The organism is Mucilaginibacter agri, from assembly GCF_009928685.1.
GTDB classification, from domain to species: Bacteria; Bacteroidota; Bacteroidia; order Sphingobacteriales; family Sphingobacteriaceae; genus Mucilaginibacter; species Mucilaginibacter agri.
Genome location: NZ_WWEO01000039.1, coordinates 173,015 through 288,357, shown reverse-complemented (window position 1 = coordinate 288,357; position 115,343 = coordinate 173,015). Strand labels below are relative to the sequence as shown.

General features: G+C 43.1%; 104 protein-coding genes and 1 tRNA gene (2 of these 105 running past the window's edge). 48 read left to right on the top strand and 57 right to left on the bottom strand.

Annotated elements, in window-relative coordinates; genetic code table 11:
* The 11 genes from GSY63_RS05690 to GSY63_RS05635 all read right to left on the bottom strand — a co-directional run.
* Positions 1–151: the beginning of a ribose-phosphate diphosphokinase gene (locus GSY63_RS05690; protein WP_166584854.1), read on the bottom strand. 755 nt of this gene lie to the left of the window's left edge; only the first 151 of its 906 coding nucleotides appear in the window; the start codon lies at positions 149–151; its stop codon lies beyond the left edge, outside the window.
* Between the two features lie 4 nt (positions 152–155).
* Entirely contained in the window at positions 156–1,568 is a 1,413-nt protein-coding gene (locus GSY63_RS05685) for a nicotinate phosphoribosyltransferase (protein ID WP_166584853.1), read from the bottom strand.
* Positions 1,569–1,779: 211 nt separating this feature from the next.
* Positions 1,780–2,232, bottom strand: a complete 453-nt coding sequence (locus GSY63_RS05675) for a luciferase domain-containing protein (protein ID WP_243749159.1) — start codon at positions 2,230–2,232, stop codon at positions 1,780–1,782.
* Between the two features lie 2 nt (positions 2,233–2,234).
* On the bottom strand, positions 2,235–3,143 hold the full coding sequence (locus GSY63_RS05670) for an SRPBCC family protein (protein ID WP_166584852.1): 909 nt from the start codon (positions 3,141–3,143) through the stop codon (positions 2,235–2,237).
* Positions 3,144–3,193: 50 nt separating this feature from the next.
* Positions 3,194–4,120: a TIGR01777 family oxidoreductase gene (locus tag GSY63_RS05665; protein WP_166584851.1), complete on the bottom strand. Its 927-nt coding sequence runs from the start codon at positions 4,118–4,120 to the stop codon at positions 3,194–3,196.
* 11 nt (positions 4,121–4,131) lie between these two features.
* Positions 4,132–4,947: a thiol-disulfide oxidoreductase DCC family protein gene (locus GSY63_RS05660; protein WP_166584850.1), complete on the bottom strand. Its 816-nt coding sequence runs from the start codon at positions 4,945–4,947 to the stop codon at positions 4,132–4,134.
* A gap of 58 nt (positions 4,948–5,005) precedes the next feature.
* A complete protein-coding gene (locus GSY63_RS05655) occupies positions 5,006–5,512 on the bottom strand; it encodes a GbsR/MarR family transcriptional regulator (protein WP_166584849.1) in 507 nt (168 codons plus the stop codon).
* 95 nt (positions 5,513–5,607) lie between these two features.
* Positions 5,608–5,973, bottom strand: a complete 366-nt coding sequence (locus GSY63_RS05650; RefSeq protein ID WP_166584848.1) for a VOC family protein — start codon at positions 5,971–5,973, stop codon at positions 5,608–5,610.
* 31 nt (positions 5,974–6,004) lie between these two features.
* Positions 6,005–6,223: a GDCCVxC domain-containing (seleno)protein gene (locus tag GSY63_RS25050; RefSeq protein ID WP_166584847.1), complete on the bottom strand. Its 219-nt coding sequence runs from the start codon at positions 6,221–6,223 to the stop codon at positions 6,005–6,007.
* A 12-nt stretch (positions 6,224–6,235) separates the two neighbouring features.
* Entirely contained in the window at positions 6,236–6,469 is a 234-nt protein-coding gene (locus tag GSY63_RS05640; RefSeq protein WP_166584846.1) for a DUF1456 family protein, read from the bottom strand.
* Between the two features lie 15 nt (positions 6,470–6,484).
* Entirely contained in the window at positions 6,485–7,786 is a 1,302-nt protein-coding gene (locus GSY63_RS05635) for a DEAD/DEAH box helicase (protein WP_166584845.1), read from the bottom strand.
* A 134-nt stretch (positions 7,787–7,920) separates the two neighbouring features.
* On the opposite strand from GSY63_RS05635, the gene GSY63_RS05630 reads away from it, so the two are divergent.
* Positions 7,921–8,193, top strand: a complete 273-nt coding sequence (locus GSY63_RS05630; RefSeq protein WP_208094467.1) for a hypothetical protein — start codon at positions 7,921–7,923, stop codon at positions 8,191–8,193.
* Between the two features lie 21 nt (positions 8,194–8,214).
* On the opposite strand, the gene GSY63_RS05625 is transcribed toward GSY63_RS05630, so the two are convergent.
* Entirely contained in the window at positions 8,215–8,685 is a 471-nt protein-coding gene (locus tag GSY63_RS05625; protein ID WP_166584844.1) for a DUF6265 family protein, read from the bottom strand.
* A gap of 133 nt (positions 8,686–8,818) precedes the next feature.
* On the opposite strand from GSY63_RS05625, the gene GSY63_RS05620 reads away from it, so the two are divergent.
* The 4 genes from GSY63_RS05620 (at position 8,819) to GSY63_RS05605 (ending at position 11,674) form a co-directional block, all read left to right on the top strand.
* Positions 8,819–9,622 carry an SDR family NAD(P)-dependent oxidoreductase gene (locus GSY63_RS05620; RefSeq protein WP_166584843.1) on the top strand — a complete coding sequence of 268 codons (804 nt, stop codon included), beginning with the start codon at positions 8,819–8,821 and terminating at the stop codon, positions 9,620–9,622.
* Positions 9,623–9,696: 74 nt separating this feature from the next.
* Positions 9,697–10,527, top strand: a complete 831-nt coding sequence (locus GSY63_RS05615) for an RNA polymerase sigma factor (protein WP_166584842.1) — start codon at positions 9,697–9,699, stop codon at positions 10,525–10,527.
* 65 nt (positions 10,528–10,592) lie between these two features.
* Positions 10,593–11,060, top strand: a complete 468-nt coding sequence (locus GSY63_RS05610; protein WP_166584841.1) for a GNAT family N-acetyltransferase — start codon at positions 10,593–10,595, stop codon at positions 11,058–11,060.
* 185 nt (positions 11,061–11,245) lie between these two features.
* A complete protein-coding gene (locus GSY63_RS05605) occupies positions 11,246–11,674 on the top strand; it encodes an EthD family reductase (protein WP_166584840.1) in 429 nt (142 codons plus the stop codon).
* A 101-nt stretch (positions 11,675–11,775) separates the two neighbouring features.
* Here GSY63_RS05605 and GSY63_RS05600 read toward each other — a convergent pair whose 3' ends face one another.
* Positions 11,776–12,819 (bottom strand): NHL repeat-containing protein, encoded by a 1,044-nt coding sequence (locus tag GSY63_RS05600; RefSeq protein WP_166584839.1) that lies wholly within the window; start codon positions 12,817–12,819, stop codon positions 11,776–11,778.
* Positions 12,820–13,076: 257 nt separating this feature from the next.
* Here GSY63_RS05600 and GSY63_RS05595 point away from each other — a divergent pair, with 257 nt between their 5' ends.
* Entirely contained in the window at positions 13,077–15,488 is a 2,412-nt protein-coding gene (locus tag GSY63_RS05595; protein ID WP_166584838.1) for an ABC transporter permease, read from the top strand.
* 170 nt (positions 15,489–15,658) lie between these two features.
* On the opposite strand, the gene GSY63_RS05590 is transcribed toward GSY63_RS05595, so the two are convergent.
* The 9 genes from GSY63_RS05590 to GSY63_RS05550 all read right to left on the bottom strand — a co-directional run bounded on the left by GSY63_RS05590 (position 15,659) and on the right by GSY63_RS05550 (position 22,339).
* Positions 15,659–15,982 carry a hypothetical protein gene (locus GSY63_RS05590; protein WP_166584837.1) on the bottom strand — a complete coding sequence of 108 codons (324 nt, stop codon included), beginning with the start codon at positions 15,980–15,982 and terminating at the stop codon, positions 15,659–15,661.
* Between the two features lie 340 nt (positions 15,983–16,322).
* Positions 16,323–16,787, bottom strand: coding sequence for a hypothetical protein (locus tag GSY63_RS05585; RefSeq protein WP_166584836.1), 465 nt, complete (start codon positions 16,785–16,787; stop codon positions 16,323–16,325).
* 240 nt (positions 16,788–17,027) lie between these two features.
* A complete protein-coding gene (locus GSY63_RS05580) occupies positions 17,028–17,420 on the bottom strand; it encodes a hypothetical protein (protein WP_166584835.1) in 393 nt (130 codons plus the stop codon).
* A 95-nt stretch (positions 17,421–17,515) separates the two neighbouring features.
* Positions 17,516–17,606 (bottom strand) — tRNA-Ser (locus GSY63_RS05575).
* Positions 17,607–17,717: 111 nt separating this feature from the next.
* The gene (locus GSY63_RS05570; RefSeq protein ID WP_166584834.1) at positions 17,718–18,041 is read right to left on the bottom strand and encodes a hypothetical protein; all 324 of its coding nucleotides are present in this window, start codon (positions 18,039–18,041) and stop codon (positions 17,718–17,720) included.
* Between the two features lie 159 nt (positions 18,042–18,200).
* Complete coding sequence (locus GSY63_RS05565) at positions 18,201–19,199, bottom strand: transglutaminase family protein (RefSeq protein WP_166584833.1); 999 nt, start codon at positions 19,197–19,199, stop codon at positions 18,201–18,203.
* 27 nt (positions 19,200–19,226) lie between these two features.
* Positions 19,227–20,162: an alpha-E domain-containing protein gene (locus GSY63_RS05560; RefSeq protein ID WP_166584832.1), complete on the bottom strand. Its 936-nt coding sequence runs from the start codon at positions 20,160–20,162 to the stop codon at positions 19,227–19,229.
* A 135-nt stretch (positions 20,163–20,297) separates the two neighbouring features.
* Positions 20,298–21,746, bottom strand: coding sequence for a circularly permuted type 2 ATP-grasp protein (locus GSY63_RS05555; protein WP_166584831.1), 1,449 nt, complete (start codon positions 21,744–21,746; stop codon positions 20,298–20,300).
* 236 nt (positions 21,747–21,982) lie between these two features.
* Positions 21,983–22,339 (bottom strand): TfoX/Sxy family protein, encoded by a 357-nt coding sequence (locus GSY63_RS05550; protein ID WP_166584830.1) that lies wholly within the window; start codon positions 22,337–22,339, stop codon positions 21,983–21,985.
* Between the two features lie 181 nt (positions 22,340–22,520).
* On the opposite strand from GSY63_RS05550, the gene GSY63_RS05545 reads away from it, so the two are divergent.
* The 8 genes from GSY63_RS05545 (at position 22,521) to GSY63_RS05510 (ending at position 29,016) form a co-directional block, all read left to right on the top strand.
* Complete coding sequence (locus GSY63_RS05545) at positions 22,521–23,339, top strand: SDR family NAD(P)-dependent oxidoreductase (RefSeq protein WP_166584829.1); 819 nt, start codon at positions 22,521–22,523, stop codon at positions 23,337–23,339.
* Positions 23,340–23,432: 93 nt separating this feature from the next.
* Positions 23,433–24,323: a helix-turn-helix domain-containing protein gene (locus tag GSY63_RS05540; RefSeq protein WP_166584828.1), complete on the top strand. Its 891-nt coding sequence runs from the start codon at positions 23,433–23,435 to the stop codon at positions 24,321–24,323.
* Positions 24,324–24,476: 153 nt separating this feature from the next.
* Positions 24,477–25,331 carry an ABC transporter ATP-binding protein gene (locus GSY63_RS05535; RefSeq protein ID WP_166584827.1) on the top strand — a complete coding sequence of 285 codons (855 nt, stop codon included), beginning with the start codon at positions 24,477–24,479 and terminating at the stop codon, positions 25,329–25,331.
* On the top strand, positions 25,328–26,122 hold the full coding sequence (locus tag GSY63_RS05530; protein ID WP_166584826.1) for a hypothetical protein: 795 nt from the start codon (positions 25,328–25,330) through the stop codon (positions 26,120–26,122). The genes GSY63_RS05535 and GSY63_RS05530 overlap by 4 nt, the downstream gene beginning before the upstream one ends.
* 1 nt (position 26,123) lies before the next feature.
* The gene (locus GSY63_RS05525; protein WP_166584825.1) at positions 26,124–26,507 is read left to right on the top strand and encodes a GntR family transcriptional regulator; all 384 of its coding nucleotides are present in this window, start codon (positions 26,124–26,126) and stop codon (positions 26,505–26,507) included.
* Positions 26,504–27,247 (top strand): hypothetical protein, encoded by a 744-nt coding sequence (locus GSY63_RS05520; RefSeq protein ID WP_166584824.1) that lies wholly within the window; start codon positions 26,504–26,506, stop codon positions 27,245–27,247. Before GSY63_RS05525 ends, GSY63_RS05520 begins: the two co-directional genes overlap by 4 nt.
* A 102-nt stretch (positions 27,248–27,349) precedes the next feature.
* On the top strand, positions 27,350–28,294 hold the full coding sequence (locus tag GSY63_RS05515) for a proline iminopeptidase-family hydrolase (RefSeq protein ID WP_166584823.1): 945 nt from the start codon (positions 27,350–27,352) through the stop codon (positions 28,292–28,294).
* A gap of 107 nt (positions 28,295–28,401) precedes the next feature.
* Positions 28,402–29,016, top strand: coding sequence for a hypothetical protein (locus GSY63_RS05510; protein ID WP_166584822.1), 615 nt, complete (start codon positions 28,402–28,404; stop codon positions 29,014–29,016).
* Positions 29,017–29,336: 320 nt separating this feature from the next.
* Here GSY63_RS05510 and GSY63_RS05505 read toward each other — a convergent pair whose 3' ends face one another.
* The 5 genes from GSY63_RS05505 to GSY63_RS05485 are packed head-to-tail and all read right to left on the bottom strand — an operon-like array spanning position 29,337 to position 34,273.
* On the bottom strand, positions 29,337–30,356 hold the full coding sequence (locus tag GSY63_RS05505) for an asparaginase (RefSeq protein WP_166584821.1): 1,020 nt from the start codon (positions 30,354–30,356) through the stop codon (positions 29,337–29,339).
* A gap of 50 nt (positions 30,357–30,406) precedes the next feature.
* On the bottom strand, positions 30,407–31,174 hold the full coding sequence (locus GSY63_RS05500; protein ID WP_166584820.1) for a TatD family hydrolase: 768 nt from the start codon (positions 31,172–31,174) through the stop codon (positions 30,407–30,409).
* Positions 31,175–31,228: 54 nt separating this feature from the next.
* The gene (locus GSY63_RS05495; protein WP_166584819.1) at positions 31,229–32,233 is read right to left on the bottom strand and encodes an FKBP-type peptidyl-prolyl cis-trans isomerase; all 1,005 of its coding nucleotides are present in this window, start codon (positions 32,231–32,233) and stop codon (positions 31,229–31,231) included.
* A 54-nt stretch (positions 32,234–32,287) separates the two neighbouring features.
* Positions 32,288–33,256, bottom strand: coding sequence for an FKBP-type peptidyl-prolyl cis-trans isomerase (locus GSY63_RS05490; protein WP_166584818.1), 969 nt, complete (start codon positions 33,254–33,256; stop codon positions 32,288–32,290).
* A gap of 6 nt (positions 33,257–33,262) precedes the next feature.
* On the bottom strand, positions 33,263–34,273 hold the full coding sequence (locus GSY63_RS05485; protein WP_166584817.1) for a DHH family phosphoesterase: 1,011 nt from the start codon (positions 34,271–34,273) through the stop codon (positions 33,263–33,265).
* A gap of 119 nt (positions 34,274–34,392) precedes the next feature.
* On the opposite strand from GSY63_RS05485, the gene GSY63_RS05480 reads away from it, so the two are divergent.
* Both GSY63_RS05480 and GSY63_RS05475 read left to right on the top strand, forming a co-directional pair.
* Entirely contained in the window at positions 34,393–34,812 is a 420-nt protein-coding gene (locus tag GSY63_RS05480) for a nucleoside-diphosphate kinase (protein ID WP_166584816.1), read from the top strand.
* A 186-nt stretch (positions 34,813–34,998) separates the two neighbouring features.
* Positions 34,999–35,196 carry a hypothetical protein gene (locus GSY63_RS05475; RefSeq protein WP_166584815.1) on the top strand — a complete coding sequence of 66 codons (198 nt, stop codon included), beginning with the start codon at positions 34,999–35,001 and terminating at the stop codon, positions 35,194–35,196.
* Here GSY63_RS05475 and GSY63_RS05470 read toward each other — a convergent pair.
* Together GSY63_RS05470 and recF are read right to left on the bottom strand one after the other, a co-directional pair.
* Positions 35,183–35,473, bottom strand: a complete 291-nt coding sequence (locus GSY63_RS05470; RefSeq protein WP_166584814.1) for a DUF721 domain-containing protein — start codon at positions 35,471–35,473, stop codon at positions 35,183–35,185. The two genes, GSY63_RS05475 and GSY63_RS05470, sit on opposite strands and share 14 nt — an antisense overlap.
* A complete protein-coding gene (gene recF / locus GSY63_RS05465) occupies positions 35,460–36,566 on the bottom strand; it encodes a DNA replication/repair protein RecF (protein ID WP_166584813.1) in 1,107 nt (368 codons plus the stop codon). The genes GSY63_RS05470 and recF overlap by 14 nt, the downstream gene beginning before the upstream one ends.
* 293 nt (positions 36,567–36,859) lie before the next feature.
* On the opposite strand from recF, the gene GSY63_RS05460 reads away from it, so the two are divergent.
* The 6 genes from GSY63_RS05460 (at position 36,860) to GSY63_RS05435 (ending at position 41,096) form a co-directional block, all read left to right on the top strand.
* Positions 36,860–37,537 (top strand): tetratricopeptide repeat protein, encoded by a 678-nt coding sequence (locus tag GSY63_RS05460; RefSeq protein ID WP_166584812.1) that lies wholly within the window; start codon positions 36,860–36,862, stop codon positions 37,535–37,537.
* Entirely contained in the window at positions 37,537–38,034 is a 498-nt protein-coding gene (gene ribH, locus GSY63_RS05455; RefSeq protein WP_166584811.1) for a 6,7-dimethyl-8-ribityllumazine synthase, read from the top strand. The genes GSY63_RS05460 and ribH overlap by 1 nt, the downstream gene beginning before the upstream one ends.
* 308 nt (positions 38,035–38,342) lie before the next feature.
* Positions 38,343–38,672, top strand: coding sequence for a bacillithiol system redox-active protein YtxJ (gene ytxJ / locus GSY63_RS05450; RefSeq protein WP_166584810.1), 330 nt, complete (start codon positions 38,343–38,345; stop codon positions 38,670–38,672).
* A 131-nt stretch (positions 38,673–38,803) separates the two neighbouring features.
* Positions 38,804–39,682 (top strand): lipoyl synthase, encoded by an 879-nt coding sequence (gene lipA / locus GSY63_RS05445; RefSeq protein ID WP_166584809.1) that lies wholly within the window; start codon positions 38,804–38,806, stop codon positions 39,680–39,682.
* 24 nt (positions 39,683–39,706) lie between these two features.
* A complete protein-coding gene (locus GSY63_RS05440; protein ID WP_166584808.1) occupies positions 39,707–40,258 on the top strand; it encodes an RNA polymerase sigma factor in 552 nt (183 codons plus the stop codon).
* Between the two features lie 22 nt (positions 40,259–40,280).
* Positions 40,281–41,096 carry an anti-sigma factor gene (locus tag GSY63_RS05435; protein ID WP_166584807.1) on the top strand — a complete coding sequence of 272 codons (816 nt, stop codon included), beginning with the start codon at positions 40,281–40,283 and terminating at the stop codon, positions 41,094–41,096.
* 332 nt (positions 41,097–41,428) lie between these two features.
* Here GSY63_RS05435 and GSY63_RS05430 read toward each other — a convergent pair whose 3' ends face one another.
* The 3 genes from GSY63_RS05430 to GSY63_RS05420 all read right to left on the bottom strand — a co-directional run bounded on the left by GSY63_RS05430 (position 41,429) and on the right by GSY63_RS05420 (position 47,060).
* Positions 41,429–42,955, bottom strand: coding sequence for an NAD(P)H-hydrate dehydratase (locus GSY63_RS05430; RefSeq protein WP_166584806.1), 1,527 nt, complete (start codon positions 42,953–42,955; stop codon positions 41,429–41,431).
* A gap of 439 nt (positions 42,956–43,394) precedes the next feature.
* Positions 43,395–46,238: an excinuclease ABC subunit UvrA gene (gene uvrA, locus GSY63_RS05425; protein WP_166584805.1), complete on the bottom strand. Its 2,844-nt coding sequence runs from the start codon at positions 46,236–46,238 to the stop codon at positions 43,395–43,397.
* Between the two features lie 153 nt (positions 46,239–46,391).
* Positions 46,392–47,060: a lytic transglycosylase domain-containing protein gene (locus GSY63_RS05420; protein ID WP_243749158.1), complete on the bottom strand. Its 669-nt coding sequence runs from the start codon at positions 47,058–47,060 to the stop codon at positions 46,392–46,394.
* A gap of 327 nt (positions 47,061–47,387) precedes the next feature.
* On the opposite strand from GSY63_RS05420, the gene GSY63_RS05415 reads away from it, so the two are divergent.
* Together GSY63_RS05415 and GSY63_RS05410 are read left to right on the top strand one after the other, a co-directional pair.
* A complete protein-coding gene (locus GSY63_RS05415; RefSeq protein WP_166584803.1) occupies positions 47,388–48,842 on the top strand; it encodes a pseudouridine synthase in 1,455 nt (484 codons plus the stop codon).
* Between the two features lie 227 nt (positions 48,843–49,069).
* Entirely contained in the window at positions 49,070–50,203 is a 1,134-nt protein-coding gene (locus GSY63_RS05410) for a lactonase family protein (RefSeq protein WP_166584802.1), read from the top strand.
* Positions 50,204–50,273: 70 nt separating this feature from the next.
* Here the strand turns inward: GSY63_RS05410 and GSY63_RS05405 are convergent, their stop codons facing one another.
* Together GSY63_RS05405 and bshA are read right to left on the bottom strand one after the other, a co-directional pair.
* The gene (locus GSY63_RS05405) at positions 50,274–50,762 is read right to left on the bottom strand and encodes a hypothetical protein (RefSeq protein ID WP_243749157.1); all 489 of its coding nucleotides are present in this window, start codon (positions 50,760–50,762) and stop codon (positions 50,274–50,276) included.
* A gap of 78 nt (positions 50,763–50,840) precedes the next feature.
* Positions 50,841–51,986: an N-acetyl-alpha-D-glucosaminyl L-malate synthase BshA gene (bshA, locus tag GSY63_RS05400; RefSeq protein WP_166584801.1), complete on the bottom strand. Its 1,146-nt coding sequence runs from the start codon at positions 51,984–51,986 to the stop codon at positions 50,841–50,843.
* Between the two features lie 216 nt (positions 51,987–52,202).
* Between bshA and GSY63_RS05395 the strand changes: the two genes are divergently transcribed.
* The gene (locus GSY63_RS05395; RefSeq protein ID WP_166584800.1) at positions 52,203–52,727 is read left to right on the top strand and encodes a GNAT family N-acetyltransferase; all 525 of its coding nucleotides are present in this window, start codon (positions 52,203–52,205) and stop codon (positions 52,725–52,727) included.
* A 180-nt stretch (positions 52,728–52,907) separates the two neighbouring features.
* Here GSY63_RS05395 and GSY63_RS05390 read toward each other — a convergent pair whose 3' ends face one another.
* From GSY63_RS05390 to GSY63_RS05370, 5 genes are all read right to left on the bottom strand, one after another.
* Positions 52,908–53,285, bottom strand: coding sequence for a VOC family protein (locus GSY63_RS05390; RefSeq protein ID WP_166584799.1), 378 nt, complete (start codon positions 53,283–53,285; stop codon positions 52,908–52,910).
* Positions 53,286–53,345: 60 nt separating this feature from the next.
* Complete coding sequence (locus GSY63_RS05385) at positions 53,346–54,155, bottom strand: helix-turn-helix domain-containing protein (RefSeq protein WP_166584798.1); 810 nt, start codon at positions 54,153–54,155, stop codon at positions 53,346–53,348.
* Positions 54,156–54,332: 177 nt separating this feature from the next.
* Positions 54,333–54,800, bottom strand: a complete 468-nt coding sequence (locus tag GSY63_RS05380; RefSeq protein ID WP_166584797.1) for a hypothetical protein — start codon at positions 54,798–54,800, stop codon at positions 54,333–54,335.
* A 264-nt stretch (positions 54,801–55,064) separates the two neighbouring features.
* The gene (locus tag GSY63_RS05375; protein WP_166584796.1) at positions 55,065–56,885 is read right to left on the bottom strand and encodes a serine hydrolase domain-containing protein; all 1,821 of its coding nucleotides are present in this window, start codon (positions 56,883–56,885) and stop codon (positions 55,065–55,067) included.
* The gene (locus tag GSY63_RS05370; RefSeq protein ID WP_166584795.1) at positions 56,872–58,521 is read right to left on the bottom strand and encodes an amidohydrolase; all 1,650 of its coding nucleotides are present in this window, start codon (positions 58,519–58,521) and stop codon (positions 56,872–56,874) included. Before GSY63_RS05370 ends, GSY63_RS05375 begins: the two co-directional genes overlap by 14 nt.
* Before the next feature lie 115 nt (positions 58,522–58,636).
* Here GSY63_RS05370 and mutL point away from each other — a divergent pair, with 115 nt between their 5' ends.
* From mutL to GSY63_RS05340, 6 genes are all read left to right on the top strand, one after another.
* A complete protein-coding gene (gene mutL / locus GSY63_RS05365; RefSeq protein WP_166584794.1) occupies positions 58,637–60,505 on the top strand; it encodes a DNA mismatch repair endonuclease MutL in 1,869 nt (622 codons plus the stop codon).
* A 24-nt stretch (positions 60,506–60,529) separates the two neighbouring features.
* Positions 60,530–61,246 carry a rhomboid family intramembrane serine protease gene (locus GSY63_RS05360; protein WP_166584793.1) on the top strand — a complete coding sequence of 239 codons (717 nt, stop codon included), beginning with the start codon at positions 60,530–60,532 and terminating at the stop codon, positions 61,244–61,246.
* A 45-nt stretch (positions 61,247–61,291) separates the two neighbouring features.
* Positions 61,292–62,185, top strand: coding sequence for a rhomboid family intramembrane serine protease (locus GSY63_RS05355; protein ID WP_166584792.1), 894 nt, complete (start codon positions 61,292–61,294; stop codon positions 62,183–62,185).
* On the top strand, positions 62,186–63,298 hold the full coding sequence (locus tag GSY63_RS05350; protein WP_166584791.1) for an endonuclease/exonuclease/phosphatase family protein: 1,113 nt from the start codon (positions 62,186–62,188) through the stop codon (positions 63,296–63,298).
* 134 nt (positions 63,299–63,432) lie between these two features.
* Positions 63,433–64,893 (top strand): cysteine--tRNA ligase, encoded by a 1,461-nt coding sequence (gene cysS, locus GSY63_RS05345; protein WP_166584790.1) that lies wholly within the window; start codon positions 63,433–63,435, stop codon positions 64,891–64,893.
* A 354-nt stretch (positions 64,894–65,247) separates the two neighbouring features.
* A complete protein-coding gene (locus GSY63_RS05340) occupies positions 65,248–66,117 on the top strand; it encodes a Cif family virulence factor (RefSeq protein WP_166584789.1) in 870 nt (289 codons plus the stop codon).
* Between the two features lie 201 nt (positions 66,118–66,318).
* Here the strand turns inward: GSY63_RS05340 and GSY63_RS05335 are convergent, their stop codons facing one another.
* Both GSY63_RS05335 and GSY63_RS05330 read right to left on the bottom strand, forming a co-directional pair.
* Positions 66,319–67,287 carry an AAA family ATPase gene (locus GSY63_RS05335; RefSeq protein ID WP_166584788.1) on the bottom strand — a complete coding sequence of 323 codons (969 nt, stop codon included), beginning with the start codon at positions 67,285–67,287 and terminating at the stop codon, positions 66,319–66,321.
* Between the two features lies 1 nt (position 67,288).
* Positions 67,289–68,665, bottom strand: coding sequence for a peptidylprolyl isomerase (locus GSY63_RS05330; protein ID WP_166584787.1), 1,377 nt, complete (start codon positions 68,663–68,665; stop codon positions 67,289–67,291).
* 175 nt (positions 68,666–68,840) lie between these two features.
* On the opposite strand from GSY63_RS05330, the gene GSY63_RS05325 reads away from it, so the two are divergent.
* Both GSY63_RS05325 and GSY63_RS05320 read left to right on the top strand, forming a co-directional pair.
* A complete protein-coding gene (locus GSY63_RS05325) occupies positions 68,841–69,410 on the top strand; it encodes a hypothetical protein (RefSeq protein ID WP_166584786.1) in 570 nt (189 codons plus the stop codon).
* A 1-nt stretch (position 69,411) separates the two neighbouring features.
* A complete protein-coding gene (locus tag GSY63_RS05320) occupies positions 69,412–69,993 on the top strand; it encodes a non-canonical purine NTP diphosphatase (protein ID WP_166584785.1) in 582 nt (193 codons plus the stop codon).
* A gap of 78 nt (positions 69,994–70,071) precedes the next feature.
* On the opposite strand, the gene GSY63_RS05315 is transcribed toward GSY63_RS05320, so the two are convergent.
* Positions 70,072–72,660 carry an OstA-like protein gene (locus GSY63_RS05315; RefSeq protein ID WP_166584784.1) on the bottom strand — a complete coding sequence of 863 codons (2,589 nt, stop codon included), beginning with the start codon at positions 72,658–72,660 and terminating at the stop codon, positions 70,072–70,074.
* A 51-nt stretch (positions 72,661–72,711) separates the two neighbouring features.
* Between GSY63_RS05315 and tilS the strand changes: the two genes are divergently transcribed.
* Positions 72,712–74,046, top strand: a complete 1,335-nt coding sequence (gene tilS / locus GSY63_RS05310) for a tRNA lysidine(34) synthetase TilS (RefSeq protein WP_166584783.1) — start codon at positions 72,712–72,714, stop codon at positions 74,044–74,046.
* Positions 74,046–74,528, top strand: a complete 483-nt coding sequence (locus GSY63_RS05305) for a hypothetical protein (protein WP_166584782.1) — start codon at positions 74,046–74,048, stop codon at positions 74,526–74,528. The genes tilS and GSY63_RS05305 overlap by 1 nt, the downstream gene beginning before the upstream one ends.
* 151 nt (positions 74,529–74,679) lie before the next feature.
* Here the strand turns inward: GSY63_RS05305 and GSY63_RS05300 are convergent, their stop codons facing one another.
* Complete coding sequence (locus GSY63_RS05300; protein WP_166584781.1) at positions 74,680–75,333, bottom strand: phosphatase PAP2 family protein; 654 nt, start codon at positions 75,331–75,333, stop codon at positions 74,680–74,682.
* A 224-nt stretch (positions 75,334–75,557) separates the two neighbouring features.
* On the bottom strand, positions 75,558–76,520 hold the full coding sequence (locus tag GSY63_RS05295) for an isopenicillin N synthase family dioxygenase (RefSeq protein WP_166584780.1): 963 nt from the start codon (positions 76,518–76,520) through the stop codon (positions 75,558–75,560).
* A gap of 181 nt (positions 76,521–76,701) precedes the next feature.
* On the opposite strand from GSY63_RS05295, the gene GSY63_RS05290 reads away from it, so the two are divergent.
* From GSY63_RS05290 to GSY63_RS05275, 4 genes are all read left to right on the top strand, one after another.
* The gene (locus GSY63_RS05290; RefSeq protein ID WP_208094466.1) at positions 76,702–78,402 is read left to right on the top strand and encodes a DUF6600 domain-containing protein; all 1,701 of its coding nucleotides are present in this window, start codon (positions 76,702–76,704) and stop codon (positions 78,400–78,402) included.
* Positions 78,403–78,479: 77 nt separating this feature from the next.
* Positions 78,480–78,950: a thioredoxin family protein gene (locus GSY63_RS05285; protein ID WP_243749156.1), complete on the top strand. Its 471-nt coding sequence runs from the start codon at positions 78,480–78,482 to the stop codon at positions 78,948–78,950.
* 70 nt (positions 78,951–79,020) lie between these two features.
* On the top strand, positions 79,021–79,332 hold the full coding sequence (locus GSY63_RS05280) for a hypothetical protein (protein WP_166584778.1): 312 nt from the start codon (positions 79,021–79,023) through the stop codon (positions 79,330–79,332).
* A 33-nt stretch (positions 79,333–79,365) separates the two neighbouring features.
* Positions 79,366–79,818 (top strand): GreA/GreB family elongation factor, encoded by a 453-nt coding sequence (locus GSY63_RS05275; RefSeq protein ID WP_166584777.1) that lies wholly within the window; start codon positions 79,366–79,368, stop codon positions 79,816–79,818.
* A 208-nt stretch (positions 79,819–80,026) separates the two neighbouring features.
* Here the strand turns inward: GSY63_RS05275 and GSY63_RS05270 are convergent, their stop codons facing one another.
* The 7 genes from GSY63_RS05270 to GSY63_RS05240 all read right to left on the bottom strand — a co-directional run bounded on the left by GSY63_RS05270 (position 80,027) and on the right by GSY63_RS05240 (position 92,237).
* On the bottom strand, positions 80,027–80,527 hold the full coding sequence (locus GSY63_RS05270; RefSeq protein WP_166584776.1) for a DinB family protein: 501 nt from the start codon (positions 80,525–80,527) through the stop codon (positions 80,027–80,029).
* A gap of 77 nt (positions 80,528–80,604) precedes the next feature.
* Entirely contained in the window at positions 80,605–81,546 is a 942-nt protein-coding gene (locus GSY63_RS05265; protein WP_166584775.1) for a helix-turn-helix transcriptional regulator, read from the bottom strand.
* 213 nt (positions 81,547–81,759) lie between these two features.
* Entirely contained in the window at positions 81,760–82,374 is a 615-nt protein-coding gene (locus tag GSY63_RS05260) for a DUF416 family protein (RefSeq protein WP_166584774.1), read from the bottom strand.
* Between the two features lie 129 nt (positions 82,375–82,503).
* Positions 82,504–85,086 (bottom strand): BamA/TamA family outer membrane protein, encoded by a 2,583-nt coding sequence (locus GSY63_RS05255; RefSeq protein WP_166584773.1) that lies wholly within the window; start codon positions 85,084–85,086, stop codon positions 82,504–82,506.
* Positions 85,087–85,327: 241 nt separating this feature from the next.
* Positions 85,328–87,673 carry a GAF domain-containing protein gene (locus GSY63_RS05250; RefSeq protein ID WP_166584772.1) on the bottom strand — a complete coding sequence of 782 codons (2,346 nt, stop codon included), beginning with the start codon at positions 87,671–87,673 and terminating at the stop codon, positions 85,328–85,330.
* A gap of 28 nt (positions 87,674–87,701) precedes the next feature.
* Complete coding sequence (locus GSY63_RS05245; RefSeq protein ID WP_166584771.1) at positions 87,702–91,310, bottom strand: metallophosphoesterase; 3,609 nt, start codon at positions 91,308–91,310, stop codon at positions 87,702–87,704.
* Positions 91,311–91,337: 27 nt separating this feature from the next.
* Complete coding sequence (locus GSY63_RS05240) at positions 91,338–92,237, bottom strand: SdiA-regulated domain-containing protein (protein ID WP_166584770.1); 900 nt, start codon at positions 92,235–92,237, stop codon at positions 91,338–91,340.
* 319 nt (positions 92,238–92,556) lie between these two features.
* Here GSY63_RS05240 and uxaC point away from each other — a divergent pair, with 319 nt between their 5' ends.
* Positions 92,557–93,957 carry a glucuronate isomerase gene (gene uxaC, locus GSY63_RS05235; protein ID WP_166584769.1) on the top strand — a complete coding sequence of 467 codons (1,401 nt, stop codon included), beginning with the start codon at positions 92,557–92,559 and terminating at the stop codon, positions 93,955–93,957.
* An 828-nt stretch (positions 93,958–94,785) separates the two neighbouring features.
* Here the strand turns inward: uxaC and GSY63_RS05230 are convergent.
* The 4 genes from GSY63_RS05230 to GSY63_RS05215 are packed head-to-tail and all read right to left on the bottom strand — an operon-like array spanning position 94,786 to position 99,093.
* Positions 94,786–95,787: a PorP/SprF family type IX secretion system membrane protein gene (locus tag GSY63_RS05230; protein WP_166584768.1), complete on the bottom strand. Its 1,002-nt coding sequence runs from the start codon at positions 95,785–95,787 to the stop codon at positions 94,786–94,788.
* A gap of 8 nt (positions 95,788–95,795) precedes the next feature.
* A complete protein-coding gene (locus tag GSY63_RS05225; RefSeq protein WP_166584767.1) occupies positions 95,796–96,761 on the bottom strand; it encodes a T9SS type B sorting domain-containing protein in 966 nt (321 codons plus the stop codon).
* A 36-nt stretch (positions 96,762–96,797) separates the two neighbouring features.
* Positions 96,798–97,484 (bottom strand): hypothetical protein, encoded by a 687-nt coding sequence (locus tag GSY63_RS05220; RefSeq protein ID WP_166584766.1) that lies wholly within the window; start codon positions 97,482–97,484, stop codon positions 96,798–96,800.
* Positions 97,485–97,518: 34 nt separating this feature from the next.
* Positions 97,519–99,093 (bottom strand): immunoglobulin domain-containing protein, encoded by a 1,575-nt coding sequence (locus GSY63_RS05215; RefSeq protein WP_166584765.1) that lies wholly within the window; start codon positions 99,091–99,093, stop codon positions 97,519–97,521.
* A 422-nt stretch (positions 99,094–99,515) separates the two neighbouring features.
* Here GSY63_RS05215 and GSY63_RS05210 point away from each other — a divergent pair, with 422 nt between their 5' ends.
* Positions 99,516–99,968, top strand: coding sequence for an RNA polymerase sigma factor (locus GSY63_RS05210; RefSeq protein ID WP_166584764.1), 453 nt, complete (start codon positions 99,516–99,518; stop codon positions 99,966–99,968).
* Positions 99,965–100,459, top strand: a complete 495-nt coding sequence (locus GSY63_RS05205; RefSeq protein ID WP_166584763.1) for a hypothetical protein — start codon at positions 99,965–99,967, stop codon at positions 100,457–100,459. The genes GSY63_RS05210 and GSY63_RS05205 overlap by 4 nt, the downstream gene beginning before the upstream one ends.
* A gap of 221 nt (positions 100,460–100,680) precedes the next feature.
* Here the strand turns inward: GSY63_RS05205 and GSY63_RS05200 are convergent, their stop codons facing one another.
* A complete protein-coding gene (locus tag GSY63_RS05200) occupies positions 100,681–102,564 on the bottom strand; it encodes an SPFH domain-containing protein (protein ID WP_166584762.1) in 1,884 nt (627 codons plus the stop codon).
* A 388-nt stretch (positions 102,565–102,952) separates the two neighbouring features.
* Complete coding sequence (locus GSY63_RS05195; RefSeq protein WP_166584761.1) at positions 102,953–103,687, bottom strand: NIPSNAP family protein; 735 nt, start codon at positions 103,685–103,687, stop codon at positions 102,953–102,955.
* A gap of 167 nt (positions 103,688–103,854) precedes the next feature.
* Between GSY63_RS05195 and GSY63_RS05190 the strand changes: the two genes are divergently transcribed.
* The 6 genes from GSY63_RS05190 to GSY63_RS05165 form a co-directional block, all read left to right on the top strand.
* Complete coding sequence (locus tag GSY63_RS05190) at positions 103,855–105,459, top strand: DUF6377 domain-containing protein (RefSeq protein ID WP_166584760.1); 1,605 nt, start codon at positions 103,855–103,857, stop codon at positions 105,457–105,459.
* 425 nt (positions 105,460–105,884) lie between these two features.
* Complete coding sequence (locus GSY63_RS05185) at positions 105,885–109,025, top strand: SusC/RagA family TonB-linked outer membrane protein (RefSeq protein WP_166584759.1); 3,141 nt, start codon at positions 105,885–105,887, stop codon at positions 109,023–109,025.
* A gap of 11 nt (positions 109,026–109,036) precedes the next feature.
* Positions 109,037–110,848 carry a RagB/SusD family nutrient uptake outer membrane protein gene (locus GSY63_RS05180; RefSeq protein WP_166584758.1) on the top strand — a complete coding sequence of 604 codons (1,812 nt, stop codon included), beginning with the start codon at positions 109,037–109,039 and terminating at the stop codon, positions 110,846–110,848.
* Between the two features lie 80 nt (positions 110,849–110,928).
* On the top strand, positions 110,929–112,539 hold the full coding sequence (locus GSY63_RS05175) for an endo-1,3-alpha-glucanase family glycosylhydrolase (RefSeq protein WP_166584757.1): 1,611 nt from the start codon (positions 110,929–110,931) through the stop codon (positions 112,537–112,539).
* Positions 112,540–112,634: 95 nt separating this feature from the next.
* Entirely contained in the window at positions 112,635–114,743 is a 2,109-nt protein-coding gene (locus tag GSY63_RS05170; RefSeq protein ID WP_166584756.1) for a glycoside hydrolase family 97 protein, read from the top strand.
* A gap of 272 nt (positions 114,744–115,015) precedes the next feature.
* A protein-coding gene (locus tag GSY63_RS05165) for a hypothetical protein (RefSeq protein ID WP_208094465.1) crosses the window boundary here: on the top strand, positions 115,016–115,343 show its 5' portion. It continues 26 nt past the right edge of the window; the window shows 328 of its 354 coding nt (coding positions 1–328); it begins with the start codon at positions 115,016–115,018; its stop codon lies beyond the right edge, outside the window.

The following is a 115,343-nucleotide window of genomic DNA, read 5'->3' as shown; positions in this document are numbered from 1 at the left end:
CCCGGCCTTCAATAGGTGTAAGAATCCGCTGGTAACGCTCGCCATCCGTAAAATAATTAAGCTCCAGTTCGCCTTTCTCAAAATCACTTTCGGCCAATATTTTTTCGGCCAGGTATTTATAGGCTTTGGTGTGGAATAAGATCTTTTTCATTGTATTATCGGGCGTTAGCAATTACCGTCTCAAAAGTAACAGGATTTATCAGTGTACCATTCTCAAATACTATTTTAAGCTCATCTTTTAGCTCGGGCAATTCGTTTTGGGTAACTGTTTTAAAACCCTCGGCTGTTTTCACCAATTTCAACCTGCCTGCTTTGCTCTTTTTAAAACTTGGGGTAATAATACCATTGGCATCCATTTCAGTCGGGCTTTTCTCAACCGCAACGGCTGCGCCATCAATTACAGCGGCGCTGCATTTAAGCGCAAACTTTTGTGTATCGCGATCAACCTTTTGCAGTAATGCACCACCCATTCCCAGCACCAGGTTTTCGGCACTAATACTGTTGGCTTTTAGTGCCTGATAAATTTGCTTTATGGCATCATAATTTACCCCATCGCCTTGTATTACTCTAATTTGTGGTGGCAATACTTTATAGCCTTTGGCATTTTCTGCAAAGCCAAATTTGTTGAACAATATCTCAAAGATCTCGAGCAGCGTGCGGATAGGGTCGCCGCTATCGGGACGAATCACCAGCGTACCGTCGCGGTTCAATATTTCGTCCCTTAACTCCTCGCCCCAGTACTCGTTACATGCGCGGAAAATATTGTAGCTGTCAGACACGCAAGCAATAGTGCCGGTTGGGAAAGTCCTGAGCACATGCTTAAATACTTCCAACTCGCCTTCGCGACCAAGCAAGGTACAAATGCTGTGCTCAGTAGCCGGGATACTTAAGCCATAAACCTTTTGCGCATTGTAATACTTGATGGCCATGCCAGAGCCGGCCAGGTTATCACTTCCCTTAAAATTTAGAAGGTGCGCCGCGCCACCAATTTTGGCACTCTCCACGCTACTCACCCCGCGAAAGCCAAAATCGTTCAGCACAAAATCAATACCCGCTTCGGCGCCATCTGTTGCCGTTTCGTGGTAATATTGGGTAACTACTTTTTTTATCTCCTTGCTTAAAGTAGCTACGGTGCATGGGTACCACACCTGCATTAAAAGGGTTTCTAAAAAGTTGGTTAGCCAATAGCACTCGGGGTCGGTATTCTCGATGGTCATCAGCACATTACTGGTTGGCACTGCTGTACCCTCGGCTACGGCTTTAATTTTTACGGGTAAATGGCCGTTGTATTTATCCAATATGTATTGAAATTTAGACCGATCAAACACATCATCGCGGCCAAACACCTGTTTCAGAAAATCATCGGCTTCATCAATATCAACCTGCGTAAAAGCCGGGCCTTCGAGGTATTCTTTCAAAAAATATTGCAGACCAAAAAATATGGTTTCATCAAACATACCACCACGACTTTCGAGGTAACTATAAATCTGCGTAGTACCGGGATAGTAAAACTTGTGGTGTGCATATTTATAAGCATCGGCCAACAGTATCAGGTTTTCGCGTTTCATGGTATTATTTGTTGAGGTATTTGTTGATGATATGATTAAATAAACCTAGGTGCTCGGTAGTGGTTTGCTCATCAGCTATCAACTGCGGTAATCGATGAACTAATCCCGATCAATCAACAATATAGATAATCCGTCTTTTGAGGTATAGCCAAATACAACGGCGTCTACAGCTACTTTAATATTTTGAAGCGATGGCATACGTACAAAGTTATTAATATGCTTCAGGCAGGCAAATGTTGCTGACGCTACCTTTGCTTAGCCTTTCGTGCCCTATTTGTAAAAGGTGCAAAGCGTAACCTGCGTCGCGTTTAGTGTGGATATAGAAACTGATCCACCCGGTATTTTTAAACGAGTGATGATCTTGGATCCTACCCTGCTGCATCAGTTGCTGTTTAATACTGCGGCTCAGCAACATATCCAATAAGCCGTTGCTGTGGATATGGCCTATCTCTTTGCCGCCGTAGTTAAATTGCGTGCCGCCGTATTTGTGGGTGCTAATGGTAACATTTTCCCACTTATCAGCCTCTGTTTCGATAGCGTCCAACCAATCCAACAGATCGGGTCTGGTTAACAGCGTATGAATCTTCAACCAATTGTCGAACACCAGGGCCAGGCCGGGTACAAATTTCAGAAAACCAAAATAACGGATCACGAAGCTAAACATGTCTATTTATTCTCGCTCAGTTCTTTAATATGTTCCATTACGCGCAGGTGTACATTCCGGGTAATGCTTTGCGCCCAGATATCGTAATACCAAACCGGAAATACATACAACCTATACCAGCTATTACCGATAAGCGTAGTGGTGTTATCGCCGTTGTCTTTCAGCAAAAACTGGCCGCGCAGAATATCAATATGGCCCATAATTTCCGGGTCTCGAGGTTGATGGGTTACATCGAAGGTGAGGTTTTGGTTAACATTGTAGGTTACTATCTTTTCATCGAAGGTGTAGCCATTACTAAAAATGCACTTGCGTTTGGCACCCAGATGATAGCCATCAACTGTCGACTCTACCGGGCTTGGCATCCCTATTTTGAAAAGCCAGTATTTATTTTCCTTCTTAATGCGTTTAAACGCAACTACGTGCTGCCATACTTCACTCACAGGCGCGTTAATAACCATTTGGTCTGATACTTCGTTCTCGTAATTGTGTTGTGAAAGAGAGTCGGCCACAAAAATGAGCAACAATAAAGCCACCACGCTTATATTAAGTGTATTGTTACTACGCTCGAACATTTTTTGTCCGGCAAATGCTCCGGCGGTAATAAAAGTCCATAGCAATGGCGATACAATAAGGAGGCAAATACTTCCCTCTTTCAAAAACAATGCACTTAATCCGATGGCGATAAAAACGTTAATACACGAGTACCACATTAGGCGACGGCTGCGTAATTCGCGTTTACGCCAAAACCAGGTGCTGATGATACCCATTAAAAAGGGAATGATCACAAATTCGGAAAAAATCAATACGCTATCACTAGACGGTATAAATAACTTAGTGATGCCCATTAAAGCAAAGGCGAATAAATTAGAGAAGAGGTAGCCTTTAATCAGGGGGGTGAAAATTTGTTTCATGATTAGGTTGAGGGTTAAATATCTTATAATTATTTGATGTAACGATTTTTTCAAATGCGGATGCTGAGAATATCTTTAATGGCATGCTCTGCCTGTGCGAATCGGAAATGATAACCACTATCGAGCAATCGCTTAGGTGCAACCCAACGGCTTTTCAAGATCAGTTCTGTTTCCGTTCTAATTACTCGAGCGCCAATAGCGAGCAGCCAAGCGGGCGTTGTAAGACCAACCGGAATGCCGTAGGCACGGCGAATGGCACGCATCAGATCCGTATTTTTAATTGCTACGGGTGCAGTGCAATTAACAACACCTTGTATTTCCGGGTGCTCAAATAGCCATTCGGTGCAATTGGCAACATCCTGCTCATGTATCCATGATACATATTGTTGCCCATCTCCTTGTTTGCCGCCCATGCCAAGTTTCACAAGATTCAGCAGTCGAGGAAAAACGCCATCTGTGCGGCCTAAAACTATGCCCATCCTTAAAGCTATTTTTCGGGTTGCCGGAGTATCTGTTTCAAAAAACGCAGCTTCCCACTTTCTGCATACATCAATAGAGAAGCCGTAGCCTATTTCGCCGGTATCTTCATCTTGCGCGCGGTCTTCGGCATGGCGGTAAATGGTGGCAGATGTAATGTTGATCCAAAGCTGCGGTGGGGTTGTAAGCTTGTTAATCACTTCGCCTAAAAGCGCCGTAGGTACAACCCTTGAGTTTATAATTTCCTTGCGATTGGCAGGCGTGTAACGACAGTTCACATTTTTACCGCAAAGATTAATCAACATTTCGGCATCTTCCAGGGCATGTACCCAGTCGCCCTGATGCATGCCATCCCATACAACAGTTTTAATTTTGCCCCGTGCAACTTCGGGTTTTCGCGCCAGTACAATTACTTCATTTGCCAGGGGCGCATAGTACGCAGCCAATACCCGGCCGAGGTAACCATTACCACCAGCCAGCACAATTTTTTTGTAATGCATAATTTTGAAAATTAAAGTAGAATAGCTACCAGAACCAGGCTGCGATAAAATACCCAGCTAATGGTAAGTGCCCAACCCAGGTGCAAAAGCTTGCTGCGACGAATGTGCTCGAGGAACATCAACCCGGCTATTACCATAAAATACAGTGTATATAAAATTGGATGAGCTCCCAGCCAAGCCCCTATTAAACACATTGGCAAGAGCAACAAAGCGCCCGCAAAAGAGATAGTCATCATGTTACCCAGGTAACTCCATAACTTACCTTTAGCAACAAACCCAATAACTATTGCCTGAAAAAAAATTTGCCCGCCGCAGATCAAATATTCACGGTAGTTGCCCCCAACCGGTACCACATTACCTAACAAACGTGCATAACGTGTAAGTATGAAAGCAGTAACCACCCATGTAAATAGTAAGTAAGCTATACGATAATGCAATTTAAAAGTAGGTTGGTATTGAAATTTTTCATCGCCAGTTGCCGGGATAATGACCCTGCGGTTATAAGATATAAAAGCATAAACCTTACTCATTAACCAAACAAAAGGACCGAAAGCGAACAACGGTTTAAACACAGGCATGGCGGCGCCTATAACCGTAAATAAACTGCTGATACCATAGCTTACCTCGCCCGTTTGCTGGTTTATTAGGGCAATTTCATTTACTGCACGCTGCCTATCCACCATTGGGCAAATCTCGGGGTTTACCTCTTGGTAAGCAGCCCTACCCTCAGCATCTAACAACCCGCTTTGCACAAATGCTTTGGTATAGAGGTTACACATCGGGCATTCGGCATCAAATAAAATGAGGTAATTTTTTAAAGTAGCCATCTGTTTATACTATTTAAACTTTCAGTAATTTTTGAAATATATATTTAAATAAAAAAGCCTATTTAAAGACTTTTAAAATTGAGCCCCAAAACCAACTTTCCTCGGCTTTGAACATGGTCTCCAACGTTTTGTCGACATTTTTGGCCAGCTTATTAATATCCGTAACCGATTTGTTAAAGGTTTTATATTCGGGATCTTTATTATCGCCCTTTACTTTGGTTAGTTCGTCAAGCACTTTAAGAACAGGGTCGAGCTCACGCTTGCGGCGTTCTTTAGCAACCTGGCGGGCAATGTTCCAAGTGTCTTTATCGGCATAAAAATATTCCTTGCGTTCGCCGGCACGGTGTTTTTTTTCTACCAGCCCCCAGCTAATCAGGTCGCGAAGGGTCATGTTGGCATTGCCTCGGGAAATGCTTAACTCAGCCATAATTTCTTCGGTAGTCAGCTCACCCGGTGTTACAAGCAGCAAAGCATGCACCTGGGCCATGGTGCGGTTTATCCCCCACTCGCTCCCAAGCTTTCCCCAGGCCTCAATAAATTTCAGTTTTGCTTCCGCCAATTCCATACACAAATATAGATATCTTTTTAAACTTTCAAAACTTATTGAAAGTTTATTTTATTTAAAATGATCTAATCTAGAAAAAAACCGTTTACCCTTCCCTATTTAAAAAACTCGCCGAAATGCCATAAGATACCCGATGGATCATGTAGAAAGCATTCGCGGCCCCAATCGTATACTTTAATGGGAGTTAACCTAACATTTTTATATTTGGACGGAAGATCCAGCGCCAACAGCTCGGCGTAATAGCGTTCCACATCATCTACCTCCAGAAACAGCATGGTATTATCTATCCAGTCTTTCACGTAAGCATCCTGCAGGTAAAACGCCAGGGATCCGGTTTTAAAAACGGAAAAATTATGCTCGAGCACATGCTCTTCGAAACCCAGATCGCGGTAGAAACTGCGCGATATTTCAAAATCCTGTGCCCCTATAAACGGGCGGAGTGATATAGCTTTATGTTCCATATTTTACCTGTTTCAATTTAGGATTGCAGCTTTAACTGCCGCAACAAGACGTACCTTGTTGTATTGGAGGGCATTTTACTGTTCCATAACTGCAAAATACGCAGCAATCGCCTGTAAGTGGTTTCAAGTTCGTTTTACAGTTTTCGCACTCATAAAAGTATTGACAAGCGTCGGTTGGCATAGTTTCTTCTTTTTGATGCCTACACACCGGGCACGTTAATACGGATTGCAATTGAACTTCTTTGCTCATGCTCTTTAATTATTACTGCGCTTTTGGCGGGCGTGGACCACGCTTAAAAATGATCAATCCGTTTAAAAAGTTACGGAGTATCTGGTCGCCGCAGGGCTTAAAATTTGGATGATCTTCGTTGCGGAATATGGCGCTGATCTCCGTTTTGGATACCTTAAAGTCGGCCAGCTGCAAAACTTTAATAATATCATCGTCGGTAAATTTTAAAGCCACCCGGAGCTTCTTCATGATATCGTTATTGCTCATGGTTCTATATTTTTATTAGCGGGAAATATCTATTTTAATTTTCTTACCCTTAATTTTTTCGTTCTTCACTAACTGCACAACGCGTTCGATGCGATTACGTTTTACAGCCGCGTACGAAGAATGGTCCAACACCTCTATCAGGCCTAGATCTTCCTTAGCCAGTTCGCCTTTTTTAAGCAACAGGCCTACAATATCCACCTTGTTTATTTTATCTTTTTTACCCGCTGCAATATATACCGTTGCCCAGGGCGATGGCTTAGGCAGTACCGGTTCGGCAGAAAGATCTTCCATTTCGGGCACTCCTTTCAGATAGGCCGGCTTTTCGTCGGGAGCTAACATCAGGTATGAAGTACCTGTTGCATGCATCCGTGCCGTTCGGCCGTTACGATGGGTAAAAGCTTCTTTGTTGTGTGGTAATTGATAATGGATCACGTGTTCAATCTCGGGTATGTCCAACCCGCGTGAAGCCAGATCGGTAGTAATTAAGATCCGGTGGCTTCCGTTCCTGAATTTTAGCAACGCACGTTCGCGATCATCCTGCTCCATGCCTCCGTGGAAAATATCATGCGGAAGGCCCATATCATACAACAGATCGCTGATACGATCAACCGCCTCGCGATGGTTGCAGAATACAAGGGTTGGCTTATCACTTACCTTGCAAATGAGCGCAAACAGGGCTTCCAGTTTATCGGCAGGGTCTGCAACTACGGCTTTCTGTTTAAGGTTGGGTACTGCCGCTGCGTTGCCTAAATAATCGAGCTTAATGGGTTTATTAATGCCCGTGAAAGACGGGATCTCGTCCATTTGCGTGGCCGAAGTAAGGATCCGTTTCTTAATGGCCGGCATTTGCTTAATAATGTAGGCCATATCTTCCTGGAAGCCAAACTCGAGCGCTTTATCAAACTCATCAAGTATCAAGGTATTGATAGCATCGGTACTAAAACTCTCGCCGCGCAAGTGGTGGGCTATACGACCCGGCGTACCAATCAACACGGCTGGTGGTTGCGAGAGGTTGTTACGCTCAATTTTTAAATCGTGCCCGCCATAGCAGCAATTTACCTTAAAGCCGCTGCCAATTGTTCTAAAAACCTGCTCAATTTGTAAGGCAAGCTCACGCGAAGGCACCATAATTAAAGCCTGAACGGTTGATACATCTTTCTGCAAAACACCAAGCAAAGGCAACAAGAACCCCAACGTTTTGCCAGACCCAGTTGGTGAAAGCAATATTACATCGCCTTTTTTAACAGCGGCAATGGCTGCCTCCTGCATAGGGTTTAAGGCGGCTATTTTTAAGTTCTCGAGCGCTTGCTTTATCATGTACCAATGGATTGGATACAAAGATACAGTAAAATGATGGGTGGCTTAGGCTTTTAGAAATCCCGTCTGTTCAAAAATGTCACAACGGTCAACTCTTTAGTTCAAGCTTTGTTATCTAAGAAAAACAGCAAGTCATGAAATCATTTCACAGCGCATTGAACAAACTAGCAGCGGCAAAAACTATAAACAAAGAAATTAAAAAGGCCGAAGCAATCGGTGCATCGGCCATTGGTGCTACGGCTGTGGGTGGCGCCACGGTAGGTGCTATTGCTTTGGGTTGCATTGCAGTTGGTGCAATTGCTATCGGCGCATTTTATATAGGCCGTTTATCTGTTAAAAAAGCCACTATTGATGACCTGCACGTCGGCAAGCTTACTATTGACGAACTGGAGATTAAAAATCAATAGATTGATTGCCGGGGAAAAACTTTACTCAATTCTCCGCATCGGATAAGATCGCTTATTCATTTGCCCTTTTAACATGCCCGAAATTTCGGCGACAAGGCTATCTTGGTTTACTTTGGTATACGTGATAACCTGCGGAAAATCGTGCTCGGGATTTTCGAAGATCATTTGGCTGTCTGAGAGGCTTTTAAGTTTAAATCGTACTGGCAAACCGCCGTTTTGATTGGGTACCGTAGGGATGTAAAATAACTGATCGTGCTCCTCCGTCAATCGAACGGTCTCAAACATTACAGTATCCTTCCCTTTCAGCATATAGCTTTTGCTGCGCAATTCATCGTCCGAAACCTTCGTCCAGGTTTCGAATACACTTCCCTTGGTGGTTTTGTTCTCCCAGGTACCAACGAGCCAGTCGGCTTTTCTAATTGGTTTATCATGTTTTGCCCAACCACAAAACAAGAGCAGGAAGCATACGCCAACGAATAAACTTGCTTTCATTATTGAAGGTTTTTTTGGTTGGGTTAAGTTACAAACTTGTGCGGAGAGAAAATAGACACAGTAGCCTCAAAAAAAATCCAAAAATCCCGATCGTTTTTTCTGCCCCAATCGTCAAAACGAAAAAGCAATCAAAATGGACAGTTTAAAAAACAAAGTAGCTGTAGTTTTTGCAGCATCGGGAGAGATTTCGGGAGCAGTTGCCCGATCATTCGCCAAACACGGAGCAAAAGTATACCTGAGTGCAAGAAACCTGGAGGCCGTAGAAAACTTAGCACAGGTAATTAACAGTAATGGCGGCCACTCCGAAGCAGCCCTGGTGGACGCGCTGAACGAGACCGAAGTTGACCAATATCTACAAAAGATTGTGGATAACAATGGCAGATTAGATGCTGTATTTAATGGCATTGGGCTAAGTATTTGCGCTGCTGCGGCAGGCATACCGACTATCGATGTACCGTTTGAGCAATTTCTACAGCCCATGCAAACTATAACTGGCTCTCAATTTCTCACATCGAGGTTGGCGGCGAAATACATGATACAATCGGGTTCGGAGGGGACAATCTTGACGCTCTCGGCCGCATTATCGAGAACCAAGCTACCATGCATGTCTGGAATTACGGCTGCCTGCGCAGCTATCGAGGGCATAACCAGGGTAATGGCTGCGGAGTTCGGGAAGCAAGGAGTCAAAGTAATCTGCCTTAACTCTGCTGCTTTGATAGAAACCAAAAAAATGAAGGAGGTAAAGGGAAATTTCGCGAAAAAAATGGGTATTCCCCAAGATCAGATGGAAGCCTTTTACACCCGGAACGATTTATTAAAGTCGGGCCCAACGTTGCAGCAAGTTGGCGAAGTAGCTGCGTTCCTTGTTTCAGATAATGGGGTAACCTTTAACAGCCATGTGGTTGATGTAGATTGTGGCAAGCAAGATGTAATTTAACAACTCGGGGTTGCAGGCTTGAGTCTAAAAGTCTGCAGCTCATTTACTAATTTCACTCAACTTTATACTAATCAATGGAAAACCAGGAAACATTTAATAAAGCTTTAAACGCCGATATTAATTCATTTCAAATTCTATTTGCCGGGTTTCAGGCCCAACTAAAATCGTACCTGTACCGTTTACTTGCCGACCGCACCTATACCGAAGATCTGATGCACGATACTTTTATCAGGGCATATGACAAAATCGCAACGTTTAAGCAGGATTCATCGCTTAAAACATGGGTATTTACCATTGCCACTAATCTGGCTTATGATCATTTAAAGAAATTAAAACGATGGCCTGCAGATGCGCAAGATCAGGGCGCTTTTTTAGCTATCAATAACCCCGAGGTGGGCCAGGTATTCAGAGTGGTTCATCAAACCTCAAGCACCGGGGCTTATGAAATTAAAGAGCATATTGATTTCTGCTTCACCTGTATCTCCAAAACCTTACCCATCGAAAACCAGGTAACATTGATTTTGAAGGATATTTATGACTTCCCGATCAAAGAAATTTGCCATATTCTGAACAAAACCGAGGGCGTAATAAAACATTTGCTGAACGACGCCAGGAAATTAATGTCGGGCATTTTTGAGAACAGGTGTGCGCTAATTAATAAAAATGGCGTTTGCGACCAATGCAGCCAGTTAAATGGCATATTTAACCCAAAGCAAGATCAGCAGGAACAACGCATGAAGTTGAAACTGGTAAAAGAAGCGGGAAAGAAAAATCAGGAAGAGCTTTATATTTTGAGAGCCAATTTGGTTAAAGCCATTGACCCGCTTAACAGCACCGGTACCGATTTACAGGATAGTATTTTAAGATGTACCCGCACCGCTATTGGCGAACTTAAAAATATATAACACAAAAATACGGCGCAGTACTTCTGCTATCTATCTCACCAAAAAACATCAATTATAAATAACAAATGGACAATTTAAATATCAGGCAGGCCAGCTTATCAGATTTGGATACCCTTCTTACATTTCAACAAGGAGTTGTAAACGCCGAGCGCCCTTTTGACAGCACCATTAAACCGGGAAATATAATTTACTACGACATTGCCGAACTGATCAATTCAGCAGATACCGGCATTTTTGTTGCTGAATTAGAAGGCGAAGTAATAGGCTGCGGTTATGCGCAGATCAGAAACGCAAAAGTATATCTAAAGCATAATCAATATATTCACTTAGGCTTTATGTATGTATTGCCCGACTACCGTGGCCAAGGCGTAAATAGCAAAATAATTGACGCTCTAGGCCAATGGAGTTTAGACCGAGGCATTACTGAGATCAGACTGGAAGTTTATGCGGAAAACGCTAGCGCACTGAAAGCTTATGAGAAAGCGGGCTTTAGCCCCCATATGCTGGAGATGAGGATGGAGTTAAAAGCCTAATTGGTTAAGGCAAACGCAACAAGTCAGCCGCCAGGCTGATCAGAATTTACATTAGAAAATTCTAAATACAGCAAAGACTTAAAGCACTGAATATCAGAAGTAATATTTTTGAATAAGCGTATATAGTTAGTAATTTCGAAGATACTGACCTTATTGCATTCAATTAGACCTCATATTGAAAACCAATGAAACTGAAATTCTTTTTATTACTAACTGCCTTTACAGGCTTGTTAAGTTGCAAAACAAACCAATTGATACACGCATCCACACCCGGGAACGAAATGTTTAAGGTGACGATCCTATATCCAAACGGCGACGGAAAAACGTTTGACATGGACTACTATCAACAAAAGCACATGCCAATGGTAGCGGGCTTTTTGGGCAAAAACCTAAAATTTTATGAAATTGATAAAGGCATATCGGGCAGAACACCAACTAATAAAGTGCCTTATTTAGCTGTCGGTTATTTCTACGTAAAAGATGTTGCTGAATATAATAAGGCTGTAGGGCAACACAGAGATGCAATAATCGGCGACTTTAAAAATTATACTAACATTCAGCCGATTATACAAGTAAGCGAGGTAAAACAAGTAGAGGTTAACAATGCCAAATAAAGCACGGTAACCGTTTAGTGCTCAGCAAGAATCAGATGCTAATTTCCCGCCGGGCTGTGCCTTGCGGGAAATTAGCGCAGAATAATAACCTTTTCAACTTTTTACTTTAACTGCAGCTTTTTGATCGTGTGCGTTTTTGTGTCCGAAAAATAAAGTGCGTTTTCATGATCGCCTAACGCAAGGCTGTTGGCATTTACATCGGCGTCGAAGCCCACTCCATCACGTCCGTCGGGATGAGCGGTATTAGGCCCTGCAAGTTTGCTAACCGTGCCATTTACAATTCTCTTGATATAACCATCTGCTGCGAGGTACATTGTTTTACAGTCGGCATTTAACACGATACTGGTAATATTGCCGAGTGGTGTTCCCGTATTTATTAGGGCGTCTACTCCGCTTGGGGTATGTTTGTATAAACCAGTGTTATGGGCAAAATAAATTACATTATTACGGCCTGTAAATAATCCTGTCAATCTAAATCCGCGTTCGTTTTCTTCATTAGGATCACCAAAAAGTGTGCTTTCATTAATAGAATGCTGGGGAATGTTTAGAACATCCGCATAGCTTACAAATATTCCATATCCCGAACTGCTCCAAAAAAAGTCTGCATACGGATCTTTTGCTAAACAGGCATGTGTTATATAAAATCCCCCGTCGCTTGCCAAAACATTTCTACCGGGATCAAACAACCACTGCTGTGTGCCGCCCCCTCCTATTTCTACCAACCCAATCACGTGCAGGTTTTTCTTATCATCTTCGCCAACATATAGCGGCCGTAAAAGACTACCATAAGAACCCGTATTCAGATTTTCTGTCGACACCTGATATTCGGGGGTGATTTTACGGATAACGTCGTTATATTCATCGGCCACATATAAAGACCCATCTTTTAACAACTGGATACCCATTGGATGATTAAAACGCGCAATACTACCTGCGCCATCCGCGGAGCCTGAAGTATTAGCCTTGCCCGCAATAGTTATCACTTTGTTTGTAGTACCGATATCAGCCACAGATACGCTGTTGCTAACCATAAATGGATCTTGGTCGGTGGATGATGAGCTTGGTTGTGCTTGCTCACTTTTTTTGCAATTTGTAAAAATAGTGATTAAGATAAGGCTAGTTAGCCAGATAAATTTACTTTTCATAAGGCTTGGATTTTAATTGGTGATTAAAATTATGAAATGCATTTTTCTTCAAAGGCAAATAATCTAACCTGATACATATCTGAGAAAAAGTGTGCAATTTTTCAGCAATGTTTGCAATCAAACCACTGTCCGCAACCGTACAACCACCATATCACAACCGAACGATACGATCACATAAACTACACCATAACAACCTCATAAACAATTAGTTAAAAATACGGCACGTTATTAGCTATCCAATTGGAAATCACCTCGTCATGATTAAAAATTACCTTTTGATCGCCCTTAGAAACCTGAAAAAGAACAAGGCTTTTTCGTTTATCAACATCACCGGCCTGGCTATAGGCATGGCTGCGGGTTTGCTGATTATCCAATACGTAGTGTTTGAATTGAATTATGATAATTTTCACACGAAGAAGGAACGCATATTCAGGGTTAGTCAGGATAGATTTAACAACGGAAAATTAAGCACCCAATGGGCTGGGGGCGCTTTCGCAGTAGGAAGCAAGCTCAAAGCGAATTTTCCTGAGATCGAAGATTTCGTTAAAATACTGGGTAATGGTTCTGTTTTGGCTACCTATCAGGATCAGAAATTGGTTATGGAGAAAACCTACTTTGCGGGCAACTCTTTCTTTAATATTTTTAGTTACGCACTTACCGCAGGCGATCCCAAAACTGCACTGCTGGAACCTAATACAGCCGTTATCACTGAAACCGTTGCCAAAAAACTTTTTGGAAAGGTTAACCCGATTGGCAAATTAGTTTCTTTCAGCTACAATGAACCGATAAAGATTACCGGTGTAATGAGGGACTTCCCTGTGAATACGCACTTTAAATGTGATGTATTGATGTCGTACAGCACTTTTTTAAAATTTGTGGGACCCAAAAATGATATTGATAACGCCTGGCTTAACGATGGCGCGCTCACCTATTTATTACTCAAACCTGGCACCGATCCAAAAACGCTCGAAGCCAAATTTATACCTTATATCAATAAAGAATACAGCCAATATAAAGCAAATGGCGAGGGTGCTATTTATCATTTACAACCTTTAACAAGTATTCACCTGTACTCGCATTTAATGCTCGAAGCAGAGCCGAACGGCGATGGTAAGTCTGTGTATTTGTTGGCAGGCATAGCCATATTTGTGATTATTATCGCCTGGATCAATTACATAAACCTGGCAACAGCAAGAGGTATTGGGCGGGCCAAAGAGGTAGGGGTACGCAAAACCCTCGGATCGGCGAAATTGCAGTTAGTGATGCAATTTTTACTGGAAGCTATGGTACTTAACGGCTTGGCAATTTTACTGGCTATTGGATTGATCATTGTTTGCTTACCACTCTTCGCAACGCTATCCGGGCAATATTTAAGCCTCACTTTATTGATAGCACCGGCATTCTGGCTGGCAGTAATTGGCTTATTTATATTGGGATCGTTTTTCTCCGGATTTTATCCGGCAATTGTACTATCCGCATTTAAACCTGTAGATGTGTTGAAGGGTAAACTTACCACCTCATTAAAAGGTATTATGCTGCGCAAAGGGATGGTGGTTTTCCAGTTTTCGGCTTCTATATTTTTGTTGATCGGCTCCCTTACCGTTTACCGGCAGGTGAGCTTTATGGAAGCGCAAAAACTGGGCATAAATATTAATCAAACCCTGGTCATAAAACCTCCGTTGGCTAAAGTAGATTCTTTTTATCGCAGCATGAGCGGTTTTAAAACAGAAAGCTTACGCGATCCGGCTGTTAAAAGTGTTACGGTATCTACTTCGGTTCCCGGCGAACCGGTTCAATGGAATGCGGGAGGAATTAAATTGGTAGGTGCACCTAATACTGCGGCCAAGCAGTACCGCATTATTGGCGGCGATTACGATTATTTGAAAGCATATAACGCTAAACTCATAGCCGGAAGACTGTTTTCTAAAGATTATTCAACAGATCCGCATGCAGTGGTGTTTAACCGTAAAGCAGTGGAGCAAATTGGTTTCACCAAGCCAGAGCAGGCGCTGGGTAAACAAATAGATTTTTGGGGACAGGTATACACCATTACGGGCGTGGTTGAAAATTATCACCAGCAGTCGCTACACGATGCTTATGATGCACTCATTATCAGATGCATACCCGACGTACGTGGTAACGTTTCGGTAAAAGTAAGCACATCAAATTTACCCCAAACCATTGCTATTCTGAAAGCTCACTGGAAAGAATTTTTTCCCGGCGATGAGTTTAATTACTTTTTCCTCGACCAGCATTTTAACGAACAGTATGATGCTGATAAGCAATTTGGGCAGGTGTTTGCCGCATTTACAGGCATTGGCATTTTTGTGGCCTGCCTGGGTTTATTCGGGCTGGTATCTTACACCATTGTGCAACGAACCAAAGAAATAGGCATCCGAAAAGTATTGGGCTCGTCTGTTAACGGCATATTAAAGTTGCTATATAAAGATTTTGCGGTACTTGTAATTGTGGCTTTCCTGGTATCGGCACCGCTGGCCTGGTATGCAAGCCACCAATGGCTGCAAACCTATGCCTTCAGGATCAATATTACCTGGAGTTTGTTCGCGGCTCCCTTTCTCATTGTTCTGATAATCGCCTTTGCAACCGTGTCTTATTTAACCGTAAAGGCAGCTTTAATGAATCCGGTAAAAAGTTTGAGGAATGATTGATGGGCATTGGTGAAAATGAATTAAAAAAAATTTCGTCTGGACACGAACGCGCCAGCACATTGGACAAGGTTGGCGGCAACACCAATCTTCGGCCTAAATAATGATCTTTTTCAAAATCTAGCTATACTATAATATCACATGGCGGAGTCTTGCGGCAGCATGCGGGGACCTTACTTTTCAGACAACGTACTTATTTCAGGGTTTGTTCTTAAATACTGTACTTCTACAGAGTCTCCAATTTTGAAATGTGCGCTACCTGAGTTACCAGTGAAGTGCTTACCGCGAACTTCAAATTGATAAGCATAATAAAAATCATGAGATACTGGACTATTAGGCCGATAGATTTTTTCATCTATTATCACAGCTTTAATTTTAACAGGATCCTTTTTGATGAGCTCATAATTATCGTTGATGCAAGAATGGATAAGCGATCCGATTGCCGAGAGAATGATTAGGCGTATCAAAATAATATATCTCTTATTACTGTTTAACATCTGCATTAGTTTTAAGTACAATCAAGAGGCGTTAGCTTTACCATTAAGTGTGTTTTAGTAACAGGTTCAGTTTTTTTCCAGTTGATTTGCTAAGACATTTTGCCCTATGTGGCCCATGCGTTCTGCGTGCAATATCAATTAGCCCTGCTAAACGATCGATTTAATAAGGCTAGGGCTAACTACACAATTTTTATAACATCACACGCGGCACGTGTGCGCCAGCATTGGAGTGTGCAACTATCGGCTAGTTTCGTTGGATTATACTTTGATTTAAGAAACGTAGCTACACTTTACAAAGTCGCACGTGGTACATGGTTGTTGCACTTGAAGATTGCGTCTATTATATTCTTGACAAATCAACAACTTGAATGTCCTTTATCTCAGCCTTACTAGCGAATACGGCATTCCCTTTATATCGAAAATTAAAGAGTAAGTCTTTAAAAGTTTTTTCGCATTTTATTGAACTTGCGCTGTCGGCTTTCATTGCAAATTCATAAAGGTTGTTATCAATATCAAACACCATTGAATAAGTTAAATATGGCTTATCATTCAACCTCGTAAAATACTGACTATAATAAGCAATCTTATCCTGAAAGATAATTTTCTTTGTAGTGTAGCCAGTAAATTTCTCGATAATGCCATCCATTAACTTCGAATAAGTTATAGCTAAATATTTATTATCGCTAAGGCCACTTATCTTTTTATTATATTTCAGAACTACAAAAAATTTATTTTTATCTAAACTATCTGTTCTCGAATAGTAAACATATTTAGTTTGCTGCAATGCCTTCCACTCAGAAGGCACACAAATTTTTTCGTTATCAATATCTAAACAATTCCATTTTTTGAAAGTGAATCACTTTCAAAACCCGCAAAGAATGTTGAAGCTTGATTCGACCTACTTTTACAAGCTGTTGCCAAAAAAGCTAAAATCAAAATACAGTAATTCATTTTCATACAATTATCAACTAGTTGCTCCTTACAAAGTCACACGCGGCACGCGTGCGCCAGCGCGGGGGAATTTTAGATTTAACTTTTAACAATATTATTCACGCCCCAGTCGGTTTAAGATTTCATTTGTCTTATATTCTCCGTCTTTAAAAATTGACTTTATATCCTCTCGAAAAAAATATTTATTTTTCGCAAAACCAATAACATAAAAGTTAAAAAATAATTTTTCAACTTTTATAAATTGATCTGATGGAAGACTTCGCCTCCAAAGAAACTTTTCTATAACAAACTCTTGAGAATTGTATTTGATGTCGATAAACAAATAGTAAAAGGCATTAATAAGGAAAGCAACTAGTAGAAAGAATAAGTCAACAGAAATCGATGAACCTAATAAGAATGTAATCCCAAGGAATAAGATGGAAAACAATAGGGTCAGAATTTGATATGCTTTAGCAATCCTCAATCCTATAAAATTATATTTAATCATTTTTCTGATTTTCTTATAAGCTCTGCATTGCTTGGACCAAACTAAAGATAAGTAAACACAAAAAAACGCCACCAAACTGGCAGCGTTTAAAATTTTGGCGGAGAGGGAGGGATTCGAACCCTCGATACGCTTTTGGCGTATACACACTTTCCAGGCGTGCTCTTTCGACCACTCAGACACCTCTCCCGGATTAACAAGTTTGCAAAAGTATAATAATCTGCACGTTTAACAACAAAAAAAAGCGAAGCCTTTTTAGGGGCTTCGCCTTCTCATCAAACCACATCACACATTTATCAATTAGTAATATCTAACACCGTTGTGTTTTTTGTCGTAAATATTATAGCTCAGCCTGTTTTGCATGTAGCTTAGGTGGCGGCGTTCGGCAGGGGTTATGCGACCATCGGCCATGGCTATGCGTTTTTCGCGTTGCAGGTATGCCTCGTTACGTTGCAGGCGGTAAGCCTCGGCGCGGGTAAGCTGGCCGTGGCGCTCGCCTTCGCCGATGCGGGCTTGCTGCTCGTACTGGCGATGGTTAACTACAGGGGTACGGTTTTGAGCTTCGGCTGCAGAGGTAACTGCTAGTATTGCAATTAATAAACCTCCAAATATTTTAGTTTTCATAATTGTCATTGTTTAATAGGATAGATAGATTTTGCCTCCACAGGTTTAACCTCCTGCATCAAAACTATCGTAACAAATCAATGACAACGCGTGTCGACAAACAAAAAAGCCGCCCCAATAATCATCGGGACGGCTGTATACTTTTTAATGCCAGACTAATTACTGCTGCTGCTGCTGTTGTTGTTGTTGCTGCTGAATCATTTCCATATAGCGTTGATAGCTATTTTTAGAACCATCGTTACCGTTATTAGTAAACGGACCGGGGGCGGTTACCCTTTCGGCAAACTTATCGGCTATCGGTTCGGGTTCGTGATCCTGGTAACCTACCGACACGGCCACTTCCAGATGGTGCCCCGACGAGCCTTTATAAACCCCCTTTACCGGCGAGCAATCTAAAAAGTTACGACCAACCGCGAGGCGAACGTGGGTTTCGTTAGCTATGCAATTATTGGTTGGGTCGAGGCCCAGCCAGCCGTAGTTGGGTATATAGGCTTCGGCCCAGGCATGGGTTGCACCTTCGCCGCGCATACCGCTATGGTTGGGGCAAATGTAACCGCTTACGTACCGGGCCGGTATATTAACCAGGCGAAGCATCTCGGTAAGCATGTGAGCAAAATCCTGGCAAACACCGGCCTTTAGTTTCCAGATTTCTTCCAGTTTAGATTCAACGGTAGTTACCCCTTTTATATATTCGAAGTTTTTATAAACGTACTGGCAAAAACGCAGAGCCAATTGGTATGGGGTATCGCCCTCGTTCTTCTGCCCGCTTACTACGGCTTTCAGCTCGTCAATACCATCAAAATACTCGCGTTTCAGAAAATCAATATAAGGCACGGTATATTGTAACTGCGTAAGCGTTTCCCACTGCTGGGCCGGAAATATATCGTCCATAGGCAATTGTCGAGGCATGGTGTTTACCACCAATTGCGAGTTAATAACCATTTGATTATGCGGAACAGAGTAAGTAAAGCTTCCCACTTCGTTGCCATAATAATCTACATGGGTATCAACAATTGGATTGCCGGTAATATGCAGATCGTGTTTAAGCACGGTTTGGTGTACATCCACTATCGGAAACAGGATTACCTGATTCGCGCTGTCGCGCACCGCGCCATCGTAAGAGTAACGTGTTATATGTTGAATTTTAAATTCGGGCATGGCGTATTAGATTTTAATTTTTACAAACTACGAATTGGCAAAATAGCGCTCGTTCATGAGGTTACCAATCTGGTAAAGCTGGTCTTTCAAATGGGTTAAATACAGGTGCAGGCCATCGTTCTGGATGCCTTTAACCGAGCTGTATTTGATATGGCTCTGCAGCTTACCTATGAAGAACGACAGCTCCTGGTAATCGGTCATGCTGCTGTCCAGTTTCAGCCTATCGAAATAGCGCTGTATGTTATTAACCGAATAAATAACCGACCGTGGGAAATCATTGTTTAAAATGACCTGCTCCAGTACATTATGTGCCTCGAGGCCATCGCGATAGGTTTTTAAATAAAGTTCATAACCACCTAGCGACTGCAGTAAGTGCTTCCAATAAGTGGTATCGGTAAGCAGATCCGGGTTATTATTAAGCGGACCAAACTTAATATCCAATATATCTATCGACTGGATAGCCCGTTCGAGGTATTTACCAATGTTCATAAAGCTACGACCGGGGCCACGCTCCATCGTCACTTCGGCAGTGCCATAATATAACATTACCTGCTTTATCAAAATGTCGAGCACGCTTATCGGGTCCTCCTTCTTTAGCCGCGTACTCAGGCTCTTATCCTGCACACAATGGTAATACTCGTTTAAGCATTGCCACAAGTCGGTATTAATGTGTTCCTGCACACCACGGGCGTTCTCGCGCGAGTGGGTAATAATGCTGATGATCGAATTCGGATTGGTTTTATCTGTAACCATATAATTGATCACCGTGCGACTATCATTGTTCAGCTTATCAAACAACTCCTGGTCGGCACCCGAAAATATGCGGATCACCGGCTCCCAGGTAAACCCCTGAATAGCATCCTGCGACGATGCATAATTTATTTTCAGCATACGTAAAATACCGTCGCTGCGCTCTATATACCTGCTTAACCAATAAAAACTTGCTGCTACTCTGCTTAACATTTAGCCCCCTTGCCCCCTAAAGGGGGAATTTTAGTTAGTCCTCCCGATCCCCTAAAGGTGGAAGACTTTAATTTGTATGTTATATTTATAATTCTTTGTCGCGTTTTCAACTCCCCCTTTAGGGGGTCGGGGGGCTTACGCCAGCACCCAGGTATCTTTACTACCGCCGCCTTGCGAGCTATTTACAACCAGCGAGCCTTCTTTCAATGCCACCCGGGTTAGTCCGCCTGGCACTATTTCAATACCATCAGGGCCGCAAAGGGCATAAGGGCGAAGGTCAATTCGTCGCGGTCTCAGTGCGCCCTGAATATAGCATGGCGCTGCCGAAAGACTGATGGTTGGCTGCGCGATAAAGTTGCGCGGCTCTTTTAGTATCTCCAGTTTATAGCGGTCTATTTCTTCTTCTGTTGATGCATGGCCCATCAGCATGCCATAGCCCCCGCTTTCATTGGTTTTTTTGATCACCATTTTATTGATGTTCTCAAATACCAGTTTTTGCTCGTCGGGGTTATTGAGTCGATAAGTTGGCACATTTTTCAGCAAAGGTTCTTCGTTAAGATAATATTTGATCATATCGGGTACATAAATGTAGATCGATTTATCATCGGCCACTCCATTACCGATAGCATTTACAATGGCCACATTACCTTTACGATATGCGCCCATAATGCCCGGTACACCCAACACGCTGTTAGGATTAAAAACCAATGGATCGAGGTATTCATCATCAACACGACGGTAGATCACATCTACCTGTTGCAACCCGGTGGTAGTTTTCATATATACCTTCTGATTGTTTACCACCAGGTCGCGCCCTTCAACCAGCTCTACCCCCATTAAGCGCGCCAGTGTGGTATGCTCAAAGTAAGCCGAGTTATATATACCAGGACTCAGCAACACAATAGTAGGATTGCTTACGCGCCTTGGCGACAATGCCTGTAAGTTTCTATACAGAATGTTAGGATAATCGGTAACGCTACGCACGCCGCAGTTAGGCAGCAGATCTGGAAACAAACGCTTGGTGATCTCGCGGTTCTCCAGCATATAACTTACACCTGATGGTGTACGCAGGTTATCTTCCAGTACATAAAAAGTACCTTCTTCATCGCGAATCAAATCGATACCTGCAATGTGTACATAAATATCGTAAGGCACATCTACCTGGTACATTTCGCGCAAAAAGTGCGGGCATGAGTAAATGGCATCAATTGGTATAATACCATCTTTTACAATAAATTGATTGTGGTAAATATCTTTCAGGAAAAGATTGAGTGCCGTAAGGCGCTGCTTTATGCCTTTTTCTACAAAGTTCCACTCGCTGCCGGTTATAATGCGGGGGATGATATCAAACGGAAATATCTTCTCGATACCCTCACCGCTGTTGTAAACAGTAAAGGTTATCCCCTGTTTCATAAACAACCTTTGGGCTAACTCCTCTTTTTTGCCCAAATCGTCGGGCGATTCTTTAGATAAATAATCTATAACCCGCTGATAATGCGGCCTAATATCCGAATTCTGAAGATACATTTCGTCCCAAACACCTGGAATTGAATTATAGCCATCAAAATGCGCTTCTTTATACATATATCTTCGGTAATAATTTTAAATCAAGTTTAAATTTTTGTTAAAATATCAACTTTTATTACATCTTTTAAATTTAGCAATAATTTACATTATAAAAATGATCAAAAAACAATCATAATTTAATAATTTTTATAAAAACAAAATTCAAGAAATGTAAAATGGATTACCGCAGCGTGGCGGCCATAAATAGAATAATAATTAAAGCGGTATAATGTTTTAAAATCGTGCTGATAAACCTACTCGGTTCTTTTCTTTGATGGTTTTGCCACCTTTCCAGCTTCCAGCGCTATGTCTAACCAAAATTCAAATTCTGCTTCGCTATCAACTGCTTCGGGGCTAATTAATAACCAACCCGTTTTTAGCGGCTTACCGCGCATCTCCATCCGTTGCACGCCGGCATTTTTAACAAGCTCGTCTGTAAGCTGGGGCAGACATCGCTGCATTATCCCGCCGCTGCGATGTGCGCGGGTGCACATAATATCATTAACCATAAAGGTAACCCCTCCCATTTTGTATTGCTCTTCTACCACAATATTGGGTACGCGCGCAAGCGCCATACGCAGGCGTTCAGCTAAAAATTTATCATAGGGCATAATTGATATTGCTTGGTAATTATAAAGTTAACGAGTTTTTCTGGTAGAAAAACAAGCTTACTTTTTCAGATAAATCCAGATTATTCCTCCCTTCGCTGATTTGTATCAGCACTCCGTACTTATGTATAAATTTCGCTGCCAAGCCACCTATACCTTTGTGTTAACATTAACAAATAAAACAATGGCACAAACAATTTTTATAACAGGCGCTTCACGCGGATTTGGTAAAATATGGGCAGAAGCATTTTTAAAACGTGGTGATAAAGTGGTAGCTACCGCCAGAAACCTTGACACGCTTAACGACTTAGTACAAAACTACGGCGACTCGATATTACCAATCCAGCTGGATGTAAATAACAGGGATGCAGCATTTGCTGCCATCAATAAAGCCAAACAACATTTTGGCTCTGTAGATGTGTTGATCAATAACGCAGGCTTTGGCTTATTTGGCACTATTGAAGAAACCAGCGAGCAAGAAGCACGCGACCAGATAGAAACTAACGTATTTGGCGTGCTATGGTTAACGCAGGCCGCTTTACCGATCATGCGCGAACAAGGACATGGTCACATTATCCAGGTTTCGAGCGTTTTAGGTGTGGCTACCTTACCTATACTTGGTATATACAACGCCTCTAAATTTGCGGTAGAAGGCTTTAGCGAGACCCTTGCTGCGGAGGTTAAAAGCTTCGGCATAAATGTTACCTTAATTGAACCTAATGGTTTCTCTACCGACTGGGCCGGTCCATCGGCTATTCAAACAACGCCTATGGATGTTTACCAACCTGTTAGAGATGCATTTCAGGCAGGGCTCACCGAAGATTCATTCGGCATTCCTGAAGCTACTACAGACGCAGTGTTGAAACTGGTAGATTCTCTAAACCCTCCATTACGTTTATTTTTAGGTAAAGTTGCCCTACCTTGGGTTAAACAGGTTTATGAAGGCCGCTTAGCTGAATGGGAAGAATGGGCCGACGTATCAACCGCAGCTCACGGTAAATAAGCATCATAAATTTACAAGGGTACGACCATGTACCAGCGCAGTATCAGTAATTTTATATTACTGATACTGCTTTATTTTAAATGACCAGAAAGCATGAAACATTTTAAAAGCCTCACAGAACTTACCAGATATAACGGCTTCGAACCGCCCGAAAATCCGCTATTGGCTCCTATTCGTTGCAACCAAACCTGTAGTTTAGGCAATAGAGAGTTCACCTCCGATTTTTATATGATCGGCTTCAAAAAAATGAAGTCGGGCATGTTTTTATACGGTCGTACTAGGTATGATCATGATTCTGGTTCGATGTCATTTGTAAAGCCACGCCAGGTAGTAGAACTGAAAGATCTGGAATTTGAGGAAGATGGCTTTCTGTTACTTTTCCATGAAGACTATTTAAACGGCCACTCTTTACATAACGAAATAAAGAAGTACAGCTTTTTTGAGTATGAAACCAACGAGGCATTGCATCTCTCGCCCAAAGAGGAGCAAACCATGTGGGAGCTTTATTCGAAAATAGAAGCTGAATGCAATAACAACCCCGACGAATATAGCCGCGATATTATTTTAGGTCATATCGATTCGATGTTGAAATATTCGCAACGGTATTATAAACGCCAGTTTATGAACCGCAATGCAGTTTCGGGCAAAACGGTGTCGAAATTTAATGGCGCACTTTCCACCTATTTCGAAAAGGGCAAATTGCTCGACAAGGGCCTACCAACAGTTAACTTTATGGCCGAAGAATTAAATTTATCTCCACGTTACCTTAGCGATCTACTGAAACAGGAAACAGGCAAAACTGCGATGGAACTGATCCATATTTTTTTGATCTCGGAGGCTAAAAACATATTAACAGGCTCGGATAATAATATTGCCGAAACTGCCTACTCTTTAGGATTTGATAATCTCCCTTACTTTTCCAGGCTGTTTAAAAAAGAAGTGGGCCTTAGCCCGATGCAGTTCCGCAAGCAGATTTTGAATTGATATACGAGCGACTAAATATTAAAAAGCCATCCTTGTAATCTTCAGGATGGCTTTTTTTGCTTATAACAGCCTCATTTAAAATTATTTTACAAAATATTTGGAAGTGTAAATTTTAGCCCTACATTTATAGTGTACTATTTAACTAATACACTAATGATAGAGATCGAAAATTTATCCTTTGGTTATAGTCGCAAAAAATTGCTGTACAAAAACCTAAACTTATCACTCAAAAGCGGCGGCGTTTACGGCCTGCTTGGCAAAAACGGCGCGGGTAAATCAACCCTGTTAAAAAACATGGCGGGCACCTTGTTCCCGGTTAATGGTAGCATCACCATTAATGGCAGACATCCTTATAAAAGGCAGCCTTCGTTTTTAGAAACCATCTACTACATTGCAGAAGATGTGTACGTACCGCCGTTAACCATTAAAAAGTATCAAAACCTTTTTGCTCCTTTTTATCCAAAATTCAATATCGATAGCTTTTATCAATACCTGCGTGAGCTAGAGGTTGACGCCGACAGCAAGCTTAACAGGCTATCCTTTGGGCAGCAGAAAAAGTTTGTGATTGCATTTGCGCTGGCCTGCAATACAGATGTTATTTTGATGGACGAACCCACTAATGGGCTTGACATTCCTTCTAAATCGCAGTTCAGAAAACTGATAGCATCGGTAATGAACGAAGACAGGTTGATCATGATCTCCACCCACCAGGTACGCGATCTGGAGAACATGATAGATAACATTATCATTGTGGATAGTGGCAACCTGTTGCTTCATGCCTCGGTGGGCAACATTACCGATAAACTTTGCTTTAAAACCGTAACAGAAATACCCGAAAGTGCGAGGGTGCTGTACAAAGAACGTACTCTGCAAGGTAACGCCGTAGTAATGGAAAATACCCTGGGCGAGGACTCGAAGTTAAACCTCGAATTTCTTTTCAATGGCATTGTAGAAAATCCCGAAATGGCTAAACAGATATTTTCAACCACTCAAACCTTATCAGCATGAAAGACACTTTTGACCTCTACAGGTTTACCTTATTATTTAAGAAAACCATCCTCGAACGACCAGCCCAATTATTAGGGCTCATGGCACTTATGTTACTTGTTTCGTTAGGCTTTTATTCGTTTTTTGCCTATTTCAGAGAATGGGAAGCCGCACATGCAACGGCCTTTATCTGGGGATATGTGGGAGGCGGCATCGTATTGGCCTCCGTTATTTTCGCGCATTTTACCACCAACGCAAGCGGCGCGGCATATTTGATGCTTCCGGCCTCATCTTTAGAAAAGTGGCTTTGCGGAATATCTATAGTCGGCGTAATGTTTACTATCATCTTTTTAGGATTTTACCGCCTGATGGATTTTTCATTTATTAACCTATACCATAGTCGCCTGAATAAAAACGATGCGCATTATCAATTCTTTTATAGCCAGGCACAGATATTCGCCTTCGATGGCCGGTTACCAAAATTTTCATACATGCTTTTTGCAAACTTTGCTGGTGCTGCACTATTGGGCTCGCTATATTACAACAGGGCGGGATTGGTTAAAACGGCATTAACGGTATTAGCTACCATGGCCTTTATCGGTTTAGCTAATTACCTTATCGCCCGTCTGTTTTTTAACAACCTTAGCTCGGCTAATCCGTTTTGGTCGGTCAATTTGCAGCTTACCAACAATTACAGAACGGTTGATGCCCCGCAATACATCAAGGATTTTGCCGACAACTTAACCCAGTTTATTATACCTGCTATTTTATGGGTAACAGTTTACATACGCCTGCGCGAAAAAGAAATTTAACATGGAATTTAGAGAACAACAAGCCATATACCTGCAAATAGCCGAGTATGCCTGCGAGCAGATACTGCTAAAAAGCTGGCCGCCGGGCACCAAGATATTAAGTATACGTGATCTGGCCGTGTTAATGGAAGTAAACCCCAACACGGTGCAGCGAGCCTACGACTTTTTGCAGCAGCGCGAGATTATAGTTAACAAACGCGGTGTGGGCTACTTTGCAGCAGAAGGCGCTACCGAACGGGTAGTAGCCTTTAGAAAAGAGCAGTTTATAGAAACCGAACTGCCTGTTTTTTTTAGAAATATGTACCTGCTCAACATGTCGGTAGAAGATATTAAAGGGCGCTACGATCAATTCATCAATCAAAACTTTAAAGAAACGCAATCATGATATTTAAAAGAACAGCTTTAAAGCTAAGCACCATGATACTGCTGGTTACACTGATATTAATTACAGTGGGCTTGTTTGCCACTAACCTTGCCCTTAAAAACAAGTACGACAAACTCGACAAAAACGATAAGTACTGGGATTATAAAACCATTTTATCTCAACCATTTAAGCATGTTAAAGTGACCGGTGGCAATGTAACCCAAATTGAGTTTGAGCCAAGCAACAAGCCGGCAGTACGAGTATCAGATTATTGGAAAGAATACAAAAAAGACACAACAGTTAGAGCTTACGTTAAGGACGATACCCTTTACATTAGCCTGGCAGAAACCTCTAAAGATGCCGGCGTTAAAGATTGGCAGCGTAGCAATTCTCTCGTTCGCATATTTTCGCCGGAGTTATTGTCGGTAGATGGTTCTGATGTTACCATGATACTTTCAGATATCAAACAGAAAAATCTGAACGTTAATTTAACCGGAAGATCAAACCTGTTTATACACACGCTTAACAACAATTTCGATACGTTTAACATTGTACAGCGCGACTCGTGCGTTACTAATTTCGAAATGTCTGACGATTATAAAGGCCCTAAAAAGATCAATTTTCAACATATTAAGGCTGATGTATTTGACCACAGCAGCCTAAACATCCGTAACGGTTATGCTGATGATTTTAAATTAAATATGAGCGACAGTAGCTTCGTAATGCTATCCGGAAAATCAATAAATCGCTTGAATAAATAAATTAACCACTAATAATGGAAAGGCCATCCCGCTTATCATTGGGATGGCCTTTTTTGTTATGTTTTAATTTCATTAGGTTTATGCTGATTAACCCACGCGTAAATGAGAACCCTGATACTGATTATCGCCTTACTAATAATTACCCAACTTAGCTATGCCCAAACGTTGAAACCGCACGAAGGCTATGTACAGGTAAAAGGAGGTCGTATCTGGTACAAAGTAATTGGTACCGGCAATGGAACTCCGCTCTTGGTTTTGCATGGTGGCCCCGGTAGCCGCAGTTGCGGCGATGTAGCCGGATATACACCGGTTGGCAATGATCGTCCCGTAATCTTATATGATCAGCTTGGATCGGGGTTTTCAGATCGCCCAACCGATACCACCTTGTGGACGCTCCCGCGTTTTGTAGACGAAGTTGTGGCTTTAAGAAAAGCATTGAATTTAAAAGAGATCAATATTCTAGGCAGCTCGTGGGGCGCAGCTATAGTGGCCGAATATATGATAACCCGGAAACCTGTGGGAGTTAAGTCGGTTATATTCTCCGGGCCCTTATTAGGTACAACACGCTGGATCAAAGATGCGCAGATTTTATTAGGCCAAATGCCCAAGTATCTACAAGATACCATCCACAAATACGAAGACCTGAAACAATACCAGTCAGCCTCCTACGTAGCAGCCACAGATTCGTTTTACGCCCGCTACCTCGACCATAGGAAATCAGTTACACCGCCATCGCCAATTTGCGAAGGATCAAAAGGCTTTAACACCCAAGTGTATAATTACATGTGGGGACCAACGGAGTTTACTTGCACAGGTACCCTCAAAAACTGGACACGCATCCCCCAACTCCACCAAATCACCCAACCCGTACTCTTTATAGCCGGCCAATTTGACGAAGCCCGCCCAGAAACCATGTATGAGTTTCAGAAAATGGTAAAAGGATCTAAAATAGTTATCGTACCAAACGCAGGGCACCATAAATTGCAGGATAACCCAAAGGATTTTATCGGAGGGGTGAGGAAGTTTTTGAATGGGGTGGAGAAGTAAATTACTCTTTAAATCCGTCTTTGCGAGCGATAACGAAGCAACCTCCAAAAGAGACACATCAAAAAAGTCTATTTAATTTTTAATTTTGAAAGTAATGCTTTCAACCTATGCCACCTAAAGCGACGTCCTCAAATAAAATAACCGCATATGCCGATGCTATATTTCTAACCCTAATCGGCATCTTGATAGGGAAAACACTGTTTCGATTTTTCAATAGCGACTTTATGTTGTCGCTTAATACCTATTTAGGATTTGGAAGCTGGATTCTAGTTGTTTTAATGAAGCTGTTCAAGTATAAATATGTAAAACATGCTATTTTAATCTTGTTAGTATTGGCCGCTTTCAATATTCTAAATTTTACCGTTGAGACTATTTGGTTAGGATCAGCCATACAATTAATGCAGCGCCCTTTATTATATTCAATAGGTATCAATCCTGGCATGTTTCTACTCGCCATAGGTTACTCCGCGATTAATAGATCGACAATAAGCAAAACGTACAAAGCACGTTTTGGCCCGAGTGAAGATGAAGTCAGGATTAAACAAAAAACGATGGTGAATTTTTACAACCAGAAATTCAAAAGCCTTACCACTAAGGAACTGGAGTTCGCATTAAAAAATATAAAGGATTATCCACATGAAGCTCAAATAGCGCTAAATCTGCTAAGAACGACGCAGCAACCAAAGGAAGATTCTACGCTAGCGTTCCCAAACGACAATTAAAGCGAATAATAAGTACCAGTAATTGTCGTCGAAGAACCCTTAATAACGAATCCATGTGGCCTCTTGATTTTCGGGAACCACAACATAAGCCACAGCACAACCTCTAACAGAAAATCGAGCAGCCACTAGTTTTCTTTTTGGTACTTTTTCTTTTGCGGAAAAAGAAAAAGTACATCCACTAACGATTCATAACTTACGCTACCCTTCCGAATGGAAACGGATTGTGCGTTATTGAAAGTCAGCAGAATGCATAGTTCACTATCTGTCCTGTGGGGTGCTGAAACAAGTTCAGCATGACGGCTGGGTAAATATCGGCTACTTTACGATACTGTTAACTCACCTCTTAAATCCGTTTCCAGGTACTCTTTAACCAGTTTAGGATCGTCGTAGTTGCCTAAGAGATACATTGTTTTGGTGATGGCAGCCTCGAAAGTCATGTCGTAACCGTTGGCAACACCGATGTCTTTAAGCAGTTTGCTGGTTTCATAACGGCCAAGTTCAACCGTACCCACCTTACATTGCGAAATATCAACAATTACTTTACCGCTGTCTATGGCTTGTTTCAACAGGTCTATAAACCATTGGTCGGTACTGGTATTACCCGCGCCGAAAGTTTCCATTACCACACCACCTACGTCGGCTGTTAGAATGTTCTCTACCACTTTAGGGCTAATGCCCGGGTAAAGTTTTAACACCGCAACTTCGCTGGTCAGTTTTTTATGAATAATCAAGCCATCTTCCTTAGGATGACGGATATCATTGATGCTAAAGCGCAAATGCACGCCCGACTCCGCCAATATCGGATAGTTTGGCGAACGGAAGGCCTCGAACTTTGATGAGTTATATTTAAACGAGCGGTTACCGCGGAATAATTTATAATCGAAGTAAATACAAACCTCTGGCACGCGCGCAACGCCATTTTTCTTTGCTTTGGCAATCTCAATGGCAGTCATCAGGTTTTCCTTAGCATCGGTACGGATGGCGCTGATGGGTAATTGCGAACCGGTGAAGATTACCGGTTTACCCAAATTCTCGAGCATAAAGCTTAATGCCGATGCAGAGAAGGCCATCGTATCTGACCCGTGCAGGATCACAAAACCGTCTACATCGTCGTAATTATCTTGTATAAGCCCGGCAAGCTTACTCCAGATGGCTGGATTCATATTGGACGAATCGATAACTTCATCAAAAGAATGCACCTTGATCCGACAGTTCAATCGTTCCAACTCGGGCACATTATCCATGATTTGCTCAAAGTTAATAGGCCTCAGCACTTTTGTTTTGGGATCGCTCATCATACCTATTGTCCCTCCGGTATAAATGATCAGTATCTGGCACATGTATTATCAGGTTTGGCGATAAAATTAAAAAATTAAGTCAACAAAGCACATTATATCGCAAATATGCTTTTCGAGTTCTCAGTAGTAACACGGGCCACTTCGGCAACATCTACCTGGTGCAGGTCGGCAATTTTTTCGGCCACGTATCGCAGGTAAGAACTTTCGTTAGGTTTTCCTCTAAATGGTACGGGTGTAAGATACGGCGAGTCTGTTTCTAAAACGAGGTGTTTCAGATCAATTTGCTGCACAACTTTATCAAGTCCCGCATTTTTGTAGGTTACTACCCCACCTATTCCGAGGTAAAAGCCCAGGTCTATAATTTGCTGCGCTTGCTCAACCGTTCCGGAGAAGCAGTGGAATATACCACGAAGTTTATCGTCATTTAAGCGTTGCAACACTTCGTAAGTTTCATCAAAAGCATCGCGGCAATGGATCACGATGGGCAGGTTTAATTCCTTTGCCCAATTAATCTGTTGTTCAAAGGCTTGTAATTGCTGCGGCAAAAAGGTTTTATCCCAATACAAGTCTATCCCAATTTCACCAATGGCGTAAATTTTACGTCCAACCCCTAATGCCTTAATCTGCGCTAACTCCGCCTCCCAGTTTTCCTTTACGTCGCAGGGATGAATCCCTAGCATCGGAAAGAAATTTTCAGGCCAGCGGTCAACCAGGTTAAACATCAATCCAACCGAAGTAGCATCAACATTGGGTAAAAACAGTCGGGAGATCTGGTTATCTAAACAGCGTTGCAGCATTTCGGCTTGCTTGGCAGCATCTGTTTCGTAATAAAAGTGGGTATGCGTATCGGTTAATACCATGCTGCAAATGTAAAAAGCCTTCTGTTATTGGCAGAAGGCTTTTTGTTAATTATTTTATTGCTTGGTTGTCTTCTTCGCAGTGGTCGACTTCTTCGCGGTTGCAGTGGTTGTTTTTTTAGCTGAAGTAGCCGCCGTTGCTGGTTTTGCTGCCGGTGCCTTATGCGGCGCCGGGCTAACCTTTACCAAATCAACATCAAATACCAGTGTGCTGTAAGGAGCAATGTCTTCGCCCGCCCCTTGAGCACCGTATGCCAAGGTTGAAGGGATAATGAAAGTGGCCTTAGAACCTTGGTTTAACAATAGTAAGCCTTCGTCCCAACCCGGTATTACCTGGCCCTGACCAACAATAACCTTAATAGGCTCGTAGTTACGGCCTGGCTGTTGTAAGCCCGATGCCTGCGCTACACTTTGAATGCTAGAATCGAAAACCTTACCACTTAGGGTACGGCCTGTGTAGTTCACCAACAAGGTATCGCCAACTACAGGCTTACGCCCTGTTGATGGCTGGGTAATAATATATTTTAAACCACTTGGAGTAGTTTTTACAGCCAGCTTATTGTCAACAATGTATTGATTAGCCGCCACAACCTCACCTTGTTGCATTTTAGCAATACCGGCATTTCTTTCGGCAATAGCTTCTGCCATAGATTGTACCTTTTCTATCTTCAGCACAAAAGTGATAAAGCTTTTAGCAGGTAAAAATGGAGGGCGTTCTGTTTCGTGGCCTTTAAATACAGAATCAACAGGCACACGCACCAAAGCACTGTCCTTAACAGTTAACAATGGAAATATATCCATCATATCGGCAACATTTTGCGAACCCTGACATTTAATTTGTACCGGGTGGCCTGCTGTATAAGTACTGAATAATACCGAATCTTTATCGGTTTTCTCTATCACCTGAAAAGTAACAATATCATCGAGCTTAATACGTGGGCCTGCATTATGCGTAAGCAATTGGTACTGCGCACCTTTGGGGGTAATAGTGGTGTTTTGTGCTTTTGCGGCGGTAGCCAGCAAACCAAAACCAAATGCGTATAAAAGAATCCTTTTCATCATATCTCAGAAAAAAGGCCGTGTATTTTGAATACACGGCCTTTAGTTAGTTTTTAATTATCTAACGGCTGGCTGGCCTGGCAATTGAGGCACAACGGGTTTAGGTGCGTTAGGGTTTGGCTTAATAATATTAACAATCTCTACGTCGAAAGTAAGCGGAGTGTATGGGCCGATAGCCTGCATGCCACGCTCGCCGTAAGCAAGGCTAGACGGGATTACGAAAGTTGCTTTTGCACCTTTGTTTAACAGGCGTAAGCCTTGGTCCCAACCAGGGATAACACCACCAACACCTACCGGGATGTGGATTGGCTGATATGGAGCCATTGGATTAAGCATTTTAGCTTTTTCGGCGACAGATTTAACGCTGGTATCAAATACTTTACCGTTTAAAAATTTACCGGTGTAGTTAACTACAACAGTATCGCCTTTAACCGGCAGCGGACCGCTACCCGGAGTGGTTATCTGGTAGTATAAGCCAGAATCTGTTTTGGTAACGTTAAGTTTGTTATCGGCAATGTATTTAGAAATTTTTCCCGGCTCTAAACCTTTAACTTTTTCAGCCTCTGCTTTAAAGTAGTCATCAATTTTACTTGCAAACACCTGATCGCTTAAAGTACCTTTTTGAATTACTTTGTTGATCTTAACTTCGTAAATAATGTATTTACCTTTAAAGCCTGGAGGCTTAGGTAAGTTCTTTTTAAATAACGAATCGGCATTGATTTTAATAACCGCGCTATCGCCTTCGCTCATCATCAATAATGCAGAATAAACATCACCTTTGTAAGGTAGTTTAGCCGGCATTGGGAATGCTACCGGTTTACCGGCATCATAGCTGCTATATAGTACAGAATCTCCATCGGTTTTGGTGATGATATTTGCGCTCAAAAAGTCGCCGCCTTTAATAACAGGTGTTGTTTTATCATCAACAATATTGTAAAGTAACCCGCCATCTCCTTTTTTAAATCCACCGTTACAGCTGGCCAAGCCAATAGCCGCAACCGCGAAAACCATTAAGTTTTTTTTCATTTCTATTTACTGAATTAAAAGTGTTTTATAGTTTGGTAAAATTGATTTAAACTGTGCAATTACATTTTCGAGGCTATCATCTGATGCCCCGCCGGCTGCATTGCGATGCCCACCGCCGTTAAAATATTTCTTACAGATCTCGTTCGCCGGAAATTCTCCCTTAGATCGTAAAGATAACTTCACCTTATCCTTGCGTTGTACGATAAATGCCGCTAAACGGATACCTGAAATCGAAAGTGCATAGTTAACAATTCCTTCGGTATCTCCGGTGTTAATATCGTATTGCTTTAACTCTTCGCTGGTAACCGTAATAATAGCTGTGTTAAACTCCTGCAACACCTCTAATTTATTAGCCAAACAGTGCCCCAGAAAACGTAAACGATTTTCGGTAGCACTATTGTATACCAACTCGTGTATGCGCCAGTTTACAGCACCTGCATCAATAAGGTCGGCAACGGTGCGGTGTACTGCAGATGTTGTATTGGGTAAACGGAACGAGCCGGAGTCGGTCATTATACCTGTATATAAACAGGTGGCCACATCCTTATTTACAAGGGCCTTATCATTAAGTTCTATGGCAATAAAATCATAAACGAGTTGGGCTGTTGCACAGGCATTGATATTCCAGTAACGATAATCATCAAAATCCTGAGGCTCCAGGTGGTGGTCTATCATTATTTTATATGCATCGCTTTTGCCAACCTCCTCGCCAAGCTCGTTAATACGGCTTAGGGTATTAAAATCTAAGCAGAAAATAATGTCGGCTGCGGCAACCAGCTCGTTAGATTGCTCCACATGGTCAGTGTAAATGATCACATCCTCGTTACCCGGCATCCACTCAAAATATTGTGGATAGTCTGTCGGAGTAATTACTCTGGCGTGGTGGCCACGTTGGATCAAATAATTATATAAACCTAACGACGAGCCTAATGCATCGCCATCTGGTTTATGATGGGTAGTAATAACTATCTTTTTAGGCTGCGACAACAGGTCGGCAAGCGCTGTAATATCTAACATTAATCAAAAAAACGAAGTGCAAAGCTAATTAAATAAATTAAATAGCAATTACGTTTATTTACCTTAAACTCTTTAATTATCAGCATAAAAAGTTACTTTTGCGGCAATTTTGCGACACAATGGAAAATAACAAAACTTTTACAATGATTAAACCCGATGCCGTTGCTAACGGACATATCGGTGGTATTTTAGACCAGATCATCAAAGCCGGTTTCAGCATAAAAGCTATGAAACTTACTGCACTGACCCCAGAAAAAGCAGGTGAGTTTTACGCGGTACATAAAGACCGCCCTTTTTACAAAGACCTGGTAAACTTTATGTCGAGCGGACCAATCGTTGCAGCGATTCTTGAAAAAGATAACGCTGTTGAAGATTTCCGTAAACTGATCGGCGCAACAGATCCGAAAAAAGCAGAAGAAGGCACTATCCGTAACCGTTTTGCAGAGTCTATCGAGGCTAATGCAGTACATGGTTCTGATTCTGACGAGAATGCAGCTATTGAAGGTGCTTTCTATTTTTCAGCTTTCGAAAGAGTTTAATTAAAATTTCTCTAGAAGAAATAAAAATAACGGACAGGTAATTCTAGTCCGTTATTTCTATTTTATCAGAATTTAATATTCGTAATATGTAGTTTTACTTTACAGGCCTGCTGGTAAACCACTTACAGGTTTGTGACTATTTAAAAACTCCTTACTACTAATAATAAACTCCAAATAATACCCGTCATGAGCAATTTAAAATTGTTACTGAGATACGTGATCTATATTGTTTCAATCCCCTTGATCATTTTAGGAGGCATTGACCTTTTTGCTAATCACCCCGAAGTTCAACTTGCATTTTGGGTACCGGGTCTTTTGCTTATCGCTTACTGTTTAATCCGCGACGATTTATACCATCGTTTCCGGATATCTAAAGGAAGATAATATCTTCTACAAGATCTGAGCCCGACTGCTCATTTATTTTTTCGATAATTTGGGAGCGTACCAGCATTAACTCGTTTTTAATCACCGAGGACTCTAGTCGTAGAAATAACTTTCGGTCGCGTATAAAAAGCTCTTTGGTACGATTGGCTACAGATTTGCCTACCAAACCTGGCCATGCTGCGGTTATACCGGTTTCATCAAATTTTCGTTTGATCTTGTACACCTGCATCATTTGCTCAATGGCATCTTTCAGCGTTTTGTCGTTAGTCTTCCGCATTTGCTTCCCCTCCAGAAACTTTAAATAACTTATAATTTTCGTTGATGCCGTTAAGCACAGCAGCCACCCTCTGTTCGCTGGTGTCGGTTATAAATACCTGCCCAAAGTTATGGTCAGATACCATTTGCATTAGCTTGGTAACGCGCAGCTCGTCTAGCTTATCAAATATATCGTCGAGCAGCAGCAAAGGTTTAAATCCTTTTTGTTGATATAAAAAGGTATACTGCGCTAATTTTAACGCTATCAGAAAAGATTTTTGTTGCCCCTGCGAACCGAACTTCTTCATTGGCATGCCGTGAATGCTAAACAAAAGATCATCGCGGTGTATACCGGCCGATGTGCGTTGCAATACCCTGTCGCGATCAGCATATTTCAATAACAAATCAGCCAGACTTTCTTGTAACAACTGCGACTCGTAAATCAGTTCTACATCCTCCGCACTGTCTGTAATAAAATGGTAATGCTCGTTAAATATGGGTGTAAACACATCCATAAAAGCTTTACGTTTTTCAAATATCCGTGTGCCTAGGGGCACCAACTGTTCGTCATAAACTTCAAGCAGACTGATGTCAAAGCGGCCGCTCTCGTTCATGCGCTTAAGCACTGCATTACGATTTACCAATAGTTTATTATAAGCAATCAGCTCATCGAGATATTGGTTGTCGGTTTGCGATATTACATTATCTACAAAACGACGGCGCTCTTCGCTTCCTTCTATAATAATACTTACATCATAAGGCGAAACCATAACTAACGGAAACAACCCAATGTGATCGGCCAGACGCTGATAATCTTTCTTATTACGCTTAAACTGCTTTTTCTGGTTCTTTTTTACTGAACATGCAACTGTTTCGGTCTGGTCATTTTTGATAAAGGATCCGCTAACGATAAAAAAATCGCTACCCTGCTTAATCTGCTGACTATCTATCGGGTTAAAATAACTTTTACAGAGTGACAGGTAGTGAATAGCATCGAGCAAGTTAGTTTTACCCGCACCGTTATTACCTGTAAAAGCATTAACGCCGGGGCTCAGATCGAGCCTGGCTTCGGCATAGTTTTTAAAGTTGATAACAGATAATTGCTGCAAGTACATAATAAGGTTTCAAAGTTAGCAATTAGCTGCAGGGTTTTAAACTACGGGCTGATTTAAAAGAAAAACTGATATTAATGTTGACGACATGCTTTATGATGCTGCCACTATGCACCCGCTAATTTGTACAACTTGAATATGGATCAACGTGGATAAACCATTTGATTTTGGGCCATTAGGCTAACATTATAGCAGTTTCCTTCGTTATAAATAATTTAACTATAACTATTTAGTTTAAAAGCTATTGTATAGAATTAGGAAAACCGTATTTTTGCACTCCTAATTTTAAAATAAAAATGTCAAACACTCAGGTGAATACTAAAGTAGAGAACCAAACAAAAGATGCTGGGCACACCGGAAATTTTGTGCGCGAGAATCAAAAAAGCCTAACATTTATTATTGCAGCCATTCTTGCATTGGTTGTTATTTACTTTGTTTATCAGAAAGTATACCTGGCTCCACGCGAAACGCAAGCGGCTGATCAAATGCACGTTGCGCAAGATAATTGGGGTAAAAAAGACTGGGATAAAGCAATCAAAGGCGATGGCAGCTACCCTGGCTTCGAAAAAATTATTGCCGATTATAGCAACACCAAAGCAGCTAACTTAGCTTACTACTACCTGGGTATTGCTTACTTAAACAAAGGCGAATACCGCAAAGCTATCGATAACCTTACCAACTACCGTGGTGATGACAGCATGGTTGCTGCAGAAGCTTTAGGCGGTACCGGCGATGCTTATGTTGAGTTAAAAGATTTAGACAAAGCTGCAGGCTTTTTCAAAAAAGCTGCTGATAAAGCCAACAATAAATTCTTAACCCCGCTTTACTTAAAGAAACTTGGTTTAGTGTACGAAGCACAAAAAGATAACAAATCTGCTGTTGATACGTACAAAAAGATCAAAACAGATTACAGCGATAGCAGCGAAGGCCAAAATATAGATGAATATATTGCCCGCGCTGAAGCAAAATTATAATGGCTACACAGTTAAAAAACTTATCAGATTTTTCTGAGACCACCGTTCCCTCGGCTGCACCTTACCGCTTTGGTATAGTTACAGCTGAGTGGAACGCGGCCATAACCAATGCCCTTTATGAGGGTGCCTACCAAAGCCTTATTAATCACGGTGCTGAGCCCGATCATATCCACACTTATGCGGTACCAGGTAGCTTCGAATTAATTTCTGGGGCAGATATTTTGTTGAAAAATATTGTTAACTTAGATGCAGTGATTTGCCTCGGATGTGTAATTCAGGGCGAAACAAGGCACTTTGACTTTATTTGCAATGCTGTAGCCAATGGTTTAAGCAATGTTGGTTTAAAATATAACAAGCCGGTAATTTTCGGCGTACTTACTACTGATAACCAACAGCAAGCTGAAGACCGCTCTGGCGGCAAGCACGGCAATAAGGGCGACGAAGCCGCAATTACAGCCATTAAAATGGCTGATTTAGCAAATACTTTTAAACTATAAGATTAAATCCCAATACAGATTTATAAAATGAAAAAGTTAATTTATTTAGCATTGGTTACGGTTGCGCTTGGTTGCGTATTTACATCGTGTTCAAACAAATTGTGCCCAGCCTACGGCTCTTATCACGCAAAACGCTAATACTCTGCAGCGGTTGCCGAAAATCATTTTATCGACTTCAATTTTGATTTCCGGTTCTTGATTTCTGGCTCTTTTCCTCTTAATCCTTTTTACCATCCTATTACATTCGTTAAAACATTTTTGGGGTTTTAAGGCTTACTTTTGTATAAATAGTTAACAGCGTACTTTTTATGAAATGGATACCGTTGGAGTCTGCAGAGCAGTTAAGTGAGATTAAGCAGAACGAAGGATATAGTATAATTTTTAAGCACAGCACCCGCTGTTCTATCAGCATGATGGCCCGCAGAAGGTTCGAAATGGACTGGGACCAAATGCCCGACAGTATTCCTCTTTATTTTTTAGATCTAATTAAATTTCGCCCTATCTCTGCACAGGTAGCCGAAGATTTCCATGTACACCACGAATCGCCTCAACTATTGTTGATCAAAGAAGGTGAATGCATACTCGACCAGTCGCACGGCGGCATCTCGGTTGAGGAAGCGTTGTTAATGGTACAATAAAGCCCCGAGGGGAAACATATTTTATTTCTTTATAACCGCGGTGTTTGATGTGTATCATCCACCTGTAAGATTTTAATACGGAGCTCACCCGCGAAGGTTGGGCACTATTCTTTTTTATTTACATTTGTGTAATGATTGATTTACCCGTAATACCGGCAAACCAGGTTCAACGTAAGCCAGATTGGCTTAGAGTTAAGCTGCCAGTTGGAAAAGAATATGCACATGTGCGCAGTTTGGTTGATACACATAAACTGCATACCATTTGCGAAAGCGGTAATTGCCCTAATATGGGCGAGTGCTGGGGTGCTGGTACTGCCACGTTTATGATATTGGGTAATATCTGTACCCGCTCATGCTCTTTTTGTGCTGTTGCAACCGGCAGGCCTTTGGCTGTTGATACGGACGAACCTAACCGCGTGGCCAATTCGGTTAAATTAATGCAGGTTAAACATTGTGTAATAACCTCAGTTGACCGCGACGACCTGAAAGATGGTGGTTCTATTATCTGGGCGGAAACGATTAACGCCATCCGCCGCGAAAGCCCTGATACTACCTTAGAAACTTTACTTCCCGATTTTAAAGGCAACTGGGATAATCTTAAACGCGTTACCGATGTGAGGCCGGAAGTGGTATCGCACAATCTGGAGACCGTACGCCGCCTAACCCGCGAAGTACGTATACAAGCTAAATACGACCGTAGTTTAGAGTGCCTTAGCCATATCTCTGCCGCAGGTTTACGCACCAAATCGGGCATTATGCTTGGCTTGGGCGAAACGGAAGAAGATGTAGTAGAAGCAATGGGCGACCTGTTACAAGCTGGCGTTCACATACTTACACTAGGACAATATTTACAGCCAACCCGCACCCATCACCCGGTGATAGACTGGATACATCCAGATCAATTTAAACGGTACAAACAAATTGGTGAGGAAATGGGTTTTAAATATGTAGAAAGTGGCCCCCTGGTACGTTCATCATACCATGCTGAAAAACATTTGTTTGAAATGTGATAAATCCTTTCTACATTCACATCATTGAGCCGTAGAACTAAAATATCACTCACAGAAGAGGAACTCATACTTGCATTGCGACAGCGGGAGAAATTTGCCGCCGAAGCTTTGTACGATATGTACTCATCCTCACTGTATGGTGTGATTGTAAGAATTGTAATTGACACTGCTGTTGCAGAAGATGTTTTGCAGGAAAGTTTTGTCAAAATCTGGCAATCATTTTCGAGCTACAGCGCAGAAAAAGGCCGTCTATTCACTTGGATGGTTAATATTGCCCGTAATCTTTCTATTGATAAAATCCGCTCCAAAGACTTTAAAAACCAAAGCAAAAACCAGGAACTGGAAAATAACGTAACTTTTATAGACGAGCAAAAAAACACGGTTTATAAGCCCGAGTTGCTTGGTATCAAGGATTTAGTTGAAAAGCTAAAACCTGAACAAAAGTCTATACTGGACCTGGTTTATTTTAAAGGCTACACCCATGTGGAAGCTGCCGACGAACTCGGCGTGCCTTTGGGTACTATTAAAACAAGGTTAAGAATGGCTATTCAGCAGTTAAGAAAAAGTTTTAATTAAATTGGAAGACGTAAAAGCATATATGGAATCAGGGATACTTGAGCTATACGTTTTGGGTGAAGTAAACCCAAGCGAAAAGCACCAGGTGGAAGAGATGGCTTTACAGCATCCGGCTATTAAGGCTGAGCTTGATGCGATAGAAAAGTCGATGGAGTTATATGCGGTGTTTAATGCGATAGAACCTTCTGACAATTTGCGCGACAAGGTGCTCAACTCCTTAGTAACCAACCTGGGTGATGATCGCACTTTTAAACCACGAACAACACATGCCACTGAAAAACAAGAGGCAAAAGTGATTGAATTGGCACAGCAAAAAAGCATTAATTTTTATAAATATGCTTTTGCAGCTTGCCTGGCGTTGTTGATATTAAGCGTTGCCACTTTGTTTGCTATTTATAATAAACTGGAGAATGTAAATTCGCAATTGGTTACCATGGAATTGCAAACCCAGAAGTTTAGCAACCGTGTTAACCTGATGGATCATCAGTTACATATATTCCGCGATCCATCATTTAAGATCATTAAACTGGATGGTACACCTAAGTCGCCTAAGTCGGCACTGGCTGTTGCCTGGAGCCCAAGTAAGCAGCAAGTGATGATTGATCTAAGCCGTATGAAGCTTCCTGCTAACGATGATCAGCACTCATACCAACTGTGGGCATTGGTTGATGGCAAGCCGATTGATCTGGGTGTGTTTAACGCAACTAACGATAGCACAGGAATGATCCAGATGAAATCTATAGACCGTGCACAAGCGTTTGCAGTAACACTGGAACCTCGCGGCGGACAACCAACCCCAACAATGGACAACCTGATGTTGGTTGGTAAAACAGAATAAAATATAAAAAACAACATAAAGGAAAGGTCCGGAGTAAATCACTTCGGGCCTTTTTTGATTAATTTATTGTTATCGGAGAAGATTTTTTAAGAAAAAATGCAAAAACTTAATTTGCCTTATTTACAGCAAGCAAGAATGTTGTTCTATAAAAAGATATATTAACCTGCACATTAAACTGTTTAGCAGCACATTACTAACAATAAAGCAAATACTACTAAATATACAGAGTTAATATTTTTTAATATTGTTGTAACTTTTAGGTAGTTAGCAACATCTTATATCCAGTATTTGTTCTTTATGGTCAGTTAGTTAGAACAAGCGGTTTTCCAATACTAAAAACCGCTTATTTTTTTCGCCATCAGCGCTCCCATACTCGCAGGCAACTGCGCCGTCACCTTTTCGGGCAAAACCACCATTAATTTATTAGGCAAAGCTAAATCATCACCAGCCATTCCGTGTAGATACACACCTGCAATGCAAGCCTCAGCAGGTGTGTATTTCTGTGCCAGCAGCGCTGTGATAATTCCTGTAAGCACATCGCCCATTCCACCCGTTGCCATAGCCGCATTACTTGTTGAGTTAAAATAAAGCTTGCCTTCCGGCGTGGCAATAATGGTATAATCATTTTTAAGTATAATGCATATTTGTAACTCCTGAACTTTCTGTAAAGCAGTTTGCGTGCGCTGCCACCAGTTTTTATGTTCGCCAAATAAACGATCGAACTCCTTCATGTGTGGTGTTAATATGCTCCCTTTGGGCACACATGCCCATAATGGCCTGTGTTCGGCCAGTATATTTAATGCGTCAGCATCTACTACAACCGGTTTGGTATAATTAGTTAGTATAGCCGTTAACAAGGCCAAAGAACTATCGTCTTTGCCCAAACCCGGGCCAATGCCCATCGTGCTGAATTTAGACCAATCTATTTCGGGCGTTCCGTTACCTTCGCGAACAATGGCCATAATTTCGGGCATATAGCAATTAAGTGCCGTTAAGCCGGCCTGTGGGATGCAGGCAGTAGTTAAACCAGCCCCAGTTTGTACACACGCCGACGCGCAAAGCAAGGCAGCACCCATCGTTTTAGCCTGTCCGGCTACTATTAACGCGTGACCGTAAGTTCCCTTGTTACTGAACCGTTCGCGTGGTTTTAGCATGTATATTATGTCCGACTCTTCTACATACTGATAAGGAGAATTAAGTTGTTGAGTAAACTCACCATCTATACCAATATCTACAGCCAGCCAATTTTTAAGTGCATATTTAGATTCCGGAAGCAAAAAGTTGATTTTGGGTTGCTGAAATGTAATCGTGAGTTCTGCCTTAATCATAGTCGCCTCAGAGTCTATCTCCCCCTCTCCGGCAAAACCCGTTGGTACATCAACGGCAACTACTGTTTTTTTCCATTCGTTAATCTGATGCACCAGTTTTTGGTACTCACCTTCCAATGGCTTGTTCAGTCCATTACCTAACAAAGCATCAATGATAATTTCCGCTGATTCTAAACCCAGTTCGTCAGCAGTTTTAAACTCACTTACCGGGACTTCTGTATGCCGCAGCCGTTGAAGATTGACATTAAAATCATCCGATGCTTTTTCAGAAAATCGGGCAATTTTAACGCTTACCTTGTGATACCCTTCCTGCTCGTTTAGGATTCTTGCTATAGCTAATCCATCGCCCCCATTATTGCCAGTGCCGCAATAAATAATAACAGACTGAGCTGTGTTGCTGTAATGCTCTGTAAATGCCTTAACAAAAGCTTTAGCCGCACGTTCCATCAAATCAACCGATGATATTGGTTCGTGGGCAATGGTATAACTATCTCCTTCGTGAATTTGTCGGGCGGTAAGTAATGGCTGCATAATTGTTTAAAAGTAACAATTATGGTTTTTGTTTAAGATGATGGAAGATTTGTTGACGGGTGGGTGATGACTATTAAGCAATTGTTGCTACAGTGCAGTTATTTTATCAGTATTGGTTTATTATCGGTAGTCCGCTCATAGCCTCGGAGGCCTAGTTACTTTTGGCTTGATCCAAAAGTAAGCAAAAAATCAAGACGCAAAAAAGCTCCATCACACAGGGCTACAACACGGCCACGCTTTTGCGTCTAGGCCATCACTCTCGATAAAAATCTGATAAATTGTTAAGAGGATTGACGAAACAAACACGTATCTACGCAAATAGGATATATACAAGATTGCCCGATTCCTTGCGACGACAGTTAACATAAAAAAGGCCATCGTATGCGACGGCCTTTTACTGTAATTCTTGATTCTTGACTCTCGATTCTTGATTCTCTTCTTACAACTTCATCTCCTTAGCCAAAAACTTACCTGTAAAACTCTCTTTTACCTTGCACAAACCTTCTGGTGTGCCCGAGAATAAAATAGTACCACCGCCTGAGCCACCTTCGGGGCCAAGGTCGATGACGTGGTCAACCACTTTAATTACGTCGAGGTTGTGCTCGATAACTAGTACCGTGTTACCTTTATCTACCAATTGGTTTAATACGCCCAAGAGCACGTTAATATCTTCAAAGTGCAGACCGGTGGTAGGTTCATCTAAAATATAAAATGTGTTGCCGGTATCCTTTTTCGAAAGCTCGGTAGCCAATTTTACGCGCTGTGCTTCACCGCCAGATAGTGTTAGTGACGATTGTCCAAGCGTAATATAACCTAAGCCAACATCATTCAAAGTCCTAACCTTACGGTAGATAGATGGGATATGCTCAAAAAATACTGTAGCGTCCTCAATACTCATATCCAGCACATCGCTGATGGATTTGCCGCGGTAACGTACTTCCAGGGTTTCACGGTTGTAACGTTTGCCGCCGCACTCTTCGCAAGGCACATGTACATCTGGCAAAAAGTTCATCTCTATCAGCTTCATACCTGCGCCCTGACAGGTTTCGCAACGGCCACCCTTTACATTGAAGGAAAAACGACCTGGTTTATACCCACGGATCTTTGATTCTGGCAGCGCAACGTACAGATTGCGTATATCTGAGAACACACCAGTATACGTAGCCGGATTTGAACGTGGTGTACGACCAATTGGTGTTTGATCAATCTCGATCACCTTGTCGATATGCTCTAACCCTTCAATTTTCTTATACGGAAGTGGATGCTTTTTAGCCCTAAAGAAATGGTGGTTCAATACCGGATATAAGGTCTCGGTAATTAAACTCGATTTACCGCTACCCGACACTCCGGTTATGCCAATCAGCTTACCCAGGGGAAAAGTAACCGATACATTTTTAAGGTTATGTCCGGTAGCATTTTTTAATGCCAGGGTTTTGCCATTACCTTCGCGACGCTTTTTAGGGATGGCAATTTCGCGCTCGCCGTTCAAATACTGCGTAGTAAGGGTATGCTTGGCCATTAACTCTGCCGGGGTGCCTTCGGCAACAATTTCACCGCCGTGTACACCTGCCGACGGCCCCATGTCAATCACATAGTCGGCCTCGAGTATCATGTCTTTATCGTGCTCAACAACTAAAACCGTGTTACCTAAGTCGCGCAGGTTTTTCAGCGCGTTTATTAAGCGATCGTTATCGCGTTGATGCAAACCGATACTTGGCTCATCCAGAATGTACATCACATTCATTAACTGCGATCCAATCTGTGTAGCCAAACGGATACGTTGCGCCTCACCACCAGAGAGGGTACGCGCCGTACGATCAAGCGTCAAATAGCTTAAACCAACATCAAGCAAAAAGCCGATACGTGCACGAATTTCTTTTAGGATCTCCTTACCGATGATATTCTGACGATCGCTGAAACGATCTTCCAACCCTTCAAACCATTGTTGCAGGGTGGTGATATCCATGGTAGCCAACTCGAAGATATTCTTGTTGTCGACTTTAAAATTCAGCGACTCTTTCTTTAAACGGGCACCTTCGCAAACCGGGCAGGTTTTAAGCACACGGTAAGCCTCCATATCATCAGAGATCTCTTCGCTGCGCTTTTCCTGCTGCTCTTCGAGCATGCGGATAATACCATCAAACGTAACCTGATAGTTTTGTACGTTCCATTTATTGTATTCAACCGCAACCGTGATGATCTCGTGTGAACCATTGAGGATAATGTCAAGTTTCTCGCGCGGAATCTTCTCAATTGGCACAGACAGGGAGAAATCGTATTTCTTACCCAAGGCCTTTAACACCTGGAAGATCCAGGTATCACGGTACTCTCCTATTGGGGCTAAACCGCCGTTGATAATGCTCAACTTAGGATTTGGGATAACCGAATGTTCATCAACTTCGAAAATGTAGCCCAAACCATCGCATTTCTCACACGCACCATAAGGCGAGTTAAAAGAAAATGTATTTGGCTGAGGCTCGTCGTAAGAGATACCCGAAACCGGGTCCATCAGAAACTTACTGAAGTATGATACATTACCATCCTTATCGCTTACACGAATAATACCCTTTGCTGTTTTAAGCGCCGATTGTATAGAAGTGTATAAGCGTTTGCTGTCTTTTTCGGTAACCACCAAACGGTCTACCACAATATCAATATCGTGGATCTTGTAGCGATCTACTTGCATTTTGGGTTCAACATCTACAATGGCGCCGTCAACCCAAACTTTTAAGAAACCTTGCTTACGGATTTGTTCAAACAATTCGCGGTAATGCCCCTTGCGGCCTTTTACTACCGGCGCTAATATATTAACAGGCTGCCCGTCGAATTTGTTAAGAATAGTATTGTAGATCTGATCTTCAGACATACGTTCCATCTTTTCGCCCGTCACATACGAATAAGCTTCGCCGGCGCGCGCAAAAAGCAAGCGCATAAAATCGTAGATTTCCGTAATAGTCCCTACCGTAGAGCGCGGGTTTTTACTAGTGGTTTTTTGCTCAATGGCAATTACCGGACTAAGGCCAGATACCTTATCCACATCTGGCCGTTCCATGCCACCCATAAACTGGCGCGAGTAGGCCGAAAATGTTTCCATATAACGGCGCTGCCCTTCGGCATAAATGGTATCAAATGCCAGCGATGATTTTCCACTACCGCTCAATCCGGTTATAACAACCAGCTTATTACGAGGGAAAGAAACATCTATATTTTTTAGGTTATGTACCCGGGCTCCGAAAACTTCAACTGCACTTTGCTCGCCCAGATCTACCGTGTTTTGATTCATAAATTTATGTCAGGAAACTAAGTAACACTGCCTTTGCAACCTGGTTTTTCAACCTGCTGTAAATAGCAGAAAAAGAGGCACAAATATACACAAAAAAGGTCGCTTTGCCCAAGTGACAAAGCGACCTTCAAATGCTCCGTAATAATTTTACTCTTAGTTTACAGCCAACAATTCTGCAGGTTGCGGATAAGATACATACACGTTGTGATAACCGTATTCGGTAGGTTTTTTAATAACCTCTTTCATAGCAATAAGCTTGTAAACATAGCTTGCCGTTTCGCGGTTAAGGTGCATTAGGTAGTAATTACCTCTATTTTGGCGATTAATGGCGTGACGAACCCTCGGCGAACCACCGTTATAAGCGGCAGCGGCAAGTGTCCAATTGTTATTTAGTTCGCCATACAGATCGCGCAGGTATTTACACGCGGCGATGGTAGATTTGCGCAGATTTAAGCGCTCATCTTTCGAACTGTTAACTTTCAACCCATAATCGCGGGCTGTTTGCGGCATAAATTGCCACCAACCAGCAGCGCCTTTTGGCGATGTGCCCGATTTTAAACCAGATTCTACAAGCGGAATGTACTTAAAATCTTCGGGGATACCATATACCTTAAGTATAGGTTCAATTATTGGAAAAATTTCGCTGGCCTTGCGATGGAGCACTACAGAACCTACCCTATTGTAGCTGTGGCGCCAAAGTGATACTTTGATCTTCCTGTTTACGCTTTTATTGGCAACAGGCATTGATTCATCGGCAAAATTATAGCCTTCATTTACTTCCGTACGAGCTGCTAAGTAACCCACAAACCGGGTACTTTTCATAGCACTCTTTCTTTCAGTTGTACTGCAGACAAACAGTTTTAAAATGACAACCGACACCAATATTACGGAGCACGTAACTAAGTGTTTTTTAATCATTCAATCTAGTTTAATTCAACATTCGAGGTTAGATGTGTTGGCAAAGGTACATATATTAATCACAATATCAACCACTTGGCAAACCCTTAGTGTTTATCAACATGTTGATAACTTTTAAAAACAGCACTTTAAAGCATCGTACGCCCCGATTTTTTGTTAAATTTTTTTTCTCAGTTTTAATATAATATCGTACCTTTACCCTCCCGCTGAGATAGCGTTAAACAAAAAAATATGGTATTTAGAAAACCAGGCAATAGTCGCGACGACAAGCCATCAGGACCTTCAGGTAGAAATACCAGGGGCGGAGATAAAGGCCGGAACAGTTCTTCAAGTTCCCGCTCTTCAGCACCCAAATTCAATAATAATAGTAATGATCAAAGACCAGGCCGCGGACCTAAAACATCCGAAGGTACGGGCGAACGTTCATATACGCCAAGAAATACAGATAGACCGTTTGGCGACAGGCCATCTCGCGGTACTTCATCTGACAGACCTTACAATAGCAAATCATCACAAGGCTCATTCGACAAACCTTTTGGCGACAGACCAAAACGCAGTTCGTCTGACCGCCCATACAGTGGTCGCCCTGAACGCGGTGGTTCTGACAAGCCTTTTGGCGATAGGCCTAAACGCAGTTCATCCGACAGACCGTATAGTGGCCGCCCGGAGCGTGGCGGTTCTGACAAGCCTTCTTTCGGAGATCGCCCACAACGCAAATCTTTTGGAGATAAGCCTTTTGGTGATCGTCCAGCCCGCAAATCTTTTGACAAGCCAGCATTTGGCGAAAAAAGCTTTACTAAGCGCCCGTCTGGAGATAGACCAGATTTCAGGGATAAAGACAACCGTGGTTATAGTAAATCTTACGAAAAACGAGGTGAATCACGTTCGGCAGAATTTGGTGGCGATACCGAGAAACCGGTTAGGACCATGAGAAGCAAAAAGCAAAGCGCTGCGCCTGCGAGCAAAGACGATGGCTTAATGCGATTGAACCGTTATATCTCTAACGCCGGTATCTGTTCACGCCGTAAGGCCGATGAGTTAATTATGGCTGGTGTAGTTTCTGTTAACGGCGAAGTGATATCTGAACTAGGCCATAAAGTTGACCCGGCTAAAGATGTGATCCGCTACAATGGAGAAACGCTGAAACGTGAGAAAATGGTTTATGTGCTCTTGAACAAACCCAAAGACTACATTACCACTACCGAAGACCCTCACGAACGCCGCACAGTAATGCACCTGGTTGAAAAGGCCAGCAAAGAACGCATTTATCCGGTTGGCCGTTTAGACCGCAACACTACGGGTTTATTATTAATGACCAACGACGGCGATTTGGCCGACAAGCTATCCCACCCCAAAAACAACATTTCGAAACTTTATCTTGTTGAGCTCGACAAAAGCTTAACCCAGGGAGATTTAAATAAATTGGGCTTCGGCGTTGAACTGGAAGATGGCTTTATTAAACCAGACGCTGTATCATACGTTGCCGGAGGTACCAAGAGAGAAGTAGGCATTCAGATCCACAGCGGACGTAACCGTATTGTGCGCCGTATATTCGAGCACCTGGGCTACGAAGTTGTAAAACTCGATCGCTCGGTTTATGCCAACCTTACCAAAAAAGACCTGCCACGCGGACGCTGGAGATTCCTCGATGAAAAAGAGGTTATCCAACTGAAACATTTGGTTTAACATATTAAAATGCCCGGCAAATGCCGGGCATTTTTGTTTATACGATTGTCATTGCGGAGTACGAAGCAATCCCCAAAAGCAGAGCTGCTCTGTATAGTTCGCGATTGCTTCGTACCTCGCAATGACGCAGTAGAGAAGTATTACCGGATATATATTATCTCCAAATACCAAGTGCTTTATTTACCAATGTTTTGCTATTTTGCGCAACTAATCAATAGATTACCATTATGAAAAAACTACTGTTTATCGCGCTCCTGCTGGTATCGGGTTTAACTTACGCCCAAAAGCAAAAACCACTCGCCAAAACTTACGACCTCGTTATAGGCACTTACACTAAAGGCGAAGGTAAAGGCATTTATGTATATCGTTTTTATACCGAAACCGGTAAATTGGCTTATCTGAGCCAGGTGGCAACAAGTAATCCATCATACCTATGCGTTAGCAGTAATAACAAATTTGTTTACGCTGTAAACGAAGACGGCAAAGACGGCGGCGTTAGCTCATTTAGTTTCGATGCTAAAACCGGGGTATTGCAAGCTATCAATAAGCAATCATCACAGGGAGCAGATCCTTGTTACATATCTGTTGATAAAGCGCAGAAAAATGTTTTTGTAGCTAATTACTCAAGTGGCAACCTTTCCGTATTACCGGTAAATGCAGATGGATCGTTAGGTGCAGTTAAACAAAATATTAAAGACGAAGGCCACGGACCTAATGCAGGCCGTCAGGAAGGCCCGCACGTACACACGGCTGTACTATCGCCAGATGAGAAATATGTTTACTACAGCGACTTAGGCACCGATAAATTCAACACTATGCGCTACAAACCTTCGGCCGAACAACCATTAACTGCTGTGCCAGAAAACGTGGTTAATGTAATGCCCGGTAATGGCCCACGCCATATTGATTTTACACCCGACCATAAATACGCATACCTTATAACCGAAATGGCGGGCGCTGTTTATGGCTATGAATACAAAGGCGGCAAATTCAAACAGATCCAATCGATCACGATGCTGCCCGATGGCTTCACAGGCGACATAGGCGCTGCGGATATCCACGTATCTCCAGACGGACTTTTCTTGTATGCCTCCAACCGGGGCACAGCTAATGATATTACAACTTATGCCATTAACCAGGAAAATGGCCAGCTAACTTTTGTTGATCGCGTATCAACTCAAGGTAAAGGCCCACGCAACTTTGTGATAGACCCAACCGGAAGCTTTTTACTGGCAGCTAACCAGAACAGCGATTTCATATTGGTTTACAAAATTGATAAAACAACCGGCAAACTTACCCCTACAGGTGTAAGGCTTAATATCGGCAACCCGGTTTGTTTAAAATTCACCCCGGCACAATAAGCTTAAAAACATATAAAAGCAAAAGGCTTCCAAAATTGGAAGCCTTTTGCTTTTATTACTATTGTGATGTTTACTTTTTGGCAAATGTGTATACCACATAACCTGTACCTGTGCTGCCTATGGCAATTGGGGTTTTAAGCACCATGGTATTACCATCGTTAGAGGCTACAACCAATTGGTAGCCTTCGGCTACGTTTTTAGGCTTCTCGCCTTCATATATTTTCTTAAACTGAAATGCCTGTCCGTTTGATGTAGCATTATTAACCGACCAAAATATTTTTTGTGCGGTACCGTTGCTCATGGTGTAAGTGCCGTTTCCACTATTAGTCAGGTTCCAGGTACTACCCACAAAACTTGCCGGAGGGCCTTGGTCAAACACAGTTTGCACGGCGTTTTCAACCAGGCTTTCGTAAGTTACAGTACTTATAGTCCAGGTGCCGGTAAATTTACCCCTGGACACATTTGGTGTACCTGTTACAGTGTTCTTACTGGCAGAGCACGCAGAGATCACCAAAGCAATTGCCGACATCAAAAAGGCCAGCTTCATTATTTTCTTCATAGTAATATGGTTTTTGTATCAAGTATAATACACAAATACTACGAAGAGGTTTTAAATATTAACAGATATCCTTAATATTTAAATAGTAGTAACAGGCTTAAGGTTAGCTATAACCTGCTGATACATATTTTCATATTGCGGCAAAATGTTCGATAGCTCGAAGGTTCGGGCATGCTCCAACGCGTTCTCTTTAAACTGGGCCAGCCTGGCTTCATCTTCCAAAATGTAGATTGCGCGTTCGGCCATACCGTCAACGTCGCCAACATCACGTAAGAAACCGGTCACGCCTTCCACGTTGAGTTCGGGCAAACCTCCGGTATTAGAACTTACTACAGGCACTTTACAAGCCATAGCTTCCAGCGCTGCCAAACCAAAACTTTCGGATTGCGATGGCATGAGGAACAGGTCGGAAACAGACAGAATTTCCTCCACCGCATCTTGCTTACCTAAAAAGCGTACATTTTCGCTTACGCCAAGGTCGCGGGCCAATTGCTCGCATTCCGGCCGATCTTGTCCGTCACCTACCATTAATAGTTTGGACGGCAAAACCGCATTCACCTTGGCAAATATCCTCACTACATCCTGCGCGTGTTTAACGCGGCGGAAGTTAGAGGTATGAACCAATATCTTTTCTCCCTCAGGCGCAATAGCTTTTTTAAAGTGATCCTTAGGCTTGAGGCTAAAGCGGCTCATGTCTATAAAGTTGGTGATCACCCTAATATCTTTCTGGATATCGAAAAAGCGGTAGGTATCTTTTTTTAAATGTTCGGAAACTGCTGTAACACCATCACTCTTATTGATCGAAAATTCGACCACAGGTTTATAAGTACGGTCGTTACCAACCAATGTGATATCAGTACCGTGTAGTGTAGTAACCACCGGAATGCTTATGCCATAGGTAGCTAATATCTGTTTAGCCATAAATGCAGCCGACGCATGCGGAATAGCGTAATGCACGTGTAATACGTCCAACTTTTCGAATCTTACCACATCAACCAGCCTACTGGCCAGGGCAAGCTCGTAAGGCGGGAAATCAAACAGCGGATATTTACTTACAGTAACTTCGTGGTAAAACAGGTTTTCGGAAAACAAGTCGAGGCGGGCGGGTTGATTATAGGTAACAAAGTGCACCTGGTGACCGCGGTCGGCCAGGGCTTTGCCCAACTCGGTAGCCACAACGCCGCTGCCGCCAAACGTTGGGTAACATACAATTCCGATTTTCATTTAATCTGGATGCGATTTTTAGTTGTGATAACGCGCTTCTAATTACGAAGCCAATTGATCACTGCAAGTTTAACAGCAATTTACGGCAAAAGTGTTAAACGGATGTAAAGTTTATGATGGACAAGAATAGTCGCCTAAAATGAGAGTTCAAAGATTATATCCTTGTTTTGCTAATACATTCACAAATTACCAAATTGGCAAATCAACAAATTAAACATGATTCGCTTAGCTACATTTAAAGATATCCCCACCCTGCAACAACTCATAGCCATTTCGGTGCGCGGCTTAAGTACCGGTTACTATACAGCCAACCAAATAGAAAGCGCGTTGAAATACGTTTTCGGTGTAGACACCCAACTTATTACCGACCAGACTTACTACGTGTTCGAAAAAGATGGCGTCATCGCAGGCTGCGGCGGCTGGAGCAAGCGCAACACGCTTTATGGTGGCGATCAACACAAAGAGGTTGAAGATCCCTTACTCGATCCCGCTAAAGATGCAGCACGTATCCGCGCATTTTTTGTACGCCCTGATTATGCACGTCAAGGCATAGGCAAGCAAATTATGCAGCACTGCGAACAGGCTGCCTACAACAATGGTTTCCGCAGTATGGAACTTGGAGCAACCCTCCCTGGTGTTCCGCTTTACGAAGTGATGGGCTATAGAGCTGTGGAAAACATCGATGCAAAAATGCCCGATAGCGAAATTTTACAGATAGTGAAGATGAGAAGGGAACTTTAGGAGAGAGACAAGAATCGAGAAACAGGAATCAAGATAACCACCATATATCTTAATTCCTGTTTTGTCATCTCGAGCGATAGCAAGAGATCTTATACAACAGAAAAGTCTGCAGCAGAAGATTTCTCCTACGTCGAAATGACAAAGGGAGAGAATCACAACTCACTAATTCAAAACTCAAAACTAAACCGACGTTATCCACCAAATATTGCCAACCGGATCTTTTACACCTGCGGCTCGGCCATAGTCCATATCAGCGGGTGGCATTACCTGGGTAGCACCGGCATCAATAGCCTTTTTAAAAATAGTATCGCAATCGTCCACGTATACAAACATGCCAGCGGTTTGAGGCGGGTATACGTCGGTACTATCACAAAACATTACTTTATGGTTGCCTATAGTTAGTTCGGCATGTTGTACGGTATGTTCGTCGCGCATGGCCTTGTACACTTCTTCCGAATCGAAAACCTTTTGCATAAAGTCAAAAAACTTGGCCGCACCGGGAACCACTAAATAAGGCATTACCTGCTGATAGCCTTCGGGAATATTTACTGCTTTCATAATTTTTTTATTTCAAAATTAGGTTAATACTACCGCCCTGAATTGTAAAAACCGGACATGTTAAACATTCCGGTACTCCTGACCTTCGGCCTTGCCCGAGAAATAATATCCAGGATGATAGCCCGTAAAAGCTTTAACATCATGTATAAAGTGCGATTGGTCATAATACCCACAATCCAGAGCAATCTGGGTAAGTGATCTATCACAGCCATATTGGTTAAGTGCCATACGCAACCGCATGAGCCGCAAGTAAGTTTTGGGGCTAAAGCCAGCGTATTCTTTAAACTTACGATCAAATTGCCGCGTAGATAGCGCATATCTATCAGCCAGGTCAATAACCGAAGTAACCTGCCTGGTTTGGTTAACTACCTGGTGTATCGCAGTAATAATATGGGTATCCTTTGCCGATGAGTATTGCAAACGCTGAGTTAAGAAATCACCCAAAATTTTTGCACGCATTCGATTATCAGCTGCCAGCATCATTTCTTCTTCCAGGCGATGACCGTCAGCACCAAATAATTCTTTAACATCCAGCATTTGGTTAGTCACTTCGTACGATGGCATTTTTAGCAATTGCGGAATAGCATACGGGTAAACATAAGCGCCAAATATGCCGAAGCTATCTTCCGTTACAAACCTGCGGTAAGTACCCGTTTGAAAATGCATGCCAGCCTTCCAGCCTTTTTCAGGTTTGTCGCTAACAAGTTCTGCAAAATCACCTTGGTAATGGAACACCATTTCGGCGCAGCCGTCGGCAACAGAACGGTATATATAATTAGATTCGCTTGCACCCAGATCATGCGCTAGCACCCAAAAACACCTCACGTAAGGTTTCAGGTTATCTGGTGGCGGCATGGTGTAATAATGCATACTTACAGCTGGATTACTGCAAGTTAGGGAATTTATATTTCACAAATTCATTGTCATTCAGAGCGACAGCGAAGAATCTTTTCCAATTAGCATTGCTACTTGCTTGGTTTAGAAGCCCCTTCGCTGTCGCTCTGGATGACAAATTGAAGAAATCTTGATTCTCGTCTCTCGATCCCTTTATTTCTTCCTCACGTAAGTCTCAATAATCTGACGATCGATCTTCAAGCTATCAAGGCGTTCTATGCCTGTTTGAGTGAGGGTATCGTTATGGATGGTAAGTTTAAACTTAAAATCGTGGCCCTCCCATTCGCGGGCTGTGCAAAACTGGAGTTTTTCAGTATAGTCATCGCCTTTGAGGGTATAGGTACCCGCGCCGGAGCTAAACAACGGTGTATCGATTTTTCCTTTTTTAAGGTCGTGCTGAGTAAAGGCGAAGTGTGTATCGTTGTACATTTTGATCATCTCATCCTCTTTACCTTTTACAGGATAGGCTACCACAGTGTCGCCTTTGGTAATGATCTTATCTGATATAAGCTGCCAGGTGCCAATAATCGGGCTTGGTTCTGCTTTTTGTTCAGCCAGTTTTTGTTGGTTACACGCCGCCAAAGCAAGCGCAAGAATAGCAAGTAAGTTTTTAGATTTCATTTTCGAGATAATTGGTTGATAGTTTGGAGAGGGTAATTAAGGAATTTTACCCTTGGTTACCTGATGGTTAACCCGAAAAAACACGCGAAAAAATAAATCCCTCCTTGGGGAGGGGTGCGGTCGGCTTGTGCTCTGGCAGGGAGGGGTATCGTTGCAATTCAATCGCAGATACCCCTCCCTACCCCTCCCAGAGGAGGGAATTAAACAAAAGAGGCACAGATTATTGTGCCTCTAAGAAATCAAAAAATTAGATTCGGAATTTCCTCACAGTCCCTTTTTTATCGCATCGTAAATAGTATCCATAATCCGCGGACGGATATTAAGGCTCGATAACCTGTCGGTTACTTTGGGATATACCCGATTGGATAGGAAAATGTAAATGAGATTCTCTTTCGGGTCAACCCACACGCAAGTGCCGGTATAGCCGGTGTGTCCGTAGGTTCCGGGATTAGCGTTATACGATGGGTAGTGACTATCTGCAATTGGCCCCCAACCATCGAACCCTAAACCGCGACGGCTTACGGTTGACTGGCGTGATGTAAACTGTTCTACCGTTTCCGGTTTAATATATTGTACGCCTCCGTAGGTCCCTTTATTCAGTAGCATTTGGAAAAGGATCGCTTCGTCATTAGCACTACAAAAATAACCCGCATGGCCGGATACGCCGCCCACCATGGCCGCGCCCTGGTCATGCACATAGCCTAACAATAAGGTGTGGCGGAAATAGCTATCCTCTTCTGTAGGGATAATCTGATCACGCGTGAAACGGTTACGAGGCAAAAAGCCTGCGGTCTGCATTCCTAGCGGATCGTAGAAATGCTGCTGTGCATATTCGTTCAAGGGCTGCGAGGTAACAGTCTCTACAATCTCTTTAGTAAAATACATGCTCAAATCACTATAAACATATTTGCCGCGGGTACGTAACGCCGTATTAAGCATCCGTGGCAGCATTACATCTTTGTAATAGTCTTTACGCAGATAGTAACCATCGGCCACTTTAGTTGGGTATACAGCCGACGAATCAGTGCTATGATCTGTTGGTTTTAGTGTTTCGTAAAAAGGAATATACGGCACCAAACCTGCCTCGTGCAGCATTAATTCGCGTAAGCGAATGTCGTTTTTATTGGTATGTCGGGCGGCAATAAGGTAGCTGCCCATTGTAGAGTCGAGGTTCAGTTTACCTTCTTCTACCAGTTGCATTACTGCCGGTGTTGTAGCAGATACCTTGGTCACTGATGCCAGGTCGAAAATATCGGTTACTTTATCGGGTAGCACGCTGGTATCGTATGTATGGTTTCCATAAGCCTTATTAAAGATCACTTTGCCATCTTTGGCTACCAGCACAACACAGCCGGGAGTGGCATGGTTACGGATAGCTTCCTGAGCAATAAGATCGATGCCTTGCAGGTTGAGCGAATTAATCCCCGCATCTTCCGGAACGGAATATCCTAAACGTGTTTTTTCTGTTTTAAAACCTGTACCCGATGTATACTTTGACGAAAAGCTATTAGGCAACTTTTGAGTGGCCGCCACGCCACCAAATATCAGTTGAGGAACATACTGCGCCGTAACTGCCGAAACCTTTTCGCACCAGATAATCGGCGCGGTAATATCATTCAATACTGTTAACGCCCTACCCGGGCCGTAGAAAGCAATCACCACATTTTTGAGCTTTTGGCTTGTTGTGATGAAAGTCATTAAGGCGGTATTATTCAGATCCGCTTCTGTAAGCTGGAAAACAAGCGTGTTATACAATTTCAAATCTTCGCTAAGCGAAGCCATTTTGCCGCTGTACTTATTACCATCAACCAATTGGATGCGTGTATACTTTGCCAAAATACTATCGAAAGCGGCCGAATACGAGTAGTTTAAATGGATACTTGCCACTTTAATCTGCTCCAGATTTTTCAGCGGCACCATTTGCTGATCGTTGTTAAGCAGCACGGTAGTTTTCGCGGCGTCTTTAGTTTCGGCTAAAAATTGTTGATTAGTGAGGTTCTGCGGCTGGGGTTGGGCACACGCGCTTTGTAAACCTGCAAACGCTAACAATAGTAAGACGGCAAGCGTTTGCCTATTTTTTTTCATAAACTTTTTCACCATTAACATAAGTCTTCATCACTTTCACTTTAGGCAGCTCATCGCCTTTTACTTTCATAATATCCTGATCAAGGATCACAAAATCGGCAAACTTGCCTACTTCAATACTTCCTTTTTCTTTCTCCTCAAAATTGGCTTTGGCTGCCCAGATGGTCATCCCGCGCAATGCCTCGGTCCGATCGAGCGCGTTTTCCTTCTGGAAACCGTTTGGTGGGAAGCCTTTCAGATCCCTACGTTCTGTTGCTGCATAAAACGTATAAAGCGGATTGATATTCTCCACCGGAAAATCTGTACCTAATGGCATCCAGCCATTTTGTTTCAATAAAGCCTTATATGCGTACGCGGTTTTCAAACGTTGTGCCCCCAAACGCTGACCAGCCCAATACATATCGGATGTAGCGTGTGTTGGCTGCACAGATGGGATAATACTATTATCGCCAAACATTTTCACGTCCTCGGGCGACACAATTTGAGAGTGTTCTATCCTCCAGCGCAGGTTGTTCTTACCTTTCAGCGCCTTGGCATAAATCTTCAGCATTACACGGTTGGCCGAGTCGCCAATGGCATGCGTACACATCTGGAAACCTTTTGATGCCAGTTTGGTAGCAATATCTTCGAAATGCTTTTGGCTGCTCAATAAAAATCCCGACCATCCCGGTTTATCTGCATAAGGTTTCAGCAAACATGCCCCGCGTGAACCTAGCGCACCATCGGCATAAACTTTAAATGCGCGTACGTCCAATCCCGGGGTTTTGTAAACGCCGCGCTTAAACAGGTATTCGTAGTTTTCGGGAGCATCAGACAGCATTACATACATGCGCATTTTCAGTGCTCCTTTGTGTTGCAGCTGTGCGATGGTATTCACCATAGTGTAAGGCAGTCCGCAATCATCAACCGTGGTTAAGCCAACTGCAAAGCAGTTGCGCTGCGCATCGGTAAAAGCTTCTTGTACTATACCTTCTGTTGGTGCCGGGATTTTATGTTCAACCAATCGCACGGCGTTATCCACCAACACACCGGTTAGTTTGCCATTAACAGTTTCAATTTGGCCACCGGCAATGGTTTGGCCTGGTTTAATACCGGCAATATTCAGCGCCGCCTGGTTGGCGATAGCACCATGTCCATCTACACGCGATAACAATATCGGCCTAACCGGAAACAATGAATCTAATTTGGCTTTGTTAGGATACTCCTTAACCTTCCAGTCGTTTTGGTCCCAACCGCGGCCGATGATCCAGCCTTCGGTATTACGTTTGGCAAAGGCTTGTACCGAATCTACAATCTCTGGCCAGCTTTGCGTGCCTTCGAGGTGTACTTCTTGTAAGCTCATGCCATATTCGTAAAAATGGGCATGCCCATCAATAAATCCAGGATAAACAGCCTTGCCTCCGGCATCAACTACCTGGCGGGCCATATATTTTTTTTCGAGCGTATCGGCGCCGCCAACGGCAATAATTTTGCCGCCGCTTACCACAAATGCACTTGCCGTAGTAAAATTACTGTCAACCGTATATACTACGGCATTTTTTATTAGCAGATCTGCGTTATATTCTTGCTTTTGCTGGCACGATGCAATGGCTATACAAAGCAACAGCGGCCACGTTTTCTTAAGTTTTTTAAACATAGGGTAGACTAAAGATGATAAGTACAAAACTATATACAACTATCGAAAGCTAAAGTTATGCTATCAAATATTTAATTTAGCATCCTGAAAACGAAATTGAAGGGAAAAATTTTAAATGTTTGATATCATACAGCTTTTACCAGACGCGGTTGCCAACCAGATAGCAGCCGGAGAGGTGGTGCAACGCCCGGCCTCGGCGGTAAAAGAACTGGTTGAAAATGCCATAGATTCTGGCGCCGATAAGATACAGTTGATACTTAAAGACGCCGGCAAGTCACTAATACAAGTTATTGACAACGGCTGCGGCATGAGCGTTACCGATGCACGCATGTGCTTTGAGCGCCACGCCACTTCCAAAATACGCAAAGCAGATGATCTGTTTGCCATACGCACCATGGGTTTCCGGGGCGAGGCAATGGCTTCTATTGCCGCTATTGCTCAGGTAGAAATGAAAACCCGCCGCCACGAAGACGAGCTGGGCACCTGCATAAATATAGAAGGCAGCGAAGTAATTAGTCAGGAACCTTGTGGTACACCTGCGGGCACTTCTATATCAGTTAAAAACTTATTTTACAATACACCCGCCCGCCGTAACTTTTTAAAAAGTAACCCGGTGGAGATGCGCCATATTTTAGATGAGTTTCAACGTGTGGCATTAGCCAATCCGCGTATCTTCTTTACCCTACACCATGAGGGGCAAGAAGTATATCACTTACCCGGTACTACGCTAAAACAACGGATTGTACACCTGCTGGGCAACAACTACAATCAACGCCTTGTACCTGTTGAAGAAGATACCACTATTATTAAACTGGCCGGCTTTGTAGGTAAGCCCGAGTTTGCACGCAAAACACGTGGCGAGCAGTTTTTCTTCGTAAATAACCGCTTTATTAAAGATGGTTACCTTAACCATGCGGTAACAACTGCATTTGAAGAACTATTGCCGGACGATACTTTTCCGCTATATGTATTGTTTATTGAGATAGATCCTTCGAAGATCGACATTAACGTACATCCAACTAAAACGGAGATTAAATACCAGGATGAGAAGGCCATTTACGCTATTATCCGCTCGGCTGTAAAGCGCTCGTTAGGCAGGTATAACATAACACCAAGCCTGGATTTTGATCAGGAAAATAGCATTGAGCACCTGATTACAACCAAACCATTAGATCAGATTGTACAGCCAAGTATCTCGTTTAATCCAGACTTTAACCCCTTCAGTACACCGGAGGATAAGAAGAGCAACGGGCGCAGCTACGCCAGCGAATCTGCATTTTTTGAGAAGAAAGGTATACCTTCAAATTGGGATACCTTGTATCAGATCAGCAAACGTGATACAGAAGCGCAACAAACTATTGACCTGGACGCAGATGCACCCGCCGTGCAGCTTGCTGATGAGCAGGTAAATAAAACCAGCGAGCGTCAGCTTTTTCAGATCCACAACAAGTATATCCTGTCGCAAATTAAGTCGGGTTTTATGCTGATCAATCAGCAAGCCGCCCACGAACGCATCCTGTACGAACGTTTTTTAACACAATTACAAAACCATTCGGGTCTGAGCCAGCAAAGTCTTTTTCCCGAAACTGTAAGTTTAAACAGCAGTGATTTTGAGCTTTTAAAAGAGCTATTGCCAGACATACGTAATCTTGGTTTCGATATACGCGAATTTGGCCCCAACACCGTTATTGTTGAAGGTATACCGGCAGATATTAACCACAACAGCGAGCACGAATTATTAGAGAGCCTGCTGGAAGGGTTTAAAAACAACACGGCCATTTTAAAGTTAGATAAACGCGATACGCTGGCCCGCACACTGGCCCGCAACGCTGCCACCAAGGCAGGTACACGTTTATCGCTCGATGAAATGAACTTACTGATCGATCAGCTTTTTGCCTGCCAGAGCCCTAACCAGGCCTTGAACGGGAAACCAGTAATCAGTACTTTTACGTTAAATGAATTAGCAGAACGATTTGAAAAATAGCTTTAACAAGCCTACTATTACAATATGAGCGCATTCAGGCAAAACCCCTTAGCCAATCTTCCACCGGTTGTAAAAAACCTGCTGATCATCAATGTTATTTGCTTTATCCCATACATTGTATTTAGCGGAGCTACCTATGATAAATATATCGAGCTATTTGGTGTATACTACTTTAACTCGCCACTGTTTAAAGCTTGGCAGCCTATTACCTATATGTTTTTACATGGTAACTGGATGCACATCTTATTCAACATGTTTGCGTTGTATTCATTTGGTATGGCTATCGAGTATACACTCGGCTCTAAACGCTTTTTCAACTTCTACTTTATCTGCGGCCTGGGCGCTATTGCGTTACAGATGATAATTCAGTCGTACGAGGTATATTCATTAACGGGTCATATTACGCTAAATATTAATGCGAATATTCCTGTAGATGCATCAGGTATCAAAAAATTACAGGAAATTTATTTTGGCCCGATGGTTGGTGCCTCGGGTGCTATTTTTGGGTTATTAATTGCATTCGGCATGCTTTACCCCAATGCTGAATTGATGATTATGTTTATACCGGTACCGGTTAAGGCCAAATACATTATTCCGGTTTATATTTTAATAGAACTGGGTTTAGGCGTTGGCCAGTTTGCCGGCGATTCGGTAGCGCATTTTGCCCATTTGGGAGGCGCACTTTTCGGGTTTTTGTTATTAAAAATTTGGCGAGTACAAAGGCCAAACAATTTTTTCTAAAATATGTAAGTTATATAGTTAGACAACATCCTAAAAAACATCAACATGAACACCACCTGGCAGGATATACGCTATAAAATGTTACACTCCGGCAGCAAGATTAACTTGCTTATCGGTATCAATGTAATCGTATTTTTGCTTATTAATATACCGGCTATTGTTGAACAACTTTTTATAACGGGATTTAACCAGCCGAGTATCATACTTAGCTATGCTTACGATTACCTGGCTATGCCGGCCTACCTGCCTAAACTACTCACACGCATCTGGACACCGCTTACTTATATGTTCCTTCATCAGGGCATATTCCATATCCTGTTCAACATGCTATGGCTATACTGGATGGGGCAGCTTTTTGAAGAATACCTGGGCAACAAAAAAACAATTGGCTTATACATAGCCGGCGGTTTAGCCGGTGCCTTAGCTTATCTGCTCAGCTTTAATTTCATTCCTGCTTTTTCCCATTCGGAGGCACTGCCTTTAGTTACAGTTGTGGGTGCATCGGCCAGCGTTATGGCCATTGTGGTTGCTACAGCCACGCTGATACCCAACTATACCATTTTTCTGATGTTTTTGGGGCCGGTAAAATTAAAATGGGTAGCCCTGTTCTATGTCGTGTTCGACTTTCTAAGTATTGCAGGCCCTAACGCAGGCGGCGAAATAGCCCACCTTGGTGGCGCTTTATTAGGCTTTATCTACATTAAACAATTACAACGCGGCAACAACTGGGGCCAAAGCATCGGTAACGTATTTAAAGCAAGCCCTAAAATAAAAGTGGTGAGCAATAACTCGGGCTATTCACGATCTGGAAAAAGTTCGTCTAACACCCCACAACAGGAAGAAATAGACCGCATTTTGGATAAAATTTCGCAAACCGGATACGACAGCCTCAATAAGAACGAGAAAGAAACCTTGTTCAGAGCCAGCAACAACGACTAAATGAAGGCAAAAAAACGGTTAAGTTTTTTCACCAAAATATTTCTTTGTATAAATATTATTTTAGCTGCCGCCCTGCTGATCAGCTACCTTGCGCCTGTTATTAACCCTTCTAAATTATGGATAGTGGCCTTTTTCGGGCTGGCTTATCCTCCGTTATTGCTATTTAATATACTGTTTATTGTTTTTTGGCTGTTTAAGAGAAGCTGGCTGGTGCTTGTATCCTTCGTGTGTATTCTCGTTGGGTACAATGTATTACAAAACAGTTTCGGCGTAAATGCTAAACGCACATACATTCAAAAAGAAAACAGGGATGCTATCCGCATCATGACCTATAACGTGCACTCGTTTAAGAAATACGGCGCCAACAATGATATGTCTACCAAGCATGAGATTCTAGACATTATCAATCAACATCAGCCAGATTTAATTGGATTTCAGGAATTTTATACCCGTCAACGTGGCGAGTATAACATGCGCGATTCGTTAAAGAGAATACTCAACACCACTAATTATTATTTCGAGGCGGTTAATTACGATAACGCCCGCGATGCCATGGGCATTGCTATTTTTACCAAATACCCGATTATCGACCACGGCCTGGTTAAACTATCTCAAGAGCATAATGGCAATCAATGTATTTATGTTGATGTTAAAAAAGGCCAACAAATTATCCGTTTTTACAGCGTTCACCTCAGGTCGATAGGATTTGACCAGGAAGATTATCAGTATATCGACAGTGTGTCTAAAAAGGGCAAAACAGATATGCACTCTTTCCGCAGAATAGGGAGCAAGCTAAAACAAGCTTTTATTAAACGGAGCCAACAGGTGCAGCTTATACGCGAACATACTAAACAGTGCCCCTATCCATATATTATAGCCGGCGATTTTAACGACACACCCTCATCCTACGCCGTGCACGAAATGTCTAAAGGCTTAAAAAATGCTTTTCGTGAAAAAGGCAGTGGCCTGGGACGCACCTATAATGGTGATTTCCCCAATTACCAAATTGATTACATCTTAGCTACTCAACGTTTTGATGTACAGGACTACCGGGTGATCGAAAAGAAATTGTCAGATCATTATCCGGTTTACAGCGATTTGTTGTTGAAGTAGATTTAGTCCGGAAGAGTGTAAATTGTGACCTTAGTTCAAAAACCTAAACCACAACCATCACAGCTGCGTTAAAAATAAATATCCCATAGTCTTAACTTCCCACACACATCGAAAAAATCGTAAGTTTGCGACTTATGAAGCAAAGCCTATTTGTTTACAATACTTTAACACGTAAAAAAGAAGAATTTATACCGCTTAATGCCCCTCATGTGGGTATGTATGTATGCGGGCCAACTGTTTACAGCGATGTGCATTTAGGCAATTGCCGTACCTATATTTCTTTTGATCTTATATTCCGTTACCTTAACCATTTAGGTTACAAAGTGCGTTATGTGCGTAACATAACCGATGCCGGCCACCTGGAAGACGACTCAGATACCGGCGAGGATAAAATCTCTAAAAAAGCAAAGATTGCCAAAGTAGAGCCAATGGAAATTGCGCAGAAATACACTGTGGGCTTCCGCGAAGTGCTTGGCATTTTTAATACGCTGCCGCCAAGTATAGAACCTACCGCTACCGGCCATATTATTGAGCAGATAGAATTGGTGAAAGCTATGCTGGCTAATGGCTCTGCCTATGAGGTTGATGGTTCGATATATTTTGATGTTGAGAAATACAACAAGAACCACGACTACGGTGTACTAAGTGGCCGTAACCTAGAAGATCTGCTGAACAATACACGTAGCCTGGGCGGACAAGAAGAAAAACATGGCAAGCTGGATTTTGCGCTTTGGATAAAAGCTAAGCCAGAGCACCTGATGAAATGGCCTTCGCCATGGGGGTTGGGTTTTCCGGGTTGGCACCTGGAGTGCTCGGCAATGAGCCACAAATATCTGGGCGACCAGTTTGATATTCACGGCGGTGGTTTAGATTTAGTGCCTACGCACCACACCAACGAAATTGCCCAAAACGAAGCCTGCTTTAACAAAACACCGGCTAAATATTGGATCCATACTAATATGCTAACAGTTAATGGGCAAAAAATGTCGAAATCGTTAGGCAACAGCTTTTTGCCGCACGAATTGTTCACTGGTGACAATGCTATCCTGAATAAAGGCTACAGCCCTATGACGGTTCGTTTCTTTATGTTGCAGGCTCACTATCGTAGCACGCTGGATTTTGGTAACGAAGCGATGGAGGCATCAGAAAAAGGATTTAAGCGCCTGATGAATGCTTTTAGCTTGCTTAATGGATTGAAAGCATCTGCCAAAACAGAAGTTGAAATAGAGCCATTACGCACACGTTGCTACGAGGCCTTAAACGACGACTTTAACAGCCCGGTTTTAATTGCTGAATTGTTTGAAGCGTCACGTATCATTAACTCCGTACATGATGGGAAAATGGCTATCGATGCAGATAACTTGCAACAATTAAAAGACCTGATGAATGTTTTTGTAACAGATATACTGGGCCTTAAAAATGAGCAGGCTGCAACAGACGAATTGCCAAACGTGGTTGACTTTATTGTTAACCTGCGTAATGAAGCAAAAGCCAATCGCGATTATACCACTTCTGACAAGATTCGCGATGGGTTGCAAAAAATCGGCATTCAGTTAAAAGACAGCAAAGAAGGTACTACCTGGAGCAAAATATAATAGAGCGGGGGTATTTCTGTAAGTATATACGTTGAGAAATACCCCCTAGTTCGCTGTTATTAGTAGCGCTTTGTCCTTTCGTAAACATGTATCATGCGTTTGCAATTATATCCTATTTTGGTTACCCCGGCATAGATACTTTAAAACTAAAATGTGATAACATTGTATAAGCTTTAGTTTTTCGCGAACTAACGCATATATTGGTTGCAAAACATTTTACCATTAAATATTAACGCTTAAACTTAACAGCGTAATTTATACTAAAACACTACGATTTAAGTTATTGAGTTAGCTATAATTGTAGATTAAATTACGGCCTTTAGGTTTACCATTTATTTACTTTTTTTTCTAAAAATGAACTTCAAAAAATCCTTAGTCATTATTGCACTTAGCTGCTACGGTTTTAGCGTAATGGCGCAACAAAAAACAGCACAGGTACAAACTGTAATAACAGCCGAAGATAATTTCAATAAACTGGTAGCCCGCAAAGGCATTAAAGATGGTTTTTTAGGCGTAGCCGATCCAGAAGGGATTGTTTTTAAGCCCGAAGCCATAAACATAAACGAGTTTTATAGTAAAATAGATAAGCAGCCTGGTACACTTACTTGGACACCTAATTTTGCACGCATATCTGCCAATGGCGATTTGGCCTTTACAGCAGGCCCTTACGTTTACCAAAATGGCAAAACGGATGACGATAAGGTGTATGGCGATTACGTTTCGATCTGGCGCACCGATGTAGACAATAAGCTAAAACTTCTTATTGACCTGGGCATGCAGCATCCGGAAACCGAGCAGCAATTAGCAACTGATTTTAAAGATCCTAAGCCGGTTACAAGCACGCCAAGTAAAGATCCGTTTTTAGGTAAGGGCATTATTGTTAACACCGATAAAACCTTTAACCACACGCTGGATATTTCTGCCATTGCAACTTATAAAGAGTTCTTTAATACAGACGGCCGCTTTTACTTCCCTGGTTTTTCGCCTATTGTAGGTGTGGATAAAACCATGAAGTTTTTGGATAATGAAGGCGTCAGCATAACAGCAGAAACTGTTAATGCCGGACGTTCGAGCAGCGGCGACCTGGCTTACAGCTATGGCCGTGCCCGTATTAAAAAAGGAAACATTGTAAGCAACTATAGCTATGTACGCGTTTGGCAACCTGATGCCAATCATCGTTGGAATATTATCCTGGAGATATTTTCGGCTATAGAAAACGAGTAAAGTTGATTGGGTGAGTGGTTGATTGAGTTGCTCACTGATTACATATGAAAGGCATCCGTTAACGGGTGCCTTTTCTTTTATCCTTTGTAGTAATTGAACGAAGATAATGATAACACCCAAAAAAGAAAGGCAGCCCCTTGGCTGCCTTTCTTTTTTATGAATATTTTAACTCAATCAACTGCTTACCCAATCAACTACTCACTAAAACAATTGCTCAATGATCTGATCTGTCGACATACCTTCAGCTTCAGCCTGGTAGCTGCGAACGATGCGGTGTCTTAAAATAGCCTTGGCTACCGCTTGTACATCTTCAATATCTGGCGAATACTTGCCATTAATAACCGCGTGACATTTTGCACCCAGCACTAAAAATTGCGATGCACGTGGGCCAGCTCCCCAGTTTAGCAAACGCTTAACCAACGGTGTAGCCATTTCGCCTTGCGGGCGTGTTTTGGCGGCTAATTTAACAGCATATTCCAATACATGGTCTGTAATTGGGATGTTGCGCACCAATTGCTGAAAATACATGATTTGTTCGCCATTGAGGATCTTATTTACATCGGCAACGCTTGTACCGGTTGTGTTTTTTACCACCTGCAATTCCTCAGCAAAGGTTGGATAATCTAACGATACATTAAACATAAACCTATCCAGCTGCGCTTCCGGAAGTGGGTACGTTCCCTCCTGCTCAATTGGATTTTGGGTAGCCAATACAAAAAATGGCTGTTGCAGCTTGTAGGTAACACCTGCCGCTGTAACCGATTTCTCCTGCATGGCTTCCAGCAGCGCTGCCTGCGTTTTAGGCGGCGTACGGTTTATTTCATCGGCCAAAATGATATTAGAAAACACCGGGCCGTGTATAAATTTAAAGTTTCGGTCTTCACCCAATATCTCCGAACCGATAATGTCCGACGGCATCAGGTCGGGTGTAAACTGTATACGGTTAAAATTAAGATCGAGCACGCGGGCTACGGTTTGCACCAATAAGGTTTTCGCTAACCCCGGTACTCCAACCAACAAACAATGCCCATTGCTGAATACAGCGATCAGTACAGATTTAACAACGTCATCCTGTCCTACAATAACTTTGGCTATTTCGGTGCGGGCAAGGTCATAGGCTCGCTTTAAAGCATCGGCCGCTTCTACTTCTGATCTGTATTCTGTTTGCATATTAAGGTTTAACAACGGCTGCTGTTTGTGGCTCTACTACCCATTTTTTAAGCTGATCGCATTGCTGGTACTCGGCATCTATGCGGATAAAGGTTTCCTTACGTTTTTTCTCAAACCAGGCGCTGACCGTACGGTTCAGTTTATCGCCATAGGCTACTTCTTTCAGTTTTGGAAAATCCTGGTTAAGATTTGCTTTGTGCGCGTCTGTAACAGATTTTAACATTAAAAGTCTGTAGCTTTTCTTGGTATCCTGGCCAGTGTATAAAACGGGCTTAGAAACTTCGCCAACTTTCATGGTGTCAACCACCAAAGCCATTTGCGGGTCTAGTTTATCGGTAGGGATAAAGGTTGAACGTGTTTGTACGTTTTCTGCATTCAGCATCATACCACCATTGTATTTGGTGTCTTTATCGTCAGAGTAATAAGCTGCAGCACTCGAAAAGTCAACCTGTTTATTTTTAGTAAGCAGGGTGTAAACGCTATCTGCTTTCAACTTAGCGCGATCTAAACTCGCCTGGGTAATTTGCGGCATAATCAAGATATGGCGCACGTGTACCTGCTCGCCGCGACGCTCAATTACCTGCAAAAAGTGAAAGCCGAAATCAGTTTCGAACACAGGCGAAATTTCACCTGCTTTTAATTTAAATGCCATGGCGCTAAATTCTTTCACAAACGTAGTACGGTCTGCAAAACCCAAGTCGCCACCATCAGGCGCCGAACCTGGATCTTGTGAGTATAACCTCGCCAGGGTACCAAAGTCTTCGCCTTTTTTAACACGCTCACGTAGAGCTTCAGCCTTTTCTTTATAAACTTCTTTTTCTTCTTTAGTCAGGGTTGGGTTAAACGCAATCTCACCAATTTCTACCTCTTTGTTATAAGAAGGCAAGCTGTCTTTAGGGATCTTATCGTAAAAGCTTTTAACATCCTGCGGCGTAACGCTAATTTTTTCGGTGATCTTACCACGCATACGGTCGGCTACCATACTTTCTCTGATCTCGTTACGGATCTCATCTTTATATTGAATAACCGAACGACCTAAGAATTGCTCCAGCCTGTCTTGCCCGCCTGCGCGTTGCATCATGCTGCGCATTTTACGGTCAATTTCGTTATCTACTTCATCTTCTTTTACGGTAACACTATCAATAACGGCCTGTTGCGCTAATATTTTTTGAGTAAGCAGGTTTTGCATAACCTGGCATTTAATACCTGGGTTTGGCTGGCCGCCTTGTACCAGGTACTGAGCATATTGCATCTCAATGTCCGACTGTAAAATAATGCTGCTACCCACAACACCCGCAATTTTATCCATCGAGCGTTGTGCTTTTGAAACTGATACGATCAGCAAGAAACCTAATATGGCTATTCCGAATTTTCTCATTTATACTATTAATAATCCCTAATCTGAACCTACGGCACGATTAACCTTCAAATTTCGCAAAAAATATTGAACTGTAGCCTCTTAAATGTGCATTTAGCCGTAAATACCGATATTTTACGAATATGCGGATAATGGCTCGCTTGCTTTAACTATTTTTGGTTAAAATTTGTTAAATATGGCTAACGACAATCCGGCTTTACTGCACCACTTTTTACAGGATGATCTGTACCTGCTTAAGGAAGACCAAGGCGCATACAGCGACCTATCTGCAAAGTCGGCATCTATGCCGACAGAACAACCTGTTTCACCAATAGTTGAAGCGCCTAAAGCCGAACCCGTTCAATCAGTAACAGAAACGCCAAAGCTTAATTTTAAGTACCTCGGTAGCAATAAAAAGAAGTTTTTGATACTGGTGAATTATGCGGATGCCCAATACATGGCCGAAGCGCACCTCAAAGCGCTCGAAAGCACCCTTGGCCGTAAGACTTTGAGTATTGACGATGTGGCAATTGTAAACATAGCCGCTTATGCCAATTACCAACATCAAGACTATCTGACATTTTTCGTACCGGAAAAACTGCTGATACTCGGTGCTTCAGCAGTACCTGCAGGATTAGCTTCCGTTAAACTGAACGCCATTGAGCAGCTGGAGAACCGCCTGCAACTTTATACTCATAACTTTGACGAGATGCTCGCCGATCGCGAAAAGGCTAAAGCATTTTGGGAACAAATGAAGAATTTATAATATGCCGCATCAATTAGTATTTGCTACCAACAACCGCCATAAAGTAGATGAGGTTGCCGCCAAAACAGGCGACAAGTTTAAACTACTTACCCTCGAAGATATAGGCTGCACCGAAGATATTGCCGAGACCGGCAGTACCTTTCATGAAAACGCTTCAATTAAAAGCCACTATGTTTTCGACCATTATCAGTTGGACTGCTTTGGCGACGACAGCGGCCTGGAAATTGACGCCCTTAATGGCGAACCCGGTATTTACTCCGCACGCTACGCAGGCACACATGGCGACCACGATGCCAACATTAATAAAGTGTTGGAGCAGCTACACAATCAAACCAACCGTGCGGCTCGCTTTCGCACCGTAATTTCTTTGTTATGGAAAGGTGAGGAATATTTTTTTGAGGGAACTGTTGAAGGCGCAATACGCTTGGAACGTTCTGGCGCCAAAGGCTTTGGTTACGACCCTATTTTCCAGCCCGATGGCTATGATATTACCTTTGCCGAAATGAGCATGGACGAAAAGAACGCTATTAGCCATAGGGCTATCGCCATGGAAAAGTTGCTGGCTTTTTTGAAGGAACAGTAGATAGAAGCAAGAGTCGAGAATCAGGATGCCTCACCCCGGCCCTCTCCAGATGAGAGGGAGCAAAAAATACTGATCGGATTAATGCTTTACCGTATCCGCCTTAGCTGGCAACTTCTTTAATACCGAATCCTTCGCGGCTTTAACACCTGGCTGTTTTAACAACTTATTTACTGTAGTATCTGTAGCAAGTTTACCAGATTGTTTAATGGCTTTATTCACTAAGCTATCTTTAATGGCCTTGTTGCCCGGTTGTTTTAGCATGTTTCCCAGACTGTCCTTAGCACTTTTTAACTTAGGATCGGTTAGCGCTTTATTGATCAACGAATCCTTACCTGCCAAAATACCTGGCAATCCTCCTTTTAAATTTACGGCAGGTTTACCCTTGGCACGTGGCTTAGGTGGCGGGGCATGTTTGTACTTACCTGTTTTATCCAGTTCGGGGATAATGGCTTCTTTAGAGACTGGCCGTTCTTTAGGTTTCCAGATAAACCCTTTAAGTAATCGCTCGTCGTCGGTAAATTTCGCTATGGGGCCATATTTTTGATCGGGCTTTACCCAATACATAATATTGGATACATTACCTGCTTTAAAATTTACACGGATACGGCTGGAGAGCGATCTGTACATCTCTTTTACCTGTTTGGTGGTACTATCTCTATTAAAATAAATTGTTTCTGCGTTGCCGTCAACAAATACCCGGCTTAACTTGCTATCTACAAAATAAGCTTTCATTTTCTTACCAGCCACCTGGTTAAAGAAAGCAGTATCTGCATTTTCGGTATTGACAATAAACGGCGACGGGAACAGATCCATATTGTCGAGCTTCTTATTCTTCAGCTGAAGGTAAATAGTATCAGCAGTCATTTGCGACCCTTGCGACCAGATGATCGGGTTTACATAACATCGGATGGTGGAGTCGCTCGAACTATAAAAAATGGAGTCGGCCTTGGCTTGCAGGTCCGATTTATAGAGCTTGGCGTTATGGTGCCCAAACAGAATCCTAATCCGTGAAGTATCACTAAGTACCACGTTATGCGTCGAATACACCGAATCTGGTTTAAGCTTTGTCGAATCTATGGCGGCTTTCTTGCCTGGCGCACCTTTACCCGGTTGTTTGCTTACAAATACAGGCGTTTTCTTTGGCGGGCCGAAGAAATCGGTATGCCTGTAACTGGTATCCGGCATTATTTTAGGCGGACTAAGGCTTAAAAACTTAGATGGTTTGGCATTTTTAGCCGCACGCTTTGCCCTGCCTTCTGCAGTAGTATCGATAACCGATGCCAGGCGGCGTTCTTCTTGTAGATCTTTCAATGCCTTAAAGGTCATTACGCGTGTTTCCAGCGTATCGGCAACCATATATATGGTGTCTTGTTTGGTGCGGGTAACCGTATCTTTAGGTAACAAAGGCTTGGGCGATTCCGCTTTAATATTCTTATCTTTTTTCTTGCTACCCTGCTTAATAACTTCTATCGAATCTTTACCGGCGGGTTTAGACACTGCAGCTTTAACAGCAGTATTATTTTTAACCGAATCTTTAACAGCTGATGGTTTAGGCAATTGTACTTTAACTGTATCGGGGGTTACTGTGGCACTATCAACAGGGCCAACGGGTTTTAATGGTTGGCTGTTTTTTAGCGGAGTGCCGGGCTGAACGTTATTTGCTTTTGGTGATGCCCCCGCAACCACTGGCTGCGTATTAGCAACTGGTTTGCCTTTATCAGCCGTTGCTTTCGCCTCTGGTTTGGGTTTAACCGTATCTGTTTTTGTGGAATCCTTTTCTTCTGTTATAATGGTTACCCAAGGGTTTTGAGTTACTACGGTACGCTCCGGGTTCTGATAATAGGTCCCCAACTGCCCGTGTAAAGTTATCTTCTGTTCCTTATCATCAAACATTACGTTTTTTATTGCCCGGCCATAACCCTTAAGCCTGTCGTAAAATAAACTATCGCCTTTTAATGATTTGGTGCCTTGTTTATAAAGATTTTTCTTCCCGAAATACGCCTGTTCTGTTACGGTATTGTACAAGCCATTTTCCGTATAAAGGGTATCCTTATTTTTCTTGCCGTAAATATTTGTGGGGCCATAGAAGTAGGCTATGCGGCTACCTGTATTGTAACGTAGGGTATCGGTTTTTATAATGGCGTCAACTGTGGTCAATACGGCGTTGTACCTGAAGTACGAATCGCGACTGTATGCAAAATAATAGCCGTTGGTGCTGGTAAGCGTATTATCCTTATTAACCAGTTTGCCACCGCCTGTATAAGTACCTATACGAGTCGCCGTATTGTAGGTAAGGTAGTTGGTAGTTAGCGTAGCATCTTTATCAACCATTTTCACATTATCAGTAAGCAGGGCAATGTGGGTATTACCATTGTAATTAAGCTTATCTGAATAAATATTCAAGGTATCGCCCTGGTTAATGTTCACGTGGCCAAAGGCATCGAACGAGTTGAGCTGCGGATAAAAGTACGCACTGTCTGACCGCAAGATTGAGTAATCCTGCTGAAAAACGCCATGATAAACCTTAATTACATCGGCGCCATTGCGTTTAATGCCCTGGCTGCGTTCGGACGAAATGAGGTTTACAACCGAGGCTTTCTTTTTGGGCTGACAGATAGCCGCCAGGCCCAGGCACAGCAGGAAACAGCTTAACACGTATTTAATCACAGTACAAAATTACTTTTTTGGTTGCGGTTATTAAATTAAATATTTTTGGCCATGCTTCCACTTGCCCGGTTTAATGCTTTTGCCGACCAAAATCGCTTATTTGATAGGCAAAGTAAAATAGTTGCAGCAGTAAGCGGCGGCATGGATTCGGTTCTAATGACCCGTTTGCTGCACGCCGCGGGGCTCCAGTTTGTTATTGCCCACTGCAATTTTCAGTTGCGGGGCGGCGAATCCTTGCGCGATCACGAATTTTGCAAACAACTTGCCGAGGAACTTCAAGTCCCTTTCTACAGCATCAATTTTGATACCACCGCATACGCAACAGAGCATAAACTATCTATACAGATGGCCGCGAGAGATTTGCGCTACAACTGGTTCGAACAAATTAGACAGCAATTGGGATATGATGTGGTTGCATTGGCTCACCATCAGAACGACACGATCGAGACGATATTGTTGAACCTTACCCGCGGCACCGGCATTGCCGGGCTACATGGCATAAGGCCAAAGGTTGGCAATTTGGTTAGGCCGATGTTATGTTTTACCCGCGATGATGTAACGGCAGTAGTTAAAGCCAATAAGTTTGCTTTTGTAGAAGACAGCTCAAACGCTTCTGTAAAATATGCCCGCAATAAGATCAGGCATGAGGTTGTGCCTAAATTAAAGGAATTAAACCCCAACCTCGAAAGTACCTTTCAGGATCACTTACAACATTTTAGTGAGCTGGAACAATTGCTGGAAATGCGTTTGGAGGAATTAAAGCCTGCGTTATTTAGCGTCCATCAAAATGAGTTCTATATCCCTATTGCAGCCCTTAAAGATCTAAAACCTTTGCACCTCCTGCTTTATGGTTTGCTGAAGCCTTACGGTTTTAATGTAACCAGCGTGAATGATATGATCAGTTCCCTTGGTAAACATGCAGGACGAAAGTTTGAGGCCCCCGATTGGAACTTAATACTAGATCGTGATAAGCTTATTTTAAGCCCTGTGGAAACAGAAAAAACTAATGCTATTGCATTTGAAGAACTAGTGACACACCTACAGTTCAATAACTACAGCCTTACAGTATCGCATACTACTGCGCCTTATGCCATCGTTAATAACCCCAATATTGCAGCACTCGATGCCGGATTACTGAGTTACCCTTTAACCATCCGCACATGGCAACAAGGCGATTATTTTTATCCACTGGGCATGAAGTTGAGAAAAAAAATAAGTGACTTTTTTATCGGCCAAAAAGTACCCGTGCATCGTAAAAGTCAAATACCGGTATTGGTTAACGGTAATGGTGATGTAATTTGGATAGCCGGTTACCGGGTGGACAACAGGTATAAAATAACGCCCGGAACTAAAAAAATTTCTATCTTCGAACTAACAGAACTATAATGGCCGATAAACCCGTTTTTACTGAAAAGCAATACCTCGGAAGAGAGTGGATACCCGTTACCATCAGGCTTATGCTTGCCCTTATCTGTTTTGCGGTTTACTTTTTTACCGACGAACGCGAACGCAATGGCGACCTGTTGGTGGTAGTAGGCTTTGGTATTATTATCATATCTATGATAATGGGTTTTATGTTGCATTTCCGTACCCGGGTTATCAATAAAAGCATTTTATTGGATGGTTTGTGGACCAGTCGCCTGGTTAAAATAGACCTTAACAGTATTGTAAAAGTTGAACCTGGTACCTATAGCCGTTACCTGTTTAACAACCCTGTTTATAACCTCCATAAAAAAGGCACTATCCGTTTTTTCACTGCGGGCAATGATGCTGTACACCTTACTGATCGCGACGGCCTTGTTTACATTATCGGCTCGGCACACTGCAATGAATTTTTGCGTGCGATTAAGGAAGAGATGAAGAAATAAGCCCCCCGCCCCCCTAAAGGGGGAGGAATAGAGTCAAGAATCGAGAGACAAGAATCAAGACATAACATAAGAAAGCCCTTTGAAAATTTTCGAAGGGCTTTCTTATTATCATAAAATAAGGTCATCCTCCCCCTTTAGGGGGTCGGGGGGCCTATTCGTTTTCGTAGGCTTTAGTCGCTTTCTTTTCGTAAAAATAACTCAGTGTATACAGGCAAAGCGTTCCTACTAACGCTCCTCCTAATACATCCGTAAACCAATGTGCGCCTAAATAAATACGCGAAAATGGTATTGAAAAGATGAGGAATACTGAGATTATTCCGACTATAATTCTGATGGCTTTAGGTATTTCTTTTAATTGAACCATAAGTATAGTTAAGAAGCCAAAGTAAACCACATAAAACATCACGTGCCCGCTAGGGAAACTTTGCTGAGCTGCTTTCTTAAACACATGCACCAATGGCTCAGCCGGCCGTGGCCTATTGATAATAATCTTGATGATAGTACTTACCACGCCAGATAATGCAGTGAGCAACATAAACGCCGCTTCACGCTTATACTTCATCAGCAAAAATGCCAAAGCCCCCAAAGCAACCATGATGATAGATCCGGGTGAATAACCAAACCAACTGATTACCTCCATAGCCACATCGAGCATCGGATTTTGATGTTCTTGTACTTCTTTAGAGAAACGTGTATCGAAAGTGTTGGTAGGGTCGAGCTTAACAAACAAACTCAGCGCCAAAAAACCCACGCAAATTAGGGTGAGTACGACGGTGATAATACGGCTTCTGCTTTTCGGGATCATATATGCGGTTACAACAGTAGCTAATTTATTAATGTTTTGGGGAAACTATATAACTGTCATTCAGAGCGCCAGCGAAGAATCTTATCCCTAGAAATGCGGCCCTGCAGATTTTAGAAGATTCTTCGCTGGCGCTCTGAATGACAAAAAATTCAGTTTTATATAATAAGAAAGCCATTCAAATTGAATGGCTTTCTTATTATCGTCTCGATTCTTGACTCTAAAATTTATTTTTTCAAACCTATTTCTCTTAAACGCTCATCGAGGTATTCGCCGGCTGTCATGTCCGAGAATTGTTTTGGATGCTCGGCATCAATGGTTGACGGCAAGCTGGTTAAATCCATAGTTGATTTTGGGTGCAGGAAGAATGGCACCGAAAAACGCGAATATTTCATCATTTCGCGCGGTGGGTTAACCACGCGATGGGTGGTTGATTTTAGTTTACCATTAGTTAAACGTTGCAGCATATCGCCCACATTTACTACTACATCTTCGCCATGCGCTTTAACCGGGAACCATTCATTTTCGCGGGTAAACAGCTCTAGTCCATCTGCACTGGCACCGATAAGTAATGTAATCAGGTTGATATCCTCGTGGGCACCGGCGCGCACCGCATCAGGAGCCAAAGCATCCGGATCTTCTATCGGGAAGTAATGCAGTGTACGTAAAATTGAGTTACCATTATGTACGTTGGCATCAAAATAATGCTCATCTAAACCTAAGTAAACAGCTATTGCTTGTAGCAAGTGCTTACCGGCTGCTTCTAAGCGTTGATAAACCTCGCTGGTTACAGCGTTAAACTCCGTTAACTCTTCTACATGTACGTTTTGTGGATATTCGAATTGTACCGGGTCGCCATCTGTAACAGTCTGGCCAATTTGCCAAAACTCTTTCAGGTCGGGTACTTTAAAGCCTTTAGCGGTTTCTTTGCCTTTGCTGGTATAACCACGCTGGCCTGCCAATTCGGGTTTCTCGTACTTTAGTTTAACATCTTCGGGCAGGGCAAATAGTTCTTTCACCTGCTCGTATAATTTATCTATAAGCTCTTTGCTAAGCCCGTGATTGGTAATGGTTACAAAACCGGTTTCGTTAAAAGCCTTGCCTATTTCGTCCGAAAAACGTTTACGTTCTCCTTCTGTACCGTTAATATAAGTGTTAAGGTCAAGTCTTGGGATGTTTACTTTATGCATAGCAATCAGTTATAATTGAAGAAATTATTTAATTACAAAATTATACAAACATCCGACTTAATTTTTGTTTCGCCCACAAGAATGAATTAAAAATCGACAAACAATTTTTGCCATTAAACGCTTGTGTGTTATTGCAGTCGAATTTGGTATAAACCGGTTAGACGGCGTAACGAAACTAATTATGAAATCCTTAAAAAAACATATATGCCAGTGCTTAATGCTATTTGCCCTTATATGGGCAATGCCTAATAAAAGCCAGGCACAAGTGAGTGCCAGCATTTCTTTCCAAACTTTTTACGATGAATTACAACCCTACGGAACCTGGGTAGATGACCCTAATTACGGCAACGTATGGGTGCCGGATGCAGGCCCAGATTTTAGGCCTTATGGTAGTGGTGGCCACTGGGTATTAACCGACTATGGCAACACCTGGGTATCTGACTATGATTGGGGCTGGGCACCTTTCCATTACGGCCGCTGGCGTTTCGACGACTATTACGGTTGGGAATGGATACCCGGTTATGAATGGGGACCGGCTTGGGTTAACTGGCGCAGCGGTGGTGGCTATTATGGCTGGGCACCTTTGAGCCCTGGTATTAATATCGATGTATCATTCGGTAGCTACAACGCACCCGATAACTATTGGGTATTTGCACCTTACGCCTACATTAATAGCCCGCGGATACATGACTATTACGTACCGCGCACCCGTGTGGTAACCTATATACATCAGACTACCATTATTAATAATGTGTATGTAAACAATAACCGCAGATATGTGGCCGGCCCGCGCAGGGAGGATATCCAACGTTATACGCACCGCGCACCGGAGGTATACCGCATTAATAATGCCGAAAGACCGGGTATGCCGCATGTTAATAATAATACCGTAAATATATATCGTCCAGCGGTTAATCGTCAAAACGATGCACGCCCAAGTCGAGTGGTAGATGCTAACGCATACCGAACCGCACACCCCGATGCCAGAATAGGTAGCCACGGTAATGTTAACCATAATAACGCTGCACAACTGGCGGCAGCAGCACGAAGCAATGATGCTGCAAACCGTGGTTATGTAAAAGTTAACAACAGGCCCAATGAGCCTAATAGACCCAATGGTGGCTCACAACAGGCAAACCGGCCTAACGTTCCGAATCAACCCAATGCAGGTCAGCCAACTATAAATGGCCGCCCTCAGCGTGATCAGCAGCAAGATCAGCAAAGACAACAGCAACAGACGCAACAACGCCAGCAGCAAGACCAGCAAAGGCAACAGCAGCAGGCTCAACAACGCCAGCAGCAAGACCAACAAAGGCAACAGCAACAGGCTCAACAACGCCAGCAGCAAGACCAGCAAAGGCAACAGCAACAGGCTCAACAACGCCAGCATCAAGATCAGCAGAGACAACAACAGCAGGCGCAACAACGTCAGCAGCAAGACCAGCAAAGGCAACAGCAGCAGGCTCAACAACGCCAGCAGCAAGAGCAGCAAAGACAACAGCAGCAGGCGCAACAACGCCAGCAGCAAGAGCAGCAAAGACAACAGCAGCAGGCGCAACAACGCCAGCAGCAAGAGCAGCAAAGACAACAGCAGCAGGCGCAACAACGTCAGCAGCAAGAGCAGCAAAGACAACAACAAATGCAGCAGCAACGTCAGCAACAGGATCAACAAAGGCAACAGCAGCAGGCGCAACAACGTCAGCAGCAAGAGCAGCAAAGACAACAACAGCAGGCGCAACAACGTCAGCAGCAAGAGCAGCAAAGACAACAACAAATGCAGCAGCAACAGGCGCAACAACGCCAGCAGCAGATGCAGCGTCAACAACAACAGCAACAACAGCGCCCGCAACGTCAGCCCGAACAACATCCGCAACAACGTTAAATAAAGGGTAACCTTTAATTATAATAGCACGTATCACCTTATTGGCAGATATGTGCTATTTTTATATCAAAATAAATATGATGCGTAAAATATTTGGAGCGTTGCTTACAACGGTATTGGTAGGTTCGGCGGTACTATTCTTTTCGTTCAAAGGTTCGGACCGCGCTACCGTAGCTGCGGAAACCAAGATCAATTTTATCGAAAACTCCTGGACCGAAGCCCTTAAACAAGCCTCGCTTCAGCATAAATATATTTTTGTTGACGCTTACGCCACCTGGTGCGGCCCATGCAAAATGCTAAAATCAACTACGTTTAAAGACAAAGACGCTGCTGAATTTTTCAACAAAAACTTTGTTAATGTGGCCATCGACATGGAAAAAGGCCAAGGACCCGCACTTGCTTCGGAATGGGGAATGCGGGCTTACCCAACGCTGATTATTTTTGATGCTTCGGGTACACCCGTTTTGGGTACAGTGGGTTATATCGGGGCTAAGGACCTCGTTAAATTTGGACAAAAAGCATTGAGCAAAAAACCTGTGGCTCCGTAATTTAATTTACAGGCCGCTATTACCACCATAAAGTTTAAACCTTCTCACTTATATATTGTTAAGAAATACTATGGATCATAATGTATTCTTATTGGCAACCGATCCGAAAGATCCCTGCAGAGATGTTATCCACTCTCGCGACACTGAACTACGGGTAAAGGTATTTTGCGTGAGCAATGAGAATTTCGCACCAGATATAAACGAAATTCAATTGTACGGTTATGCCAAAGATAAACTGTATGCATTTGAAACCATTAATATAACCCCGGATGATGCCCTCGATGTAGTTTCGGCCATACAATGGTATGCTAACTATATCCACTTCCCCGAGATGGAGATATTGCCCGAAGACCCGCGTGAAGGCCATGAATTGGCGATGTAACCAAGCCATAACCTTTTTCCTAACTTAGCTGCCATGAACAATTTGAAGCAACTGCTGCATCAGCAGTGTGCCAATTATATTAATATCCGCATTGGCAACGCCCAACAAGCTATTGACGAAGCCCAGCAAGGCCAGCAGCAAGAAACCAAAAGCAGTGCCGGTGATAAATACGAAACCGGCCGCGCGATGATGCAGCAGGAAATAAACCGCAATATGGCTGCACTAAATGAGGCTAATAAGTTAATGGTAGCCCTAAATGCAATCAGTACCGCAGGGGCATCTTCAGTAGCCGATGCGGGTAGCATTGTAGTTACCAACAAAGGCAATTTTTACCTCTCGGTTAGTGCAGGCACCATTACCGTCGACAATGAGAATTATTTTGCAGTATCCACAGCTTCGCCCATTGGCGCTAAGCTGAAAGGCAAAAAGGCTGGGGATAAGTTTGAGGTTAACGGTATGGGGTATGAGGTTTTGGAGGTTTTGTAGTCTATCTTTTACGTCATGCCGAACTTGTTTCGGCACCCCATAAGCAGAGTTAAAGCTATGCAGGTTTGACACTTGGCCCGTGGGGTGCCGAAACAAGTTCGGCATGACGGTTTATCGCTTTCTACGCTAAGCCACCAGATGCCCTATCATCCGCGATATCTCGTAGAGATAATACAGGCAGTATACCACCACCTGTATTACCAAGTTTTTATGCGAAATCATGCTCGTCTGCACTTGGGCCGTAGCTGCCGGGGATAGGTATATCCAAAAGACGCAGATATACGCCTAACTGCGCACGGTGATGAACAATTTGATTTAATGCCATACGGATCACTTCGCCCTTGGTAGAGGTAGAGTAGATCTTTTCTCCTTGCCGCAATACCCAGGGCTCGTCCAGGGTTTCTTCCTTGCCTTTTGCCAGGCTACCTTTTCCGCTGGCAATGGCTAGCTCCAGGTTAGCCAATAATTGGGCATAGTTATTCACCACCGGCTCTTGCCAGTTATTGTTATCAAAATCAAGCTCATCGGTAGTAAGCGCCATGGTAATCCAGTTTGGCAAATCGGATATATGAGTGGCGAGCCTTTGCATGGTCATGCTTTTTTGGTGCGGTTGCCAGCCAAATTTATCTTCGGGCACGCGTTCCAGCATTTTGCGGGTGGTTTGTGCTTCGTGCTCCAGTTCTTTCGAAAAAATTTCAATCAGTGACATAGTAGTGTTGTTTTTGGTTAACACTACAAATTAACTCTGGGACAGTGACAGCCCTATGTCAGCAGGTTTAGGGTGATCTAAATATTTTCCGAAATTTTATCAATCATTTGCTTCAGCTTGTCTTTTACCCGCGTTGGTTCTATAATTTTCGCCCTATCCGCGTACATCATAAACCAGCGGGTAAATCCCTCTATATAGGGCGTAAGGAACTGCATTTCCACCTCATCGCCTTTTATTTTCTCAGATACAAAACCATGATAATATTTCTGTTGACCAACGTAGGCAGCAGAATCCCTCTTAATGCGAATAACGATATTAACCAGGTCTGTTCCTTTATATAGATTTTCGAGGTGGGTTTGCAGCGGGGCATGCTTTTTAGTAAAGTGCTGACTGGTAACTTCCAGGTTTTCCATACGGTCGAAACGGAAATCGCGGTAGTCGACCCGAAGCCTGCAAAAAGCTATGAGGTGCCAGTTGCTATCTAAATAAAACACCCCTACGGGTTCTATCTCGCGTGTGATTGCATCTTCTTTGTAGGCGGCTTTGTAGCACATGGATAACACCCGTTTCTCAGCTATACTTTGCAGGATATTTTGCAGCGGATTAATATCTCTGATCTCCTGATGGGTGCGCGACTTAAGAATCTCGATATGGTTATCAATCGTTTCTAAATAGTCCTTATCGGTACTGCGCAACACTGCCTTTATTTTGTACATGGCCGAGCGGTAGATTTCGCTGTTGGCCGAGTCGGTCAGTTTTTCTACAAGTTTTTCGGCAGTTAAAAAAGCGGCTGCTTCGTCGCGGGTAAACATTACCGGGGGTAAACGATAACCATCCACTAACGAATACCCCACCCCAGCCTCACCGATGATCGGGATACCTGCCTCTTCGAGGGTTTTAATATCTCGGTAAACAGTGCGCAGGCTGATACTGAACCGGTCGGCAATGTCGCTTGCCTTTACCGTTTTGCGCGATTGCAGTTGGATAAGTATGGCAGAAATGCGATCAATACGGTTCATGTGGTGATGTTTGGCGGCTTGGCAAAGTAAAGAAAAATTACCGAGCCAAGTGTTGAGTTTTGACTTTGTGCGGAGTAAGGAAGCTTCGATTATTGGAGCGTGGAGCGGATAGTTTGGTAAAGGCACAAGTACTCAGCCCGCAACCTAACGCTGAATACTTGCGCCAGGTTGGTGGCACGCTCGCGCCAGCGATGGGATATTTAGATCAACCCGTCAAAAACCCGCATCTGACAATAACGATAAATCTATTATAGGTATGTTACTTCTAAGGCTGGTAATTAACTCTTTCGTGATCAAATCAGTTTGTAAAGTTGAAAGTTTCTCAATAATCTCTAACTCTCTTCGTTGCTCTTGAATCATAAAGCTGTCGTGTTCTATCTGAATATCGCGGCTTGGGTCTAACGTATTATGGTTCTCTTTATCTTGAATAAAAAGATCAACTGTATCCAATGTAAAAGAAACAATGTCGGTAATATGTTCGATATTATTATCTATCAAATATCTCAATGCACATTGAACCCCTGTAGATGCGTTTAATGCAAACGATGATAAGGCGCTGCCGAAGTTATCCATGTCAGGAATAATATCATCTACTCGCGATATCATGTCCTCAATCTCTACATTAGATAGATCAAGATCATCGACTATATAATTATAAATTAATTCAATTCCGTGAAACAGTAGGTCGCTATCTCCCCAATCATATTTTTCTTGAAAGACAACATAATGAGGGTAAAGTTTATCAACCGTTAGGAACGCGAAGACACTCCTTTGTTTTTCTGATAAACTTAATAGTTTGCCTTTTACATCCCGTTCAAATTGATTCATTTATTGCTAGCTTATTGAGTTACCAATCGCTACCCCAAAAATTTTCTTTTGGTAATTGTCATTTCCGAAGATAGGTTTACAAATTAACACAACAAAGTCTTGCCAGCTAATCTAGCGCCAGAATCATCCTTAAAATCTAAACCCAAAATTCAAATAAGTCAGCATACCATCTTTAGACCAACCCAACGCCGCCTGGAAAATTATTACACGGGCAGGTATAATGTAGAAACCGCCACCGTAGCCCCAGTGCCACTCGTCTGAAGATTCACCGGGAACCCAAACACGGCCAACATCGTTAAAACCCACCATACCCACCGTACCGGGGAAAAGATACGAGTTGAAGTTAAACAGCTTTAAGCGGAGTTCGAAGTTATCGTAGGCCATAGTATGGCCGGTGAAGCGGTTGGTGTGAAAGCCTCTTAGGTTGCGAGGGCCACCTAAACGCATTTGTTGAAAATACTCGGCATGGCCTATTATGGTTCCACCGCCTACACGGTTAGCTACTATCAGCACCGAATCTTTATCGGGATTAAAATAGGTATTAAATTCTGTGAGTACCTGCGCGTAGGTGCTGTGGCTGTTAACCAGCCCGGTTGCAGTAAAAACATCCGTATTCCAGTATACACCGCTGGCCGGGTTTATAATATTATCGCGGGTGTCATATCTTAAACCACCTATTACGCCGGCGTAGGCGCGGGCATTGTAAACCTTTTCGCCAGGATTTTGCTGATTATATTCATCTAAAAAATGCCCTGTATTTTGCGACTGCGGGCTGTAATAAACCTGGCCCACCAAACCGTAATTTACCTGCCAGCTGTTTTGATAGTTATGATACAAGCGGCCGTCTAAATTGATAGTATTGTAGTGGTTTCGGTAATACTCAATTCCGTGGTCATCATCTTTTTTAAACTGGGTGTTGTTGCCTATACCGAAGAAGTTGGCAACATTATGCGGACCGCGCGAAAGCACATTGATAAAAAGATCGTTATTGCCGATGGCCTTTTTAAAATCGCCATTATAACTAAATGACAACGACTCCCTGCCCAGCGAGTAGCCCGCCAATATAGTTTGATGATAACGATAAGGCTCTTTACGGAAACCCTGCTTTTCGAAAAGCATACCGCCAATTAGGATAATGCCTTCGTCTGTACTGTAGTTAGCAAGTACTATTGGTGATGTGTTGTTATACTTAAAGGCAGTACGGTCGAAATAATTTACCGAAGTATCGGTTGATGTGCGGATCTTCGCGTCTGCGCCCGAAGGCAGCATATTTTTCTGGTCCGAGCGATCGTAAACATACAGATCCTGGTGGGCATTGAGTTTTGGGGCTACGTAAAAACTATCCACCCCATCGCCACCAATCATGCGTATTTTAATGGGTGAAGCTTCAGTTCCGCCTACATTAAAAATATCCTTGCCACCCATGCCATAAAGCCTGATCTCTTTGGTAACCGTTGGGTCGAATATGCGATGATAGATAACCTGGGCAGTGTCGCCGCTCTTCTTAATTTTGTTAATGGTTACCTCTACCTTTCCTCCGGCCTGTTCGTTTACGGTAAACAGCTCCTGCTTATCTGTTGCGGGTATATCTACATGGTCGGCCAGAAAATTATAGTAGGTTAAGGCAATTTTGCTGAGGTTATCCCGGCGACCCTTTAGCGCAGTGATCAGTTGCGCGGCCGACATTTTGTAGATAACCGGCGGCATGCGTTTCATAGCACTTTCTATCAAGCTATCGGTCAATAGCTTTTGCACGTCGGCAATCTGCTCTTTCCAATCATCCTCACTCAGTTGCGTTAAAAAATAACGGTCGAAGTAACGGGCATTAAAATTCCATCCCGGTACATCGCGGATATCGCTACGGTAGGGTTGTAACTGCGATTTCAGAAACTGGTGCGCCAATACCCAGGGGAAAATACCCGATGTTGTATAAAACACCTTATCCCTGTCGCGCGGTATTGGTGTGTAAACAATGCCGGTATCGCCCTTATCATGCACCCAGCGCCACTGATCTTCGTGGCGGTCCCAGTCGCCCATAATAATATCAAGCAAACGGGCCCTCAAAACCAGCTTCTGTTCTACGCGATTGTCATTATCAGCCTCTAATTTCTTTTCAGCTTTTTCACTATTGTCAGATTTGTCTACGTCCAGCGGGTCGCGCTCTTCAAATAAAAAAACATGGTTGGCATACTCCTTCCGAAACTTACCCAATGCCGGATCATCTGCCACGTAAACAATCTGCGGGTTAGAATGCGGGATGCCCAGCGCCTCGGCCAATGGCGGTACTATTAACGCCGAAAAAGGGTGTGAGGTGGACACCTCGTCTTGTAAAATATCTTTAACAATGGTTTTACGCAGGTTAGGTGGCAGCGCGCGGTCGGGGTATTTTTGAACCGTACGAAGCGCCCAGTCGTGCCCCTCTTTGTCCTTTAGTTTGAGCGAACGGGTTTGTTTGCCACCACCCTGCTCTATTACTCTAAGCCCATTCTCTTTTTCCAGGTAAAATACCTTCATGGTTACCGGCGTGGCCCATAGGGTTCGGTAGTTTTCGCCAAACAGGGTTCGATGTGCGCCGGACACATCGTTATAACTGGGCTCTACGGCAATTGTTATACTATCGCCTTTTATAGTTTGCGAATAGGCCGCCAAGCTGCCAAACAGCAACGTGATTAAAGTAAAGGTGATTTTTTTAATGTAAGTAAAAAGATGCATGCAGGGGCTAAAGGCTTTAAGGATAAGTAGTTTTTTTAAGCAAATTACTACAATAACACTAATTGTTAATATTTGTGCTGCGCATAATGTACTTTATAAAATATTATCACATGGTGCAGCGTTTTTGTAACAACAGGTAATTATGAAGTTGACTGAGCGATGTGGCGGGATGCCTATTTAAAAGGTAGAAGATTAAAACGAGACACAAAGTATCGTGTCTTTTACGTTTAATTTCCCTGCACTAATTAACTTTTTCTTCAACCGTTACCCTGATAGCCTTTAAACCGGTTACGCCCTGCAGTTCTTCGAGGTCGAGTTGTTCGATATCAGCGGCAAGCAGCTTCTTATCCTGAAACTCTTTAATATAGTTCATAAACTCGTCGGCTTCGGCCTGGGTAAAGTAAACGAGGGCTATTTTGCCGGGTTGGGTTAGGCGCTCATCGGTATCTTTGATCAGCACTTTATCAATGCGCTTCTTGATCACCTCGTAGCGGATATTATAAACACCTTCCACGTCAAACCGGCGCTCGTCTTTTCGGAAACAAATATCTATTGGCCCCGAATGCACAAAAATAAGTTGCGTGGTTTGCAGCTTGCATTTCATCCTGGTGGTTAGCTTGCCGGTGATCTGCACAATATCGATCATCGATTTTAATTGCCACTGGCGAAATGCTCCAAGCTTGTTATCATCAAAAGGTTTATCTGGTGCCAACGACTGGCCCGTGTAAATGTCATACTCCACACCATCTGTGCGGAATTTTTCGAAATAGCATGGGTAGATCTTCTGGAGTTTGGGGTGTGCCTTTTCGAAGTAATTATTGAGTGCAGTATTGATCATCCCGATGGAAATTTCCAACTCACGGCGAGCCGCAAAGCCATCGCCTGAAAGCTCATCAGTCGTTTCAAAATATTCTTCAATTAATGCTGTTGTTTCAGGTACTTCAGCTTTTAGTACATCAAAAACGCTATAAACCTCCGACTCTAAGAAAGCTTTAATACTTGCCTCGTCGGTATCTGTAATTTCTTCGCTAACCTGCCTGAGCCACGTATCGCATTGCACCAATATTTCGGGTTTAAAGGCAGCAGCTTTGTGTTTCTGTATAGCGTTAATGGTATCTGATAACTTTTGCAATGTGGCCTTTAAATCATTCTGCAAGGCCAGGTTACGTTCGTTTGTAGAATTGCGGATATCGACAGCACCATACAGCGGGTCGACATCTTTAAAGCCCACAGTTTTTATTTCGACGGTGTCCTCATCATCGCGTTGCTCGCGAATGTAGTTCCACGCTACTTCATTAAATTTCCATTCTACAGCATGCTGCAGCGTTGTAAATTTATCCTTAATCACCTCCTCTATTCGCTCGTTAAACTTCTCGATGCTGTTATGCAACAATTGCGACAGTAGCGGCACGGCAATTTCCAGCTTAGACAATAACTCTTCGAAATGGATCACCGATTTTTTGGAGTAAATTTCCATTACACCGGCTACCTTTCTGTTAAAATAAACAGGAAGCACGGCATAAGAAACAATGCCTACCTTATGTAAAGCGGCCAAATAAACGCTCTCCTTAGATTTGTCTTTATCTATTTCGTTGTAAAATACTGCCTTGGGGTCTTTAATATAATCTGCGGTTAGTTGATTATACAACTCTTCCGATACCTTTTCTTTGGAGTAGGCATTAATCAGCACGCTGGTAAAGCACTCCTCGGTATCATAAACCAGCTTGCCGTTTACTTTCAAGAAGGGCAACAGGCCGAATTCAATTGCGTTATTACCGATAAGCGTTTGCAGCGAGTGCGTAACGCTCTCAAAAAGTTCATTCTGATCTGTGAAGTTATTAACCAATGCCAGCCTGATATTCTCTATAGATTGCTGGGCTGTAATATCTTCTACAGTAATTACCGCGAAACCCTCTACCCTAAACATGCTCAATGGCAAAATATCTTCCAAAACTTCGCCACCGGTTCCTACCTGTAAAAACTCTTCTATCAGTCCGGCGTTTAATTCAGGCAGTTCTTGTTTGGCTTTGATCTCGGCATAAGTAGTATCCACGTGGATCTTAAAATATCGCTCCAAGCCGCTCTCGTTGTTCTCTTGTGTATAGATACTATCGCTGTTTATATCAGGCGAAAACTTGTAAACTTTTTTAAGGATAAGCCTGTACAAATATTCCTGCACGCGCTTAAGAAATGCCGTAGACCCCTGATTGAGGATAGTTTTTGGATCGGAATTATAACCTGCAATAAACTGCTGAAAGGCATCGGTTCCGTAGATCATATCTCCCGGCACAGGCATGCCTATACCCCATAGATATTCGGTTTCATCGGCAATAGCCGGCGATAATACCGCATATACCATTTCCAGTACATGCTGATATTTGGCCGCATCTTCAACTGGGATAGGATTGCTCAGTTCGGGATACTCTTCTATCTTACTCAACACCATTTTATAAAACTCACCTTTGATGGTTTTTTCGGTATTGATACGCCGTTTAAGATCTTCGGCAAACACATGAAAAGAAAAGACAGCATCGATAAGCGACTCTGCTTTTAATTTTTTATCTATGTTAAATACGTTTACCTGCATTATTAACTCCTAATACTTACTAACGGGATTAATAGATTTTAAGTTTTAATGTAAGATAAGGATACCAGCCGTCTTTGGAGTATCCGGTTTGCAATTCTAACAGCGCCAAACCTGCGGGCGCAAAATAAACACCGGCCGCCACACTATTATGCCAAACCTTTGATGCAATATCATTTCCCCAAACACGCCCCAGCCCATAGGTTGCCGTTACACCGTATTGCCCCGGCAAAATATAGGGGCTCAAATTATTGAGTTTAACCCGTGCCGATAGGTTATTGTAAAACATCTGCTCGCCTGCAAAACGATATTGACGGAACCCAGGCATATTATCTGGCCCACCCAAAAACACAGACTGATAAAACGGCACATTGCCAAATGTTAAACCGCCACCCATTTTATCAATAACAACCAGCGATGAATTAGCCGTAACACTCTTATACAATTGCAGCTCGGGTATAACCTGGAAGTACGAGCTCGAGTATTTATTTAAACCCGCCATACCCTGCATTTTAATACCCAGGTACAAGCCCCAGATCGGCAAAATGGGGCTGCTCCGTTTATCGTCAGTATAAATGATATTAACACCGGCATGCAGCTTATCTTTATCAATAGCCCCGGCATCGTAATTATTAATGAGCGATGAATTATAGATCAGCCTGTTTTTGTCATCGCCCTCGAAGTGATAATACTGTACTGTTGGGCCGATGCGAACATTTTCTGAGCCTGTTTTATTATGGAATCGTGCATAAGCATCGAAACCAATGAGATCGAACTTTGCCCGGTAATAGGTATGGTAACCGCTATCCTTAATAAAAGGCGTATTATTCCCCTGACCGAAATAATTGATCACCTCGGGGGTATAAACCCGCGCCTGCAACTCGAGATCAGCTTTACCCAGCGCATTAAACCATTCGCCCGTGTAGCGTAAACGATTGGCATTGTTGCCGAAGCCGTGCATAAAGTTTATTTCCTGCGTACTCCCCGGCGATTTACGGAAGCCATTACGGATAAACTTTATGCCTCCCTGAAGCCAAAAGCCATCGTCGGGATTATAACCGGTTGATAGTTGTGGTATGGTAGTATTAAAAAGATTAACCGGGATGTAGCCAACCGTAGTAGAATCGTCAGAAAAATGTTTGCTTATTTTGGCTGTCTCTGCAGCAGGCCCGCTGAATACCGCATTGCTTTGTTTGTCATATACTTTGGTATGTTCATTGGCGCTTATAACATGATAGCTCTTTTTACCCTTGCCGCCGACTACCCGCACTTTAATTTTAGCAGATTGGTCATCTATCGAAACGCTGTCTTGCCCTTTACTGGCGTAAATGCGCAATTCTTTAGTAACAGTATGATCGAAAATTTTGGAGAACAATGCATAGCTAACACCTCCCTCAGGCGTTCGGCGGTAAACCGATACGCGCACGTTATTGCCTGTAGTATCTTTAATAATGAAGAGCTCGTCAACGTCGGTAGCCTTAATATCAACTATCCGGTTAAAAAATCGGTAGTAGGTATCGGCAGCTTCAACTAAATGGTCGCGGCGGCGTTGCATTAGTTTTAGCAATTCTTTATGCCTCAGATCATACGCAATCTTAGGTAATTTGTGCAGCGAGGTATTAAGAACCGAATCCGTTAGCGATGCTGCAAATTGCTTGGCAGTTTGTATCCAGGTATCGTAACTAATGCCTGATAAAAAGCGCGCGTCTAACTCGTGCCCCTGGTAATAAAAATCGTTGATGTTATCTTTTTTAGCCTTATAACCTTTTAAGTAAGGCGACATCCATTTGCTGGCAGCCATTGCGGGTATCAGTCCTTCGTTAATAAAGAAAGCTGCTTCGCGATTACGGGGTACAGCCTTATAATACTTATTCTTACCACGCTGAATGTCCGTCCAGCGCCATTGATCTTGCTGCTGATCCCAGTCGCCAATAAACCAGTCCAGCAAACGTGCGCGATAAAACTCCAGCGTATCAACACGGTTGGCATTGTCCTTATTCAACTTCCGTGTCATCAAACCTGTATTATCCGATTTTTGACCCGGGTTAGTTTCTTCGAGAAGGCAAATAGTACCGGCGAAATCCTTTTCATAAAACCCCAGTTTCCTATCCGGCGATACCCAGCCGATAACCGGATTGGTATGCCCTACCTTAACCGCGTCTGCCAGTACAGGCACCATCATAGATGCATAAGGATGCTGCGCCGACATGGCATCGGTAAGCCACGATTTGGCGTAGGTTTCCCGACGGGCGGTTGGCAATAAGATCTCCGGGTATTTTTCGATACTGCTCAAAGTCCACTCTTTTCCCGATGCATCACGCAGCCTAAGCGAACGGGTTTGATGTACCGTACCATATTGTATGGGTGTTAGTCCACCTTTGTAACTGCTCACTTTAATAACCGGTAATTTTACCGGCGCAGCCCACTCTTTGCGGTAGTTTTCGCCATATAATTTGCGGTGCAAGTTGCTTACCTGATCATACTCCGGGCGGGCTTTCACCACAATACTGTCGGCAGTTACAGGTTTACTGGTACTTACAGCCAATGGTGCTGCAACTTTATACGGTTTGGTATAGGTAAAAACCTCCTTAAAAATGGTATCTGTTCCGGCGTAGTAGGTAAACTTAATGCTCTTGTCCACTAGCAAATCTGCAGTTACAAAACCTGGCTTGGTTTGCGCATATAGTGCGTATTTACCTTTCTTAACATAAGCTTCTTTAGCGCCCGAGCCGCTTACCACCTGGATCTGCTCGTGGTCTTTGATAAATTGCAAGCCATGTTCGTGCCCCGAAACATGGATCACGTTGGGATAGTCTTCAAATACCTTGTCTATCTTGTTGATCATGGCCTTGTATAACGGGTGCCCCTGATCTTCCGTTACCGAAAACGTGCTACGTAATAAAGGATAAAATGCGCCTAATATCGGCACCGGGATATATAAGTTCTGTTTTACAGAGGTAAGTGGGAAAAAGTAATCCAGAATATCGTAATACCCGCCATGGTGTCCGTACGACCAGAATGGGTGGTGGTCTGCCAGCATAATTACCTTATCGCGATTGCGGTTCAATATTTCTCGCATACGTGCGGTAATTTCGTCTTCGGTTTTGCAATCGCAATCAGCATCGGGGTTTTCTTTACTGTAGATGTAAACCCACCATTCGGAGTCGAAAGCAATAACCACTAAGCTATCGTTGATCTTAATTTCGGTTGGGCCGGGGCATCCATTGGCCGGAAGCACTTTCAATAACGAATCTTTTTGCTCGCTGATGTACTCCCACTGGCGTTTCATTTTGGCCAGTCCGTTCGGCCCCATCCGGTCCCAGTCGTGGTTGCCGGGTATAAAGTAAACCGGCGCACCTTTAGCCCGCATCGGCTGATATTGCGATTGTAAGATTCCCTCAGTTTCTTTCTCTTCTTTACTGCCCGGTAAACCCATCCCGGTTGGATAAATATTGTCCCCTAAATAAAACACGGTAGTTTTGCCGGGGATAATTTTTGCCTGTGCATGGGTTAGTACCCCACCTTGTTGCTTATCGGCTTCGCCCGCATCGCCAATATAAATAAGCCGTTGCACAACGTTTTGCTGCGCTTTTAACACGCAGGGAGCCAGCAACAATAAGCAGCATAAAAGTTTCTTCATAGGTTAGGATAGATAAATGCAAAAACCTTATTTGCCCATGTACTTAAATTTGAGCACAGTGCCGGTTTCTATTTTATCACCTTCGTTAGAGATGTATAAGTTGTTTTGGTTATCAAAAGCTATCCCCTCGGGTTGCGGGAAAGTTGATGGATTGAGGTGGAATACCTGCAGCACTTTCCATTGCGGGTTCAGGATTACCAGCAGCTTATTTACCGACGACAGCACAAACCAATTTTTGCTCTTCGGGTTTTGCGCCAATGCCGACGGTCGGAAATTTACTTTCGGATCTTTAACCTGGTTGGCAATATGCCTTACGTTAATCTCGAATTTATCGCCGCGGGTAAGCTTGCCATCGTCGCTAAGGTTAAAAATAAAGCCGCTGGTTTGCTTGGTGGTTTTGTCTATATCGCAATGCTTGCACAATACATACACCTGTTTGCTGGCTTCGTCTGCATATAAACCTTCAAACTCACCTTTAGGCAGCATGTCGCCAAACTCCTGAACTTTCGAGTCGTCAATTTTAGGGTTGGCAACCTCACTTATAGGGAAAGTGAACAACCTTCCCTTGCTCTGCAACATTATAACCTGGTCGCCGGCAATAGCAATATCTTCAAAGTCGCCTGTTTTCTTAAAGCTCGAAAACTTGGCTTTTTTATCGCCAAACTTCATGTAATAAACGCGGCCATTTTCATCTTCTTCTGCATAAAGCAAATCGGGGTTTCCTTTATTAAAGGCTATGCCCGAAACTTCTTCGAGATTATCTGGCAGATAATCTGTTTGGGGCTTATTAAGATCGTAACCGGCCGGGCTTAGATACGGCACCCGTTGCTGGCACGACAATAATGCCAATACCACACATGCGGCTATGACTGTAACACCACAGGTTAACTTTTTTTTCCTTTCAATATGTATTAATTTTTTCAGCATGTAATTTTTAATTATTGAAGCGATGTTATCAACCAGCGGACAAAAGAGCATCCAAAAAATACTTCGAATGAGGGCTGATAGTTCAATGTAGCAATTGCGTTTAATTATTTAGTTATATACACGTACCCGGCTGCAATGTTTACTTACAATACTATTTGTGTTAAACAAACTTTAAGTACGAAGAGCAAAGAATACCTTGATCATATCATTCCATATTTTTCTGCAAACGTTTTCGTAGATAATTGCATCATTTTTACATTGGTTATTAGTATCCTTATTTTTATTACCATTTATTTGTGTTGCCTACGCAAAACCAATTATGAAGAATTTCTTAGACGACAATTTTTTGCTGCCGAATAAGTCGGCCGAACGCTTATACCACGACTATGCTAAGCAAATGCCTATCATAGATTACCATTGCCACCTGCCGCCAGATCAGATTGCTCACAACAAACAATTTGACAATCTTACCCAAGTTTGGCTTTACGGCGATCATTACAAATGGCGTGCATTGCGTGCCAACGGTGTAAACGAAGCCTACATTACCGGCAATAAAAGCGACTACGAGAAATTTGAACAATGGGCGGCTACCGTGCCTTACACCATGCGCAACCCGCTATATCATTGGACTCATCTGGAGTTACAACGCTATTTCGGCATCAATGATCTGCTTAGCCCTTCAACCGCAAAAAAGGTTTATGATGATTGCACCGCCAAGCTGCAAATACCGGAGTACAGTGTACGCAGCCTGCTTACCAAAATGAACGTGGAAGCCGTTGGTACTACCGACGATCCTTTGGATAACCTGGAGTTTCACCAGCAGATTAAACAAGATGGTTTTGGGGTGAAGATTCTGCCATCGTTCCGCCCGGATAAGGCTATGAATGCAGATGACATAGGCGCATTGAATAGCTATATAGATAAACTGGCCGTTGTAGTTAATGCTACCATCGACGATTACGATGCTTACTTGCAAGCCTTAAAACAACGCCATGACTACTTTGCCGCTAACGGCTGTTCCGTATCCGACCATGGCCTCGAATGCATTTACGCTGATGATTATACCGAAGAAGAGATCAGGCCGATATTTAAGAAAATAAGAAACAACCATGCGCTGCTACCGCTGGAAATCTCCAAGTTTAAATCGGCCATGCTATTCGAATTTGCGTTGTGGGATCACGAAAAAGGCTGGGTGCAACAGTATCATTTGGGCGCGTTACGCAACAACAGCAGCCGTGCCTTCCGCACTATTGGGCCGGATACGGGATTTGATTCTATCGGCGATTTTAGTCAGGGCCGCGCATTATCGCGTTTCCTTGATAAACTGGACAGTAATGATCAACTAGCCAAAACCATTATATACAACCTTAACCCGGCCGACAACGAAATGATGGCCGCCATGATTGGAAACTTTAACGATGGCACCATTGCGGGCAAGGTTCAATTTGGTTCGGCCTGGTGGTTTATGGACCAAAAAGATGGCATGATTCGCCAGCTTAATGCACTATCAAACCTTGGCCTTGTAAGTCGCATGGTAGGTATGCTTACCGATTCGCGCAGTTTCCTTTCATACCCTCGCCATGAATATTTCCGCCGCCTGCTTTGCGGCCTCTTCGGCGAAGACATAGAAAACGGTGAATTACCTGCGGATTTTGAATGGACAGGAAAATTGGTGCAGGATATCTGTTATAATAATGCGAAGGGGTATTTCGGGTTTTAGGGGAGAATAGAATTTAAGTTCTGCCCATTAATTAAGTAAACTTGTATTAATAGATAACTTATTATTATAAACACACCCACATTTACATACCACCTTTTTTTAAACCATTGCCAAAAAACAAAGGTGGTTACAATACTGATTATCAGAAGGCATATTATTAAACAATTAATCGCATGGGACAACAGTGTAAGAGGAACTTGTTCTCCTCCTGGATGACCTGCGCTCAACATTGGAATAAGTACAATTACAAAAAGTAAAAAAGCAATAATGCTCCATCCATAAATTTTAGGTGGAGTAATAATAAATCTATTTTCTTTATTAATCAAAGCTCTTATTAATGAGAGTAAATCGCACTAATATAATAATAGGCCATTGAAATTGAACACTTCTTCGATACTGCTCTTCTAATAAGAGTTCATTGAGGTACGAAGCAAACTGGTAGTTATGGATTTCGAACAGGGTTACGACGAGATTGCTTCGTACCTCGCAATGACAAGTTTATAATTGAGTTTCAATCCGAATCTACCGCTATCTTAACATACGTTAATTATTGTGGCCTCATGATTTTCGGGAAGCACAACACTTGCCTAAGCACTGACTTTTAACAGAAAATAAAGCAACCACGAGTTTTTCTTTGGTTACTTTCTTTTTGCGGAAAAAAGAAAGTGACACCCACTAACGATTCATGTCACATACAACCCTTTCCTAATGGAAAACGGATTGCATTATATACTCAGCATGTGGGGTGCTGAAACAAGTTCAGCATGACGGGTGGAGGGGAAGGCTTCGAGATCCTCAGCCTGATAAATCGCGATAGAAATATTATTACTAAAACTTATAACACCTTCTCCCATCACTACCACTATAACTTCCAGTACGGTTTGAGCCTACTTTATCTATATATAAACCCACGGAGAACTCGTGACTGCCGTAGTTATAGTTGCTCAGGGCGTTTAAGGCGTGATCATAAGAATAGCCAATGCGGAGATTGGGGGTGGCGAAAAATTCTATAATACCACCAAAAGCGTTCTGACTTGGCAGATCATTCTGGAGGTTGTTTTTGGGATAGAGTTTAACGGAACTGCGGTAGAACGCGCCGAAACTGAGGCGTTCGTTCAGCAAAATAAAACCGTCAACATCCAATGATGTTGGGCCTTTTACGTCGTCTTTTAATAGCACTACAGGTTTAAATTTTGTTTGGTCGTTAATAGATATCAACGCACCTGCGGTGAGATAGAAATGCGGTTGTGGAATAGGTACCAATATATTCGATTCGTCTTTTTTCAATACAAAACGCGCCAATATATTAGTGGCAGAAACACCTGCAAAATAATTTTCGGTGGAATAATAGATCCCGAAATTAGCATCAGGCGCTATCCGGCTTTGGGATGATACCGGCACGGCCGCATCGCCGGGTTGTACCGCGTTAAGTTTAGAGCCATCTATGCCCAACTGCATCATACCGGCGGCCAATCCAAAGGCCAATCGCGAGTTTTCATTCTCTCCAACCCTTATCCGGTAAGCGTAATTGATATAACCTGTGAGAACGCTTTGCGCGCCTATTTGGTCGTTAGTTAAAACCACACCCAGCCCCACATTTCCATTCATAAATGAGCCGTCACCTGCCACGGCGAAACTTTTGGGCGCACCTGTAATACCAACCCATTGCGAGCGGTAGTATGATTGTACATACAGATCTTCCTTATACCCGGAGTACGCCGGGTTAATATAAATTCCATTAAAAATATATTGCGTAACCTGCGCATCCTGTTGTGCCCTGGCACAAACAGCACTGGTTATAAATATGATTATTAAAATGGCCTTTTTCATTGCTTTACTTAATTTGCTCTCGTCCTCAACAGGGTTATATACCCTTTATACACATCCCACTTTCCATTAGCATCCTGTACCTTTAGCAGGTAGAAATAAGTTCCTTCGTTAAGCCCCTCTCCATTCCATTCGTTATTGTACGCTTTCTTTTGATACACTGTTGATCCCCACCTGTTCATTACCGTAAGCTCATTAGCTGTGTAAATACCTAAGCCAGGGATTATAAAAGTATCATTGACGCCATCACCATTCGGTGTAAACACATTCGGTATAGTTAATCCCGCAATGCTGATAGTATTAGTAGCAGTATTATTGCTCAAATCCGGGTCTGGTGTTGCGGCGCTCACTGTAGCCGTACTTGAGATAGTACCCTGCTTTACAGCTTTCACCAAGTAATCAAGCGATGCTGTTTCGCCGATTGACATTCCGTCCAGCTTCCATGTTATTTTCTTATCGTAACCTTCATAAACCGCGTTACCTTTTGCCGGGGCAGTCAACTGCTGAAAAGCAAGTTCGTCGGGCACCCGGTTCGCAACATTGATCGTATTAGCAGTAGCCGGCCCGTTGTTTTTAATCATAATGGTGTAGGTAAAAGGGTTGTCGATATTCATCGAGTTCAGCGCCGAAGTAAGAATGATCGACATGTCAGCCGGCGAACTGGCCTGATTTGGTTGTATGATCACATTTACGGGGTCCGACAATGCTGAAGTACAATTACTGTTTGTACTCATTACCTGATAACTACCCGGGCTGTTAACCACGTAAGTGTTTTTGATAGCCCCGGCAATAATTTCTCCATTTTTTAGCCATTGAAATCCCGCCCCGGGATTTGCAGCCGCCTTTAAGGTGGCCGTTTGTCCCTGGATAATGGTCACCGTTTGACCTGCAGGGAGGGGAGCGGCATTAGCGCCGCTCCCCCTTGCTGCAAGCATCAGTAAAACCATAAAAGCAGTAATTACTTTTAGGTTAACCATTTATTTATAGGTCAAGTTAGTTGGCTTGTGTACGGATTAAGGCTGAATAGTTACAACTGGTGTGGTTGGGTTAGCCTGTACATCTACGTTAGCGGCACTAGACGTTTGCATGCAATTACTGCCGCCATGGCTGGTAAGTACATAACTCACCTGTACGGTAAAGGCCTGGCTGCCAATTGCGGCATCAGTGGTAGGGCTTAACGTATAAGTTGAACCTGTAGCGCCGGTAATAGCCGTACCATTTTTAAACCATTTATACGTGTAGCCAAATACTTCTGTATCTGCAGTTTCTAAATTAGAAGCGGTTGCCGTTAAAGTTTTTGAGGCTAGGTCACTTACGCAGGCAGTGGTTGGGCCTGTTATGGCGGCGCTAATTGTAGGCAATGCATATATGGTAACAGGAGTCGACACATCTGAAGTACAATTAGCGTTTGATGCTATCGACACGTAGGTATAATACCCTGGCGCTGTGGGTACGTCGGATAAATTGGCCGTGGTTTCTGTTAAGGTTACGGGCGTGCCTAATAAATCTTTTCCTGGGTAACGTTTCCACACAAATGTTGTACCTGTTGAGGCGGCGGCCAGTTTCACGGCTTCGCCGGCGCAATAGGCTGCGGCAGCGCCAGGTAAACCAGCCAATGTAGTAATTTGCGCTTTTACGGTAGTAGCGGCAATCATCATGATCATCGGGATCAGGATTTTGAAGAGTATTGATTTTTTCATGTTCTTGGGATTTTGAGGGGTTATTTTCTAGGTTTTAATTTGCTACAGTAAGTACCGGTGAGGTTGGTTTGTCGTCCACAATTACACTAAAGGGCGCGCCCGTGCTTAAGCAACCGTTACCGTTTTGCACGGTAATGGTGCCGGTATAGGTATTGGCGGCAGCACCTGCGGGTACAGCTACCGTAAGCGTACCTACAGGTAAAACGGCATTTGTTACATTAGTAAAACCAACCGCCAATGCCGGGGCGTTCCAAACAATGCTGTACGTGGTAGGCGTATTAGACGAACTATAAGACATACTTGCTGTTGTTGTGCCTTTACATGTTCGTGGTGTAACCGAGTAAGATATAGTTGGCGATGGATTTACATTGATAGTTACTGGTATACGATCGCTAACCTCGGTACAGCCGGTACGATTGGCCTGTACATAATAAGTATTGGTAGCCCCTAAGCCTGAAGCTGGTGGAGTATAAGAAGTACCTGTTGCTAAAGCAGTGCCCCCGCTTGCCGAACTATACCAGCTATAAGTAGTACAACTGCTTTGTGGGTTGCTTACTGCCAGCGTTGACGAGCTACCCTGGCAAACCGATTTGGACGAAGACGTAACGCCATCCATTGAGGTTACTGGCGTAGCCGGCAGGCGCCTTACATCATAAACCCGCAGCGAGGTTCCCACTGCGGCAACGCCCCCGATTTGTATATCTACCCTGTCGAAAGGAAGATCGGTAGACAGTGAACTAATATCCAACTGGTACAAATCACTAACGGATGTACCGCTTAGGGCGGTGAGCTTAAGCGCACTTGAAGCACTAAGAATTGGAGAGCCAACCGGCGTACTTCCATTATAGAGTTGTATGGTAAAATTGGAGATCAATCCCAGGTTAAGCAGCCCGCCACTTACGTTCCGCAATAGCATGCGCACCACATCACCGGGTTGGGAAGGGGTATTAAAGATAGTTGTAAGATATGCCTCGCTTAACACCTGCGCGCCTACATTTAACTGGGCATAGGTGGTGGCATCATTGTCAATTGCATTAGTAGGGTTATCAACGGTACCCGATGCGTTAAGCAAGCTGATTCCGAGGGCAGCCCTCGTACCAGCTAATACATCAACGGCGGTACCGCAGTCGGATTGTGTTGGTGTAGTTTTCATTACGTAGGCATCATACAGTTTCATGCTTTGCCCTACTGCTACACCCGACATGGTTACCCATACCCCATCATAGTTGGCTGTTGGCGTAACTGTTAATTCCATATCGCCTGCGCCTGCGGCTACGCCTACTAATGATGATACGGTAGTGCCTGAGCCCGCAGCATTTGCCTGCCAACCGGTTAGGACACTATAATTTAAACCCGTAAATGGCTGTATTTGCACACCTCCAAGTAAGGATATCAACCCAGCCGGAAGATTCACTTTCACAGTAACAGGTGTTCCTGAAGTAATTTGGCTGGGGAATGACAAGTATTGTGTAACCGTAATTAAATTACCGACGCCCACAAGTCTGTTCATTACAGAAAAAGTAGATGGATTTCCATCTGCCGCGTTACCAGGATTGTCGACTGACGTTAATAACCCTGCGTTAACCTGTGGAGTGGCAGTAGCGTACAACCTTGTGGAATATGTACATTGCCCCCAAGCAAATTGGCTTATACCCACTAAGCAAAGCAGCAGAGTGAGACCGCGAAATATAATGGGCAATTTTCTGATTTTGTACACAGCACGCAGTGATAGTTAAGCTATCCCGAGGCTTCAGAATGATGCGCAAAAGCCCATAATTTTACAGTTAATCGGGGAACTACCTATCGAAAATATCTAATAAAGAGGGACATAGGCCGATTCATTTTATTCATTCCCTCTGGCTTTATTCATGCTGTGCAGTGAACAAAATGCTTTACAATAACACTTGCTGTATTGGTTTATTTTTATTTATTTTTACACTAATGATGATGATGCTCATTTATAATTAGAGCACATTTACCTAAACTTTAAATAGGTTAAAGAAGTTGGATTGATACTTAGACAGAGATTATTTGAAACCGCAACGGCAGATTTTACAGGAGCAAACTTCCTTCGCCTTACATAACCTGTACGATAGGTACGCAGGGATGCTATTGGGCTATCTTTTAGAAATTGTAAAAGATAGGGACAAGGCCGAAGAGCATTTAGTAAGTATTTTTGAGACCATACCGCAACACATAGACCGAATAACCGGCGACGGTGTTAATACATGGTGTGAGTTGCAGCGGCTTGCGCGCACTTATCTAGCTGGCACGATGTATGCTGATACAACTTCAGAAGCGAAGTTCCCGAATACTGCAAATAAGTTTTCGGCGTTAATGAATGATGAGCAGCATGCGGTTTTTTGCAGTATATATTACTACGGCAAAACAACGGCGCAACTTGCACAGGAGTTAGGTAAAACAGAGGATTTAATTCGGAAAGCTTTACGAGAAGCTTTTGCTATAATAAGGAAGGCATCGTGAATATAAAAGAATACATAGATAGTGGCGCGTTAGAAGCTTATGTATTAGGCTCGGCTTCTGAGAAAGAGGCCCGCGAGTTGCTGGATTATAAAGAGCGATACCCGGAAGTAAAACAAGCCCTTTTTGAGCTTGAGGTTGACATGGAACGTATTGCACAGGCTATGGCTATAAAACCGCCACCAACTGCCTGGCAAAAAATAGAAGACAACCTTAATGAGCTGATTAAACCAGAGCCACACACCCTACGTTTAAAAGAACATGGCCCTAAAAAGGAAGAATACAAAAAACCACGCGAGCAGCAATTTATTGAAGTTGAGGCTGAGTCTAACCTCATGCGAATTAACAAAGCATGGAAATGGGTATTTGCCGCCGTGTTTGTTTTAGGTAAGATATTTTTAGGCTTCGCGATATATTTCTACCTCGAAAACCGCCAGGCGCAAAAGCAACTAGACGAAATGAAAATAGAAATGCGACAATTGAAAAGTCGCTAAATAATAGATATTAAAACAATAAAGGCATTCCGGTTGGGATGCCTTTATTGTTTATTAAAAATTCCCTCCCCCGGGAGGGCTAGGGAGGGGTTTTCTAAAAGCGTTTGGAGAAACCCCTCCCTGCCATGCTCAACCCATTACACCCCCTCCCCGAGGAGGGAAAGGAACAAAAAAAGAGCCCCCTCTCGGGCGCCCTTTTTCTCATCAAAACATTACAAAAATTAAGCTTCCGTTTTGTCTTCTTTACTATTATCCTTTTGCAGTTTTTTAAACAGCTCGGAACCAATTAAGGCATCAACCATTCCGGCGCTGCCGCCGTCTTTACCGTTAACCAATATTTCTGGTACCAATTTGATACCATTGCTGGCTAAGGCTTCGGCTACACGAACTATAGCGTATTGTTCGGTACCCATGGCCTCCGTTTTTTGTTTGGTTACCTCGGCCTCGGCCAAACCAATGGCTTTAATTTTACCTGCTTCGGCACCACCATTTACCTCGGTGGCGTTAGCGTCTGCTTTGGCAATAATGGTTTTAGCTTCTGCATCTGCCTTCGCATTAATAGTTCGGTTTTCGGCATCGGCTTTAGCGTTAATCACCCTCGATTCGGCATCACCCTTGGCAGCGGCGACTTTGGCTGCGGCCATTTGCGTATTGATCTCTACCTGACGGGTTGATTTCACAATTTCCGGTTGCATATCCGCACCTGCTTTTGCACTTTCAAATTCCTTACGCTCAATTTGCGCACTTTTCTGGATCTCGTAAGTATGGCGCTCTTCTTCGGCCAACTTACGGTCGGTCATGGTTTTCATCAATGCTTCCGGCGGAATAATATCACCAATCAGCGTGTCTACACCAACCACATTGTAATCTGCCAGTACCTGACTGATATGCCCTTTAGCATCGTCCTGCCTTTGCGAACGGTTGGTTAAGAAACCAATTACATCACTTTTTTGCGCCGCGTTGCGAAAGTAGTTGGCGATGGTAGGCTCAAGCACCTGCGATACCAGGTTTCGCATTTTACCGAAACGCGCAATTACCTTTGGCGCTTCGTTACGAGGTATGTGGATAATCTGTGATACATCGAGGTTAAATGTAAAACCGTCGAAAGAGCGTACGCTTATCGTATTCAGATTTTTATCCAGCTCATGCGCTTCGCTGCGGCTGTTAGCCCAGTTTAGTACAATGTTGGTTGTTGGCACCACCTCTACCCCATGGGTATAAATGTTTACCGGGTGTTTACCAGGGTCAAGCGGTTCGTCCCAAACACCTTTTTGGCCCTTGTGCACAATGTTACCGTGTTTAAAGTTATCGCCGCTGGTATCTTTACCTTCGGGGCCAACGAACGAGTTAACCACACCCACATAACCAATAGGGATGTGCATCATATCTACCTGTTCCACCAGCACAAACCAGGGGTTCATGTAATAAGTACCCGCCAGGATCACATCTTCCTGCAAGCCTTTTTTTCCGCCAGCATTAATAAATGCAATAGGGTCCTGGTAGTTACGGTGGCCAATTACCGAACCGCCGGCAATGTCGCCTTTCTCCAGTGGTTCACCGTCCAAAGTGGTAACAATACCCACCTTGTTTTCATGCACCTGTGTAATCGGCACCTTTTCAATTTCAAACAAAAAGGTATTGATACGATAGTTACCCGGTGTTAAAAAAGCAGCCTGAGGACCTTTCTGACCATTATTTTCCAGGAAAGCTTGTGCGTCCTGAAACTTATCGCATTCTACCGGTTTACCCAATACACGGCCGGTATCTAACGCAGCACCATCTTTGGCCTTTACCAGCCCGAGGCTACCTTGCTCAATAATGGTAAAGGGAGCCATGGTAATAGCATATTGCCACGGCCACATGCGCCAGTACAAGCCAGGCGCTAACGGTTTGGCCTGCATACCGGCTTCGCCACGGGTGGCTATGATGCGGCCATCGGGTAGGCGCATATCGTTACCATAGAGGGCGAATTTTTTGACCACCAAACCAATACGGTCGTCCGGAACGATGATCATACCAAAAAATACACGAAGTACAGACTTGTACATTAGGAGAGCTGCAACAACAGGCAGCACCCACCAGAGTTTAAAAATTAAATCAGCCATTTTTTTAGATTGAATTCTTTGCTTAAACGGGGCCCTTAAGGTGCGGACTCCTCACAAAATCGAATAGCTTTTGTAGTACCTTAGCTATTAACGTTACATTAGAGCATAGCGGTTATTGCTTGTTACAGGAATTTTGAAAAATATTTTTTGAAGTGGATTTTTTGTCTTCTTAGGGTCTCTCTCAGAGGACCCTAAGCTGCAGATGCACCGCAAACCTGTCCTAAATCGCAGGGTCCTCTGCGAGAGACCCTGCGACGACAAATATCTGATTTATTCTGAATGAGATAAAGAATTTATGGGTGTCATGTTGAGGCACTCGAAACAAGCGGGCGAGGCCCTCTGCACCATCCTTCGAGAGCCTCAGGATGACACCCAAAACCCCAGCAGCTTACTTTAAGTCCGAATACCCCGCAGGGCGCATAAAAACAGCGTCAATCTTTGAAACGGTATTTTGATATTCGGTCAGGGCTGATAGCTTTTTCCAGTAAGCATCATCACCAAAGGATTTCCAATGGGCATCATGGGAGGCTTTATTCTCGAAACTGATCATATACATAAGGTTAGGCATGCGCGAACCGGCCAACACTTGTGCGTAGAAAACTGCATTAAAACCTAATCGGGCAAATAAGCCAACTTCGTCGCCCGCATTAAACATTTTTACTTTTTGCAGGTAACGCTCTTCGGTTGGGCCTTCGTAACTGCGCAGTTCGTAGATATGATCGGCGGGGTTACCATTTAAAGAAGGCACTTTATAATGCGGCGCCTGCTCAAAAGCGGTAAGGATAATATTTTCGAGGCGCTTGTATTTCGGGCAGTCATTAAACAGGCCTATCTTCTGCAGATTATTCAGGCTCTTCATCGGGATCCAAACCACAATCCGCTTATCGGCACTGGTATCATTAGTAAGGGGCATAAATACACCTACTTTGTCGAAACCTGCTTTATGCAAAGCGGGAATATAGCTCGATTCGAAATAGTGACTAAGTGAGTCTGTCTGCGCCTGGCTGTCTGTGTGATAAATACTGATCTGGTAGTAATCGCCAAAAGACTTATTACTATTTTGTGCCGAAGCGATGCTTACCATAAAAAGGGCGAGCGCAAATGTGATAACAGGGGTTTTCATTGCGGTTGTAATTGGACTACAAGATAATCATTCGCCGTGATTATAATCCTCAAATTTCCTTTAAGGCAATTTGAGGATTTAGTTATATTAGCCCTTTATTCCGGTTGAGAGGCACACCGGATGCTAACCAATTGTATTACCTAAAATTTAATTCTACTTAAAGCGGTATGAAATACCTGATACTTAATTTGTCGCTATTATTTATCGGTTACTTTTCATTTGCTGCTACCCAGCCACATGAGCAGGAAATTGCAGAATTAAAGTCGGTATTAAACAATAAGGCCAATTACGACGCTCAGAAAATTAAAACTGTTGAAGCCCTGAAGGCACAATTGGAGAAAGATGTGCAACTGAGCCTTCCGCAACAATACAGCCTTTACCTCGATCTGTATAACGAATACAAGTCGTTTAAATACGAAAGGGCTTTCTACTACGCACACCAGCTACAGCGCGTGGGCGAACAAATGAAAGACCCCGCCAAAATTGCCTATGGTAAAATAAAGCTGGGATTTATCTTACTATCGTCGGGCATGTTTAAGGAGACCTTTGATACACTTAACTCGGTTAAGGTAAAGCTACTCCCCGATTCGGTTAAGAAAGAATACTACTTTTTAACGGCCCGTACCTATTACGACCTGGCCGATTTTGATAAGGATGACTATTACGCGCGCCTTTATAATAAACGGGCAGGGGCTTATGTAGACTCAGCGGTGCGTTTATGCGACCCGAAATCTTTTGAGTACACCTATTACGCCGGACTAAAGCAACTTAAAGCCGGTGATTTGAAAAGCGCTATCGCCAAGCTTCAGTATCTCATCAATCATCAGCAATTATCCTACCATCAGTATGCCATTACCGCTTCAACCCTGAGCGATATCTACATACAGCATAACAACCCGGACAGCGCAGTAACCTTGCTCATCAAAGCGTCAATGGCCGACATTAAATCGTCTACCAAAGAAGCAGCAGCTATGCTAAACCTGGCACAGCTGCTAGATAAAAAAGGCAACACGCAAGACGCCTATATTTTTATTAAACATGCTATGGACGATGCCATGTACTATGGCGCGCGCCAGCGTAAAGTACAGGTGAGCGCAATTTTACCGGTTGTGGCGGGTGCGCGGATCTTATACGAGCAAGAGCAGAAACGGGCATTGATATTCTATTCGTCGTTGTTAACACTGCTTTCTGTTACCATTATTGTATTTGCAATTATTATTTACAAACAGCTTAAACGCATTAAAGCAGCAGACAAATTGGTGGTTGAAGCCAATACAAATCTATTACACACTATAGATAAACTTAACGAAGCCGAAAAGATCAAAGAAGAGTATATCGGATACTACCTTAATATCATATCCGATTACATGAACAAGCTCGAGAAATTTAAATGTTCTATAGAGCAACGATTGACCACCAAACGCTTTGATGATATTAAAATACTGGTTGGCAATATCAATTTAAAGAAAGAGCGTGAGGAGCTTTTTATAAATTTCGACAAGGCTTTTTTGAAGCTGTTCCCCAACTTTGTACACGAGTTTAATGCGCTGTTTCCGGCAGAACATCAGATTAAACTTTTGCCCAATCAACTCCTCAATACCGACCTGCGGATTTTCGCGTTGATCCGTTTAGGCATCAGCGATACTGATAAAGTTGCCCGCATTTTAGAATACTCCCTAAGTACTATTTATAACTACCGCACCCGCATTAAAAACAAATCCAACGATCCGGATGGTTTCGAGGCGGCAATTATGGGTATCAAAGCCATTTAATTTACTCTTTTTCGCTGTATAAATCTTGTATTGGGTTTATATTTTACGCGTTTCAGCAATACCAAATGGCACTGACTATCAATTAGTTAAATTTATATTTAGCTTAAAATCATTTATATTCGGTTTGCAGCCCTTGCTTCGCCGCCAATAAACTTTTCTCTTTGAATAGCGATAACCGACCGAACGCTTTGTCCATTGCTTATCGCCGTTATAAACCAATTTAAAACTAATTTATTCATGAGCATTTTTAAAGGCACACAGCCCCTGTTATGCAGGCCTGCGTATCAAATTTTGCCGCCCCAACTTTCTATGTTCCCAACCCGGGTAACGGTAAAAGGTTATTTATCGTCGGCATAGTTTACGGCTTCTCCAACTCAGAAAACACCCAATCCAATTCTAAACAAAGAACCCAAAAACCAAGAATTATGTATAAAAAACTATTACTTAAAAAATTACTCTTATGCCATTTGCTTGTGCTGCTCTGCTGTGCAGCTATGGCTCAAGGTACGGCAGTCACCGGTAAAGTTACCGATGAAAAAGGGCTGCCTCTGCCGGGCGTAACCATTGCCATAAAAGGCACCGCCCGAGGTACCAATGCAGGCACAAACGGAAGTTTCTCCTTAACAGCATCACCTAAAGACGTATTGGTTTTTAGCATGATAGGCTATAGCCGCATAGAAGAGACCGTTGGCGAGCGTAAAGTAATCAACGTGCAAATGAACGCCGAGCAACAGTCATTAAACGAAGTTGTTGTGGTAGGTTACGGCACGCAAAGACGAAAAGACTTAACAGGCTCTGTAGGCTCTGTAAAAGGCGAAGCATTTAAAGATCAACCAATTACCAACCCAACTGAAGCTTTGCAAGGGCGTATTGCCGGTGTTAACGTAGTTAAAAACTCTGGCGCGCCCGATGCAACGCCTTCAATAATTATCCGCGGAGTATCGTCATTAAACCAACCTAACCCACTTTACATTGTGGATGGTGTGCGTGTACCAGATGGTAACAACATCAACGTACAGGATATCGCCACAATCGATGTATTGAAAGACGCAAGTTCGGCCGCCATCTATGGTGCTGCAGCAGCAGGTGGTGTTATCGTTATTACTACAAAAAAAGGATCTGGCAGCGAGCCAAAAGTTAGCATCAGCGCCCGTTATGGTATTACCAAACCTAAACTGGTTCAACTGCTTAATAAAACCGATTTCATTGCACTGGAGAACATCGTAAACCCAACTGCGTTCCAAACTTCGCCGGGCGTACCTAAGGCAGGTTTAGATACATTAGCCAATACCGACTGGGTTAAAGCACTTTACAGCAATGCATACGAGCAAAACTATAATGCATCAGTTTCGGGCTCTACCCCATCTGTAAACTATCTGGTATCTGGTTTTTATAACCGCCAAAAAGGTATCTACATTAACAACTACTCAAACATTGGTGGTGCACGTGTCAACACCGACTACAAGCTAGCCAAGTGGCTTAAATTTGGTGAGCAATTAGCAGTTTCGCAACGCAAAACTGCGCCGCCGGTAGGTACAGAGGCACAGCTGCACAATGCACCGTTCCGTACATTACCTATCATTCCGGTTACCGACAGATTTGGTAACTATGGCACTGTACCACAAGGTTATGGTAGCGTATCGCTATTCGGCGGCCCTAACCCAATAGGTAGCGCTGAGAATGCTAACGCACTGAACTACAAAAACAACTTCCAGTCAAACGTTTACGCGGATATCATTTTACCTTATGGTTTTGATCTGCGCACCAATGTTAGTTACAACTACTATCAGGAAAACCAGGACTTTTACCAAAATGCTTTCGTTATCGGCCAAACCAGCTCGGCAACAAACTCGCTGACTAAAACCTTTATCCAAAGCACCCAATTTTTAACCAACGAGGTATTAAGTTGGAACCATAGCTATGGCAAACATAACCTGAGCGCTATTGCCGGTTACGAAGAAATTCAAAACAAATACAACAACGTTGTGGCGGCCGAAACTTCAATCGGGTTACCAGGCTATTCGTTTATTCAAACCTCCGCATCAAACCTTTCTATCCAGGGTAAAAACGATGCTAATGGCTTAATCAAATCAAAATTTGCAAGGTTAAACTACAACTTCAACAGCCGTTACTACTTATCAGGTTCGGTACGTCAGGATGCTAACTACACTGTATTCGGTCCCGATAAACAAAAAGGAACATTCGCTTCAGGTTCTGCCGGTTGGAACATCAGCGAAGAAGAATTCTTCAAACCATTATTGCCTGTTATTAATAGCTTAAAATTCCGTGGCAGCTATGGCGAGTTAGGTAACAGTACCATTGCCCCATACCTGTACAACCTTACTTACGCCCAATTTATGGCCACCAATGGTATTGCATCTGGTGCTCAGAATTTTTCACCGGGCGGTCCGCTTATTATTGCAACATCAGCCAATGGTATTGCCAACCCCGATCTCCATTGGGAAACTGTTAAAGAATCGAGTTTCGGTATTGATGGTGAAGCTATGCACGGCAGCATCTATTACACCGTCGAGTACTACAATAAAAAAACCGATGGCATGCTTTACAACATAGCCCTTCCATTGAGTTCGGGCTTTACTGCGCCTTTCTTGGCTAACGTTGGTAAGGTAAGCAACAAAGGTTTCGATATTTTATTAGGCTATCGCCATACTGGTAAAGATTTCAGCTATGATATTAGCGTTAACGGAGGCTTCAACAAAAACAACGTGATCAGTTTAAGCGGCCTGGCAACAGATGCTATTTATGATGGTTACAACTTCTACAGCTTTGGCGACACCGGCTTTAACATGATGCCAAACCAAACCTTAACCATTACTAAAGCAGGTTTACCATTCGGTTCATTCTATGGTTACAAAGCATTAGGCTTGTTCCAAACTGACGCAGAGGCTGCTGCTAGTCCGCAGAAAAATGCACACGCAGGCGATGTCCGCTTCCAGGACTTAAACAACGACGGTAAAATAACCGATGCCGACAGACAAGTGATTGGCAACCCTAACCCTAAACTGGTTTACGGTATCAGCGCCAAAATGAATTACAAAGGGGTGGATCTTGCTTTATTATTCAACGGTGTTGCAGGTGTCGATCTATTTAACGGCGTTAAAGCTTATGAGCAATTCCCATTTGCCGATGGTAACACCACCAGCCAGGTGTTTAAAGATTCTTTCTTAGGCTCAAATGGTTTAACAGATCAACCTCGCTTAGGCGTTAAAAATGCCGATGGCAGCTTCACCATTGATCCTAATAAAAACTACCAAACCGTAAGCAGCTACTTTGTTGAAAGCGGTAATTACTTGAAATTAAAGAATGCCCAGTTAGGCTACACCTTCTCTGCAGCGCTGTTACAAAAAATTAAGATCAGAAGTGCAAGGGTATTTGTGATGGGTAATAACCTGTTTACCATTACCAGTTATAAAGGTCTCGACCCAGAATTAGGAGCGGCAGCTTCGGCAGCCGGATATTCTGGTGCTACAACCCGTGGTGTTGACGCGGTATCGCAATACCCTCAAACCAGAATTTACTCTATAGGCCTTGACGTTAACTTTTAATCGATAAAACAATGACAAAGAAATTATATATATCAGCACTACTGGCGGTCTCGATATTTGCCGGTTGTAAAAAGTCGCCGCTTACCACCAGCGATCCGGCGCAATACTCTGCCAACAGCTATCCTGCTTCGGTAAGCGATCTGCAAAGTGTGCTAGCATCCTGCTACTCTAACCTGCGCGATCAAAACCTGTTTGGCTTCCACCTGATGCCCAAAGCATTGGCAAACGCAACCCATACCGCAAACTCTGCTTACGATGGCGATGCGGCTTGGAACGAGATGACCAATACCAACCTAAGTATCACTAACCAGTATTCAACAGAAGCTTATACTTCATTGTATACGGGTGTTAAAAACTGTAACGTAACCCTAGCTGCTGCAGATAAACTATCGGCAACCGCCTTATCTGCAAATGATAAAGCTTCTGTCGATTACATCCGCGGTCAGGCTTACTTTTTACGTGCTTACTACTACTTCTGGTTAGAGTGTTTATATGGCGAAAGCTACATTACATCATCTGGCGGTGGCGATAAAATGGGTGTACCTATTTACAGCAGCGTACCTACCGATTTGGCAAGCACCCAGGTGGCGCGCTCATCGGTAAAAGATGTCTGGGCTTTGATAGAAAGCGACCTCAAACAATCTGCAACCCTGCTAAAAGGCAAAAACTGGACCGGCAATGATGTTGGCCGTATTACCGAGTGGGCTGCCAAAGGTTTATTAGGCAAAGCCTACGTGTTTACACAAGACTGGACCAACGCTAAAACCACATTAATAGACGTAATTAATAACAGCGGTAAAACCCTAATGCCGTTTGCCAAATACGCCGATGCGTTTGATGGTAACAGCGCAAATGAGTTTAACGAAGAATCGCTGTTTGAGCTTAACGTTGATGCCGACGCAAAAGGTAACGATTATGGTATCTATGGCGGCAAAGCAGCCAACTCTACTACCATTAATGGTTTAATATGGCCGGCCTGGGCGTTAGGGGGCGATGGTACAGAAGCTGCCGCATCTGCATTGGGTTATGGCAACGAAGTGGTACACGATAAAAACATTACCCGCTTTGGTTATAACATCGGTTATTATAACCTGGTGGCTAACCCTAATTTCGATTCGTCGAAACCGGCAAGCTTTACCAATCCTAAACAGATAATGGACCCGGCTTATAAAGCGCAGGCTTTAGCTGTACGTGCTAATAAAACTGCCGATCCGCGTTTATTTGTAAACACCGTACAGCCCTGGATAGATGTGGTTAAACCAGATGGCGTAACCGCTTACCCGGCTTCAAAACCAAACTTCTTCGCCGGCCAGGTAAATACTTATGGTTTCAGCTTCCGCAAATATTCGCCTGTTAATTTTAATATTAACAACAACGGCCCTGCCGATGCCTGGAATTTATACCTGTTACGCCTAGCCGATGTATATTTATTATATGCAGAAGCTTGCAAAAACTCTGGTGATAACGCTAACGCTTTAGAATATATTAACAAAGTTAAACGCCGTGCTTACAATCTGCCTATCAACGGTGCATCTGCAGTTGACTATACCTCGTTAACCGCACAAACTTCGGCCATCAACGATCCCGTACTGGGCAACAACCCGTTGTACTATGAGCGTTTTGCCGAGTTATTTAACGAAGGCCACTGGTGGTTTGACGTTTGCCGCTGGAGAATAGGTAAATCTGAAGCCACTTACTATGGTACGGCAATAAACCTGCACGGCGCAGCCCCTGCATGGGACGATGCCAAATCATACGTATGGCCAATCCCGCTTACTGAGATCAACAGCAACAGTAAGATTAAACAGAACCCGGGTTATTAATAAATAATAGTTGATTAAAATAAGTGTGGGGTAGTGAGAGCCCCGCACTTACTTTTCGCTCACCCAAACAAGCTTTCTAAATGCCGTTCAAATTCTTCAGGGTAACTACTTCTTTACTAAGCGTATTTCTGATGTTTTGCCAGGCAAGCCATGCCCAGGATTCTTTAAAAAATCTTCCGGAGTACAGCTTACCGATAAGCAATCAAAAATTAGTTATCGCCCACTGCATGACTAATATTATCCGCTTTAAAGGCCACCCTTTTGAGGATGTTTGCAATCCTGAATATTACCCGCCAACGGGCAATATCTCTGCCCCTATCGGCGGTATGAACCAGGTAAAACCGATGGAAGACAGCCTACTGGCCAATGCCACGCTCGACGAAACAGTTGAGTTTGAAATGCGTGCAGCCATGCGCTCGGGCATTGATGGCTTTCAGTTTTACTACGTTTTAGGCGCAACCAGTTGGGACGATATTATTAAAGCTTACTTCCGCGTAGCGGATAAAAAACATCTCAATTTTAAATTCACATTTTGTATATCGCATCCTAACGGCCGTGCCGAGGCCGAAAAGGTAGCTGAATTTGCCCGCCGCATTAACGGCATTATGGACGAAGTTGGCCATAACAACGACCACTGGCTGCGTACCCCCGATGGTCGCCTTATTGTTTATCAATGGCTTGGCGAACCACTGGCAGATATTCCCGCCGATAAAAAAGGGTTGCCAAATGCCTATTACGTAGCGCGTGCCTATAAACGTTTGGCCGATGCCGTGCACGAACGCTTTGCCTGCCTGTTTACTATTAATGAAGAGATCAGTAAAGAAAAGCTAAATGAGTTTCTGGATTACTTCCCTGCAACATGGATCTGGACATTGCCTTACGGCAAAGATTACCTTGGCAATATGGTTGCCGAAGAGTGCGCGAAAAGACATCGCACATTTACAGGCTCCGTGTTTAACGATTTTTACACCTCCAAAACCCAGCACAAAGGCACCTGGGATATGTATCGCAGTGTAAGCGAAGCAGTAGCCGCCGGTATAGATAAAATGGACCGTAAATACATCACCTGTGGCCTTTCTTACAATTTCCGCAAACTGTGGGAATTCAACATCGAACATAATGTACCCATTACCAACGTGATCACTTGGAACGATTATCCCGAGGGGCATCACCTGGCACCGGAGATCAACCATAACGAAAGTTTTTCTATCTTATTAAACTATTACAAAAGTCAGTGGAAAGGCTTATCTTCACCCTACGCCAATAAAGATGTAGCCATAGTATTTTTTAAGAAATACAAGCACGATGTTAAACCATCACCTTATAATATTCCTGTAGTTCCGTTTCAAAAAGAGACCATCCCTGCATCATGGGAAGACTCTATTGAAGTGGTAAGCCTGCTCAAAACCCCGGGGCAGGTAAAAGTAAACGGCCATGTGGCCAATGCTGCTGCGGGTTTCTCAGTTCATAAATTTATAATGCAAAACGGACCAGTAGATGTATCTGTATCCCGAAACAATAGCGCAACAATACATTTTAAAACGCCCGAAGGTATTACCGGCAAGCCTTACCGCGCCGATCGGATCACTTATACCTTCAGCAGCGAGTTTGACAACTTTTACCGAGACCTGTACCCCGGCTTTAAGCCTCAGTACTCGCACGAATATAACCCGCATTTTGCGGGCCGATAACATAGCTAACCCAACAACAGAAACTAAACGTTAATGAAATCGTGACGGGAACGGTACCGGCGCGCCTCATAACAACTAAAAACAAAATAACTCTAATGAAAAAAGTATTTGTCTATTTATTCGGCATGGTCATTTTTAATCATGCATTTGCCCAGCAGAATAAAAGCATCAGTGCAAGCATGAACAAAGTAAAGCTTGAGTTTATGCTCGACGATCAAGGCCGACCGACCTATTCTGTTGGTTACGATGGAAAAACTGCCATTAAAACATCGCACCTTGGTTTTACACTGGCTGATGACAGCACTTTTTACAAAGGCTTTAAACTACTAGGCAGCGATGAGAAACAAGTTGACGAAACCTGGACACCGGTTTGGGGTGAAGTAAATAAAATACGCAACCATTACAAGCAAATAACCGCCCACCTGCAGCAAACTTCGGGGATGAAACGCTCATTAGATATTGTTTTCCGCGTGTTTGAAGATGGCGTTGGTTTCCGGTATGAGTTTCCTAAACAGCCCGATCTTAACTATTTTATTATCACTAACGAAGTGACTGAATTTGCATTAGCTGCAGATGATAAGGCATTTTGGATCCCGGGTGATTATGATAGTAACGAGTACAAATACAGCACTACGAAAATAAGTGAAATAGACAACCAAAAGATAGTTGCCGAAGCCACCGATATTGCCGTGCGCGTAGCGCCGGACCGTAAAGCCGTACAGACCCCATTGATGCTTAAGAGCCCCGATGGGATGTACATCAATATCCACGAAGCCGGGTTGATAAATTATTCTGCCATGCAGCTGCATGTAGATAATAGTACCTACAAGCTTACTGCCGCCCTGGTTCCAGATGCAGTGGGTAATAAAGCCTACCTGCACGCGCCAGATCATACACCTTGGCGTACCGTTATTGTGAGCAATAAGGCTACAGATATTTTAGAGTCGAAACTGATCTTGAACCTTAACGATCCTTCTGCACTGGAAAATACCTCATGGATTAAGCCCATGAAATTTGTTGGCGTTTGGTGGGAAATGCAAATTGGCAAAAGTACATGGAGCTATGCCAAAAGCATGGACGATGTTGATGCTAACGGAAAACTAAAACCAAGTGGCATACACGGGGCTAATACGGCCAATGTAAAACGCTATATAGATTTCGCTGCCAAAAATGGCATCCAGGGCGTTTTGGTTGAAGGCTGGAACGTGGGTTGGGAAGACTGGTTTGGCAACTGGAAAGAGAACGTTTTTGACTTTGTAACGCCTTACCCCGATTTTGATGTAGCCGAAATTACCAGCTACGCTAAATCAAAAGGCGTGAGTATGATTATGCATAACGAAACATCGGGTTCGGCCACCAACTACGAACGCCAGATGGATACCGCCTACCGCTTTATGAATAAGTATGGCTATCCATCGGTAAAAACAGGTTATGTAGGTAGGATTATCCCCCGTGGCGAACATCATGATGGCCAATGGATGGTGCAGCACTATGTACGCGTTGCGCAAAAAGCGGCAGAACACCACGTAATGTTAGACGCACACGAGCCTATGCGCCCTACAGGTTTGCAACGCACTTATCCGAATTGGATGGCCTGCGAAGCGGGCCGCGGTAATGAGTATAACGCATTTAGCACCGGCAACCCGCCCGAGCACGAAACCATTATGCCATTTACCCGCCTTATGGGTGGCCCGATGGATTATACACCAGGAATTTTCAAGCTAAAAGGCTATTCAACCGCAGAGCCAACCCGCCAGGTACATACAACCCTTGCTAAACAGTTGGCGCTATATGTAACTTTATATAGCCCATTACAAATGGCTGCCGATCTGCTCGAAAATTACGAAGGCCACATGGATGCCTTTCAGTTTATTAAAGATGTACCTACCGATTGGGACGACACAAAAATTCTGGAAGCAGAACCAGGGGATTACCTGACCACCGCCCGCAAAGCGAAAGGTACTGATAACTGGTTTATAGGCGCTATAACCGACGAGAATAGCCGCAATACAGTACTGCCCCTAACCTTTTTAGATAAAGGCAAAAAATACGAAGCAACAATCTATGCCGATGCTGCAAACTCCGATTGGAAAAACAACCCGGAGGCTTATCAGATAAAGAAGGTAACCGTAACCAGTAGCAGTAAATTAAACCTGAAACTCGCTGCCGGTGGTGGTGCAGCAATCAGCATTAAAGCATTGTAGTAGTAACCTGCAATCGAGACAAAACCCCTGTTGACGGCCGTCGATAGGGGTTTTGCATTCCCTGGCATCACATTCACAAAAATTAAGAAAATTAATTAGTACGATACGAAACCAATGTGGCTACTTATTGGTTTATAATTTATACCACGCTCTATAATGCCCCTAAAAGATACAGCGCTGGCTACTTAATCTTTCAATATAAAAATATGTTAGTGTCAGCTTTTAAAAAACCAATTATAACCTCATTAACGGTTTTAAATCATAAGAAATCAATGGGTGCGCCTGATTATATGCATGCGGTGGTTTCACAAACAGAAACTACAAAATCTCCAGTGCCCATCAAGCATGCACCCACATTACAGGTTGTAGATGAACAACCGGTATCAGAGCAGTTCTCCATAACGTTTAGTTACGCGCAACAATTGCACCGAACGAAGGTGTTAAGAGTTGGCTCTGGCTACCGCAAACCATCTTATCTATATAAGGTGGCGCTAAACAGCAGATTAAGTAGCGATGCAAAAATGTGCTGGCTGCAACAAACTCCCCAGGGTTGGAATACTTTATTAGGCAACATTGACGTTAAATTATTAAAGGCTATCA

Bases quoted from the DNA above. Each gene is read 5' to 3' on its own strand.
- GSY63_RS05375 (WP_166584796.1), bottom strand. From the start codon at position 56,885: ATGAAAAAAAATAGGCAAACGCTTGCCGTCTTACTATTGTTAGCGTTT.
- GSY63_RS05380 (WP_166584797.1), bottom strand. From the start codon at position 54,800: ATGAAATCTAAAAACTTACTTGCTATTCTTGCGCTTGCTTTGGCGGCG.
- GSY63_RS05595 (WP_166584838.1), top strand. From the start codon at position 13,077: ATGATTAAAAATTACCTTTTGATCGCCCTTAGAAACCTGAAAAAGAAC.
- GSY63_RS05560 (WP_166584832.1), bottom strand. From the start codon at position 20,162: ATGTTAAGCAGAGTAGCAGCAAGTTTTTATTGGTTAAGCAGGTATATA.
- GSY63_RS05185 (WP_166584759.1), top strand. From the start codon at position 105,885: ATGTATAAAAAACTATTACTTAAAAAATTACTCTTATGCCATTTGCTT.
- GSY63_RS05685 (WP_166584853.1), bottom strand. From the start codon at position 1,568: ATGAAACGCGAAAACCTGATACTGTTGGCCGATGCTTATAAATATGCA.
- GSY63_RS05655 (WP_166584849.1), bottom strand. From the start codon at position 5,512: ATGGAATTGGCGGAAGCAAAACTGAAATTTATTGAGGCCTGGGGAAAG.
- cysS (WP_166584790.1), top strand. From the start codon at position 63,433: ATGAAGCAAAGCCTATTTGTTTACAATACTTTAACACGTAAAAAAGAA.
- GSY63_RS05515 (WP_166584823.1), top strand. From the start codon at position 27,350: ATGAGAACCCTGATACTGATTATCGCCTTACTAATAATTACCCAACTT.
- GSY63_RS05250 (WP_166584772.1), bottom strand. From the start codon at position 87,673: ATGCAGGTAAACGTATTTAACATAGATAAAAAATTAAAAGCAGAGTCG.
- GSY63_RS05460 (WP_166584812.1), top strand. From the start codon at position 36,860: ATGTCAAACACTCAGGTGAATACTAAAGTAGAGAACCAAACAAAAGAT.
- GSY63_RS05605 (WP_166584840.1), top strand. From the start codon at position 11,246: ATGAAACTGAAATTCTTTTTATTACTAACTGCCTTTACAGGCTTGTTA.
- GSY63_RS05535 (WP_166584827.1), top strand. From the start codon at position 24,477: ATGATAGAGATCGAAAATTTATCCTTTGGTTATAGTCGCAAAAAATTG.
- GSY63_RS05640 (WP_166584846.1), bottom strand. From the start codon at position 6,469: ATGAGCAATAACGATATCATGAAGAAGCTCCGGGTGGCTTTAAAATTT.
- GSY63_RS05385 (WP_166584798.1), bottom strand. From the start codon at position 54,155: ATGCATTATTACACCATGCCGCCACCAGATAACCTGAAACCTTACGTG.
- GSY63_RS05660 (WP_166584850.1), bottom strand. From the start codon at position 4,947: ATGGCTACTTTAAAAAATTACCTCATTTTATTTGATGCCGAATGCCCG.
- GSY63_RS05360 (WP_166584793.1), top strand. From the start codon at position 60,530: ATGAGCGCATTCAGGCAAAACCCCTTAGCCAATCTTCCACCGGTTGTA.
- GSY63_RS05395 (WP_166584800.1), top strand. From the start codon at position 52,203: ATGATTCGCTTAGCTACATTTAAAGATATCCCCACCCTGCAACAACTC.
- GSY63_RS05635 (WP_166584845.1), bottom strand. From the start codon at position 7,786: ATGATAAAGCAAGCGCTCGAGAACTTAAAAATAGCCGCCTTAAACCCT.
- GSY63_RS05550 (WP_166584830.1), bottom strand. From the start codon at position 22,339: ATGCCCTATGATAAATTTTTAGCTGAACGCCTGCGTATGGCGCTTGCG.
- GSY63_RS05650 (WP_166584848.1), bottom strand. From the start codon at position 5,973: ATGGAACATAAAGCTATATCACTCCGCCCGTTTATAGGGGCACAGGAT.
- GSY63_RS05540 (WP_166584828.1), top strand. From the start codon at position 23,433: ATGAAACATTTTAAAAGCCTCACAGAACTTACCAGATATAACGGCTTC.
- GSY63_RS05525 (WP_166584825.1), top strand. From the start codon at position 26,124: ATGGAATTTAGAGAACAACAAGCCATATACCTGCAAATAGCCGAGTAT.
- GSY63_RS05225 (WP_166584767.1), bottom strand. From the start codon at position 96,761: ATGGTTAACCTAAAAGTAATTACTGCTTTTATGGTTTTACTGATGCTT.
- GSY63_RS05340 (WP_166584789.1), top strand. From the start codon at position 65,248: ATGAACTTCAAAAAATCCTTAGTCATTATTGCACTTAGCTGCTACGGT.
- GSY63_RS05590 (WP_166584837.1), bottom strand. From the start codon at position 15,982: ATGTTAAACAGTAATAAGAGATATATTATTTTGATACGCCTAATCATT.
- GSY63_RS05285 (WP_243749156.1), top strand. From the start codon at position 78,480: ATGATGCGTAAAATATTTGGAGCGTTGCTTACAACGGTATTGGTAGGT.
- uxaC (WP_166584769.1), top strand. From the start codon at position 92,557: ATGAAGAATTTCTTAGACGACAATTTTTTGCTGCCGAATAAGTCGGCC.
- GSY63_RS05610 (WP_166584841.1), top strand. From the start codon at position 10,593: ATGGACAATTTAAATATCAGGCAGGCCAGCTTATCAGATTTGGATACC.
- GSY63_RS05280 (WP_166584778.1), top strand. From the start codon at position 79,021: ATGGATCATAATGTATTCTTATTGGCAACCGATCCGAAAGATCCCTGC.
- GSY63_RS05355 (WP_166584792.1), top strand. From the start codon at position 61,292: ATGAACACCACCTGGCAGGATATACGCTATAAAATGTTACACTCCGGC.
- GSY63_RS05175 (WP_166584757.1), top strand. From the start codon at position 110,929: ATGCCGTTCAAATTCTTCAGGGTAACTACTTCTTTACTAAGCGTATTT.
- bshA (WP_166584801.1), bottom strand. From the start codon at position 51,986: ATGAAAATCGGAATTGTATGTTACCCAACGTTTGGCGGCAGCGGCGTT.
- GSY63_RS05300 (WP_166584781.1), bottom strand. From the start codon at position 75,333: ATGATCCCGAAAAGCAGAAGCCGTATTATCACCGTCGTACTCACCCTA.
- GSY63_RS05490 (WP_166584818.1), bottom strand. From the start codon at position 33,256: ATGAAAAAAAACTTAATGGTTTTCGCGGTTGCGGCTATTGGCTTGGCC.
- GSY63_RS05615 (WP_166584842.1), top strand. From the start codon at position 9,697: ATGGAAAACCAGGAAACATTTAATAAAGCTTTAAACGCCGATATTAAT.
- GSY63_RS05670 (WP_166584852.1), bottom strand. From the start codon at position 3,143: ATGAAACAAATTTTCACCCCCCTGATTAAAGGCTACCTCTTCTCTAAT.
- GSY63_RS05405 (WP_243749157.1), bottom strand. From the start codon at position 50,762: ATGAAGAAAATAATGAAGCTGGCCTTTTTGATGTCGGCAATTGCTTTG.
- GSY63_RS05260 (WP_166584774.1), bottom strand. From the start codon at position 82,374: ATGAATCAATTTGAACGGGATGTAAAAGGCAAACTATTAAGTTTATCA.
- GSY63_RS05410 (WP_166584802.1), top strand. From the start codon at position 49,070: ATGAAAAAACTACTGTTTATCGCGCTCCTGCTGGTATCGGGTTTAACT.
- ytxJ (WP_166584810.1), top strand. From the start codon at position 38,343: ATGAAATGGATACCGTTGGAGTCTGCAGAGCAGTTAAGTGAGATTAAG.
- GSY63_RS05390 (WP_166584799.1), bottom strand. From the start codon at position 53,285: ATGAAAGCAGTAAATATTCCCGAAGGCTATCAGCAGGTAATGCCTTAT.
- GSY63_RS05475 (WP_166584815.1), top strand. From the start codon at position 34,999: ATGAGCAATTTAAAATTGTTACTGAGATACGTGATCTATATTGTTTCA.
- GSY63_RS05500 (WP_166584820.1), bottom strand. From the start codon at position 31,174: ATGGTATTAACCGATACGCATACCCACTTTTATTACGAAACAGATGCT.
- GSY63_RS05420 (WP_243749158.1), bottom strand. From the start codon at position 47,060: ATGAAAAGTACCCGGTTTGTGGGTTACTTAGCAGCTCGTACGGAAGTA.
- GSY63_RS05350 (WP_166584791.1), top strand. From the start codon at position 62,186: ATGAAGGCAAAAAAACGGTTAAGTTTTTTCACCAAAATATTTCTTTGT.
- GSY63_RS05565 (WP_166584833.1), bottom strand. From the start codon at position 19,199: ATGCCCGAATTTAAAATTCAACATATAACACGTTACTCTTACGATGGC.
- GSY63_RS25050 (WP_166584847.1), bottom strand. From the start codon at position 6,223: ATGAGCAAAGAAGTTCAATTGCAATCCGTATTAACGTGCCCGGTGTGT.
- GSY63_RS05470 (WP_166584814.1), bottom strand. From the start codon at position 35,473: ATGCGGAAGACTAACGACAAAACGCTGAAAGATGCCATTGAGCAAATG.
- GSY63_RS05415 (WP_166584803.1), top strand. From the start codon at position 47,388: ATGGTATTTAGAAAACCAGGCAATAGTCGCGACGACAAGCCATCAGGA.
- GSY63_RS05305 (WP_166584782.1), top strand. From the start codon at position 74,046: ATGGCCGATAAACCCGTTTTTACTGAAAAGCAATACCTCGGAAGAGAG.
- GSY63_RS05320 (WP_166584785.1), top strand. From the start codon at position 69,412: ATGCCGCATCAATTAGTATTTGCTACCAACAACCGCCATAAAGTAGAT.
- GSY63_RS05330 (WP_166584787.1), bottom strand. From the start codon at position 68,665: ATGAGAAAATTCGGAATAGCCATATTAGGTTTCTTGCTGATCGTATCA.
- GSY63_RS05480 (WP_166584816.1), top strand. From the start codon at position 34,393: ATGGAAAATAACAAAACTTTTACAATGATTAAACCCGATGCCGTTGCT.
- mutL (WP_166584794.1), top strand. From the start codon at position 58,637: ATGTTTGATATCATACAGCTTTTACCAGACGCGGTTGCCAACCAGATA.
- GSY63_RS05325 (WP_166584786.1), top strand. From the start codon at position 68,841: ATGGCTAACGACAATCCGGCTTTACTGCACCACTTTTTACAGGATGAT.
- GSY63_RS05195 (WP_166584761.1), bottom strand. From the start codon at position 103,687: ATGAAAACCCCTGTTATCACATTTGCGCTCGCCCTTTTTATGGTAAGC.
- GSY63_RS05570 (WP_166584834.1), bottom strand. From the start codon at position 18,041: ATGAAAACTAAAATATTTGGAGGTTTATTAATTGCAATACTAGCAGTT.
- GSY63_RS05505 (WP_166584821.1), bottom strand. From the start codon at position 30,356: ATGTGCCAGATACTGATCATTTATACCGGAGGGACAATAGGTATGATG.
- GSY63_RS05430 (WP_166584806.1), bottom strand. From the start codon at position 42,955: ATGCAGCCATTACTTACCGCCCGACAAATTCACGAAGGAGATAGTTAT.
- GSY63_RS05290 (WP_208094466.1), top strand. From the start codon at position 76,702: ATGAAATCCTTAAAAAAACATATATGCCAGTGCTTAATGCTATTTGCC.
- GSY63_RS05600 (WP_166584839.1), bottom strand. From the start codon at position 12,819: ATGAAAAGTAAATTTATCTGGCTAACTAGCCTTATCTTAATCACTATT.
- GSY63_RS05625 (WP_166584844.1), bottom strand. From the start codon at position 8,685: ATGAAAGCAAGTTTATTCGTTGGCGTATGCTTCCTGCTCTTGTTTTGT.
- GSY63_RS05270 (WP_166584776.1), bottom strand. From the start codon at position 80,527: ATGTCACTGATTGAAATTTTTTCGAAAGAACTGGAGCACGAAGCACAA.
- GSY63_RS05190 (WP_166584760.1), top strand. From the start codon at position 103,855: ATGAAATACCTGATACTTAATTTGTCGCTATTATTTATCGGTTACTTT.
- GSY63_RS05220 (WP_166584766.1), bottom strand. From the start codon at position 97,484: ATGAAAAAATCAATACTCTTCAAAATCCTGATCCCGATGATCATGATG.
- GSY63_RS05485 (WP_166584817.1), bottom strand. From the start codon at position 34,273: ATGTTAGATATTACAGCGCTTGCCGACCTGTTGTCGCAGCCTAAAAAG.
- GSY63_RS05180 (WP_166584758.1), top strand. From the start codon at position 109,037: ATGACAAAGAAATTATATATATCAGCACTACTGGCGGTCTCGATATTT.
- uvrA (WP_166584805.1), bottom strand. From the start codon at position 46,238: ATGAATCAAAACACGGTAGATCTGGGCGAGCAAAGTGCAGTTGAAGTT.
- GSY63_RS05630 (WP_208094467.1), top strand. From the start codon at position 7,921: ATGAAATCATTTCACAGCGCATTGAACAAACTAGCAGCGGCAAAAACT.
- GSY63_RS05665 (WP_166584851.1), bottom strand. From the start codon at position 4,120: ATGCATTACAAAAAAATTGTGCTGGCTGGTGGTAATGGTTACCTCGGC.
- GSY63_RS05265 (WP_166584775.1), bottom strand. From the start codon at position 81,546: ATGAACCGTATTGATCGCATTTCTGCCATACTTATCCAACTGCAATCG.
- GSY63_RS05545 (WP_166584829.1), top strand. From the start codon at position 22,521: ATGGCACAAACAATTTTTATAACAGGCGCTTCACGCGGATTTGGTAAA.
- lipA (WP_166584809.1), top strand. From the start codon at position 38,804: ATGATTGATTTACCCGTAATACCGGCAAACCAGGTTCAACGTAAGCCA.
- GSY63_RS05510 (WP_166584822.1), top strand. From the start codon at position 28,402: ATGCCACCTAAAGCGACGTCCTCAAATAAAATAACCGCATATGCCGAT.
- GSY63_RS05230 (WP_166584768.1), bottom strand. From the start codon at position 95,787: ATGAAAAAGGCCATTTTAATAATCATATTTATAACCAGTGCTGTTTGT.
- GSY63_RS05335 (WP_166584788.1), bottom strand. From the start codon at position 67,287: ATGCAAACAGAATACAGATCAGAAGTAGAAGCGGCCGATGCTTTAAAG.
- ribH (WP_166584811.1), top strand. From the start codon at position 37,537: ATGGCTACACAGTTAAAAAACTTATCAGATTTTTCTGAGACCACCGTT.
- GSY63_RS05295 (WP_166584780.1), bottom strand. From the start codon at position 76,520: ATGCATAAAGTAAACATCCCAAGACTTGACCTTAACACTTATATTAAC.
- GSY63_RS05435 (WP_166584807.1), top strand. From the start codon at position 40,281: ATGGAATCAGGGATACTTGAGCTATACGTTTTGGGTGAAGTAAACCCA.
- GSY63_RS05620 (WP_166584843.1), top strand. From the start codon at position 8,819: ATGGACAGTTTAAAAAACAAAGTAGCTGTAGTTTTTGCAGCATCGGGA.
- GSY63_RS05530 (WP_166584826.1), top strand. From the start codon at position 25,328: ATGAAAGACACTTTTGACCTCTACAGGTTTACCTTATTATTTAAGAAA.
- recF (WP_166584813.1), bottom strand. From the start codon at position 36,566: ATGTACTTGCAGCAATTATCTGTTATCAACTTTAAAAACTATGCCGAA.
- GSY63_RS05275 (WP_166584777.1), top strand. From the start codon at position 79,366: ATGAACAATTTGAAGCAACTGCTGCATCAGCAGTGTGCCAATTATATT.
- GSY63_RS05555 (WP_166584831.1), bottom strand. From the start codon at position 21,746: ATGTATAAAGAAGCGCATTTTGATGGCTATAATTCAATTCCAGGTGTT.
- GSY63_RS05520 (WP_166584824.1), top strand. From the start codon at position 26,504: ATGATATTTAAAAGAACAGCTTTAAAGCTAAGCACCATGATACTGCTG.
- GSY63_RS05255 (WP_166584773.1), bottom strand. From the start codon at position 85,086: ATGCATCTTTTTACTTACATTAAAAAAATCACCTTTACTTTAATCACG.
- GSY63_RS05370 (WP_166584795.1), bottom strand. From the start codon at position 58,521: ATGTTTAAAAAACTTAAGAAAACGTGGCCGCTGTTGCTTTGTATAGCC.
- GSY63_RS05200 (WP_166584762.1), bottom strand. From the start codon at position 102,564: ATGGCTGATTTAATTTTTAAACTCTGGTGGGTGCTGCCTGTTGTTGCA.
- GSY63_RS05170 (WP_166584756.1), top strand. From the start codon at position 112,635: ATGAAAAAAGTATTTGTCTATTTATTCGGCATGGTCATTTTTAATCAT.
- GSY63_RS05495 (WP_166584819.1), bottom strand. From the start codon at position 32,233: ATGATGAAAAGGATTCTTTTATACGCATTTGGTTTTGGTTTGCTGGCT.
- GSY63_RS05675 (WP_243749159.1), bottom strand. From the start codon at position 2,232: ATGTTTAGCTTCGTGATCCGTTATTTTGGTTTTCTGAAATTTGTACCC.
- GSY63_RS05245 (WP_166584771.1), bottom strand. From the start codon at position 91,310: ATGAAGAAACTTTTATGCTGCTTATTGTTGCTGGCTCCCTGCGTGTTA.
- tilS (WP_166584783.1), top strand. From the start codon at position 72,712: ATGCTTCCACTTGCCCGGTTTAATGCTTTTGCCGACCAAAATCGCTTA.
- GSY63_RS05240 (WP_166584770.1), bottom strand. From the start codon at position 92,237: ATGCTGAAAAAATTAATACATATTGAAAGGAAAAAAAAGTTAACCTGT.
- GSY63_RS05580 (WP_166584835.1), bottom strand. From the start codon at position 17,420: ATGATTAAATATAATTTTATAGGATTGAGGATTGCTAAAGCATATCAA.